The 112252-nt window shown below is 64.1% G+C and carries 100 protein-coding genes and 2 pseudogenes (2 of these 102 cut by a window edge); 55 read left to right on the top strand and 47 right to left on the bottom strand.

The features are described from left to right. The 3 genes and pseudogenes from ACP691_RS09340 to ACP691_RS09330 all read left to right on the top strand — a co-directional run. Nucleotides 1–278, top strand: partial view of a TIGR02285 family protein gene (locus tag ACP691_RS09340; RefSeq protein ID WP_426154314.1) — the 3' portion only. 619 nt of this gene lie to the left of the window's left edge; only the last 278 of its 897 coding nucleotides appear in the window; the start codon falls outside the window, past its left edge; it ends in the stop codon at nucleotides 276–278. A gap of 97 nt (nucleotides 279–375) precedes the next feature. After that, nucleotides 376–1143: pseudogene (locus ACP691_RS09335) on the top strand (MCP four helix bundle domain-containing protein); the annotation flags it as partial. Next, nucleotides 1135–1998, top strand: a complete 864-nt coding sequence (locus tag ACP691_RS09330; protein ID WP_426199675.1) for a methyl-accepting chemotaxis protein — start codon at nucleotides 1135–1137, stop codon at nucleotides 1996–1998. The pseudogene ACP691_RS09335 and the gene ACP691_RS09330, both read left to right, overlap by 9 nt. Nucleotides 1999–2131: 133 nt before the next feature. On the opposite strand, the gene ACP691_RS09325 is transcribed toward ACP691_RS09330, so the two are convergent. Beyond that, nucleotides 2132–3031 (bottom strand): LysR family transcriptional regulator, encoded by a 900-nt coding sequence (locus tag ACP691_RS09325; protein ID WP_426154316.1) that lies wholly within the window; start codon nucleotides 3029–3031, stop codon nucleotides 2132–2134. 119 nt (nucleotides 3032–3150) lie between these two features. Here ACP691_RS09325 and ACP691_RS09320 point away from each other — a divergent pair, with 119 nt between their 5' ends. From ACP691_RS09320 to ACP691_RS09300, 5 genes are all read left to right on the top strand, one after another. Beyond that, nucleotides 3151–4497 carry an MFS transporter gene (locus ACP691_RS09320; RefSeq protein ID WP_426199611.1) on the top strand — a complete coding sequence of 449 codons (1347 nt, stop codon included), beginning with the start codon at nucleotides 3151–3153 and terminating at the stop codon, nucleotides 4495–4497. A 35-nt stretch (nucleotides 4498–4532) separates the two neighbouring features. Continuing rightward, a complete protein-coding gene (locus ACP691_RS09315) occupies nucleotides 4533–5807 on the top strand; it encodes a glucarate dehydratase family protein (protein ID WP_426154320.1) in 1275 nt (424 codons plus the stop codon). Nucleotides 5808–5933: 126 nt separating this feature from the next. Further along, the gene (locus ACP691_RS09310) at nucleotides 5934–6860 is read left to right on the top strand and encodes a Gfo/Idh/MocA family protein (protein ID WP_426154322.1); all 927 of its coding nucleotides are present in this window, start codon (nucleotides 5934–5936) and stop codon (nucleotides 6858–6860) included. 75 nt (nucleotides 6861–6935) lie between these two features. Further along, entirely contained in the window at nucleotides 6936–7139 is a 204-nt protein-coding gene (locus ACP691_RS09305) for a hypothetical protein (protein ID WP_426154324.1), read from the top strand. Nucleotides 7140–7357: 218 nt separating this feature from the next. Next, nucleotides 7358–7774, top strand: coding sequence for a response regulator (locus ACP691_RS09300; protein ID WP_426199609.1), 417 nt, complete (start codon nucleotides 7358–7360; stop codon nucleotides 7772–7774). On the opposite strand, the gene ACP691_RS09295 is transcribed toward ACP691_RS09300, so the two are convergent. Then, on the bottom strand, nucleotides 7771–8451 hold the full coding sequence (locus ACP691_RS09295) for a response regulator (RefSeq protein ID WP_426199607.1): 681 nt from the start codon (nucleotides 8449–8451) through the stop codon (nucleotides 7771–7773). The genes ACP691_RS09300 and ACP691_RS09295 overlap by 4 nt on opposite strands. A 3-nt stretch (nucleotides 8452–8454) precedes the next feature. Beyond that, nucleotides 8455–9843 carry a sensor histidine kinase efflux regulator BaeS gene (gene baeS / locus ACP691_RS09290; RefSeq protein ID WP_426199605.1) on the bottom strand — a complete coding sequence of 463 codons (1389 nt, stop codon included), beginning with the start codon at nucleotides 9841–9843 and terminating at the stop codon, nucleotides 8455–8457. Nucleotides 9844–9997: 154 nt separating this feature from the next. Between baeS and ACP691_RS09285 the strand changes: the two genes are divergently transcribed. Genes ACP691_RS09285 through ACP691_RS09270 form a run of 4 tightly spaced genes read left to right on the top strand, consistent with a single transcriptional unit; the run spans nucleotide 9998 to nucleotide 18943 of the window. Further along, on the top strand, nucleotides 9998–11218 hold the full coding sequence (locus ACP691_RS09285; protein WP_426199604.1) for an MdtA/MuxA family multidrug efflux RND transporter periplasmic adaptor subunit: 1221 nt from the start codon (nucleotides 9998–10000) through the stop codon (nucleotides 11216–11218). Continuing rightward, nucleotides 11215–14412 carry an efflux RND transporter permease subunit gene (locus ACP691_RS09280; protein WP_426199602.1) on the top strand — a complete coding sequence of 1066 codons (3198 nt, stop codon included), beginning with the start codon at nucleotides 11215–11217 and terminating at the stop codon, nucleotides 14410–14412. Before ACP691_RS09285 ends, ACP691_RS09280 begins: the two co-directional genes overlap by 4 nt. Next, nucleotides 14409–17522 (top strand): efflux RND transporter permease subunit, encoded by a 3114-nt coding sequence (locus ACP691_RS09275; protein WP_426199601.1) that lies wholly within the window; start codon nucleotides 14409–14411, stop codon nucleotides 17520–17522. The genes ACP691_RS09280 and ACP691_RS09275 overlap by 4 nt, the downstream gene beginning before the upstream one ends. Further along, nucleotides 17519–18943: an efflux transporter outer membrane subunit gene (locus tag ACP691_RS09270; protein WP_426199599.1), complete on the top strand. Its 1425-nt coding sequence runs from the start codon at nucleotides 17519–17521 to the stop codon at nucleotides 18941–18943. The genes ACP691_RS09275 and ACP691_RS09270 overlap by 4 nt, the downstream gene beginning before the upstream one ends. Nucleotides 18944–18969: 26 nt before the next feature. Here the strand turns inward: ACP691_RS09270 and ACP691_RS09265 are convergent, their stop codons facing one another. Both ACP691_RS09265 and ftrA read right to left on the bottom strand, forming a co-directional pair. Beyond that, the gene (locus tag ACP691_RS09265; RefSeq protein ID WP_040263483.1) at nucleotides 18970–19260 is read right to left on the bottom strand and encodes a hypothetical protein; all 291 of its coding nucleotides are present in this window, start codon (nucleotides 19258–19260) and stop codon (nucleotides 18970–18972) included. Nucleotides 19261–19366: 106 nt separating this feature from the next. Further along, nucleotides 19367–20356: a transcriptional regulator FtrA gene (gene ftrA, locus ACP691_RS09260; protein ID WP_426199597.1), complete on the bottom strand. Its 990-nt coding sequence runs from the start codon at nucleotides 20354–20356 to the stop codon at nucleotides 19367–19369. A gap of 94 nt (nucleotides 20357–20450) precedes the next feature. Between ftrA and ACP691_RS09255 the strand changes: the two genes are divergently transcribed. Beyond that, on the top strand, nucleotides 20451–20876 hold the full coding sequence (locus tag ACP691_RS09255) for a rhodanese-like domain-containing protein (RefSeq protein ID WP_426199595.1): 426 nt from the start codon (nucleotides 20451–20453) through the stop codon (nucleotides 20874–20876). A gap of 139 nt (nucleotides 20877–21015) precedes the next feature. Here the strand turns inward: ACP691_RS09255 and ACP691_RS09250 are convergent, their stop codons facing one another. The 6 genes from ACP691_RS09250 to galB all read right to left on the bottom strand — a co-directional run bounded on the left by ACP691_RS09250 (nucleotide 21016) and on the right by galB (nucleotide 26869). Then, nucleotides 21016–21966 (bottom strand): GlxA family transcriptional regulator, encoded by a 951-nt coding sequence (locus ACP691_RS09250; protein ID WP_426199593.1) that lies wholly within the window; start codon nucleotides 21964–21966, stop codon nucleotides 21016–21018. A gap of 99 nt (nucleotides 21967–22065) precedes the next feature. Then, nucleotides 22066–22974 carry a DUF1932 domain-containing protein gene (locus tag ACP691_RS09245; protein ID WP_426199591.1) on the bottom strand — a complete coding sequence of 303 codons (909 nt, stop codon included), beginning with the start codon at nucleotides 22972–22974 and terminating at the stop codon, nucleotides 22066–22068. Next, on the bottom strand, nucleotides 22971–24272 hold the full coding sequence (locus ACP691_RS09240; RefSeq protein WP_426199589.1) for a cation:dicarboxylate symporter family transporter: 1302 nt from the start codon (nucleotides 24270–24272) through the stop codon (nucleotides 22971–22973). Before ACP691_RS09240 ends, ACP691_RS09245 begins: the two co-directional genes overlap by 4 nt. 68 nt (nucleotides 24273–24340) lie before the next feature. Beyond that, nucleotides 24341–25414, bottom strand: a complete 1074-nt coding sequence (locus tag ACP691_RS09235; RefSeq protein WP_426199588.1) for a 4-oxalomesaconate tautomerase — start codon at nucleotides 25412–25414, stop codon at nucleotides 24341–24343. Nucleotide 25415: 1 nt separating this feature from the next. Then, complete coding sequence (locus tag ACP691_RS09230; protein WP_426199586.1) at nucleotides 25416–26132, bottom strand: 4-carboxy-4-hydroxy-2-oxoadipate aldolase/oxaloacetate decarboxylase; 717 nt, start codon at nucleotides 26130–26132, stop codon at nucleotides 25416–25418. Next, nucleotides 26129–26869 carry a 4-oxalmesaconate hydratase gene (gene galB / locus ACP691_RS09225; protein WP_426199584.1) on the bottom strand — a complete coding sequence of 247 codons (741 nt, stop codon included), beginning with the start codon at nucleotides 26867–26869 and terminating at the stop codon, nucleotides 26129–26131. The genes ACP691_RS09230 and galB overlap by 4 nt, the downstream gene beginning before the upstream one ends. Nucleotides 26870–26999: 130 nt before the next feature. Between galB and ACP691_RS09220 the strand changes: the two genes are divergently transcribed. After that, nucleotides 27000–28184: a LysR substrate-binding domain-containing protein gene (locus ACP691_RS09220; RefSeq protein ID WP_426199583.1), complete on the top strand. Its 1185-nt coding sequence runs from the start codon at nucleotides 27000–27002 to the stop codon at nucleotides 28182–28184. Nucleotides 28185–28358: 174 nt separating this feature from the next. On the opposite strand, the gene ACP691_RS09215 is transcribed toward ACP691_RS09220, so the two are convergent. Both ACP691_RS09215 and ACP691_RS09210 read right to left on the bottom strand, forming a co-directional pair. Beyond that, nucleotides 28359–29630, bottom strand: a complete 1272-nt coding sequence (locus ACP691_RS09215; RefSeq protein ID WP_426199581.1) for a gallate dioxygenase — start codon at nucleotides 29628–29630, stop codon at nucleotides 28359–28361. 14 nt (nucleotides 29631–29644) lie between these two features. Then, nucleotides 29645–30997 carry an MFS transporter gene (locus tag ACP691_RS09210; protein WP_426199579.1) on the bottom strand — a complete coding sequence of 451 codons (1353 nt, stop codon included), beginning with the start codon at nucleotides 30995–30997 and terminating at the stop codon, nucleotides 29645–29647. 278 nt (nucleotides 30998–31275) lie between these two features. Here ACP691_RS09210 and ACP691_RS09205 point away from each other — a divergent pair, with 278 nt between their 5' ends. Further along, nucleotides 31276–31467, top strand: a complete 192-nt coding sequence (locus tag ACP691_RS09205) for a hypothetical protein (RefSeq protein WP_426199577.1) — start codon at nucleotides 31276–31278, stop codon at nucleotides 31465–31467. A gap of 264 nt (nucleotides 31468–31731) precedes the next feature. Here the strand turns inward: ACP691_RS09205 and mgrA are convergent, their stop codons facing one another. Genes mgrA through ACP691_RS09190 form a run of 3 tightly spaced genes read right to left on the bottom strand, consistent with a single transcriptional unit; the run spans nucleotide 31732 to nucleotide 36284 of the window. Then, nucleotides 31732–32769 carry an L-glyceraldehyde 3-phosphate reductase gene (gene mgrA / locus ACP691_RS09200; RefSeq protein WP_426199576.1) on the bottom strand — a complete coding sequence of 346 codons (1038 nt, stop codon included), beginning with the start codon at nucleotides 32767–32769 and terminating at the stop codon, nucleotides 31732–31734. 21 nt (nucleotides 32770–32790) lie between these two features. After that, a complete protein-coding gene (locus tag ACP691_RS09195) occupies nucleotides 32791–34122 on the bottom strand; it encodes an LLM class flavin-dependent oxidoreductase (protein WP_426199673.1) in 1332 nt (443 codons plus the stop codon). Then, on the bottom strand, nucleotides 34122–36284 hold the full coding sequence (locus tag ACP691_RS09190) for a TonB-dependent receptor (RefSeq protein ID WP_426199671.1): 2163 nt from the start codon (nucleotides 36282–36284) through the stop codon (nucleotides 34122–34124). Before ACP691_RS09190 ends, ACP691_RS09195 begins: the two co-directional genes overlap by 1 nt. Nucleotides 36285–36740: 456 nt before the next feature. Between ACP691_RS09190 and ACP691_RS09185 the strand changes: the two genes are divergently transcribed. Genes ACP691_RS09185 through ACP691_RS09175 form a run of 3 tightly spaced genes read left to right on the top strand, consistent with a single transcriptional unit; the run spans nucleotide 36741 to nucleotide 38724 of the window. Next, nucleotides 36741–37574 (top strand): energy transducer TonB, encoded by an 834-nt coding sequence (locus tag ACP691_RS09185; RefSeq protein ID WP_426199575.1) that lies wholly within the window; start codon nucleotides 36741–36743, stop codon nucleotides 37572–37574. 27 nt (nucleotides 37575–37601) lie between these two features. After that, nucleotides 37602–38321, top strand: a complete 720-nt coding sequence (locus tag ACP691_RS09180) for a MotA/TolQ/ExbB proton channel family protein (RefSeq protein ID WP_426199669.1) — start codon at nucleotides 37602–37604, stop codon at nucleotides 38319–38321. Nucleotide 38322: 1 nt separating this feature from the next. After that, nucleotides 38323–38724: an ExbD/TolR family protein gene (locus tag ACP691_RS09175; protein WP_426199574.1), complete on the top strand. Its 402-nt coding sequence runs from the start codon at nucleotides 38323–38325 to the stop codon at nucleotides 38722–38724. A 9-nt stretch (nucleotides 38725–38733) separates the two neighbouring features. Here the strand turns inward: ACP691_RS09175 and ACP691_RS09170 are convergent, their stop codons facing one another. After that, entirely contained in the window at nucleotides 38734–39786 is a 1053-nt protein-coding gene (locus ACP691_RS09170; RefSeq protein WP_426199572.1) for an NAD(P)-dependent alcohol dehydrogenase, read from the bottom strand. Nucleotides 39787–39959: 173 nt separating this feature from the next. Between ACP691_RS09170 and ACP691_RS09165 the strand changes: the two genes are divergently transcribed. Both ACP691_RS09165 and katG read left to right on the top strand, forming a co-directional pair. Further along, a complete protein-coding gene (locus ACP691_RS09165; RefSeq protein WP_426199570.1) occupies nucleotides 39960–40868 on the top strand; it encodes an AraC family transcriptional regulator N-terminal domain-containing protein in 909 nt (302 codons plus the stop codon). A gap of 208 nt (nucleotides 40869–41076) precedes the next feature. Further along, complete coding sequence (katG, locus tag ACP691_RS09160; protein WP_426199569.1) at nucleotides 41077–43311, top strand: catalase/peroxidase HPI; 2235 nt, start codon at nucleotides 41077–41079, stop codon at nucleotides 43309–43311. Between the two features lie 67 nt (nucleotides 43312–43378). Here katG and ACP691_RS09155 read toward each other — a convergent pair whose 3' ends face one another. Both ACP691_RS09155 and ACP691_RS09150 read right to left on the bottom strand, forming a co-directional pair. Beyond that, a complete protein-coding gene (locus ACP691_RS09155; protein WP_426199567.1) occupies nucleotides 43379–44080 on the bottom strand; it encodes a type 1 glutamine amidotransferase domain-containing protein in 702 nt (233 codons plus the stop codon). A 75-nt stretch (nucleotides 44081–44155) separates the two neighbouring features. Further along, a complete protein-coding gene (locus ACP691_RS09150; protein WP_426199566.1) occupies nucleotides 44156–44776 on the bottom strand; it encodes a cyclodeaminase/cyclohydrolase family protein in 621 nt (206 codons plus the stop codon). A 180-nt stretch (nucleotides 44777–44956) separates the two neighbouring features. Here ACP691_RS09150 and ACP691_RS09145 point away from each other — a divergent pair, with 180 nt between their 5' ends. Then, nucleotides 44957–46438 carry an alginate export family protein gene (locus ACP691_RS09145; RefSeq protein WP_426199565.1) on the top strand — a complete coding sequence of 494 codons (1482 nt, stop codon included), beginning with the start codon at nucleotides 44957–44959 and terminating at the stop codon, nucleotides 46436–46438. Between the two features lie 33 nt (nucleotides 46439–46471). Here the strand turns inward: ACP691_RS09145 and ACP691_RS09140 are convergent, their stop codons facing one another. The 5 genes from ACP691_RS09140 to ACP691_RS09120 all read right to left on the bottom strand — a co-directional run bounded on the left by ACP691_RS09140 (nucleotide 46472) and on the right by ACP691_RS09120 (nucleotide 51507). Next, nucleotides 46472–47422, bottom strand: a complete 951-nt coding sequence (locus tag ACP691_RS09140) for an alpha/beta hydrolase (protein WP_426199563.1) — start codon at nucleotides 47420–47422, stop codon at nucleotides 46472–46474. Nucleotides 47423–47474: 52 nt separating this feature from the next. After that, nucleotides 47475–48497 carry a transketolase family protein gene (locus ACP691_RS09135; RefSeq protein ID WP_426199562.1) on the bottom strand — a complete coding sequence of 341 codons (1023 nt, stop codon included), beginning with the start codon at nucleotides 48495–48497 and terminating at the stop codon, nucleotides 47475–47477. Then, a complete protein-coding gene (locus tag ACP691_RS09130; RefSeq protein ID WP_426199560.1) occupies nucleotides 48494–49342 on the bottom strand; it encodes a transketolase in 849 nt (282 codons plus the stop codon). The genes ACP691_RS09135 and ACP691_RS09130 overlap by 4 nt, the downstream gene beginning before the upstream one ends. Nucleotides 49343–49359: 17 nt before the next feature. Then, entirely contained in the window at nucleotides 49360–50661 is a 1302-nt protein-coding gene (locus ACP691_RS09125; protein WP_426199558.1) for an MFS transporter, read from the bottom strand. A gap of 84 nt (nucleotides 50662–50745) precedes the next feature. After that, entirely contained in the window at nucleotides 50746–51507 is a 762-nt protein-coding gene (locus tag ACP691_RS09120; RefSeq protein ID WP_426199556.1) for an SDR family NAD(P)-dependent oxidoreductase, read from the bottom strand. 173 nt (nucleotides 51508–51680) lie between these two features. On the opposite strand from ACP691_RS09120, the gene ACP691_RS09115 reads away from it, so the two are divergent. Then, nucleotides 51681–52598 carry a LysR substrate-binding domain-containing protein gene (locus tag ACP691_RS09115; protein ID WP_426199555.1) on the top strand — a complete coding sequence of 306 codons (918 nt, stop codon included), beginning with the start codon at nucleotides 51681–51683 and terminating at the stop codon, nucleotides 52596–52598. A 183-nt stretch (nucleotides 52599–52781) separates the two neighbouring features. Here the strand turns inward: ACP691_RS09115 and ACP691_RS09110 are convergent, their stop codons facing one another. The 5 genes from ACP691_RS09110 to ACP691_RS09090 form a co-directional block, all read right to left on the bottom strand. Further along, the gene (locus ACP691_RS09110; RefSeq protein WP_426199553.1) at nucleotides 52782–53921 is read right to left on the bottom strand and encodes an iron-containing alcohol dehydrogenase; all 1140 of its coding nucleotides are present in this window, start codon (nucleotides 53919–53921) and stop codon (nucleotides 52782–52784) included. Nucleotides 53922–54003: 82 nt separating this feature from the next. Beyond that, nucleotides 54004–54276, bottom strand: coding sequence for a DUF6555 family protein (locus tag ACP691_RS09105; RefSeq protein ID WP_040263444.1), 273 nt, complete (start codon nucleotides 54274–54276; stop codon nucleotides 54004–54006). Between the two features lie 107 nt (nucleotides 54277–54383). Continuing rightward, nucleotides 54384–55184, bottom strand: a complete 801-nt coding sequence (locus ACP691_RS09100) for a sulfite exporter TauE/SafE family protein (protein WP_426199551.1) — start codon at nucleotides 55182–55184, stop codon at nucleotides 54384–54386. After that, a complete protein-coding gene (locus ACP691_RS09095; protein ID WP_426199550.1) occupies nucleotides 55181–56428 on the bottom strand; it encodes an NAD(P)/FAD-dependent oxidoreductase in 1248 nt (415 codons plus the stop codon). The genes ACP691_RS09100 and ACP691_RS09095 overlap by 4 nt, the downstream gene beginning before the upstream one ends. After that, a complete protein-coding gene (locus ACP691_RS09090; RefSeq protein WP_426199548.1) occupies nucleotides 56425–57327 on the bottom strand; it encodes an MBL fold metallo-hydrolase in 903 nt (300 codons plus the stop codon). Before ACP691_RS09090 ends, ACP691_RS09095 begins: the two co-directional genes overlap by 4 nt. Before the next feature lie 195 nt (nucleotides 57328–57522). Here ACP691_RS09090 and ACP691_RS09085 point away from each other — a divergent pair, with 195 nt between their 5' ends. Further along, nucleotides 57523–58797: a sigma-54 interaction domain-containing protein gene (locus ACP691_RS09085; protein WP_426199547.1), complete on the top strand. Its 1275-nt coding sequence runs from the start codon at nucleotides 57523–57525 to the stop codon at nucleotides 58795–58797. Nucleotides 58798–58810: 13 nt separating this feature from the next. Here ACP691_RS09085 and ACP691_RS09080 read toward each other — a convergent pair whose 3' ends face one another. Both ACP691_RS09080 and ACP691_RS09075 read right to left on the bottom strand, forming a co-directional pair. Further along, the gene (locus tag ACP691_RS09080) at nucleotides 58811–59242 is read right to left on the bottom strand and encodes a hypothetical protein (protein ID WP_426199545.1); all 432 of its coding nucleotides are present in this window, start codon (nucleotides 59240–59242) and stop codon (nucleotides 58811–58813) included. 547 nt (nucleotides 59243–59789) lie between these two features. Next, nucleotides 59790–60947 carry an alpha/beta hydrolase family protein gene (locus ACP691_RS09075; protein WP_426199543.1) on the bottom strand — a complete coding sequence of 386 codons (1158 nt, stop codon included), beginning with the start codon at nucleotides 60945–60947 and terminating at the stop codon, nucleotides 59790–59792. 228 nt (nucleotides 60948–61175) lie between these two features. Between ACP691_RS09075 and ACP691_RS09070 the strand changes: the two genes are divergently transcribed. The 14 genes from ACP691_RS09070 to ACP691_RS09005 all read left to right on the top strand — a co-directional run bounded on the left by ACP691_RS09070 (nucleotide 61176) and on the right by ACP691_RS09005 (nucleotide 77348). Continuing rightward, a complete protein-coding gene (locus ACP691_RS09070) occupies nucleotides 61176–62117 on the top strand; it encodes a VOC family protein (protein ID WP_426199541.1) in 942 nt (313 codons plus the stop codon). A 3-nt stretch (nucleotides 62118–62120) separates the two neighbouring features. After that, on the top strand, nucleotides 62121–62456 hold the full coding sequence (locus ACP691_RS09065; protein WP_426199539.1) for a Rieske (2Fe-2S) protein: 336 nt from the start codon (nucleotides 62121–62123) through the stop codon (nucleotides 62454–62456). Nucleotides 62457–62634: 178 nt separating this feature from the next. After that, nucleotides 62635–63759: an FAD-dependent oxidoreductase gene (locus ACP691_RS09060; RefSeq protein ID WP_426199537.1), complete on the top strand. Its 1125-nt coding sequence runs from the start codon at nucleotides 62635–62637 to the stop codon at nucleotides 63757–63759. A gap of 44 nt (nucleotides 63760–63803) precedes the next feature. Further along, nucleotides 63804–65489: a DUF1302 domain-containing protein gene (locus ACP691_RS09055; RefSeq protein WP_426199536.1), complete on the top strand. Its 1686-nt coding sequence runs from the start codon at nucleotides 63804–63806 to the stop codon at nucleotides 65487–65489. A gap of 17 nt (nucleotides 65490–65506) precedes the next feature. Next, the gene (locus tag ACP691_RS09050) at nucleotides 65507–66865 is read left to right on the top strand and encodes a DUF1329 domain-containing protein (RefSeq protein WP_426199534.1); all 1359 of its coding nucleotides are present in this window, start codon (nucleotides 65507–65509) and stop codon (nucleotides 66863–66865) included. 1 nt (nucleotide 66866) lies between these two features. After that, complete coding sequence (locus ACP691_RS09045) at nucleotides 66867–67928, top strand: WD40/YVTN/BNR-like repeat-containing protein (protein ID WP_426199532.1); 1062 nt, start codon at nucleotides 66867–66869, stop codon at nucleotides 67926–67928. A 3-nt stretch (nucleotides 67929–67931) separates the two neighbouring features. Further along, the gene (locus ACP691_RS09040; RefSeq protein WP_426199530.1) at nucleotides 67932–70427 is read left to right on the top strand and encodes an efflux RND transporter permease subunit; all 2496 of its coding nucleotides are present in this window, start codon (nucleotides 67932–67934) and stop codon (nucleotides 70425–70427) included. Continuing rightward, nucleotides 70417–71649: an MFS transporter gene (locus tag ACP691_RS09035; protein ID WP_426199528.1), complete on the top strand. Its 1233-nt coding sequence runs from the start codon at nucleotides 70417–70419 to the stop codon at nucleotides 71647–71649. The genes ACP691_RS09040 and ACP691_RS09035 overlap by 11 nt, the downstream gene beginning before the upstream one ends. After that, nucleotides 71646–72623 carry a fumarylacetoacetate hydrolase family protein gene (locus ACP691_RS09030; protein WP_426199526.1) on the top strand — a complete coding sequence of 326 codons (978 nt, stop codon included), beginning with the start codon at nucleotides 71646–71648 and terminating at the stop codon, nucleotides 72621–72623. The genes ACP691_RS09035 and ACP691_RS09030 overlap by 4 nt, the downstream gene beginning before the upstream one ends. Nucleotides 72624–72632: 9 nt before the next feature. Continuing rightward, nucleotides 72633–73625, top strand: coding sequence for an NAD-dependent epimerase/dehydratase family protein (locus ACP691_RS09025; protein WP_426199525.1), 993 nt, complete (start codon nucleotides 72633–72635; stop codon nucleotides 73623–73625). Further along, entirely contained in the window at nucleotides 73615–74394 is a 780-nt protein-coding gene (locus ACP691_RS09020; protein WP_426199523.1) for a cyclase family protein, read from the top strand. The genes ACP691_RS09025 and ACP691_RS09020 overlap by 11 nt, the downstream gene beginning before the upstream one ends. Before the next feature lie 101 nt (nucleotides 74395–74495). Continuing rightward, complete coding sequence (locus ACP691_RS09015; RefSeq protein ID WP_426199521.1) at nucleotides 74496–75911, top strand: iron-containing redox enzyme family protein; 1416 nt, start codon at nucleotides 74496–74498, stop codon at nucleotides 75909–75911. After that, complete coding sequence (locus ACP691_RS09010) at nucleotides 75908–76876, top strand: methyltransferase (protein WP_426199520.1); 969 nt, start codon at nucleotides 75908–75910, stop codon at nucleotides 76874–76876. Before ACP691_RS09015 ends, ACP691_RS09010 begins: the two co-directional genes overlap by 4 nt. Before the next feature lie 25 nt (nucleotides 76877–76901). Beyond that, a complete protein-coding gene (locus ACP691_RS09005; RefSeq protein WP_426199518.1) occupies nucleotides 76902–77348 on the top strand; it encodes a globin domain-containing protein in 447 nt (148 codons plus the stop codon). 151 nt (nucleotides 77349–77499) lie between these two features. On the opposite strand, the gene ACP691_RS09000 is transcribed toward ACP691_RS09005, so the two are convergent. Next, entirely contained in the window at nucleotides 77500–78159 is a 660-nt protein-coding gene (locus tag ACP691_RS09000; protein WP_426199667.1) for an HAD family hydrolase, read from the bottom strand. Nucleotides 78160–78312: 153 nt separating this feature from the next. On the opposite strand from ACP691_RS09000, the gene ACP691_RS08995 reads away from it, so the two are divergent. From ACP691_RS08995 to ACP691_RS08980, 4 genes are all read left to right on the top strand, one after another. Next, nucleotides 78313–79965, top strand: coding sequence for a VRR-NUC domain-containing protein (locus tag ACP691_RS08995; RefSeq protein WP_426199516.1), 1653 nt, complete (start codon nucleotides 78313–78315; stop codon nucleotides 79963–79965). Further along, complete coding sequence (locus tag ACP691_RS08990; protein ID WP_426199515.1) at nucleotides 79962–82232, top strand: ATP-dependent DNA helicase; 2271 nt, start codon at nucleotides 79962–79964, stop codon at nucleotides 82230–82232. Before ACP691_RS08995 ends, ACP691_RS08990 begins: the two co-directional genes overlap by 4 nt. Before the next feature lie 81 nt (nucleotides 82233–82313). Next, nucleotides 82314–83957: a phosphoglucomutase (alpha-D-glucose-1,6-bisphosphate-dependent) gene (pgm, locus tag ACP691_RS08985; protein WP_426199513.1), complete on the top strand. Its 1644-nt coding sequence runs from the start codon at nucleotides 82314–82316 to the stop codon at nucleotides 83955–83957. 301 nt (nucleotides 83958–84258) lie between these two features. Next, nucleotides 84259–86412 carry a UvrD-helicase domain-containing protein gene (locus ACP691_RS08980; protein ID WP_426199512.1) on the top strand — a complete coding sequence of 718 codons (2154 nt, stop codon included), beginning with the start codon at nucleotides 84259–84261 and terminating at the stop codon, nucleotides 86410–86412. On the opposite strand, the gene ACP691_RS08975 is transcribed toward ACP691_RS08980, so the two are convergent. Further along, a complete protein-coding gene (locus tag ACP691_RS08975; RefSeq protein WP_040263406.1) occupies nucleotides 86378–86638 on the bottom strand; it encodes a DUF1652 domain-containing protein in 261 nt (86 codons plus the stop codon). The two genes, ACP691_RS08980 and ACP691_RS08975, sit on opposite strands and share 35 nt — an antisense overlap. 300 nt (nucleotides 86639–86938) lie before the next feature. Between ACP691_RS08975 and ACP691_RS08970 the strand changes: the two are divergent. Both ACP691_RS08970 and ACP691_RS08965 read left to right on the top strand, forming a co-directional pair. Next, nucleotides 86939–87709, top strand: a pseudogene (locus ACP691_RS08970) (MCP four helix bundle domain-containing protein); the annotation flags it as partial. Continuing rightward, nucleotides 87701–88564, top strand: a complete 864-nt coding sequence (locus ACP691_RS08965) for a methyl-accepting chemotaxis protein (protein ID WP_426199666.1) — start codon at nucleotides 87701–87703, stop codon at nucleotides 88562–88564. The pseudogene ACP691_RS08970 and the gene ACP691_RS08965, both read left to right, overlap by 9 nt. A 9-nt stretch (nucleotides 88565–88573) precedes the next feature. Here ACP691_RS08965 and ACP691_RS08960 read toward each other — a convergent pair whose 3' ends face one another. Together ACP691_RS08960 and ACP691_RS08955 are read right to left on the bottom strand one after the other, a co-directional pair. Then, the gene (locus ACP691_RS08960; protein WP_426199510.1) at nucleotides 88574–88738 is read right to left on the bottom strand and encodes a hypothetical protein; all 165 of its coding nucleotides are present in this window, start codon (nucleotides 88736–88738) and stop codon (nucleotides 88574–88576) included. A gap of 8 nt (nucleotides 88739–88746) precedes the next feature. After that, on the bottom strand, nucleotides 88747–89049 hold the full coding sequence (locus ACP691_RS08955) for a DUF1883 domain-containing protein (protein WP_040263403.1): 303 nt from the start codon (nucleotides 89047–89049) through the stop codon (nucleotides 88747–88749). Nucleotides 89050–89168: 119 nt separating this feature from the next. Between ACP691_RS08955 and ACP691_RS08950 the strand changes: the two genes are divergently transcribed. From ACP691_RS08950 to gorA, 3 genes are all read left to right on the top strand, one after another. Beyond that, nucleotides 89169–89522, top strand: coding sequence for a hypothetical protein (locus ACP691_RS08950; protein WP_040263401.1), 354 nt, complete (start codon nucleotides 89169–89171; stop codon nucleotides 89520–89522). A 143-nt stretch (nucleotides 89523–89665) separates the two neighbouring features. Further along, complete coding sequence (gene galU, locus ACP691_RS08945) at nucleotides 89666–90502, top strand: UTP--glucose-1-phosphate uridylyltransferase GalU (protein WP_040263399.1); 837 nt, start codon at nucleotides 89666–89668, stop codon at nucleotides 90500–90502. An 82-nt stretch (nucleotides 90503–90584) separates the two neighbouring features. Further along, a complete protein-coding gene (gene gorA, locus ACP691_RS08940) occupies nucleotides 90585–91940 on the top strand; it encodes a glutathione-disulfide reductase (RefSeq protein ID WP_426199507.1) in 1356 nt (451 codons plus the stop codon). Between the two features lie 8 nt (nucleotides 91941–91948). Here gorA and ACP691_RS08935 read toward each other — a convergent pair whose 3' ends face one another. Both ACP691_RS08935 and ACP691_RS08930 read right to left on the bottom strand, forming a co-directional pair. Next, complete coding sequence (locus ACP691_RS08935; RefSeq protein WP_426199505.1) at nucleotides 91949–92599, bottom strand: response regulator; 651 nt, start codon at nucleotides 92597–92599, stop codon at nucleotides 91949–91951. Between the two features lie 27 nt (nucleotides 92600–92626). Continuing rightward, complete coding sequence (locus tag ACP691_RS08930) at nucleotides 92627–92872, bottom strand: response regulator transcription factor (RefSeq protein ID WP_426199504.1); 246 nt, start codon at nucleotides 92870–92872, stop codon at nucleotides 92627–92629. A gap of 431 nt (nucleotides 92873–93303) precedes the next feature. On the opposite strand from ACP691_RS08930, the gene ahpC reads away from it, so the two are divergent. From ahpC to ACP691_RS08905, 5 genes are all read left to right on the top strand, one after another. Beyond that, nucleotides 93304–93867 carry an alkyl hydroperoxide reductase subunit C gene (ahpC, locus tag ACP691_RS08925; protein ID WP_040263395.1) on the top strand — a complete coding sequence of 188 codons (564 nt, stop codon included), beginning with the start codon at nucleotides 93304–93306 and terminating at the stop codon, nucleotides 93865–93867. A 127-nt stretch (nucleotides 93868–93994) separates the two neighbouring features. Further along, entirely contained in the window at nucleotides 93995–95557 is a 1563-nt protein-coding gene (gene ahpF / locus ACP691_RS08920) for an alkyl hydroperoxide reductase subunit F (protein ID WP_426199503.1), read from the top strand. 119 nt (nucleotides 95558–95676) lie between these two features. Further along, the gene (locus ACP691_RS08915; RefSeq protein WP_426199502.1) at nucleotides 95677–96003 is read left to right on the top strand and encodes a DUF1652 domain-containing protein; all 327 of its coding nucleotides are present in this window, start codon (nucleotides 95677–95679) and stop codon (nucleotides 96001–96003) included. 259 nt (nucleotides 96004–96262) lie between these two features. Next, nucleotides 96263–96595 (top strand): hypothetical protein, encoded by a 333-nt coding sequence (locus tag ACP691_RS08910; protein WP_426199500.1) that lies wholly within the window; start codon nucleotides 96263–96265, stop codon nucleotides 96593–96595. Nucleotides 96596–96777: 182 nt separating this feature from the next. Continuing rightward, nucleotides 96778–97014 (top strand): hypothetical protein, encoded by a 237-nt coding sequence (locus tag ACP691_RS08905; protein ID WP_040263387.1) that lies wholly within the window; start codon nucleotides 96778–96780, stop codon nucleotides 97012–97014. An 8-nt stretch (nucleotides 97015–97022) separates the two neighbouring features. On the opposite strand, the gene ACP691_RS08900 is transcribed toward ACP691_RS08905, so the two are convergent. From ACP691_RS08900 to ACP691_RS08890, 3 genes are all read right to left on the bottom strand, one after another. Continuing rightward, the gene (locus tag ACP691_RS08900) at nucleotides 97023–97808 is read right to left on the bottom strand and encodes a sulfite exporter TauE/SafE family protein (RefSeq protein ID WP_426199498.1); all 786 of its coding nucleotides are present in this window, start codon (nucleotides 97806–97808) and stop codon (nucleotides 97023–97025) included. Nucleotides 97809–98160: 352 nt separating this feature from the next. Next, nucleotides 98161–99111, bottom strand: coding sequence for a LysR family transcriptional regulator (locus ACP691_RS08895; RefSeq protein ID WP_426199496.1), 951 nt, complete (start codon nucleotides 99109–99111; stop codon nucleotides 98161–98163). 98 nt (nucleotides 99112–99209) lie between these two features. Continuing rightward, nucleotides 99210–100697: an MFS transporter gene (locus ACP691_RS08890; RefSeq protein ID WP_426199494.1), complete on the bottom strand. Its 1488-nt coding sequence runs from the start codon at nucleotides 100695–100697 to the stop codon at nucleotides 99210–99212. Nucleotides 100698–100839: 142 nt separating this feature from the next. On the opposite strand from ACP691_RS08890, the gene ACP691_RS08885 reads away from it, so the two are divergent. Next, on the top strand, nucleotides 100840–102054 hold the full coding sequence (locus ACP691_RS08885; protein WP_426199493.1) for a maltoporin: 1215 nt from the start codon (nucleotides 100840–100842) through the stop codon (nucleotides 102052–102054). 77 nt (nucleotides 102055–102131) lie between these two features. Here ACP691_RS08885 and ACP691_RS08880 read toward each other — a convergent pair whose 3' ends face one another. Beyond that, nucleotides 102132–103538 carry an MFS transporter gene (locus ACP691_RS08880; RefSeq protein WP_426199492.1) on the bottom strand — a complete coding sequence of 469 codons (1407 nt, stop codon included), beginning with the start codon at nucleotides 103536–103538 and terminating at the stop codon, nucleotides 102132–102134. A gap of 301 nt (nucleotides 103539–103839) precedes the next feature. Between ACP691_RS08880 and ACP691_RS08875 the strand changes: the two genes are divergently transcribed. Continuing rightward, nucleotides 103840–104154, top strand: coding sequence for a hypothetical protein (locus ACP691_RS08875; RefSeq protein ID WP_426199491.1), 315 nt, complete (start codon nucleotides 103840–103842; stop codon nucleotides 104152–104154). An 86-nt stretch (nucleotides 104155–104240) separates the two neighbouring features. Here the strand turns inward: ACP691_RS08875 and ACP691_RS08870 are convergent, their stop codons facing one another. From ACP691_RS08870 to ACP691_RS08855, 4 genes are read right to left on the bottom strand one after another with little or no spacing between them, the layout of a single operon-like run. Continuing rightward, nucleotides 104241–104876, bottom strand: a complete 636-nt coding sequence (locus tag ACP691_RS08870; protein WP_426199489.1) for a PqiC family protein — start codon at nucleotides 104874–104876, stop codon at nucleotides 104241–104243. Then, nucleotides 104873–106546, bottom strand: a complete 1674-nt coding sequence (locus tag ACP691_RS08865) for an intermembrane transport protein PqiB (protein ID WP_426199487.1) — start codon at nucleotides 106544–106546, stop codon at nucleotides 104873–104875. The genes ACP691_RS08870 and ACP691_RS08865 overlap by 4 nt, the downstream gene beginning before the upstream one ends. Then, nucleotides 106539–107153: a paraquat-inducible protein A gene (locus tag ACP691_RS08860; RefSeq protein WP_426199486.1), complete on the bottom strand. Its 615-nt coding sequence runs from the start codon at nucleotides 107151–107153 to the stop codon at nucleotides 106539–106541. Before ACP691_RS08860 ends, ACP691_RS08865 begins: the two co-directional genes overlap by 8 nt. Then, nucleotides 107150–107773, bottom strand: coding sequence for a paraquat-inducible protein A (locus ACP691_RS08855; RefSeq protein ID WP_426199485.1), 624 nt, complete (start codon nucleotides 107771–107773; stop codon nucleotides 107150–107152). Before ACP691_RS08855 ends, ACP691_RS08860 begins: the two co-directional genes overlap by 4 nt. 166 nt (nucleotides 107774–107939) lie before the next feature. Between ACP691_RS08855 and ACP691_RS08850 the strand changes: the two genes are divergently transcribed. Beyond that, nucleotides 107940–108875, top strand: coding sequence for an AEC family transporter (locus tag ACP691_RS08850; RefSeq protein ID WP_426199484.1), 936 nt, complete (start codon nucleotides 107940–107942; stop codon nucleotides 108873–108875). 11 nt (nucleotides 108876–108886) lie between these two features. On the opposite strand, the gene rarD is transcribed toward ACP691_RS08850, so the two are convergent. Both rarD and ACP691_RS08840 read right to left on the bottom strand, forming a co-directional pair. After that, nucleotides 108887–109768, bottom strand: coding sequence for an EamA family transporter RarD (rarD, locus tag ACP691_RS08845; protein WP_426199482.1), 882 nt, complete (start codon nucleotides 109766–109768; stop codon nucleotides 108887–108889). Between the two features lie 45 nt (nucleotides 109769–109813). Further along, on the bottom strand, nucleotides 109814–111385 hold the full coding sequence (locus ACP691_RS08840; protein WP_426199480.1) for an EAL domain-containing protein: 1572 nt from the start codon (nucleotides 111383–111385) through the stop codon (nucleotides 109814–109816). A gap of 393 nt (nucleotides 111386–111778) precedes the next feature. Between ACP691_RS08840 and hppD the strand changes: the two genes are divergently transcribed. Beyond that, a protein-coding gene (gene hppD / locus ACP691_RS08835) for a 4-hydroxyphenylpyruvate dioxygenase (protein WP_426199479.1) crosses the window boundary here: on the top strand, nucleotides 111779–112252 show its 5' end (the start). 603 nt of this gene lie beyond the right edge of the window; only the first 474 of its 1077 coding nucleotides appear in the window; it begins with the start codon at nucleotides 111779–111781; its stop codon lies beyond the right edge, outside the window.

Below are 112252 nucleotides of genomic sequence, written 5' to 3'. Positions count from 1 at the left end.
ACCCTGGGGAAATCACCTACTTGTCCAAGCAGGAGAGCGGCGTGCCGCGGCCGCTGCGCGCCTATCCCCTGCAAGGGGCCCCGGCAGCCATCTTTGGTTATTTTGCCTGCTCGCGCAGCCGCCTCGGGCAAGCCGTGATCGCCAGCATCGACCGCACCATTCCGCATATCCGCGCCGAGGTGGCCGCCCTCTATGCACGCGACCTGGCCCCCCCGGCCAGGGCCGCCTATGCCAGGCTGGTGTATGCCCAGTGGGGCATTCGCCTGCCCAAGGAATGACGGCGGCGGTTGAAGGTTGCGTTCAAGTTCATGCCCGTCGCGCCGATACAGCAATATCGGACCCGGCCTGCGCCTGTCGCCTATCAGGACCCTCACCATGCTAAGAAAAATAAAGATCGCCCACCGGACCCTGCTGTTCTTCGCCCTTGTAGCCATGCTCTTGGCGGGAGTCGGCATTTTCAGCCTGTTCCAGATGGCGACGATCCGGGCTTCCGGCGCCACGGTCGAGAACCATTGGATGAAAAGCCAGGCCACGGCGGACAACATCGCCCTAAGCTTTGCGCGCATCCGGGTCGAATCCCTGCGCCAGCTCGCTTTCAAGGATCCGGAAACCTACCGCAAGAGCGATGAACTGGTAAATGCCTCGATCCAGGACATCAAGCGTGGCCTGCAACAGTATGAAGCGCTGATTGCCAGCCCGCAGGAGCGTGAGGTGTTCAACGCGGCACGCGATACCTTTGGCCAGTATGCAAGCAAACTGGATGAGCGTCAGCGGAGTATCGCCAGCAGCGCGCCTGACAGCGTCATGGGCCCGATCAACCAGGCCCTGGCGGGCCTTGGCCCGGTACTCAACCAGAAACTGGCCGACCTTCGCGATTACAACCAGGTAGGCGCCCAGCAGGCCGCCGCCTATTCCGACGCCGCCTACGGTCGCGCCCGAGGTGTGATCATCGGCGCCATTCTGGTGGCGCTGGCCACGACCCTGGTACTGGCACTGGTGCTCACCCGCAGTATCATCGGGCCGCTGCGCCAGGCCATGGGCTTCGCCGACCGCATTGCCCAGGGCGATCTTACCGGTGCGGTCCAGCGTGACGGCCAGGACGAGGCCACCCAGCTGTTCGCCTCGCTGGGCAGCATGCAGGCCAACCTGCGCCAGACGATCGGGCAGATTGGCGAATCCTCTCAGCAACTCTCGGCTGCCGCGGAACAGATGAGCGCGGTGATGGAAGAGAGCACCCGCGGTATGCAGCGCCAGAATGCGGAGATCGAGCAGGCGGCCACGGCCGTCAATCAGATGACCGCGGCCGTCGAGGAAGTGGCTTCCAACGCAGTCTCCACCTCTGAAGCCTCCCAAGCGTCCAGCCGTTCCGCGGATCTGGGCCGTGGCCAGTTGACCGATGCCATCGCTTCGATCCAGTCTTTGACCGATGACGTCATGAGCGCCTCTGACCGCGCGGCGGCCCTGGCCGTACAGACCCGAAGCATCAGCACCGTGCTGGACGTGATCCGCGCCGTGGCTGAACAGACCAACCTGCTGGCCCTGAACGCTGCCATCGAGGCGGCCAGGGCAGGCGATGCGGGCCGTGGCTTCGCGGTGGTGGCCGATGAAGTCCGCGCGCTGGCCCACCGCACCGGGGAATCCACCCGTGAAATCGAAACCATGATCGGAAGCATCCAGCAGGGCACAGGCCTGACCGTAGATGCCTTGCAGCACAGCGCAGACCGCGCCCGGACCACCATGGAGAAGGCCAATGCCGCCGGCCAGGCCCTGGCGACCATCACCGAGGCCGTGGCCAGCATCAACGACCGAAACATGCTGATCGCCAGCGCCTCCGAGGAACAGGCTCAGGTGGCCCGCGAAGTGGATCGCAGCCTGGTGAGCATCCGCGATCTATCGATCCAGACCGCCACCGGGGCACAACAAACCAGCGTCGCCACCCATGAGCTGGCCCGTCTGGCCACTGACCTCAATGGGCTGGTCAAGCGGTTCAGTCTGTAGACACCGGGCCCGCGCGAGCTCAGCCCCGCGGCTGCGCCCGCTACACGGCGTCCGTTACACGGCGTCCGTCTCCTACACTGGACTGCACACCCTTGTAGGAGTGGGGCGAAGCTCCCGAACGGGGCTGTCCCCGCTACATGGCGTCCGTCTCCACCGCCCCGCGTATCGCTTCGAGCAGCATCTGGCAGGCCGGATTATCGTTGTCCGCGCGCCAGACCAGATGCAGCTCGCTCTGCACCCCCTCACCCAGTTGCATGGCCTTGAACACCACCTCCTTGAACACCACGGTAGTGGCGCAACGGGGCACCAGGGCCAAGCCCATGCCCGCGTTCACCAAGGCCAGAATGGTCAGGGATGAGCCCAGCCACTGCACATAGTTGGGCGTGACCCCGGCGGATCGGAACATCCCGGTCAGGAGTTCGTTGAAAGGGGCATAGGCGGCATGGGAGTACATCAGGAAGGCCTTCCCGTGGAGGTCCTGCACCTCCACTCGAGCACGCGCGGCCAACGGGTGCCCGGCCGGCAGCGCCAGCACGAAAGGCTCGCGCACCAGACGCTCGCTGGCAAAGCCAGGCTCATGGAAGGGTGCCCGGGCAATCCCCAGGTCGATACGGCGGGCCCGTAGCGCCTCGTGCTGCTGCGCGGTGTTCATTTCCGTGAGAGCAATGTTCACATTAGGCTGCTGCTCACGGGCTTCGGTGATCACCTTGGGAAGAAATTCATAGACCGCGCTGCCCACGAAACCGATGGTGACCGAGCCAATGTCTCCGGCGGCGAATCGTCGCGCGGACACCGCCGCCATTTCCGCGCGCTCCAGCAAGCTCTGGGCTTCCACGAAGAAGGCCCGCCCCGCGGCGGTCAGCGCCACGCTGCGCGTGTTGCGGGTAAGAAGGGCCACCCCTAGTTGATGCTCCAGCAGCTGGATCTGCCGGCTCAAAGGTGGCTGGGTCATGTTCAGGCGCTCCGCCGCGCGGCGGAAATTCAATTCAGAGGCTACCGCGGCAAAGCAGCGAAGCTGGGCAAGTTCGAACACTGATTCATTCCAGGTATCAATGGCTAGCAAAACTAGATTAGACCGCAACAATACAGGCGTCCATCATCTTCCCACAGCCCCAGCAAGCTGCCTTGCGACCAAAAGAACAATAGCGGGAGATGCCAGTGAACCAGTCCCTCAATGCCGTTTCGCCAGAGGCGCTCGCCCGGGCGGCGAGCAAGGTAAAGCGTCATGTATTGCCGCTTTTCGTGGTGATGTTCATCGTCAACTATATCGATCGAGTGAACATCGGTTTTGTACGCAGCCACATGGAAGCCGACCTGGGCATAGGCGCGGCTGCCTATGGACTGGGGGCCGGGCTGTTCTTCATCGGTTATGCCCTGTTCGAAGTTCCGTCGAACCTGCTGCTGCAACGCTACGGTGCCCGCGCCTGGCTGGCTCGGATCATGCTCACCTGGGGCGTGGCGGCCATGGCCATGGCGTTCGTGAAAGGCGAAACCAGTTTCTATGTATTGCGATTCATCCTCGGCGCGGCCGAGGCCGGCTTCTTCCCAGGCATCATCTACTACTTCACGCAGTGGCTACCAGGTTCCGAGCGAGGCAAGGCCATGGCCGTGTTTCTCAGCGGTTCAGCCATTGCGTCGGTGATTTCCGGGCCGGTGTCAGGCGGGCTGCTGAGCCTGGGCCTACCCTGGCTGCATAGCTGGCAATGGATGTTCCTCATCGAAGGTTTCGCCTCGGTAGTCCTGTGCGCCTTCGTCTGGCTGTACCTGCAATCCCACCCCCACGAGGCCAAATGGCTCAGCGCGCAAGAGAAAGAAGCGTTGATCAGCACCATCGCCGCCGAGCAGGCGGCCCGCGAGGCGGAACGGGGCGGGCGCCCGTCCGTGTGGCGCCTGCTGGCGGACCGGCAGATCCTGCTCTTCTGCTTCATCTATTTTTCCGTGGCCTTGACCATTTATGGCGCTACGTTCTGGCTGCCCAGCATGATCAAGAAGATGGGCAGCCTGGGAGATTTCCAGGTGGGCCTGCTCAATGCCATTCCCTGGCTGATTTCCATCGTCGCCATGTATGGCTTCGCCGCGCTGGCGAGCAAATGGCGGCATCAGCAGGCCTGGTGCGCGCTGACGCTGCTGATCGCCGCTCTCGGCATGTTCATGTCAACCACCGGCGGGCCTGTGTTCGCCTTCGTGGCCATCTGTTTCGCCGCCATCGGTTTCAAGGCAGCCTCGGCGCTTTTCTGGCCTCTGCCCCAAGGCTATCTGGATGCCCGCATCGCCGCGGCGGTCATTGCCCTGATCAACTCCATCGGCAACCTGGGTGGCTTCGTGGCACCCACCGCCTTCGGCTTCCTTGAACAGACCACAGGCTCCATCCAGGGTGGCCTGTACGGGCTAGCGCTCACCTCGGTACTGGCGGCCGTGGTGGTGATGTTCGCCCGAGGCAGACCCGGCCCCGGCCAACAGCCCGTGGGCCGGAACAAGCCCGAAGCCGCCACCGCCTGAAGCCAATGCTTGATATCTCGAAGGGAGTACCCACCTTGAAGATCATCCGTGTCACCGTCACCCCTATCGCCTTTCGCGATCCACCACTGCTCAATGCCAGCGGCATCCATGAACCCTGGGCGTTGCGCTCGATCATCGAGGTTGAAAGCGACAATGGCTACGTAGGCCTGGGCGAAAGCTACGGCGACGCGCCGGCCCTGGCTATCCAGCAGGCGGTGCGCGAACAGTTGATCGGCCTGGACCCCTTCGACCTTGCCGCCCTGCGCCGGATCGTGCAAGGCACGGTGGCGGCCCACAAGCCAGCGAGCCTGGCAGGCGCCGAGCTGGCACCCGGTTCACATGCCAGCAAGGCCGTGAGCAATGCCTATTCCGCGTTCGAAGTGGCCTTCCTGGATCTGCAGGCACGCTCGTTGAACCGCCCGCTGGTGGACCTTCTCGGTGGCGCGGTTCGTGACCAGGTGCCGTTCAGCGCCTACCTGTTCTTCAAATACGCCCAGCATGTGGACAGCCCCTATCCGGCGGACAGCTGGGGCGAGGCCCTGAGCGAAGCCCAGATCGTGGCACAGGCCGGACGCATGATCGAAGCCTATGGCTTCCAGAGCATCAAGCTCAAGGCCGGCGCCCTGGCCCCTGAGCATGAAGTGGCCTGCATCAAGGCCCTCAAGCGTGCGTTCCCCGGTCATCCCTTGCGCATCGACCCCAACGGCAATTGGTCCTTGGACACCGCGTTGCGCATGGCAGAGCTGCTCGGCGATGACCTGCAGTACTACGAAGACCCCACGCCAGGCCTGGACGGCATGGCTGAGCTGCACCGCCGAACCGGGCTGCCCCTGGCCACCAACATGGTGGTCACCGATTTCGATGAGCTGCGCCGCAGCATTGCCCTCGACAGCGTGCAGATCGTATTGGCCGACCACCATTACTGGGGCGGCCTGCGCGATACGCAGCACCTGGCCAAACTGTGCGCTACCTTCGGCCTGGGGGTCTCCATGCATTCGAACTCCCATCTTGGCATCAGCCTAATGGCCATGGCTCACGTGGCCGCCGCGACCCCCAATCTGGACTACGCCTGCGACACTCACTACCCCTGGCAGGAACCCGACGAGGAAGTGATCAAGGGCGGTAAGCTGCCTATTCGCAATGGCTGCGTGAGCATCACCAAGGCGCCAGGGCTGGGAGTGGAGCTTGATCATGATCAACTGGGCAAACTTCATGACCAGTTCCTGAGCTGCGGAATACGACAGAGGGACGACGTGCGTCAGATGCAGCGCTACAAGCCGGACTGGAAGGCGGTCAAGCCTCGCTATTGAAGCGATCCTGAAGAAAGCCAGCGACGGCTGGCAAAGGGCTTTTCCGCCCGGGAGCTATCCGTCGGCTGCACGGGCTCCTACAATCGGCGGGCTTGGCTCTCTACAACAATACAACAGGAGTGTTCGATGCAGCCCATTCGTCTTGGCCTGGTGGGGTACGGCAAGATCGCCCAGGACCAGCACCTGCCTGCCATTCGCGCCAACCCGATGTTTTCCCTGGAGGGGGTTGCGACCCAGGGCGCGCCTTGCCCGGGTGTGCCCAACTTCGGCACCCTTACCGAGCTGCTGGCGTCGCAGCCGAGTCTCGATGCCATCGCCTTCTGCACGCCACCGCAAGGGCGCTATGGTCTTGTCCATGAGGCTCTGAAGGCCGGCAAGCACGTGTTGGTGGAGAAACCGCCTTGCGCTAGCCTGGGCGAGGCCATGGCCTTGGTGGCCCAGGCCCGCGACGCCAGGCTCGCCGGCCTGTTCGCCTGGCATTCCCGGTTCGCTCCGGGGGTGGAGGCTGCTCGCGCCTGGCTCGTGGGGCGGCCGCTCAAGGCGGTGCGGGTGCAGTGGAAAGAAAGCGTTCGCAAGTGGCACCCGGGGCAAACATGGATCTGGCGCGCGGGAGGCCTGGGGGTGTTCGACCCTGGCATCAATGCCTTGTCCATCGTGACCGAGCTGCTGCCCACGTCCTTGTTCATTCAACAGGCCGAGCTGCGGGTACCCGCCAATTGCCAGGCCCCCATTGCCGCGACCATGGCCTTGCGTGACACCCAGGGGTTGCCGGTGAGCGTGGACCTGGACTTCGATCATGGCCATGACGAGCTCTGGCGCATTGAGCTGGAGGCCGAAGATGGCACCCTGCGCCTTGACCAGGGCGGTGCCGTTGTCACCCTCGACGGCATGCCAGTGGCGGTGTCGGAGGAGGGCGAGTACCCCGCGCTGTACCGGCATTTCCACGAACTGGTCCAGGCACGCGGCCAGGACATGGACGTGCAGCCCCTGCGGGTGGTGGCTGATGCCTTCTTCGCTGGGGAAAGAACGACCGTCGAGCCGTTTTACGAGTAGGCGGGCATTGCGGACAGAACTCTCCGAGGCCTCAGGTTTTCAAATCCTTCGAAACCTTCAGCCCCGGAGACTTCCATGAAATCCGATAACACCAGCGGCCGGCAGTGGCCTCGTCGTGACCGGCCCGAAGACGCCCGTGGCCTGCCCGGCCGCCCGGAAAACGCCGGAAGCGGCATCACCGGCTCCAGCGGCGGCAAGCCAGGCGAGGCCGCGCGCCCACAACCCACTACTCGGCAGGATCGTCAGAGTCGAGACGACGAAAACCTTGGGGCCGACTGAAGGCTTCATGAAGGCAGCGTTATCATCAGCATAGCGCTGCCGATTGCCAGGTTGTGACCAAAGCGTTTCGTTGGCCTGCTCATCCTATCCATATCGCCAACGGCCCTGGGCCGTTGGCGGGTCTTGTCATCGCCCCGCTCGACAAATGGCGCGCGGCCCCGTAGCGTTAGGGCGCCAGCGTCCACGATTCATCTCCACAACTTGCACGAGTGCTGCACATGACATTACCAGGCGCCCCCTGGGGCGATGACCGTCTACATGACCTGCGGGTATTGGTGGTTGAAGACGACGCGCTGGTCAGCATGTTCGTCGAAGCCCTGCTGGACGCCGTGGGAGTGGGCGAGGGGGTGCGCCTGGCCCATACGCTGGAGCAAGGGCAGTGGCTGGCTGAAAGCGGTAACTTCGACCTGGCGTTGCTGGATGTCTACCTGGACCACCAGCCGGTGTTCGGCGTTGCCCGCACCTTGCAGGCGCGAGGCGTTCCCTTTGCCTTCGTCTCTGGAAACCCGGGCGCCGAGGTCCAGGCTCAGTTTCCGGGTGTGCCGGTCATCCACAAGCCATTCCAGGCGGCGGAACTCGAGGGGGTGTTGCGGCAGTTGCTGGCGGCTTCCTTCGCGCAACAGCACCGTGTCTAGAAAGCCGCGGCCCATTTGTAACCCACGCCGTATAAAGACTGGATAGGGTCATCCCCCGGGCAAGCCTGGGCCAGCTTGCGCCGCAGGTTGCGCACGTGGCTGTCCACGGTCCGGTCGGTCACGATGCGCCGGTCCGGATACAGGTGGTCGAGCAATTGGTCCCGGGAGAACACTCGCCCCGGCGCGCTGGAAAGGGTATCCAGCAGGCGCAGTTCTACCCGGGTCAATTCCAGCGTCACGCCGTCGAAGCTGGCCTGGTGTGCCTCGCGGTCGATCACTAGGCGAGCGCCGCCGGGGGTGGGGCTGGCAATCGACGGCGCGCGGCGTAGGACGGCCTTCACCCTGGCGACCACCTCACGGGGGCTGAAGGGCTTGCACACGTAGTCGTCGGCGCCAAGGTCCAGCCCCTGCAGGCGGTCGCTTTCCTCCACCCGAGCGGTAAGCATGATGATGGGCACCGGGCTGAACGAACGGATGTCCCGGCACACCTCCAGGCCGTCGCGCCCGGGCAGCATCAAATCCAGCAGGACGAGACGCGGCCGATGGGTACGCACCGCCGCCGCGGCATCCAGGCCGTTGACCACGCAGAGGGTAGGGAAGCCCGCGGCTTCAAGGTAGTCGCGCAGAAGCGCGGCCAACTTGGGCTCGTCCTCGACGATCAGGATGGGCGCTTCCATCGCCTATACCGCTTTCGGCAGGCGCAGCGTCAGCCATAACCCGCCCAGGGGCGATGGGGCAGCGCTCAGCTCGCCACCATGGGCCTGGGCGATGCTGTTGCAAATGGCCAGGCCCAGGCCGGCGCCGCCGCTGGCTCGACTGCGAGAGCCTTCGCCTCGATAGAATCGCTCGAACAGCCTGGCCAGTTGCGCCGGTGTCACGCCGGGCGCGGAATCCTGAAAGTCCAGGCGCCAGTGGGCCTCTTGCTGAGCGAGGCCGATGCGCAACTCACCGCCGCGGTCTGTGTAGCGCAGGCTGTTCTCCAGCAGGTTATTCAGCAACTGCTGTAGCCGTGCAGGGTCGGCCTCCACTCGCAGCGGCCCGGGAATCGACGTCAGTGTCAGCGCGATGCCCCGTTCGGCATAGCGCTCCTGGAAGCTGCCAACGCACAGCGACACCAGCTGGGCCAGATCGCAGGGCTGCCTGCGGTAGGCGAGGGCGCCCACATCCGCGAGGGATAATTCATACAAATCATCCACCAGCTTGCTTAGCATGGCGACCTCTCCTTGCAGGGATTTGACCGATGCGGCGTCCAGGCGGCGCACGCCGTCCTCGATGGCCTCCAGCTCACCCCTGAGGATCGACAGAGGCGTACGCAGCTCATGGGACACGTCAGCCATGAACTCCCGACGCACTTGCTCGTTACGCTCCAAGGTATGAGCCAGGTGATTGAAGTCGGCGGCCAGTCGGCCCACTTCGTCCTGGGTCCTTACGGAAACTCGGCTCTGATACTCGCCGGCCGCCAGGCGATGGGTGGCCGCCGCCACCCGCTTGACCGGGGCCAGCAGGGTGCGGGATATCCAGGCTGCGATGAGCATGGCGAGCAGCAACGACACCAGGCCCATGGCAATACTGGTGCGCAGCTGGTATTGCTGGAAGCGCTCGCCGCCAGCCTCGGTCACGCTCTGGAAAGGGCTCACGGCTATCCAGCCGACAGTGCTGCCAGCCACGTCTATGGGCGCGAGCAAGGCGTCGTCACCGATAGCGGGATAGCCGGCTACCCGCTGATGCCGGGCGTCGAGTAGCGCCGTGCGGAACACGGTGCCTGTAAGGTCGGAGGCTGGCGGGATGCGCATTTCATGCTCTTCGGCGGTCGCCAGGGGGTCCGGCCGCAGCAGATCGAACCAGCGCTGGGGGTGGTGGCGGATAAAGTCCCAGTTGCCGCCTTCAGCGAGATAGGCCTGAGCCATGCGTGGCACCAAGGCGTCGACCCGCTGCATTGCCAGCTCGTTGAGATAGCCGACGAAGCCACGGGCAAAACTCCAATTGCTGGCCGCGCCCATGCTGACGATCACCAGCAGGACGCTGGCGAGCACGGCAAGGAAAAGCTTGCTGGAAATGCTGATTTTCATGAGTGCTACGCATCGTGAAGGCCCTGCTATTTAGGACGCCCCAGCCGGCTGATTCAAGTGCGGCGGGCAAACTCCATTTTCCCTGCACATTTGTCGGCCACCATTGCGCCGTGCCTTGCCATGTCCGGCGGGCTTTTTTCAAGAGCAGGAACAGATGGCTGAACGATCCAGGCGAACCCTCCGCATTCTTTTTGTCATAGCGGCCGCCGTGGCCATAGTGTTCCTAGGCATGGGTGTCTGGCGCTCGCTGCATGGCAACCAGAGCTCACCGGTGGGCGGCCCGCCCGCGGCTCCAGGCGGGCCGGGTGGCCCAGGCATGGCCGGCGGCAGCTCCGCCGCGGTGACGGTGGCGGTGGGGCAGGCCCAGCGTGAGGACGTCCCCGTCTATCAGACGGCCCTTGGCACAGTCGTGGCCAACGCCTCGGTAACTGTTACCAGTCGGGTGGACGGCCAGCTGCAAGCGGTGTATTTCACCGAAGGACAGCCTGTGAAAAAAGGCCAGTTATTGGCCCAGATCGACCCCCGAAGTTACCAGGCGACCCTGGCCCAGTACCAAGGAGACCTGGCGCAGAACCGGGCCCTGCTCAAAAGTGCCCAGTTGACCCTGGCCCGCTACCAACGGCTGTTCGACAAGGATTCCCTGGCCCGCCAGGACCTGGACACCCAGGCCGCCACCGTGGGCCAATACCAGGGCGCTGTGCAGGCCGACGAAGCGCAGATCGCCGCTGCCCGGTTGGACCTGGAGTACGCCCGTATCGTCTCGCCCATCGACGGCTACGTCGGCCTGCGCCTGGTGGACCCTGGCAACATGGTGCACGCCAGCGACACCACTGGCATCGTGACCGTGACCCAAACCGACCCCATTGCCGTGACCTTCAGCCTGCCCCAGGCGCAGTTGGCCGAACTGTTGCCCAAGCTGCGGGCTGGCCAGGCCTTGCCGGTACAGGCCCTGGATGCGCAGCAGGATCAAGCGTTGGCCACGGGCGAGCTTAAGTTCATCAGCAACGAGATCGACACCGCCACCGGCAGCATCAAGCTCAAGGCCCGGTTCTCCAATGCCGACCAGAAGCTGTATCCCAACCAGTTCGTCAACGTGAAGGTCCGCACTCAGGTCTTGAGTCAGGCGGTGACCGTACCTTCGGCCGCCGTACAACTGGGCGCCAGTGGCAACTTCGTTTACGTACTCGATACCAGCGACAAGGTTGTACGCCGTGCGATCACCAGCGGTCCGGTGACAGGAGATCGCACCGTGATCCTCGAGGGGGTGACCGCGAACGAGCGGGTGGTCACCCGTGGCATCGATCATCTGCGCGACGGTATCCAGGTCACGGTCGAACATGCCACCGAGGTCGCCGGCAGCGAGGCGCGTCCATGAACCCGTCACGCCTGTTCATTCAAAGGCCCGTGGCCACGGTACTGTTGATGCTGGCCGTGCTCTGTGCCGGCGCCTTCGCCTATCGCTTGTTGTCTACCTCTGCGCTGCCGGAAGTGGACTACCCGACCATTCAGGTCACCGCGCTCTATCCCGGTGCCAGCGCGACCGTACTGGCCACATCGGTGACCGCTCCTCTGGAGCGTCAGCTAGGCCAGATGGCGGGCCTGGAGCAGATGTATTCCACCAGTTCGGCGGGCGCCTCGGTGATAAACCTCAAGTTCGCCTTGAGCCTGTCGCTCGATGAAGCCGAGCAGGAAGTGCAAGCCGCCATCAATGCCGCCGACAGCCTCTTGCCATCGGACTTGCCCAACCCGCCCACCTACAAGAAGGTCAACCCGGCCGATACGGCGGTGATCACCCTGGCCGCCACCTCCGACAGCCTGCCGCTGACCCAGGTGCAGGACCTGATCAATACCCGGATAGCCCTGAAGCTGTCCCAGATCAAGGGCGTTGGCCTGGTCAGCCTGGCTGGCGGGCATCAGCCCGCGGTACGCATCAACGCCGACCCGGCTGCACTGGCGGCGCACGGCCTGACCCTGGAAGACCTCTACGACACCATCAATGACGCCAACGTCAACGGCTCCAAAGGCGGCTTCGACGGGCCGGACCATTCCATCACCATCGACGCCAACGATCAGCTGCGCGATGCCCGGCAGTATGGCGACCTGGTATTGAAGTACGAGAATGGCGCGGCCCTTTTCCTGCGTGACGTGGCCACCACCGAAGACGGCAGTGAGAACGCTTACCTGGCCGCCAGCGCCAACGGCCAGCCCGCCATCGTGATCAACGTGCAACGACAGCCCGGGGCCAATGTGATCCAGGTGGTCGATGCCATTCAGGCGCAACTTCCGAGCCTGCAGCAAGCCCTGCCGGACAGTGTGAAGCTGCAGGTGCTGGCTGACCGCACCCAGACGATCCGGGCGTCCATTCACGACGTGCAGTTCGAACTGGTACTGTCCATCGCCCTGGTGGTGATGGTGACCTTCGTTTTCCTGGGCAATATCACCGCAACCCTGATCCCCAGCGCCGCCGTGCCGCTGTCTCTGGTCGGCACCTTTGGGGTGATGTACCTGGCCGGTTTCAGTCTGAACAACCTCAGCCTGATGGCGCTGACCATCGCGACCGGATTCGTGATCGACGACGCCATCGTGGTGGTGGAGAACATTTCCCGTCACCTGGAAGAGGGCGACAGCCCGATGCAGGCGGCGTTGAAGGGGTCTGGGGAGATCGGCTTCACCATCATCTCGCTGACCTTGTCCCTGGTGGCGGTACTGATCCCACTGCTGTTCATGGGGGACCTGGTAGGCCGGCTATTCCGTGAGTTCGCCATCACCCTGGCCGTGGCGATCCTGGTGTCCATGGTGATTTCCCTTACCCTGACGCCGATGCTTTGCGCTTACCTGCTCAAGCATCTCAAGCCTGAGCAGCAGGGCCGCTTCGCCCGTTGGAGCGAACATCAGTTCACCCGTCTTACTCAAGCCTACGACCGCGGCCTGGGCTGGGTGCTGGCGCATCGAGGGCTGACCTTGCTGGTGGCCATCGGCACCTTCGCTTTGACCGCGGCGCTCTACCTGGCCGTGCCCAAAGGCTTCTTTCCGAATCAGGACACTGGGCTGATCCAAGGCTTCACCCGGGCCTCCCAGGATGTGTCCTTCAGCGAGATGGCCCGCCGACAGGCCGCGATGGTCGAGGTCGTCAGCCGAGACCCGGCCGTGGCCTCGGTATCTTCCAGCCTGGGCGTGGATGGCACCAACGCGACCCTGAACAATGGGCGCCTGCAGATCCAGCTCAAGCCATTCAGCGAGCGAGACGAGCGTGCCAACGAAGTGATCGCCCGGCTGGCCCAGGCCAGCCGGGCGGTGGCCGGCATCCGCCTGGACATGGTGGCGGCCCAGGACCTGAGCGTGGACGACCAGCTCACGCCTAGCCAATACCAGTTCACCCTGGACGACGCCGACAGCGCTCGCCTGGCCGTCTTGCTGCCCAAGTTGATGGCCGCGCTGCAACAACGCCCGGAATTGAAGGATGTCATCGATAACCTTCAGGACCAGGGCCTGGTCGCCTACGTCGACCTTGACCGCCAGGCCGCGGCGCGCTTCGGCATCACCGCCGCGGATGTGAACACGGCCCTGTACAACGCCTTTGGCCAGCGGCTCATCTCCACCATCTTCACCCAGGCCAACCAGTACCGCGTGGTACTGCAAGTGCCCGGCAAGTTCCAGCAATCCATGGCGGCCTTCGATCAGATCTACCTGGCGGCCGGCACTGCCAGCACAACCACGACCGCTACGTCCGGCTCGACCACTACCAGCACTACCGACAGCGTCGGCTCCGGCACGAGCAGCTCGACTGCCAGTTCCAGCGGCACGGCCAGTTCCAGCCTGGTGCGGCTGAGCAGCATTGCCAGGATCAGCCAGCGCACCGGCGCCCTGTCGTTGAATCGCCTGGGCCAGTTTCCAGCGGTGACGGTGTCATTCAACCTTGCTGACGGTCATTCCTTGGAAGATGCTCAGAAAGCCGTGGCCGAAGCGCTCAAGCAGGTGGACGCGCCTGCGTCCGTGACCCTGCGCTATCAAGGCGCGGCGGCGTCTTTCCAGCAGGCATCGGCCAATACGCTCTGGCTGATCCTGGCCGCGCTCTTGACCATGTACATCGTTCTGGGCGTGCTTTATGAGAGCTACATCCATCCGCTTACCATCCTTTCGACACTGCCATCGGCGGCGATCGGCGCGCTGCTGGCGTTGCTGCTCAGCGGCAGCGATTTCTCCCTCATCGCGCTGATCGGCGTGATCCTGCTCATCGGCATCGTCAAGAAGAACGCCATCATGATGGTCGACTTCGCCTTGCAAGGCAGGGCGGAGGGGCTAACCCCCCGTGACGCCATCCATCGTGCCTGCCTGTTGCGCTTGCGGCCGATCCTGATGACCACCATGGCAGCGTTGCTCGGCGCAGTGCCCCTGATGTTCGCCACCGGGGCGGGCGCGGAACTGCGGCGGCCCCTGGGCTTGGTCATCGTTGGCGGGCTACTGCTCAGCCAACTGCTTACCCTGTTCACAACTCCGGTGATCTACCTGGCCTTCGACGGCCTGGCTGAAAGACTGCAACGGTGCCTGCGCGTCCGGAGCACGGCATGAACCTGAGCCGCGTGTTCATCGCCAGGCCCGTGGCCACGGTGCTCTTGACCCTGGCCCTGCTGCTGCTCGGCGGGTTGGGCTATGGCCTGCTACCCGTGGCGCCGCTGCCCCAGGTGGACTTCCCCACCGTAATGGTGGAAGCCAGCTTGTCCGGAGCCAGCCCGGAAACCATGGCGGCGACCGTGGCCACGCCGTTGGAGCGTACCCTGGGGCAAATCGCCGGGGTTACCGAAATGACCTCCAGCAGTAGCCAGGGCTCGACCAACATCATTCTGCAGTTCGATCTGGACCGTGACATCAACGGTGCCGCCCGCGACGTGCAGGCGGCTATCAACGCCGCTCGCAGCCTGCTTCCCAGCGCGATGAAATCGCTGCCGACCTACCGCAAGGCAAACCCCTCCGATGGGCCGGTGATCATGCTGGCGTTGACCTCGGCGACCCGGGATGCCGGCCAGTTGTACGACCTGGCGTCCAGCCTGTTGCAGCAGAAGATCGCCCAGGTGCAGGGGGTAGGGCAGGTGTCGGTGCGCGGTGGTTCGCTGCCGGCGGTGCGGGTGGACGTGCAGCCGCAGCCGCTCAGCCATGCGGGCATCAGCCTGGCGCAGGTCAGCGATACCTTGAGCAATGCCACCCGCAACAAGCCCCTGGGCGCGCTGCAAATGGGCGAGCAAAGCTGGGCCATCGAGGGCAACCAGCAGTTGGAGAGCGCAGCGGACTACCAAGGCCTGGTGGTGGGCTACCACAATGGCGCCGCTGTTTACCTGCGCGACGTCGCCAAGGTCTACGACGCCGTGGAAGACGTGTATGTGGCCGGGTACTACAACGGACAGCCCTCGGTGACCCTCGGCGTTACCCGCTCGGCCGGGGCCAACATGCTCGACACCATAGACGCAGTAAGCGCGCTCATGCCTGCGCTACAAGCCATGCTGCCCGGCGATGTGCAACTGGTGAAGGTCATCGACCGCTCGCCCACCATTCGCGCATCGCTGCGCGACACGGAAGTTACCTTGCTGATCGCCGTGCTGCTGGTGGTAGCCGTGGTGTTCGTGTTCCTGCGCAACCTGCGCGCGACCCTCATTCCCGCGGTGGCCTTGCCCGTGTCCCTGGTCGGTACCTGCGCGACCATGTACGTGCTGGGGTACAGCCTGGACAACCTGTCGCTGATGGCGCTGATCATCGCCACGGGCTTTGTGGTGGACGATGCCATAGTCGTGCTGGAAAACATCGCCACCTACCAGGAGCGCGGCATGCGCCCCCTGCGGGCGGCCTTGCAGGGGACTCGGGAAGTGGGTTTCACCGTGCTGTCCATGACGGTCTCCCTGGTAGCGGTGTTCATTCCTCTGCTTTCGATGGGCGGCATCGTCGGGCGACTTTTCCGCGAATTCGCCGTAACCCTGAGCATCGCCCTAGGCCTGTCGATGCTGGTGTCCCTGAGCATCACGCCGGTGCTCTGCGTGGCGTTTCTGCGCCCGGCACCCTCGGGCAAGCAAGCGCCACGCCTGTATCGGGCGATCGAAGCCGTGCTGGATGACCTGCAGGCGCTTTACCTGAGCGCGCTTGGCTGGGTCATGCGGCATCGCTTGCTGACCCTGTTCAGTCTCTTGCTGACACTGGTCTTGAATCTCTACCTCTATACGGTAGTGCCCAAGGGGTTTTTCCCGGCCCAGGATACAGGCGTTCTGATGGGCGCCATCCGGGCCGACCAGAACATTTCCTACCAGGCACTGAAGCCCTACATCCTGGAAATTTCCCAGGCCATGGCCAAGGATCCGGACGTGGCCGCGGTCATGGCGTCGACCGGCAGCGGGGGCTTCGGCTCGCGCAATACGGCGCAGTTGTTCATTCGCCTGAAGGATTTCAGCGAGCGACAGGCGACGGCGCAGCAGATCGCCAACCGGTTGAGCAACGCCTACAGCATGCATGCGGGCATCCAGATGTTCGCCATGCCCATCGAAGACCTGCACATCGGGGGGCGCAGCGCCAACGCCACCTATCAGTTCAGCCTCCAGGCCGATGACCTGGCCCTGCTACGGACCTGGACGCCCAAGGTCGAGCAGGCGCTGCGTCGCCTGCCCCAGCTGACCTCGGTGGATTCGGACGCGCAGACCGGCGGCCAGGAGGTGATGCTGGAAATCGACCGCGCTGCCGCGTCCCGGCTCGGCGTCAGCGTGGATGATCTGGACAGCTTCCTGGGCAACGCCTTCAGCCAGGCCAACGTGGCCACGGTTTATCGCACGCTGAACCAGTATTACGTGATCATGGACCTGGCTGCCCGCTACAGCCAGGACCCCAGCGTGCTCAGCGAGCTGTACCTGATCAACGACCAGGGCGCACAAGTACCGTTGAGCGCCATCGCCCGGTTCGCCAGCGCCGAGGCGCCCTTGTCCGTCGCACACGCCGGGCAGTCGGCGACCAGCACAGTAGCCTTCAACCTGGCCGACGGGGTCACCCTCGAAACCGCCCAGGCCGCGGTCAAGGCAGCATTGCAACAGATCGGCCTGCCGTCCCAGGTGCACGGCAGCTACTCTGGCACGGCTGCCGCCAGCGCCTCGCTGGCCAGCAGCATGCCGTGGCTGATTCTCGCCGCGTTGCTCGCAGTCTATATCGTGCTAGGGGTGCTCTACGAAAGTTACATCCACCCCCTGACCATTCTGTCCACCTTGCCATCGGCCGGGTTGGGGGCACTGCTATTGCTGCAGATCACCGGTACCCAGCTCACGGTCATTGCCTTGATCGGCATCCTCCTGCTGATCGGCATCGTCAAGAAGAACGCCATCATGCTGATCGACTTTGCGCTTGTCGCTGAGCGCCAGCTGCGCATGGGCCCCGAACAAGCCATTGTGGAGGCCTGCCGACAACGGCTGCGACCGATCCTGATGACCTCCCTGGCAGCGTTCTTCGGTGCCTTGCCCATGGCCCTGGCTAGCGGCGGCGATGCCGACCTGCGGCGTCCCCTGGGCCTGGCCATCTGCGGCGGCCTGGCGCTGAGCCAGTTGCTGACGTTGTTCACCACGCCTGTGCTGTACCTCTATTTCGACCGCTTGAGCCGCGTCACTCGCCGCCAGTGGAATCTGCGAATCCGCCGCCTCGGCCCTGAGAGTCTTTCATGAAGTTGCCTGCCCTCTGCCGTTTCGCCCCTTCACTGTTGCTGCTCGCCATGCTGGGCGGGTGCATGGTGGGGCCAGATTACCAGCGCCCCAGCGCCGCCGCCCCGGTGGCCTTCAAGGAGGCCGCCGGCTGGACCGCCGCCGCGCCCAAGGATGATCAGCCCAAGGGGCGCTGGTGGACGGCCTATCACGATGCCCAGCTGGACGGCCTGATGGACCAGGTGGCGCTGAACAATCAGAACGTGGCGCAGTACCAGGCCCAGTATCAGCAAGCCCTGGCATTGGCCCGGGCTTCGAAGGCCGAGCTGTTCCCCAGCCTGGACGCGACCCTGGCCAGCACCCGCAGCGAAAGCGCCAGCACCTCCTCCGGCACGGCCGGCCAATCCGGGGCAGGCAATACCCATCAGGCGACGCTCAGCGCCAGTTGGGAGCTGGACCTCTGGGGTAAGCTACGGCGAACGCTGGAAGAGAACCGCGCCAGCGCCCAGGCCAGCGCCGCGGACCTGGCTGCCGCGACCTTGAGCGCGCAGTCCGAGTTGGCCCAGGATTACTTCAAGCTGCGTTTGCTCGACCGGCAACTGGAACTGTATCGGGCTACGGTGTCGACCTACGAGCGATACCTGAAGGTGGTGCAGAATAAATACGAAGAGCAGATCAGCTCCCGAGCGGACTTGGCCCAGGCCCAGACCCAACTTGAAAGCGCCCGGGCCACGCTGCTCGACTACCAGTGGCAGCGCGCCCAGTATGAACACGCCATCGCCTTGCTGATCGGCAAGGCCCCGGCAGAATTCAGCCTGGCGGCACGCCCGGCGGGCGGCCAGGACGCCTGGGCCTGGCATATACCGGCCATCCCGGTGGCGCTCCCCAGCCAGTTATTGGAGCGTCGCCCGGACATAGCCGCGGCCGAACGTGAAGTGGCCGCCGCCAATGCCGCCGTGGGCGTCGCTACGGCGGCCTACTACCCGGACCTCACCTTGAGCGCCAGCGCAGGCTACCAGGCCAGCAGCCTGAGCACGCTATTCAATGCCCCGACCCGCTTCTGGTCCATCGGACCCTCGTTGACCGGCAACCTGCTGGATTTCGGTGCCACCCGTGCCAGCGTGGACCAGGCCCGGGCCAGCTACGAGGCCCAGGTCGCCGCCTACCGACAGACCGTGTTGACAGGCCTTGGCGAAGTCGAGGATTACCTGGTGCAACTGCGAACCCAGGAGCCGGAACTGGCCGCTCGTACCCGCGCTGTCGCCGCTGCCGCCGAGTCCGCCCGGGTCACGGTCGACCAATACGAAGCCGGGAAAATCGACTACCTGGATGTGGCCACGACCCAGGCTACCTTGCTCAGCCAACAGGAGAGCCTGCTGAGCCTGGTCAGTACGCAACTGGTCACCAGCGTGGAACTGATCGTGGCGTTGGGTGGAAGCTGGTAGGCGACGCGCCTGAGGGCGCGCTGGCCTTACTGGCCTTCGCCTTTCTTCTTGGTGCGGTCGGTTTCGTATTGGTTCTCGTACTTCTTCTCCGACTTGCCCGGCTTCTGGTCTTCGGCCCGTTGTTTCACCGGGCCCATGTCAAGGAGGCCGCCACCTTTGCCCTTGTTGCTTTCAGGGGTCTCATTGGCCCCGTCACGGATCTCGGTGTGCACACCTGTGTCATGCTTGTGCGCGCTGTCATCGGCTGCCAGGGCATGAGCGGTGAACAGCGAGGTGGCCAGGTAGAGGCCGGCCATGGCCTGTTTTTGGAACTTCATCGTCTACTCCTAAGGGAACCTGAAAGCGTCACGGCTTAGCGCCGCTACTGTTCTAACCGACAGCCGATGCCAGGCGGTCGTTCCCTGGAAAAGTCCTCGGACCCCCTTAGGCCGGCGCCGCGCTGGACGTCACCGAGACTTGCCCGAAGCGTGCGCGATAGGCCGACGGCGCCAGCCCGCTGTGCTTGCGAAAGGCCAGCCGGAAGGCTTCCATCGAGCCGTAGCCGCAGCGCTCGGCCAGGCGTTCGAGGGGCAGGTTGCCGGTTTCCAGCAGCTCACGCGCCAGGGCCAGGCGTGCCTGCTGCAACCAGGCCTTGGGGGCCATCCCCGTGGCTTCGTTGAACCGGCGCAGGAAGGTGCGCTCGCTCATCAGGGCGCGTTCGGCCAGGCTGCTTACGGTGATGGGCTGGTGCAGGTGCCGTCTGGCCCAGTCCAGCACCGGAGTCAGATCATTGCGAGCGTCCTGAGCCACTGGCGCCGGAATGAATTGCAACTGCCCGCCACCGCGCTGCGGCGCCATCACCAGCCGACGCGCCACGCTGTTGGCCACCGCCGTGCCGAAATCCCGACTGACCAGATGCAGGCAGGCGTCGATCCCGGCGGCGCTGCCCGCGGAAGTGATGATCTGGCCGGCGTCCACGTAGAGTACGTCAGGGTCCACTTCGATCCCCGGGTAGCGTGCCGCCAGCTCCGCCGTGTAGCGCCAGTGGGTGGTGGCCCGCTTGCCATCCAGCAAGCCCGCCGCCGCCAGCACGAACACACCCGAGCAAATCGACAGCAGGCGCGCGCCGCGCTGCTGTGCCCGGCGCAGGGCCTCCAGCAGCGCGGCGGGAGGCGCTTGCTCGCGGCTGCGCCAGCCGGGAATCACGACCGTGTGGGCCTCGTCCAGCCCATCCAGCCCAGCGTCGGCGAGCACCTGGATGCCGCCCATCGCTCGCAATGGGCCGGCATCCGCCGCAAGAATCCGATGTTGGTACCAGGGGAATTCGAACTCCGGCCGCGCCAGGCCGAAGATCTCCACGGCTATGCCGAATTCAAAGGTACAAAGGCCGTCGTAGGCGAGGATGGCGACTATGCCGGATGTGAGAGGGAGCATTTTGGCGCAAACCTGCCGGTGCCTGTCAGAACCGCCACTTTAGCCACAAGCGCCAGGGAAATACAGTGGGGCCAATTCATACAGGAGCATGACCATGACCAGCCTCGTCAGCCATACCCCAGCTGCCTTGCCCAGCGTCGCCTTGATGCACTTCAGCAATCGCCTGGCCTTCGAGACCGACTGCTCGGACGTGTATCACAGCCAGCTCGGCGGCCAGGTCGACTACGTCCTGGTGGATGTACGCAGTGCCGAAGCCTTCGCCGCGGGGCACATTCCCGGCGCCATCAATCTCCCGCAGCGCAGCCTTACCCGGGAGGGCCTGTCCGGCTATGGGGCCGACACGCTCTTCGTGGTCTACTGCGCCGGCCCCCACTGCAATGGCGTGCACCGCGCCGCCGTGCGCCTGGCGGCGCTGGGCTTCAAGGTCAAGGAAATGCTCGGCGGCATCACCGGCTGGCTGGATGAGGGGTTCGCCTTGAGCGCCGAGGACTGCGTGACCTTGAGTTGCGGTTGCGCCTAGAGAGCTAGAGGATGCGGCATGGTGCCGGCAAAGGTCTTCGCGAGCTCCGCCTTCGGCTCCGCCCGTCTCCTACAGGACGTTGCTGTCTGTGTGGGTTACAGGGCGTTGAGCTATGCCTTACAACGAACATCCGCGGCCGTCACCCGAACTGCCGCCGATACTGATCCGGCGTCAGCCCGAGGCGATCGTTGAATGCCAGGCGCATGTGGCGGGTGCTTCCAAAGCCGCTGCGAAAGGCCACTGTCTTGAGGGGAAGGTCACCGGTTTCCAACAGTTGGCGGGCGCGGTCGACTCGGGCGCGCTGAATGAACTCCATGGGCGTGGTGCCGGTTTCCCGGTTGAACTGCCTGGCGAAATGGCGCGCGCTCATGGCCGCGAGGCTGGCCAGGCGTTCGACATTGAAGGGCTCTTCCAGATGCTCCAGCACATAGCGCTGCACCTGGGCGATGGGCGAGTCGTCCATCGCCAGCTCAGCGACCAGCGGGCTGAATTGCGCCTGGCCGCCTTGGCGTTGCATGACTACCAGTAGCACCTTGGCCACATCCAGCGCCACGCCACGCCCGTGGTCTTCGCTGACCACGGACAAGGCCATGTCGATCCCGGCGGTAATGCCCCCGGAGGTCAACAGGTTGCCATCCTTCACGAAGATCCGGTCGGTTTCCAGCGTCACCCGGGGGTAACGCTGCTTCAACCGACTGATGTAGTGCCAGTGAGTGGTGATGCGACGATCGTCGAGAAGCCCGGCCTCGCCCAACATGAAGGCACCGGTGCAGATGGACCCATGGCGACGCGAAGCACCGGCGGCGTCCCGCAACCAGGTGAGGTCGGTCTGGTGTTGCCCGTTATAGGCCCCCGGCCCGCCGGGTACCAGCAGCAGGTCCCAGGCCAGCGGTGCGTCTTCCAGCCGGAGGTCGGCATGCAAGGTGATACCGTTCGAGGCTCGTATACGGCTCGCCGGGGCGGCAAGGGTGGTAATGCGGTAACCCTGCTCCTGACCCAGGTAGCGATTGGCAATGGAGAACACTTCCGCGGGCCCGGCCATGTCCAGCATGAGCATGTCTGGGTAGAGCAGGATGGCGATGTCTCTCATGGTCGAGTCCCCGGATGCGCCGCGCAGCGCAGGCGGGGGCACTATAGCAAGCCTGGGCGGTGACTCGGCAAGACTTCGGACTAAGCTGGACCCCACGGCCTAGACATTGCGGGCGGCCGCCAGGGTGTCTGCCAGGTGAGTCCAGTCGAAGGGCTCGAGCTGGTCATAACTGAGCCCCAGGGCGGCCATGGCATCCACCAGGCCTCGTTGTGACTGGACCGTGGCCTGGCTCATGTGGGGTGTGATGCCAACATCGGCTGTTGTCTTGGCCACTTCCTCCATTTCCTCGGCCCGGCGTCTACCGTGCTCGGCGATGCGGCTTATCAGGTAGTGAGGTTGCGCGCCGTCCCAACCCATCTCTGGAAAGCTCTGGTGCAACGAACGCAACACTTCCGTCTCGGCGCCATAGCGGCGAGCGGTAGCCATGGATTCCGCCGTTAGTGCCTCCAGGCCCTTGATCATGATGCTGCGGCACATCTTGATCGCCGATGCCACGCCTATCGCATCGCTGACTACTCGTGCGTTCATGCCCAAGGCCAGGAGCCGTGGCGCCAGCTCGGCGGCCTGGCCGCCTCCTAGCAGGATCGGCGTTTTCAATCGCTTGGGAGGCACCGGCGCCATGACCGCCGCGTCTATATAGTGTGCGCCGCCGGCCTCGATCAGCCCACACGCACTACGCTTGGTATTAGGGGCCACGGAATTGATGTCGATGAACACCTGGCCGGCACGCAACAGCGGCGCGACTTCAGCGGCCACCTCGAGGGCTGAACCGGCAGTGACGGCGCTAATGACCCAGTCGGCGCCTTGCGCGGCTTCGGCGGCGGTCAGGGCCAGACGCACCTGAGCTTGCTCGGCCTTGGCCAGCAAGAGGTCGCGGTTGGCCGGCATGTTCACCAAGCGGTCGTAGGCGGCGACGGTACAACCTTGAGCCGCCAGGTCGGCGCCAAGGATGCCTCCGGCTTCGCCGAAGCCGATCAGGGCGATCCGCGGCAGGGTAGCAGTGCTCATTTCAATTCCTCCTTCAGGGGCAGCGGCGTTTCGGCTGGGCCAGGCAGGGGCGCGCCGGCATCCCGGGCACAGGCTTCGAAACGCTCGCGGTCGAACAGGCCTTCCCAGCGGCTGATCACGATCACCGCCACGCTGTTGCCGATCACATTCACGGTAGAGGTAGCGATGGCCAATACTCGATCAATCCCGAACAGCAGTCCGATGGCGCCGTCCGGTAACAGCTTCACCGACTGCAAGGTGGCCGCCAGCTTGATCACCGCGCCCCCGGCCGCGCCAGCGCCGCCCTTGCTGGTGAGCAGCATCACGCCAAGCAGGCTCAGCTGCTGGCCCAGGGACAGACTGGTATCAGTGGCCTGGGCCAGGAAGCCCAGCCCGCAGGCCATGTAGATGCAAGCGCCGTCGATGTTGAAGCTGTAGCCGGCCGGCAGCACGAACCCCACTACCGCTTCGTCGCAACCGGCTTTTTCCAGCTTGGTGACCAGACGCGGAAAGGCGGCTTCGCTCGACGCCGTGCCCATCGCGATGATGGCTTCTTCCTTGATGACCCTGAGGATCTTGAACAGCGATAAGCCTGCCAGGGCGGCCACGCTGCCCAGTACCAGGAAGATGAAGATCAGCACGCTGGCGTAGTAGGTGAGGATGTAGCGCAGCAGGTAGAGCAGGGTGGAATGGCCGTAGCTGCCGATGGCGGCCGACATGGCGCCGAAGGCACCCAGGGGCGACAGCCGCATGATGTAACCCAGCAGCTTGAACACCACCGTCTGGCCTTCGTCGAGCAGCTTCAGGCCTATCCAGTCCGGTTTGGCGCAGGCGGCCAGGGCGATACCTACCAGTACCGATACGAAAAGCGCGGGGAGAATCTGGTCGCCAACGAAGGCCGATACCAGCGTCTTGGGGATGATCGCGAGCAGGAAGTCGATCGTGTTGAACTGGCTGTCCGCCAGCTTGGGTACGGCGTGGGACAGGTTGCCGTCCAGATTGGCATGCAGGCCGGCACCTGGCTGTACCAGGCTGACCACCACGAAACCGACGATCATGGCGAGGGTGCTGACGACTTCGAAATAGATCAGCGTCTTCACGCCGATCCGCCCGAGCCGGCGGAAGTCGCCGATGTGGGCGATGCCCCGCACGACGGTGAAGAAGATGATCGGCCCTAGCAGCATTTTGAGGAGGGCGATGAAGGCCGTGCCCAGGGGTTGCATCTTCACCGCGACCGAAGGCGCAAGCAGCCCCAGGGCGATAGCCAGGACCATGGCGATCAGAACTTGTATATAGAGTTTGCCTAGCAATTTTTTCATTGAAAGACCTTCGCGTGTTGTTCTTGTTGTCTGCAGCAGCGGGTCAAACAAGTGGGGGGATTACCGGCCTAGGGCCACACCCCCCGGGGTATCTGCACCTTCCCGTCATACAGCAGCCGGGCCGTGCGCAGCAGGCCACAGCCGGCGATCTGGCCGTTGTCCAGGTGCAGCTCGACAGAGAATTCACCGCCAGGATGCTCGACGGACAACAGCGGTCGGTCGCCCGTGGGAACGAAGGCGACCGCCTTGGCCACCCCGCCTTCGAGCAGACAGGCCGAGGCCACGCTCACGGCTGCGAACACACCGATTGAGGCATGGCAGCGGTGGGGGATGAAACTGCGGGTATGAATGGCCCCGCCGTCACGCGGCTCGGCCACCAGGCACATCTTCGGCACGCTGCGCTGGCTGACATCGCCCAGGTTCATCAACGGGCCAGCCTGCAGCCGGATGGATTCGATCCGCGCCTTGAGCGCTTCGTTGGCGTCCAGCTCGGCCGGGCTCTCATAGCCGGTAACGCCCAAGTCGCTGGCCCGCAGCACGATCACGGGCATGCCATTGTCGATGCAGGTCACCTCTACGCCGTCGAACAGGTCAACGGCATTGCCGGTGGGCAGCAGGCTGCCGCAACTGGACCCGGCAACGTCGGTGAACTCCACCAGCAGCGGGGCGGCGGTGCCGGGCACGCCGTCGATCCGCGCGGCGCCTGCATAGCAAACGGCGCCGTCCTGGGTCGGCACCTGGGCAATCGCGATCTGGCCGGTATTGACCATATGGATACGCACCAGGGTCAACTCGCCCGTGGCCGGCACCAGGCCCCGCTCGATGGCGAAGGGGCCAACCCCGGCGAGGATGTTGCCGCAGTTCTGCCCGTAGTCCACCCGCGGCTCGGCCACCACCACCTGGCCGAAGAGGTAGTCCACGTCGGCGTCCGGGCGGGTCGAGGGCTGGATAATGGCCACCTTGCTGGTAAGGGAGTCCGCGCCACCGATGCCATCGATCTGGCGTGGGTCCGGAGAACCCATCACCGCCAGCAGCACCTTGTCTCGCACCTGTGGGTCTTGTGGCAGGTCACTGGCCAGGAAGTAGGCGCCCTTGGAGGTGCCTCCACGCATCATCAGACAGGGAATGGCGCGTTGGCTCATCTCATTGCTCCAGGTCTTCGAGGCGGTCCACGTAGCGCAGGCCCTTCTCGGCCAGGCGCGGGCGCATGTTGTAGATGTCCAGCCCCAGCTCGCCAGAGGCCAGCCGCAGGCGCTTCTGTTCTTCCACGTCAGCGCGCTTGCGCGTGGCGGCCAGTACTGGTTCGACCTCGCCGCGACGGACAACCACCACGCCGTCGTCGTCAGCCACGATGGCATCGCCCGGATGGATCAGCTGGTCGCCGCAGACCAGCGGAATGTTCACCGAGCCCAGGGTTTCCTTCACCGTGCCCTGGGCGCTGATTGCCCGCGACCATACCGGGAAGCCCATCTCGCGCAAGGTGCGGGAGTCGCGCACGCCTGCGTCGATGACCAGCGCGGCCACGCCGCAGGCCTTGAGCGAAGTGGCCAGCAGGTCGCCGAAATAGCCGTCGGCGCATGGGGAGGAGGGCGCCACGACCAGGATGTCGCCGGGCTGGCACAGCTCGACCGCCACATGGAACATCCAGTTGTCCCCTGGCGCCACCAGCACGGTCACCGCGCTGCCGGCGATGCCGAAGTCCTGCTGGATAGGGCGAATGTCTCGACGCAGCAGGCCCTTGCGGCCTTGGGCTTCGTGAACCGTGGCCACTCCCAGGGTGGCCAGCTGCTCGATGGAGGCGGCGTCGGCCCGTTCGATGGTCCGTACCACCACGCCGGTCTTGCCGATCAGCGCGCTCATCCCAGGTTCTCCGTTACCCGTGGGAAGACGCTCTGGTAGCCTTCGCCATAGATGATGTTCTTGGTGGACGTGATGCCCACGTTGCGCTTGGCCTGCACGCCGCGCTGGAGGGCGACGCGGGTGTAGTACTCCCAGAGGTGCTCTTGGCCCGCCATGCACTGGATGGCGGCATACTTCTGCTCCCAGACCGAGGTGATATCCAGCAGTACATCCGGGCACCAGCCGCACTGCTCGGGCTGATGGGGCTCGAAGCTGTAGACCGGCGGCGCGCCCACGATCTTCTGGCCTGGGTCGAAGCCTTCGGCCTGGGCAATGATGCGGGCTTCCTCGGCCAGGGCCAGGGCGCGGGGGTGGTCGTAGTTGTACGGGTCCAGCCGCGAATGGCTGAGCACGAATTCAGGCAGGATGCGACGGTAGACACGGGCCAGGCGCAGCAGGGCCTCGTTGTCTATCTTGAGCGGGTAGTCGCCCAGGTCGAAGAATTCGACAGTGGCCCCCAGGATCTTCGCCGCCGCTTCGGCTTCCCGTTGGCGGGACTCCTTGACCTTGGCTTCGGTCATTTCCGCGCCTTTGCGCCATAGTTTGGCGGATTCGCCACGCTCGCCGTAGGACAGGCACACGATATGAACGTCATAGCCTTGCTGGGCGTGCAGGGCGATGGCGCCACCGGCGCGCCAGACGAAATCGGCGGAATGGGCGCTGACCACCAGCGCTGTTTTCTTGTTGGATTCAGACATGGACGGCTCCTCTTGCGATAACCAAGGTTTGCATGCAGCGCCGCGCTGGCATAATGCGATGGCTTGCGACTGGTATGCGTTTTAATTATCGAATTTTAGGGGGGCGGCCTCGGCTGGCCCGGGTGATCCGATGGACGTGCCAAACCTTATGCAAATCCGCGCCTTCGTGCGGGTTGCCGAGCTGGGGAGTATTTCCCGCGCTTGCGAAACCCTCTATCGAGCGCAGTCCGTGGTCACCCGGGCAGTCGCGGACCTGGAGCAGCGGCTGGGCGCGGTGCTGTTCGAGCGGCGCGCCAATGGCATGCTGCTGACCGAATACGGCAAGCGGGTGTTGCCTCGGGCCCGGGCGGCCCTGGCCGAGCTGGCGCGCGTGCCGGTGTTGCTGGGTGACACCTCGGGGGCCGAGCCTCTGTACCTGCTCAACGGGCGACGCCTGGAAGTGTTCGTGCGGCTATGCGCGAGCCGGCATATGCAAACCGTGGCCAGCCACTTCGGCCTGACCCAGCCAGCGGTCAGTTCCGCGCTCAAAGTACTGGAAAACGGCAGCGGCCAGGTATTGTTCGAACGCACGCCCCGGGGCCTGCTGCCCACCCGGATCGCCACCGACATCCTCGTGCCGATTCGCCGCGCCCTGAATGAGCTGCGCCACATCGATGCGGACCTGGCCGCCCTGCGCGGCAGCCTGGAAGGGGTAGTGACCATCGGCGCACTGCCGCTGTGTCGAACCCGCATTCTGCCCCAGGCCATCGCCGCGCTGCTGCAAGCCCATCCTCAGGTGCGCATCGCCACCCACGAGAGCCCATTCGAGTGGTTGGCCAGTGAACTCAGGGCCGGTGACCTGGATTTCATCCTCGGCGCCTTGCGGCCGAGCGAGTACGCCTCGGACCTGCATGGCGAGGCCTTGCTCAATGAGGAAATGGTGGTGCTGGCGCAACGGGGCCACCCCTTGCTCGACCAGGGTGTAAGCCCTGCCGACCTGGCCAATGCCCGCTGGATCCTGCCACGGGCGGCTACTCCGGCGCGTCAGCTGCTCGAAGGCTTCTTCGAAGCCATGGGGCTCGAGCCTCCGGTACCCGTGGTGGAAACCGGTGACCTGGCGCTGATCCGCGGCCTGTTGCTGAGTTCGGACATGCTCACGGCCGTATCGGCACATCAGCTTGAATACGAGATCGCCAACGGCAGCCTGCAACGCCTGCCACTGCAGCTGCGCCACACCAGCCGCGCCATTGGCCTGATCCATCGGGCCAACGCCTTGCACTCGCCCGCGGCCCAGGCGCTGATGGAGGAGATTCGCCGGGTGGTGGAGAAGACCTGAGGCCCGGGCGGGGTAAAGAAAAAGCGAGCCACGCCGACCCTCGAGGGTGTCGTGGACCCTGGCGAAGGCGGGTGTGGCTAGCGAAGTCATTGGGCTGTCATCGGTTGACCGGCGGTGGGGATACCGCTGTCGGCCGATTCGGGAGCTTCGCCCCTTTCCTGCATCAGTGACCAATCAACCTTTGGCCGCCGGCTCCTTGCCCGCCACCGAATACAGCACCTTCTGATTGCGGGTGGCCTGGAAGTCTTCCAGGCTCTGGCCGCGCATATTGGCGTAGATATGCAGGTTGGTGACGCCTACCACGGCACCCAGTTTCTCCAGCAGGAAGAAGATCACGCCGTAGTGGATCATCCCGCGCCAGTCGCGACGGCGAACCAGTTCGCGTTCTTCTTCGCTGAGCTGATGCTCGGCGAACAGGGCCTCGGGTTCATCGCGGAAGCGCTCGCGGAACTCTGGCTTGATCAACTGGTGCAGGAAGCGGTTCAGGCGATAGCCCTTGGCACTGCGGGCCAGATCGAAGGGGTAGGTGCCCTTCAGCGCTTCGATCCCCTTGAGTTGTTCGCCGGCCTTGGCCCGATAGCGCTCGGCCAGGTCGACCGGCAACGGCCGGGCCTGGTTCTCCAGTATCAGGGTGGCGATACCGGTCATCGAGGGCAGGTAGTAGCCGTGGTGGAGCAGGTCCACATTGGCGGACAGGGCCCCACGCATGATCAGCCAGGTGACCACTTCGGCGCCTTCCAGGCCGCCAAGGGTGGCGAATTCGGCGATGCTCATCTGGGTCAGAGGCTCGGGGTCGTGCACCAGCGAACTGAGGAACTGCGCGTCCCAGTCGGTGTTGTTGAAGCCACAGCGTTCACCGTGCACCTGATGCGAAACACCCCCTGTGGCCACGATGGCGACATCGATGTCTTCCGGGAAGCTTTCGATGGCCCGGCGCAGCGCCTTGCCCAGCTTATAGCAGCGGCTGGCGCTCGGAATGGGGAACTGCAGTACGCCCATCTGCAGCGGCACCACCTTTACCGGCCAGCCATCGGTGTGCGGCAGCAGGGCCGACATCGGGGAAAACAGGCCGTGGTCGATGGGCTTGTCCCGGAAGAACGACATGTCGAACTCCTCGGCCATCAGGCTTTCCCCGATATGCCGGGACAGGGCCGCATGACCTTCGATGGCCGGCAGGTCGCGCGGGCCACCGCCTTCGTCCGCGACTTCGTAGCGCTCGTCCACACCCAATGCGAAGGCCGAGTAGTGGTCGAAGAAAAAGGATGTCACGTGGTCGTTGTAGATATAGAAGAGGACGTCAGGCTTGCGCTCTTCCAGCCACCGGCAGATGGGGCCGAAGTTTTCGAAGATCGGCGCCCAGGCAGGGTCGTTCTGCTTGTTGTGGTCCACCGCGAAGCCAATGGTGGGTGTGTGCGAAACCGCGAGGCCGCCGATGATTCGTGCCATGACTATTCCTTACATCAATGAGTTGCAACAGGCTGCGCGGTGCTGGCCTCGGCGCGCCGGGCGGCCTTGGCGTTAGCCAGGATCGCCAGCGCGGCGAACAGGGCCGGTACCGCGAGCAGAACGAAAAGCGTGACCAGGCTCAAGCCGAGGGCCAGTACCACGCCGCCGATGATCGAGCCGAAGATGGCGCCGAAGCGGCCGATGCCCAGCATCCAGCTCACGCCGGTAGCCCGTGCTTCGGTAGGGTAGTAGCCCGGCGCGAACGCATTCAGGCCGGTCTGCGCGCCGCTCATGAAGAAGCCCGCGGCGGCGACGCCTACCATCATCAGCGTAGATTCGAGTCCGGCAAAGCCAAGCGAAGCGATGCACAGCGCACCCATGGTATAGGCGCCGGCGATGACGCGGTTCGGCTGGCGACGGTCCATGATGAAGCCCACCACCAGGGCGCCAACGGTGCCCCCGATCTGGAACAGGCCGGTGGTGCGAGCCGCTTGCTCTACCGAGATGCCGGACTCTTTCATCAGGGTCGGCAGCCAGCCCATGGTCAGGTAGATCACCATCAGGCCCATGAAGTAGGTGGCCCACAGCGCCAGGGTACCCATGCGGAAGCGCTCGCTGAACAGGGTGGAAACCGGCGCGCGCCGGATTACCTGCGGCTCTGGCGAGGTGAACTGCTCCGTGCCGGTGAAGCGGCCGCCCATGCGGTTGAGCAGCTTGGCGATGGCCTGGGCTGGGGCATTCTTGACGACCAGGAAGCGGGCCGACTCCGGTAGGAACAGCCAGAGGAAGGGCACCAGCAGCAGCGGCAGGATGCCACCGACCATCAGCACCGAATGCCAGCCATGGCTGCTCAGCAGCCAGGCGGCCACGAACCCGCCGGCACCCGAGCCCAGGTTGAAGCCGGTGAACATCAGAGTGATCAGCAATGAACGATAACGCTCCGGCAGGTATTCGGAGAGCAGGGTGGTGGTGTTGGGCATGGCCGCGCCCAGGCCGATACCGGTCAGGAAGCGCAGGATGGCCAGCTCATAGGGATTACGGGCGAAGGCACAGGCCACGCTCAACACCGCAAAGCAGGTGACGGCGCATAGCAGGACTTTCTTGCGGCCGAAGCGGTCGGCATAGGGGCCGGCGAGCATGGCCCCCGCGGCCAGGCCGAACATGGCCGCGCTCATTACCGGGCCGAAAGCGGCCTTGCTCAGGCCCCAATCCTGCATCAGGGCTGGCGCGATGAAGCCCATGACGGCGACATCGACCCCGTCAAAGAGCACGATGAAAAAGCACAGCACGAGCACGAGCCATTGTTGCGGTGAAACCGCACGCTCATCGATCCACTGTTTCACGTCAACGCGTGTGTTGCTTTGCATGGAGGCCACCCTGAATTGTCATTGTTTTGCTGCCGGTCGAAGCGCCGGCATCCTCGCCTGGGGAAAAGGCGGATAAGGCAAGGTAATGGCCCGACACGGGGCTTGTCGTCTGCGAAGCGTTACTGCGGGTATCGCTTTTTTTTATCAGGGCTCGATAGAGATTGCCGTCGCGACTGGCGGGCGCAGCGGCGATGCCTTCCGATAACCGGTCTACAGCTTGTCGCCGCTGCGCCGATAGGAGGTTTGACAGCCAATCGAAGCGGATGGAGGAAGCGGCCATGGCGACCGCGGCAAGCGAAAAACGTAGTGGACCCGAGCTGACCCTGGGTGAGCGCACCCTGGCCCTGGTGGGTTTCGGTATTCCTTTCAACGAGGTGCTCGGGCAGCCCCGGGAGTTTCTGGTGGCGGACTTGCCCTACCGGCTGACCGCAACCATGAAGGGTGGCCGCATCGCGGTTCGCGTGCGTTGAATGGTTCGGGCTGGGCCGGCCGCGTGCCGCTTCGCTAGCTCCCACCATCAGCCTGTTCTGACGCCGCTCAGCCGTCTTCAGGCATAGCGCGCGACCGGGGTGGGAGTCAGCGACAGCTGACGAACTGAGGTATTCAGCGAGCGCTGACCTCGCTCACCATCACTAATGTAGCAGTTGAGCAGAGTGATCGGGCCGCGGTGTTGATGCCCTGGGCTGCGTAGCCCAAGGCAAGTCATGCAAGCGAAGTGGTGAATCACACCACGGTCATTCCGCGCTCGAAGGCTTCTCCCAGAGGTTGATCTTGCCTTCGACGGCGAAGCGGTCGATCTCGATCAGTTCCTGTTCGGTAAAGTCCAGACGCTGCAGCGCGGCCACGTTTTCCACGATCTGCTCCGGCCGACTGGCGCCGATCAGCGCGCTGGTCACTCGCGGGTCACGCAGGGTCCAGGCCAGGGCCAACTGCGCCAGGCTTTGCCCGCGGGCCTTGGCGATCTCGTTGAGCGCGCGGACATGGGCCAGGTTTGCCTCGGACAGGTGATCGGCGCGCAGCGACTGGCCGCCCGGCCGGTTGACCCGGGCATCGTCTGGAATACCGTTGAGGTATTTGTCCGTCAGCAGGCCCTGGGCCAGGGGCGTGAAGGCGATGACTCCGGCACCCAATTGCTCGGTGGTTTCCAAGAGGTCTTTTTCCACCCAGCGATTGAGCAGGTTGTAGGCCGGCTGGTGAATCAACAAGGGCACTTTCCACTCGGCCAGCAGGGCAGCCATTTCCCGGGTCTTGCTCCCGGAATAGGAACTGATGCCTACATAGAGGGCTTTGCCTTGCCGCACGGCGGTAGCCAGGGCGCTTGCGGTCTCTTCCAAGGGCGTATCCGGGTCGAAGCGGTGCGAGTAGAAAATGTCCACGTAGTCCAGGCCCATGCGCTTGAGGCTTTGGTCCAGGCTCGCCAGGACGTATTTTCGCGACCCGCCGCCCTGGCCGTAGGGGCCAGGCCACATGTCCCAGCCAGCCTTGGTGGAAATGATCAGTTCGTCGCGATAGGCGTGGAAATCCTCGCGCAGCAGGCGCCCGAAATTGATCTCGGCGCTGCCGTAGGGTGGGCCGTAGTTGTTGGCCAGGTCAAAATGGTTGATGCCCAGGTCGAACGCGGTCCGCAGCATGGCGCGCTGGCGCTCGATAGGGGTGCTGTCGCCGAAGTTATGCCATAGTCCCAGGGAAAGGGCGGGCAATACCAGGCCGCTATGGCCCACGCGGCGATAGGGGATACGTTCGTAGCGGTCAGCGCTGGCGCTATAGGTCATGGGAATCCTCTGAGGGCGAGCTCAACTGTAGTGGCGGTTGGCTGGGCGCCGCAGCCCTAGATGCTCGCGCAGGGTGCGGCCGCTGTAGGCGGTGCGGAACAACCCGCGGCGTTGCAGCTCAGGCACCAGCAGCCGGACTACGTTTTCCAGGCCTGCCGGCAAGTGCGGCACCAGAATATTGAAACCATCGGCGGCCCGCTGTTCAAACCAATCCTGCAACTGGTCGGCAATCTGGATCGGGGTGCCGACCAGGCTGAAATGCCCACGTCCGCCGGCGATGCGCTTGCCCAGCTGCGCCAGGCTCAGGCCTTCGTCCCCGGCCAGGCGGCTCAGCAGCGCCTGCCGGCTGCGTTGCCCGGACTCGGTCACGGGCAGCTCCGGTAGCGGACCGTCGGGCGGGTAACCGCTGAGGTCGAAGTTGCCCAGCATACGGCCCAACAATGCAATGCCCACCGCGGGCTCGACCAATGCCTGCAAGCTGGCGTCGATCGCCTGGGCCTGCGCTTCGCTTTCGGCCACCACCAGGTACACCCCAGGCATGACTTTCAACGAGGCCTCGTCCCGACCCTGTGCAGCCAGGCGGCCCTTGAGGTCGGCATAGAACCGCCGCGCCGACGCCAGGTCGGGCTGGGCGGTGAACACCACCTCGGCCGTGCGCGCGGCCAGGGCCAGGCCTGCCTCGGAAGCACCGGCCTGTACCACCACTGGCCAGCCCTGGGGTGGCCGGGCGACGTTCAGCGGGCCGCGCACCCTGAAGAAATCTCCGGCGTGGTCCAGTGAGCGCGTCCGGCCCGTGCGGTAGTACTCACCGCTGATTTTGTCGCGCACAAAGGCGTCATCGGCCCAGCTGTCCCAGAGGCCGGTCACGACCTGATGGAACTCTTCAGCTCGCTGGTAACGCTCGGCATGCCCCCAATGCGCTTCACGGCCGAAGTTGAAGGCTTCAGCCGCAGCGTCCGAGGTCACCAGGTTCCACCCGGCGCGGCCGGCGGACAGATGGTCCAGGGAGGCGAACTTGCGAGCCAGGTGATAGGGCTCGTTGTAGCTGGTAGTGGCGGTGGCGACCAGGCCAATGCGTTCGGTAGCCCCGCTCAGGGCTGCCAGCAGCGTCAGGGGCTCGAAGTGGTCCGAGCGCGCCATCCGGCTGGCCGTCTCGCCGGTGGCGGCGGCCACGCTGTCAGCCACGAACAGCAGGTCGAAGCAAGCGCCCTCGGCCAGCCGGGCCAAGTCGCGGTAATGGTTGATGTCCAAACCGGCATTGGCCGGAACCTCGGGGTGGCGCCACGCCGCGACATGGTGACCGGTGGCCATCAGGAACGCGCCCAGGCTCATTTGCCGTGATGAGGTCATGATCAGAAATCCTTGCGCACCTGGACACCGAAGTAGCGACGGTCGTCCCGGGGAACGGCCCGGTAGATGTAGCCGGTGCCACTGGCCAGCAGGGGAGAATACGACTTGTCGGCCAGGTTCTTGGCCAGCAGGGCGACGCGCCAGCCGCTATCGTAGTCCGCCAGCGCGGCGCTGGCGTTCCAGATGCCATAGGCGCCTTGCTTGGTGTTGGGGTTCTGGCTGATGTCGTATTGCACTTCGCTTTGCCAGCTGTAGTCGGTGCCCAGTTCCAGATCCAGGCCGTTGTCCAGGGGAATGCTGTAGTCGGCCCGGGCGTAGCCTTTCCAGTCCGGGCTGAAGGGCAGGGGCTTGCCATTCACGTTGCAGGAGGCCGCCGCGCCCGCCGGGCAGCCGAATTCATCGATGCGTGCGTGGGTATAGGCCAGGGCGGCGGACAACTTCAGTTGCCGCGTGGCTTGCAAGGCCAGGTCCAGCTCCGCGCCCTGGCTGGTGACGCTGCCGGCGTTGATCAGCCGCGTCACCACCTGCCCGGCCACGGTGTCATAGAAATTGGCCTGGTAGTTGTCATAGTCGCTGTGGAACAGCGCCGCATTGGCGGTCAGCCGGTCGTTCCAGGCGGTGGCCTTGATGCCCAGTTCCCAGGTATTGGACGTTTCCGGCTTCAGCGGATCGGTGTCCCTGGGCTGCATGTTGAAGAACACGTTGTAGGCCGGGCCCTTGTACCCTCGCGAATAGGTCAGGTAGGTCATTACCTGGTCGGTGAGGTCGTATTGCAGGCCGAGACGACCGGACCAGCCGTCCTCGTCCACCGAGCCGTCGCTACTGGTGCCTGGCTGGATGCCGCTCACGGTAGTGGCGGAAGTGGATACCCGGCGATGGTCGTAGGAGAGGTAGTCATGGGTGAAGCGCAGGCCGACGATGCCGCGTAGCCTTGAACTGAAGTGCAGGGTCGTCTCGCCGAAGGCCGCCACGCTGTCGCTGGTGGTGCCATAGTCGGCCACGCCACGCTCTGTGATGCTGGTGGTGACCAGGCTACGACGGTAGGTTTCGTCATCCTTGGCATGCATGTAGTACAGCCCTGTGACGTACTCGGCGAACTGGCCCTTGGGCGAGGCCAGGCGTAGCTCCTGGCTGTACTGGTCGTAGCTCAGGTTGCCCTTGTCTTCGGTGCCCGGGAAGGCGCTGCTGATGGTCGAGAGACGGTCGCCGTCCTGCCATTGAGTGTTGTCCCAGCCACGCCAGGCGGTGATGGACGTAAGGGTATAGGCTCCGAGCGACCAATCGGCCTGGACTGACAGACCCTTGTTGGTGTCTTCGACGTGGCTGCGGTAATCGCTGACGATGTTCTGGTTGTGACTGCTGGCGCTGACGGGGGACAGGGCAGTACCGAAGGCTGGGGTCAGCACCTGGCTGATGACGCCGTTGGCCGTGTCGTCATGGGCTGTCGTGTAGTCGGCGACGAGCGTGACGGTCAGCGTGTCCGAAGGGGTGTACTGCAGCTTGCCGCGGGCGCCGCGGTGGTTGTAGCCGTTGACTTCCTGGCCGTTGACCTTGTTGTCGACATTGCCATCGTAGCTGCTGACCAAGGTAGTCAGCGAGCCCTTGAGCCGGCCTGGAATCAGCGTGCCGCCAATGCCAAAGCGGGTGCGGCTTTCATTGCCGGTGTACCAGCCCTGGTCGATGTAGCCGTGGAAGCCATCCTCCGGGTTCCTGGTAACAATATTGAGTACGCCGGCCGAAGCGTTCTTGCCGAACAAGGTCCCCTGGGGGCCACGCAGCACTTCCACGCGGTCGATGTCCAGCAGGTCCAGGGTCGCCTGGCCAGGCCGCCCATAGACCACCCCATCGATCACCGTGGCGACGGTGGGCTCGACACCAGGCGAAGTGGAAATGGTGCCTACGCCGCGAATGAACAGGGCGGTGTCCTTGTTCGAGGCGTTGGTGCGGAAGTTCAAGGTAGGCACTTGCTGGGCCAGGGCCGCGACGCCGTTGCGATTGTCGCGCTCGAGTTGTTCTCCGTCGACTACCGTGACCGCCACCGGCACCGACTGCAGGGTTTCCTCTCGCCGGGTTGCGGTCACGGTGACGGCTTGCAGCCTCGGCGTCTGCGACTCCGCTTCGCTGCCTGCTTCGCTTGTGGCCTGGACCTCCTGTAAGGCCGACAACGACAGTACGGCGCATATGACCTGTGCCAGATGAGACGGCCTGAGAGCTTCCCTGTTTGAATGATGCATGCTGTGTTCGCTCGCGTGAATGCCGATAGCCTGCGGTTCGTGGACCGCTCCAGAGTGCGCTTCGGGGCATTCGCTCGAGCGAGTAGCGGGGCCGATGGGTTAGCGCGGACGACCCTATCCTGAGAGCGGATTGTTATATCGTCCAATAATAAAGAAGTATCTGCTTATAACTAATATGAGTAGGTATAAGGCGTCTCGAGATAAGGACCTAGCGGAAACCCTTGACCCTCACACGACGGCCCTCCCATGACGCATAGCTCTATTGGTTATAAACAAAGCATATATAGGAACTTCAAAGCATAAATTCATGCGTGCATGATCGCCTCCTGACGTCGATCCGGATGACCTCGGCGGATGTCCCCCGCCATCGAACAAGGAGCTTCATTCATGGCCGCTGCTCAATCTGCCCCACGGGCGGTTGCATCGCTGCCCGTGCCTTCGCCTCGCTCAAGCCTGGCGTCGGTCAGGCAACCCACGACACTGGCGCATTCAGCCTTGCAGGTAGTGCCACGCACGCCACTGAGTCGTCGGGAAGCCTGGCTATTGGGCGCGCTGGCAGCAGCGCTGCACGGAAGTGTTCTGTACTGGGCCGTGCAGTCGCCTCCACCCGTCCTTCCGGTAGTGCCGCCTCAGGTGCCGCCAATGACCCTGGAGTTCAGCCAGCCCGCGCCGCCAGTGGCAGCATCGCCCATGGCTTCGCCGCCCGTGGCCGCACCCGCCCCGATGGAAGCGCCAACCCCTGTGGAGGATGAGTTGGCCGCCAAGCCAGTGTCCAAACCAGCGCCAAAACCCAAACCCGTGGTCAAGGCCCCGCCGAAGGCGCAGCCCGAGCACGCCAAGCCTGCGCCGGCACCTATTTCTTCCCCGGCTCAACCAGCGCCTGTGGCACCTGCTCCAGTCGCGGCGCCGGCACCGGCCGCGCCCCCGGCGCCCACGGCTGTCACGCCGCCTTCGGCCAGCGCCGGCTACCTCAAGAATCCGGCGCCTGCGTATCCCGCCCTGGCGCAGCGCCGTGGCTGGGAAGGCACTGTACTGCTGCGGGTACATGTAACGGCCAGCGGTAGCCCGTCAGACATTCAGATCCAGCAAAGCGCGGGTCGCCAGCAGCTCGACGAGGCGGCGGTGGCCGCGGTCAGGCGCTGGAGCTTCGCGCCCGCCAGGCAGGGTAGCCAGGCGGTGGATGGCTGGGTCACGGTACCCATCGATTTCAAGATTCGCTAACCCACATTCACCCGGTTCGAGGATTTCATCATGGCACTTGCAGCACCCACCGCATCCGTCGAAAGCGGCGTCATCTGGCTGCTGATCGGCTTTTCTATCCTGACCTGGGGCCTGGCGTTGCTCAAGGCCGCGCAGTTCGCGCGCCTGAAGGTCCAGGACAAACGATTCTTCAAAGGATTCTGGGCTGCTCCGAACCTTGAGGCAGGCGCCGAGCTGAGTCATAGCCAGCCAGGCGCCGCGGCCCGAGTCGCCCAGGCCGGCTACGCCGCCCTGCATACCGGTGACGGGCAAGGCCCCAGCGACCTGGCTCACGCGATCAATCACCAGGACCGCCTCGAGCGTTCCCTGCGACAGCAGATCGTGCGAGAGCGACGCTCTCTGGAAACGGGGTTGGCCGTGGTCGCCAGTATCGGCAGCACATCTCCGTTCATCGGCCTGTTCGGGACGGTCTGGGGCATCATGGAAGCGCTCAAGGGCATCAGCGCTGCCGGCTCGGCAAGCCTGGAAACCGTGGCTGGTCCCATAGGCGCGGCGCTGGTGGCCACCGGGGTAGGCATCGCCGTCGCTGTTCCGGCGGTGCTGGTCTACAACTATTTCCTGCGCAGCCTGAAGGCCAAGGCCGCCGACCTTGACGACTTCGCCCATGACTTTTACAGCCTGGCGCAGAAGACAGCGTTCAAGGTACTGGCGCACCCCAGCGCCCGCAAGGCAAACCCGGCTGCGCAGGCCGTGAAGGAGGCGATCTGAAATGGCGTTTTCTACCCAGGACAGCGATGAGATATTGAGCGAAATCAACGTCACGCCCTTGGTGGACGTAATGCTGGTGTTGCTCGTGGTCTTCATCGTCACCGCGCCGCTGCTGACCAATGCGATTCCTATCGACCTGCCCAAGACCGAAGCGGTGGCGCCGGCGCAGCAGAAGGCGCCCCTGGTGGTGAGCATCGATGAGAAGGGCCAGTGGTTCGTGGACAAGGACGCCATCAGCGTTGACTTGCTAGAACACAATCTGCGCGCCGCGCATGAACGCAACCCGGACGTCAAGGTGCAATTGCAGGCAGACGCGGCCGCCAATTATGGCGCGGTAGCCAAAGCCATGGCCTCGATCGAGCGCGCCGGCATCACCAGGCTGTCGGTGATCACGGCGCGCTGAAGACACCACCTAGGCCTTCAAGGTTGCCATGTCGATCACGAAGCGGTACTTCACATCGCCCGCGATCATGCGGGTGTAGGCTTCGTTGATATTGCGGATGTCCAGCATCTCGATATCGCACGCGATGCCATGCTCGGCGCAGAAATCCAGAACCTCCTGGGTTTCGGCGATGCCACCGATCAACGAGCCGGCCAGTACCCGCCGTTTGAGCACCAGGTTGGCGGCGTGAAGGGCGGGGTCCACGGGTTCGATCAGGCCCACCAGGATGTGCGTGCCGTCGAAGCGCAGCGTTTCAAGGTAGGGGTTGAGGTCGTGCTGTACCGGAATGGTGTCGAGCAGGAAGTGGAAACGCCCAGCGGCGGCGGCCATCTGCTCGGGATCGGTGGACACGATCACATGGTCGGCGCCCTGGCGGCGAGCCTCCTCGGCCTTGCTGGCCGAGCGGGTGAACAGGGTCACTTCGGCACCCATGGCCTTGGCGAACTTGATGCCCATGTGGCCGAGTCCGCCCATGCCGAGGATGCCGACGCGGTCGCCTGGCTTGACCCCGTAGTGCTTCAAGGGGGAATAGGTGGTGATGCCGGCGCAGAGGATAGGCGCGGCGGCGGCCGGGTCCAGCGAGGCCGGTATATGGACCACGAACTCCTGGCGAACCACGATGCTGCTCGAGTAGCCACCCATGGTGTTGCTGCCGTCCACCCTGTCCGGGGTGGCATAGGTCATGGTCGGGCCTTCCAGGCAGTACTGTTCAAGGTCGGCGGCGCAAGCCTCGCAATGCTGGCAGGAGTCCACCATGCAACCCACACCCACCAGGTCGCCTACCTTGTGCCGGGTGACCCTGGGGCCGACCTCGGTGACCCGGCCGACAATCTCGTGGCCAGGCATCAAGGGGTAGACGGCGATGCCCCATTCGTTGCGTGCCTGATGAATGTCCGAATGGCAGACCCCGCAGTAGAGGATGTCGATGACCACGTCGTCGGGGCGTGGAGCGCGACGGTTGAAGGTCATGGGCGCCAGGGGCGCGGTAGGCGTTTGAGCGGCGTAGCCGATGGCGGTGTACATGAGAGGCCTCCTGGTCAGGCTGGAACAGACGATCATTGTCCAGGCCGAGTCCATTGCCGACGATGGACAATCCTCCGGTTGTGATGCCCATTCCTCCGAATCTTGCGCCGTCCCGCTTCTTGCGCGCGCCCTTTCTGCGAAGATAACCGCGTTCATTCCTCCGTAGCCCTTACATGTCCGTCACCACCTTTTCCGAAGCCAACCGCGCGTTGGCACAGCTCATCGAGCCGTTGGCCACTTGCCCCGGCTTCCTGGATACGGCCGTCCCTGGCGTGCAGGTGCTCAGCTGGGACCACTATGTGGCCAGCAGCCCGCAGATCTATGAACCCAGCCTGATCGTGCTCGCCCAGGGCAGCAAGCTGGCTCGTCTCGGTCCGCGGACCCTCGAATACGGCGCCGGTCATTACCTGGTACAGGCGCTCTCGGTGCCCTTCATGTGCGAAACCTTCGCCACGCCCCGCATGCCCCTCTATGGCGTGGCGGTATCCATCGAGCCGGGCATGCTTGCCGAACTCATCCAGACCATGGGCGTGCCGGCCGACGTCTCGGTGCAAGCGCAAACGCCTGAATCCATGACCTCCGCCCGGCTCGACGCTGCCATGCGCGAGGCGCTGGAGCAATTGGTACGCTGCCTTCACAACCCCGTCGATGCCCGGGTGCTGGGCAAGGGCAGGGTACGTGAAGTGCTCTACGCGGCATTGCGCGGCCCGCAGGCCGGTGCCTTGCGCGCGCTGATCGAGCAGCATGGCCATTTCGCCCGCATCGGCGCCGCCTTGCAGTACCTGCGTGACCACTATGACCAACCCTTGACCGTCGAACAGCTCGCCGAGCAAGCCACCATGAGCGTTTCGACCTTCCATGAGCACTTCAAGCGCAGCACGCTGTTGTCGCCTTTGCAGTACCTCAAGCGCTTGCGTCTGCTCAAGGCCCAACAGATGCTGGCAGGCGAGGGAATGAGCGTGGCCCAGGCGGGGCTTCATGTGGGCTATCAGAGCGCGTCTCAGTTCAGCCGGGAATACAAGCGCTACTTCGACCGCAGCCCCGGCCAGGAGCGAGCACCGCTGGCCGCGCTGGCGGGATGACGCTATCGCAGACATAGGAAAAGCCAATCGCGCTCCTGGAACGGCCCTGGAAGCCCCGTGTCAGACGCCTGGCGCACTGGCACGGCTGGCGAGCGACCCTGTCTGCGCAAGCCTGGGCGGGTTTGTCGCCTTGCTGGGCCAGTGCTAGGGTTTTTCCAACGTGCCGCCGTGACGGCGCGACAATGATCAGCCATATGAGGAGCAGTACATGAGCACCGAGTCAGAAAAAACCGGTGGTGGGTGCCCGTTCGGCCATGGCGCGCCTCGGCGCAAGCCGGGCAACCGGGACTGGTGGCCGGAAGCGCTGAGCCTCAACGCGCTGAACCAGCACTCCCCGCGCTCCAACCCCTATGGCGGGGATTTCGACTACGCGGCGGAATTCAAGACCCTGGACCTGGACGCTGTCATCGCCGACCTGCATGCGCTGATGACCGACTCCCAGGACTGGTGGCCGGCCGACTTCGGCCACTACGGTGGCTTGTTCATCCGCATGGCCTGGCACAGCGCTGGTACCTACCGCATCACCGACGGTCGTGGCGGCGCGGGTGGCGGGCAGCAGCGTTTCGCGCCCTTGAACAGCTGGCCGGACAACGCCTCCCTGGACAAGGCGCGCCGGCTGCTCTGGCCGATCAAGCAGAAATACGGGCGCAAGCTTTCCTGGGCCGATCTGTTCATCCTCACCGGCAACGTGGCGCTGGAGTCCATGGGCTTCAAGACGTTCGGTTTCGCGGGGGGGCGGGCTGATACCTGGGAGCCGGAAGAACTCTATTGGGGCCCGGAAGGTACCTGGCTGGGCGACGAACGCTACAGCGGCGAGCGCCAGCTGCATCCAGGCCTGGGTGCGGTGCAGATGGGGCTGATCTACGTGAACCCCGAAGGCCCCAACGGCAAGCCGGACCCCAAGGCCTCGGCCATCGACATCCGCGAAACCTTCGGCCGCATGGCCATGAACGACTATGAAACCGTGGCGCTGATCGCCGGCGGGCACACCTTCGGCAAGACCCACGGTGCCGGCGACCCCTCCTTCATGGGCCCTGAGCCGGAAGGGGCGGTGATCGAGGATCAGGGGCTGGGCTGGCGCAGCAAGTTCGAAACCGGTGTTGGCGCGCACGCCATCACGTCCGGCCTGGAGGTGATCTGGAGCCAGACGCCTACGCAGTGGTCCAATTACTTCTTCGAGAACCTGTTCAACTTCGAATGGGAACTGACCAAGAGTCCGGCTGGGGCGCACCAGTGGGTAGCCAGGGATGTAGGCGAGATCATTCCGGATCCGTTCGACCCCGACAAGAAGCGGCGCCCGACCATGCTCACCTCGGACCTGGCCCTGCGCTTCGACCCCGTCTACGAGAAAATTTCCCGGCACTTCAAGGATAACCCGGACGAATTCGCCGACGCCTTCGCCCGCGCCTGGTTCAAGCTCACGCACCGGGACATGGGGCCACTGGCGCGCTACCTCGGGCCGTTGGTGCCCAAGGAGGTGCTGATCTGGCAAGACCCTATCCCTGAGCGCGATCACCCTGTGATCGACGAGGCGGACATCGCTTCGCTCAAGCAGAGGATCCTCGGGCTGGGCTTCAGCGTCTCGGAGCTGGTGTCCGTGGCCTGGGCCTCGGCAGCCACTTACCGTGGGTCGGACAAGCGCGGCGGGGCCAACGGCGCGCGGATCCGCTTGGCGCCTCAGAAAGACTGGCCAGTGAACAATCCGCCACTGCTGGCGCGGGTACTGGAGAAGCTCACCGCGCTGCAGGCCGAGTTCAACAGCGCGGCCAGCGGGGGCAAGCGTGTGTCCCTGGCGGACCTTATCGTGCTGGCCGGTTGCGCGGCGATCGAGCAGGCGGCGCAGGCCGGTGGAGTCACCGTGGCTGTGCCCTTCACCCCGGGCCGGATGGACGCCGCCGAGGAGTGGACCGATGCGCACTCCTTCGAGGCATTGCGCCCCGTGGCCGACGGCTTCCGCAACTATTACCACGAGTCTCATTTCATGGCGCCGGAGGAAGCCCTGGTCGACAAGGCTCACCTGATGGGCTTGAGCGCGCCCGAGATGACGGTGCTGGTGGGCGGCATGCGGGTGCTGGGCACCAATGCCGACGGCGGCAAGGAAGGGGTCTTCACGCAACGGGTCGGCACCCTGTCCAACGACTTCTTCGTCAACCTGCTGGACATCAACAATGAGTGGACGGCCACCGAGCAGAAGAATCGCTTCCAGGGCCTGCACCGCAAGACGCGCCAACCCACCTGGACCGCCACTCGCGTGGACCTGATCTTCGGCGCCCAGTCGGAGCTGCGCGCCCAGGCTGAGGTGTATGGCTGCTCCGACGGCAACGAGAAGTTCGTGAACGACTTCGTCGCTGCCTGGAACAAGGTGATGAACGCCGACCGCATGGACATCGGCAAGCCCGAAGACCTGTTCAGCCAGAAGCTGTCCACCACCCCCGCTGTGTAAAAGGCCGCGGCAGCCGTTCAATCGTCATGCACCCATGGCTGTTGGCTAGCTGCCGCCAGCTTCCGAATCACTCGGAAGGCTTGGCCTCCTGGCTCAGGCGCCGCAGCAAGGCGTCAGCGGTGGCTTCGGACGAGGCCGGGTTCTGCCCGGTGATCAGGTGGCCGTCTTCCACCACGTAGCTACCCCAGTCCGCGCCCTTGGAATAGTCCCCACCATTGTTCTTGAGCATATCCTCCACCAGGAAGGGGACCACCTCGGTCAAGCCTACTGCCGCTTCCTCGCTGTTGCTGAAGCCGGTGACGCGCTTGCCCTGGACCACCGACTGGCCTTCCGGGTTCTTTACCCCCTTGAACACGCCGGGCGCGTGGCAGACAGCGGCCACCGGCTTGTTGGATGCGTAGAAGGAGGCGATCAAGGTTTGCGAGTCCTTGTCTTCGGCCAGGTCCCAGAGCGGGCCGTGGCCGCCCGGGTAGAACACGCCATCGAAATCATAGGGGTCGATTTCGCCAAGAGGCAGGGTATTGGCCAGGGCCTGTTGGGCTGCGCTGTCCTGGCCGAAGCGGCGGGTGGCCTCTGTCTGCGCGTCGGGCTCATCGCTTTTAGGGTCCAGAGGCGGCTGGCCGCCCTTGGGCGAGGCCAGGGTCACAGTGGCGCCCGCGTCCACGAAGCGGTAATAGGGCGCGGCGAACTCTTCGAGCCAGAACCCCGTCTTCTTGCCGGTGTCGCCCAGTTGGTCATGGGACGTGAGCACCATCAGGATTTTCTTCATCAACAAACCTCCAGGTAAATGAAGCGGCATGACCGCGTTTCGCTCCTGATTCTGAGGCTGTCCGGCGCCAGACGTTCAGCCGGAGGCGGCCTGTGGCCCTTGCATCAGGTCGGCCAGGGCCTGCTCGGCCTGCCGGCCAAGATTCCGGGCAGCGGCTTCGAAGGCTGCCGCGGCGGCGGGGTCGGCGAGCAGGGGAAGGTCCTCGGTCACGTTCAGCAGCAGGGCGCGCAGGTTCGCGTGCAGCATCAGGCCCCCGGCCAGGAGGTCGCAGCGCAAGCCCTTGGCCGCCAGCGGTAGCGCTGTCCTGGCCAGCTCCAGGGCACGCAGGGTGTCGGCGGCGGCGTGGCAGGCGCCTTCGGTCATGCGCCGGACATCGGCCTGGCGCAGCGCATCCTCCGGCGTGGTGTGGGGCAGGTCGTCGATGAAGCGGCCGAAGGCGCGCATATCTCGATCGGCGTGGGCGTCGAGCGTGGGCTGCAGGCTACGGGCCTGTTCCAGCAGTCGAGCCAGCGCCTCACTGGGCTGCCGCTCCAGGCTCTTGGCGAGGGCCATGGTGATCAGGGCCAGTGCCAGGCTGGCCCCCACCGCGGCCGTGGCGCCACAACTTGGGACTGCTTCCTGGCCGGCCAGGGCGTCGCGAAACCGGGCCAGCGGCCAGGCCCAGACTGTGGAGGGAATAGAGGCAGGCTTGCTCATGAGGGAAGACTCAGTCGAGGGGTGTCTATCAGAGCCACGAACATGGCGAAGATTGCAGGTATCCCATCGGACAATAAACCTTGCAAAAATGTTACACAGGCTATGCCGCTCGCTGGCGGAAGGCTATCATCGCCGCCGCGCTCGCGCGCCGCATAATCACAAGCCTGATAAGGAACGCAAATGAAGCAGTGGGTCACGGCCGGGGTCGGCCTTGGATGTTCTTTGGTCTGTGCGCTTCCCGCCTTGGCGGCGCAGCCAGACGGCACCCGGTTCGGCCTGGAGATCAAAGCCACCGCCCAGAGCGAGGGCGACCGTGACCTGGGCACCGCCGCCCATGGCGATGTCAATGGCTTTGGCCTGGACCTTCGTCCTTGGGCTGCCTTCCAGCGTGGTGCCTGGAGCGGCTATGTCCAGGCCCAGGCGGTGACGGCCACGGATATCGTGGAAACCGATACCCTGCAGCAGAACACCAGCGAATCCACCTCCAGCCGCGGCAACGACCGTCAGGCGGACAAGAGCTATCTCGCCTTGCGCGAGTTCTGGGTCGGCTACCGTGGGCTTACCGCGTATCCGGGAGAGTTGCTGAAATTCGGTCGTCAGCGCCTGCGCAACGATGACGGCCAGTGGCGTGATACTAATATCGAGGCCCTTGCCTGGACCTTCGACACCACCCTGCTCAAGGCCAACCTGGGCACTGCTCAGCGTTTCAGCGACTACCGCACCGACCTGAGCGAACTGGCCCCGACCGACAAGGACCGCCTGCACCTGTTCGGTGACGCCGCCTGGCAGTGGCGACCGGGACAGTGGATCGGCGTGCGTGCCCATCACAGCCGCGACAACGGCAACCTGGATTACGCGGCGGTGGGCCGTGCCAGCGACCCGCTGGACAAGACCGAGAACGGCGACCTGACCTGGTTCGGCCTCGAGGCCAGCAGCGATGCCTACCGTACCCGCGGCAACACCAATACCCTGAACTATTGGGCCAGCGTCACGGGCCTGAAGGGCACCCGCGAGAAGGTCAATAGCCTGGACAGCACCGGCAACCTGCCGAGCGAGCGCAGCAGCAGCGATCACCTCAGTGGCTGGGCCACTGACCTTGGCCTGCGCCTGCGCCTGGACCCTTCCTGGCAGGTCGGCGCGGCCTACGCCCGCGCCAGTGGTGACTACGAGCAGAACGGCCTGCAGAGCAACCGCTCGACCTTTACCGGCACCACGTCCCGGGTACATCGTTTTGGCGAAGCCTTCCGGGGTGACTTCAGCAATATCCAGAGCGCCACGCTGTTCGGCTCCTGGAACCTGCGTGAAGACTACGACGCCAGCCTGGTGTATCACCGCTTCTGGCGCGTCGACGGGGACAAGGCGATCACCAGTCGCGGGGTAACGGCCTACGATAACGACTACGATGACGCCACCGGCGCGCTCTTGTCTTCCAGCAGCCTGCCACTGCGCGACGGCGAGAAGGACCTGGGGCAGGAAATGGACCTGGTGGTGACCCGTTACTTCAAGCAGGGGCTGTTGCCAGCAGGCCTGAGCCAATCATTGGATGAGCCCTCGGCGCTGGTCCGCCTGCGCGGCGGCGTCTTCAAGCCCGGCGATGCCTACGGCAGCCGGGTGGACAGCTACATGCACCGGGCCTTCGTGGATGTGATCTGGCGGTATTGATCCGGAGCAGCCCGCCTGGCGGCGGCTGCCCCGTCATGGGCGAACGATGGGCACTGTCAGCATGCGCTGCAGTGCCCGGCTCACATCGTTGTGGCACTGGTCGCTCAAGGTCCCGGGGTATTGATCGAACATGTGCGGCACTCCGGGATACACATGCAGTTCGACGGGTATGCCGGCCCGGGATAGCTTCACGCCGTAGGCCAAATCTTCTTCCAGAAACAGGTCCAAGGCACCGACGCAGATGAAGGTGGCGGGTAACCCGTCCAGGCGCTGAGCCAATGCGGGTGAGTACCAGCCTCTGTGAAGGTCAGCCAGGGGGTGCTCGCCCCGGTAGCAGGCCCAACAGAACTGATTGGCTGGTGCGTCCCAGCTGAACGTGCCGGTGCTGGAGTTGACGGCGGTGTCGGGCTGGCCGGTGCGGTGGTCAAGCATGGGGTACACCAGTACGCAGCCGCAAAGAGCATGAATGCCTCGGTCGCGGACCAGGAGCGCCAGGCCCGCGGCCAGGCCCCCGCCGGCGCTGTGGCCCATGAGGGCTACCCTGGTCGGGTCCACGCCAAGCTCAGCGCTGTGGTCGAATAGCCAAGCCAGGCCGGCATGGCAGTCTTCCAAAGGGATGGGAAAAGGGTGTTCCGGGGCCAGGCGATAATCTACAGCCACGATCAGCACGCCCAGGTCCGTGGCCAGATCAGCCAGGTAATCGTCCTGCATTTCCGGACAGCCCAGCACGAAACCGCCTCCATGAAGGTAAAGCACGGCGGCCAGCCCTTGCTCGCCAGGCTCGCACATCGGCCAATACAGGCACAGCCGCAGCGATTCAGAGCCCGTAGTGATCCAGCGCTGCTCGGCCCGGGACTGGGCCGCCGGTTTGAACTCGGCGTGGACCCGAGCACGGATGGCCGGCAGGTTGGCCATGCTCCAGTGGCTGTGCGTTTCATTCTGGAAAAAGCGGTAGTCCGGGTGCAGCAGATCAGCGGGGTTCATGCCTGGGTCATTCCTGTGGGGCGGGCGCTGCCGCGCCCGCAAGCCTTGGAGGCTACAGCCATGCCTTGATCTGCGCGCTCACCGCGATGGTGGAAATCCCGTAGCGGTCGTGCAAGGTGGGGAGGGCGCCAGCGTCCAGGAAGGCATCGGGCAAGGCGATCTGGCGGAAGGTGGGCGTTACGCCGTTACGCAACAGCAATCCCGCTACGGCTTCACCGAGACCGCCGACAATGGAGTGGTTCTCGGCGGTAACCACGAGCCGCCCGGGCTTGCGGGCCTCGGCCAGGATGGCCTGCTCGTCCAGCGGCTTGATCGTAGGCACATGTAGCACGGCCACGTCTACGCCATCGGCCTGCAAGGCCTTGGCGCTTTCCAGGGCGCGCATGGTCATCAGGCCGGTCGAGATGACCAACACGTCCCTGCCGGTACGCAGCGTCTTGGCCTTGCCCAGTTCGAATCGGTAGCCGTACTCGTCCAGCACCAGCGGTACGTTGCCTCGCAGCAGACGCATATAAACCGGGCCTTGATGCGCGGCAATGGCCGGCACGGCCTGTTCAATTTCCAAGGCATCGCAGGGGTCGACGATCATGAGGTTGGGCATGGCCCGGAAGATCGCCAGGTCATCGGTGGCCTGATGGCTTGGTCCGTAGCCCGTGGTCAGGCCGGGCAGGCCGCAGACGATCTTGACGTTGAGGTTTTCCTCGGCGATCGCCATGCAGATGAAGTCATAGGCCCGTCGGGAGGCGAATACCGCATAGGTGGTGGCGAAGGGCAAGAACCCCTCGCGGGCCATGCCCGCCGCCGCGCTCATCAGCAGCTGCTCGGCCATGCCCATCTGGTAGAAGCGATCCGGGTGCGCCTTGGCGAAGATATGCAGGTCGGTGTACTTGGAGAGGTCGGCGCTTAGGCCAACGATTTCAGGGTGCTCCTGGGCCAGGGCCGCCAGGGCGTGGCCGAAGGGCGCTGGCCGGGTAGCCTGCCCCTCGGCGGCGATGGAAGCGATCATGGCCGAGGTAGTGAGCTTTTTCTTCGGGGCGGCAGCCTGGGAGGTGCTGCGTTCGTTCACGGTGTTCATGCGTGTTTACCTTCTTCCAGGTGGTTCAGGGCCAGGTCCCACTCGTGCTCATCAACCCGGATGAAATGGGTTTTTTCCCGCGATTCAAGGAAGGGCACGCCCTTTCCCATGCGGGTGTCGCAGATAATGACCCGGGGCTGGGCGCCAGGGTGTTGGCGGGCGGCGTCGAACGCGGCCACCAGGGCGTTCAGGTCGTTGCCATCCACTCGCTGGGTGAACCAGCCGAAGGCCTGCCAGCGGTCCACGATGGGCTCGAAGGCCAGTACCTCGCTGGAATAGCCGTCGGCTTGCTGGTTGTTCACGTCGATGATGGCGATGAGGTTGTCCAGCTTCCAATGAGAGGCCGACATGGCCGCTTCCCAGGTGGAGCCTTCGTTGAGTTCGCCGTCGGACAGCAGGTTGTAGACGAATGAGTCCGAGCCCTTGCGCTTGAGCCCCAGGCAAGCCCCGACGGCAATGCCCAGGCCATGGCCCAGGGAGCCGCCAGTGATTTCCATGCCAGGGGTGTAGGCTGCCATGCCTGACATGGGCAAGCGACTATCATCGGAGCCGTAGGTTTCCAGCTCGTCCAGGGGGATCACCTGGGCCTCGATCAGAGCTGCGTACAGGGCTATGGCGTAATGCCCGATGGACAGGTAAAAGCGGTCACGGCCTTCCCATTCCGGGTCTTCCGGGCGGTAATCCATCGCATGGAAGTAGGCCACCGCCAGCAGGTCGGCGGCGCCCAGGGCCTGGCCGACATAGCCCTGGCCCTGGACCTGGCCCATGCGCAGGGCGTGACGGCGGATGTTATGGGCGCGCTCGACCAAGCTCAGGCCTGGTGTTTGTACAAGGGTAGCGGTCATGGTGGTAACTCCAATACTCAGCGGTTGACCGAAGCGGCGGGAATGCGCAGGACCAGCGTGGCACCCACGCAAAGCACGCCTGTGATCAGGTACATGCCAATGGCGCTGGAGCCCGTCGCGGTGGTCACCCAGCCAATCAGATAGGGCGAGCAGAAGCCGGCCAGGTTGGCGAAGCTGTTGATGCCCGCGATGCCCGCCGCGGCGGAAACGCCGCCCAGCAAGGTGGTAGGCAGCATCCAGAACAGTGATGAAGCGGACAACACACCGGCGGCCGCCAGGCACAGGCTAAGCACGGACAGCACCAGGTTGTTCCCTAGCCAGGCGGCCAGCGCCAGGCCGACCGCGCCGGCGATCATCGGTAGCACCAGATGCCAGCGGCGCTCCTGATGCTTGTCGCCGCTGCGCCCCATCAACAACATGGCAACGATGGCGCAAACGTACGGCAGGGTCGTGATCACACCTATGCGCGAAGGGTCGGCCACCCCGGCGTTGCGGATCAGCGTCGGCAGCCAGAAGGTCACCGCGTACTGGCCCATCACCACGCAGAAGTAGATGGCTGCCAGCAACCAGAGCCGCTTGTCGCGGATAAAGGCCCCCACTGAGGCATGCGTGACCTTGCGGCTGTTGTCTTCGGCCAGTTCGCTGCTGACCAGGGCTTTTTCATCCTCGGTCAGCCAACTGGCCTGGTGCACGCCGTCCTTGAGATAGGCCAGTACCGCCAGCCCGACGACCACGGTTGGAATGGCCTCGATCACGAACATCCATTGCCACCCGGCCCAGCCATGGAAGCCTTGGAAATTGGCCATGATCAAGCCGGACAGCGGCCCGCCGATCATCCCGGACAGTGGAATGGCGATGAACCAGAGCACTGTCATGCGGGCACGGCGATAGGAAGGGAACCAGTAGGTCAGGTACAGCAACAGCCCGGGGGCCAGGCCGGCTTCAGCGACGCCCAGGAGAAAGCGCAGGGCATAGAACTGCCAGGCGGTTTCGACGAAGGCGAACATGGCCGAGATGATGCCCCAGGAAATCATGATGCGGGCAATCCAGCGCCGCGCGCCAACCCGATGCAAGATCAGGTTGCTGGGGACCTCGCAGAGGAAGTAGCCCAGGAAGAACACCCCGGCGCCAAGTCCGTAGACGGTCTCGCTCAGGGCCAGATCGTTCATCATCTGCAGCTTGGCGAAGCCGACGTTGACCCGGTCAAGGTAGGCGCAGAGGTAGCACAGCATGAGGAACGGCATCAGCCGCCAGGCGGTCTTGCGGTAAGCGTTGGAACGCACGGCCGACGCTGCCGTGAGGGGCATGGTTGTCAACATGATGGTCGGGTCTCTTGTTGTTATTGACCTGGGCGACCGGCCCAGGACGCTTTGCGCCATGCCGGGCGAAGCCGGCCTAGCGGATCAGTGGATCAGCATTCCTCCGTTCACGTCCAGGGTCACGCCAGTGAGGTAGGCGGACAGGTCGCTGGCCAGGAAGAGGGCGGCGTTGGCCACGTCCTGGGCGGCCCCCAGGCGGCCCAGCGGAATGCCTTCGATAATGGCGTGGCGGCGGTCATCCTGCATCAGGCCGCCGGTGATGTCGGTCTGGATCAGGCCGGGCGCGATGGAGTTGACCCGCACGTTGTCCGCGCCGAACTCCCGCGCCATCGCCTTGCCCAGGCCCAGTACCCCGGCCTTGGCCGCGCTGTAGTGAGGGCCGCCGAAGATACCGCCGCCGCGCTGGGCCGACACCGATGACATGCAGACGATGCTGCCGGCCTTCTGCGCCCGCATGCTGGGGAGTACCGCCTGGGACATCAGCAGGGTGCCACGCAGGCTGACGTCCAGCACCTTGTCGTAGTCGGACGGGCGGATGTCCAGCGTCTTGATGGGTTGTGTGATACCGGCGTTATTGACCAGTACGTCCACCCGGCCGAAGTGCTCCAGGACCCGAGCGACGGCCTGGTGTACACCGGCTTCGTCCGCGACGTTGGCGGCCAGGCCCAGGTGGCCTTCACCGAGGGTAGCGGCGGCATCACGAGCGGCGGCTTCGTCGAGGTCGATGATGACCACTTTGGCGCCGTGCTGGGCAAAGGTCAGGGCGGTAGCGCGACCGATGCCACGCTCGGATGCGGCGCCAGTGATGATTGCGACTTTGTCTTGCAGTAAACCTTCGACAGGCATGGGGGCATCCTCTGATTATTGTTGTGGGTCGAGCCATGAAACGTTGACTCAGGGTGAGCTCCATCCGCCTGATGAGCCATGCCGCAACCTTCATTGAGTGCTGAAAAAAATTCATGCCTTGGCGCTGAGCGAGTGATTCAATAGCCGCACCCCTAGCACCCAGGAAGCTCTTTATGCCGACCCAGGACCAGCCCACCCCAGAGCTACCCCCACTCAAGGCCATCCAGGCATTCGAGCAGGCCGCCCGTTTCGGCAACCTGGCCCGGGCCGCGGAGGTGCTGGGGCTGACGCCCTCGGCGGTCAGCCATCAATTGGCCAAGCTCGAAGCCCTGGTCGGCCGCCCCTTGTTCGTGCGCGCCGCGCGGGGCGTGTCGCTGACGCCGGTAGGGGAGCAGTATTTACGTGATGTGAGCGGTGTCTTGCACAGCCTGACCGTAGCCACCGAGCGGGCCGCCAGCGACCTGAGCCTGGACTGCCTGCGGCTGCACTCGGCGCCCAGCTTCGGCCTGCTGTGGCTGATGCCTCGGCTGGAGGCGTTTCGCCTGGCCCATCCGGACATCCAGATCAGCCTCTCGTGTTCTTATGAATCCCTCCATTTCAGCCGAGACCAGATCGACGTCGACATCCGCCACGGCGCGCCCAACTGGCCCAGCTATGAAGTACGCACGCTGCGCCATGAAACCTTCGCGGTGCTCGCATCGCCCAGGCTGCTCGCCCGACGCCCGGTGGCTACCGCCCTGGACCTGCTAGGCAGTGACCTGATCCTATCGGAAGCCACGCTGTTGCGATGGCCTGAATGGTTTGCCCAGCACGGACTGGCGCGGCCCGAAAAGCCCTATGCACTGAGTTTCGACCGCTCCTACATGACCCTGGAAGCCGCCAGCCACGGACTAGGCTTCGCCTTGGAAAGCATGTTGCTGGCGCAGAAATACGTTGCCTGCGGAGCCTTGGTGGAGGTAATGCCTGAAGCTTTTACCGCCCCGGTGGCGGCTCACCACCTGGTGTTTCCAAGGGCCCATTCGAGCTTTCCAAGGGTGCGTCGTTTCCTTCAGTGGATGGAAACCGAGATGGGCCATGGCTTTGCGTTCTGAGGCAGACGCTCTCGGCGCTGAAGGAGGCAGTGAAACTGCCGAATGACAAACATCCGAGCAGCTCCACGATTGGGGCTCAGTTCACACTGTGGGAGGCAGCGAAGCTGCCGAATGGCCAACACTTCTCAGCGGCTATTCCCCAGCTGGCGCTGGGTCCTACCAAGTACTCTTTCGGTTGAGAACTCACAGAACCTGCCGATACAGCGCCAGCGCATCGTCGAACGCCAACGGCCGAGGATTGTTCACCAGCAGGCGGGTCTGCTTCATGGCGTCTTCTGCCAGTTGCGGCAGGTCCCTCTCGCCGATGCCCACCTCGCCCAGGCGAGTAGGCAGGCCCAGGCGGCCGGGCAGCTCGCTGAGCCAGCGGATCAAGCCGTCGGCGCCAGCTACGCCCCCAGGCAAGAGCGTGGCCAGCTCTGCGTAGCGGTCCGCGCAATGGCTGGCGTTGAAGCTCAGCACGGCCGGGAGTACCAGTGAATTGGAGAGCCCATGGGGCACGTGGAAGCGAGCGCCCACCGGATAGGCCAGGGCATGTATGGCCGCCACCGGTGAATTGGCGAAGGCCATGCCCGCCAGGGTGGCGCCGAACAGCATCGCTTCCCGCGCCTGCAGGTCGCTGCCGTTGGCGCAAGCGGTTTCAATATGGTGGCTGAGCAGGCGCAGGGCTTCCCGGGCCAGGCAGTCGGACATGGGGTTTTTCAAGCGAGCGCCGGTATAGGCCTCGATGGCGTGGACCATGGCATCGATACCTGTAGCCGCCGTGCCCTTGGTGGGCAGCCCCAGGGTAAGGGTGGCGTCGAGCACGGCGCTGTCGGGCAGCAACCAGGGAGATACCACGCCCTTTTTCTCTCCCTCGCCAGTGGTGACGATGGCCACCGGGGTCACTTCCGAGCCGGTGCCCGCGGTGGTGGGCAGCAATATCAGCGGCAAGCGAGGGCCGCTGGCCTGATTCACCCCATACAGCTGGCTCAGCGGCTGGGAACCGCCGGCCAGCAAGGCGGTGAGCTTGGCGACATCCATGGGGCTGCCGCCACCGATGCCGATCACGCCCTGCACGCTGGCTTGGCGAGCCAGGCTGGCGGCGGCTTCCACCGTGGCGGCGCTGGGGTCGGCCTCTACCTCCAGAAAAAGCTCCACCATCACGCCGCAGGCCTCCAGGCTTGCCAAGGCAGGTGCCAGCAGGCCCAGGCCATGGACGCCCCGGTCCGAAACCAGCAGCACCCGTGTCAGGCCCTCACGCCGGGCCCGCTCACCCAGGCGCTGCGCCCCGCCCTGCGCAACCTCAAGGGTTTTTACGTTCTGGAACACAAAGGGCTGGGTCATGGCTGCGGTCCTTGTTGTTATGAAAAAGCCCCGGCCAAAGAGACCGAGGCTTTTCATTCAAGCACAGCTGTAGCGGCAGGGCTCAGCCGGTGGCGCGATCGACCACAGGCGCCTGTTCTGGTGGCTGCATGCCGGCAGCACGCCAGCGGACCTCGGTGATACCGAACTTTTCCGCCATGGGCTTGGACGTGCGCTTGATCTTGTCGTGACGATGACGTGGGATATGCCCCACGCCAGCATCGCAACTCGCCCAATGCCACGCTTCGGCGTTGTCCATACGGTCGAGGCGAATCACGAAACTCTTGGGCGCGCCATGGAGGCGATAGTCGATGACGAATAGCGTTGGCGTAGGCATGTGCAATCAGTCCCCTTGATCATTACCGACTTAACGGAGCCTTCAAGGGCGCGCAAAATTCCATCGAATTTACTAACGGTACAGTTTGCTCCGATATACGGCAAAAATCAGGCGAAAAAGTGGCATCGTGCCAGTAATGCCAGGGCTGCCAGCATCCCGATCACGGCAAACAGTTTCTGCAGCAGGGGCCCGCCCAGACGCGGCGCCAACCAGCGTCCGAGCACCAGCCCAGCTACCGCTCCCGAAGCGAAGGGCAGGGCAATGTCGACCGGTACGTGACCACTGGCCACACTGCCCGTGCCCGTGGCCAAGGCGACCAGCGCGATCACCGCCAGGGAGGTGGCTACGATGCTGTCCATCTCTAGGTCAGTGAAACGACGCAGGGCCGGAACGATGACAAAGCCGCCGCCGACCCCGAGCAGGCCGGACAATAGCCCCGCCAGCCCACCGGTGATCGCCAGTGCGCGGGCGCAGGGTAGGGTCCAGTGCAAGCGGCCGGAATTCGGGTCCAGATGGCAAGGGCAGGGCGCCCGGACGCGCGCTTCGTTGCCGGCGCCGCGCCACAGCCGCAGGCTCACCCAGGCCTGGACCACGCAGAAACAGAGCGCCAAGGGCAAGGCGGGCAGGCGGTGGCCCAGCCACAAGCCGACAGGTGCAATGGCCACCCCACAGGCGGCGATCAGCCCTGCCGCACGGTAGCGGACCATGCCCTGCCGCAGACCTATGAGGGCGCCCAGGCCAGCAGCCAGGCCCACGGCCAGCAATGCGATAGGGGCTGCTGACGCGATGCCCAGGCCCAATCCGAATACCAGCAAGGGCAGGGCAAGCACGCCGCCCCCGGCGCCGGTCAGGCCCAGGACAAGCCCCGCCAGGCCGCCGAGGGCCCCCGCCAAGGGTACAGGACTCACGCTGGATCCGCCGTGGTAGGCCGGGCCAGCCATTCATGGCCCTTGAGCATGCCATGCCAGTACAGCCAGGGTAGCCCTTTGGCCTTGAGCCACCAGGCCAGCCGGCTGGGCTCCGTGCCCTTGATCAACCATTGAGGGAACGAGGGCGCCAGGGTGCCGCCGTAGCCGAACTCGGCCAGCACGATACGCCCACGCTCAACGGTGAGCGGGCAGGCGCCATAGCCATCGTAGCTGGCCGGCCCCTGGGCCTCGCCCAACGCTGCCGCCACGTTGTGCGCTACTACAGGCGCCTGCTTGCGTGCCGCTGCGACCGTCTTGGCGTTGCTGGTGCCAATCGCATCACCCAGGCCGTGGATATTGGCGTAGCGGCGGTGGCGCAGGCTGTGCGGGTCAACGTCGAGCCAGCCCGCCGTGTCGGCCAGTGGACTTTGTCGTAGGACGTCCGGGGCGCATTGCGGCGGTACCACGTGGAGCATGTCGAAGCGGCGCTCTTGCTGAAGGGTTCGGCCCTCTTCGTCGGTGACCTCGAAAAGGGCCTGCCGGCTCGGGCCGTCCACCGCCACCAGCCGATGGCGCAGGCACAGGTCCACCCCGTAGCGGTCAATGTAGCGGCGCAGCGCCGGAACATAGGCGGGGACACCGAACAAACTCGGGTTGGCAGTGAGAAATTCCGCTTTCACCGCGCCGAGGCGATTTTTACGCCGCCAGTGGTCGCAGGCCAGATAAAGGGCTTTCTGGGGCGCCCCCGCGCACTTGATCGGCATGCCGGGCTGAGTGAACAGCGCGCGGCCCTGCTTGAGGGCCCGGGTCAGTTCCCAGGTATAGGGCGCAAGGTCGTAGCGGTAGTTGGAGGTCACACCGTTTTGGCCCAGGGTGGAGGGCAGGCCGTCGATGGCGGCCCAGTCCAGCTTCAGGCCGGGGCAAAGGATCAATTGCCGGTAACTCACTTGGCCATGGCCGGCTATTTGAAGCCGGTTGTGCTCGGGCTCGAAGCCGGTGACCGCGGCGGGCAGCCATTTGGCGCCCCGGGGGATCAGGGTCGCGGTTTTTCGCCGGGTACTGGCCTGATCGAAGACGCCCGCGCCTACCAGGGTCCAGCCGGGCTGATAGAAGTGCTCTTTGGCCGGGTCTACCAGCAGCAGGTCCAGGTCGGGGATGCGCTTGAGCAGGCTGGCGGCGGTTGCCAGGCCGGCGGCGCCAGCGCCGACGATGACCACGTCGTGGCTGAGGTTGGGTTCGCTCATGGGGCGTCCTTGAGAAGGTTCAGGGGAATGCTCAGATAACGCACGCCATTGGCTTGCGGCGCGGGCAAGCGGCCGGCTCGTACGTTGACCTGTACGGCCGGGAGCATCAGCGCTGGCATGCCGAGCGTTGCATCGCGTTGCTGGCGCAGGGCCACGAAGCTGGCTTCGTTGGGGCAGGCTTGCAGGTGCAGATTGTGGGCACGCTGTTCGGCGACGCTACTGCGCCACACCAGGGCGCGCCCGTTAGGCCGGTAGTCGTGGCAAAGCAACAGCTGGGTGTGCCCGGGCAGGCTCAGCAAGCGCTGGATCGAGTGGTACAGGCAGGCCGCGCTCGCACCAGGGAAATCGCAGCGCGCGGTGCCATAGTCCGGACTGAACAAGGTGTCTCCTACGAACGCCAGGGGCGCATCCGAGCCGTCCAGCACGTAGCTGACACAGGCCGGGGTATGCCCCGGCGTGTGCAGTACTCTTAGGTTGAGCCGGCCCACCTGAAAGCGATCCTCGTCCGCGAACAGCCGATCGAAGGGGCGACCCTCCAGGCCATGACCATCGGCAGAGGGAAACCAGCGTTCGAAGGTCGCTTGTACCTGGCCTATCCGGTCACCAATGCCGATGCTTCCGCCAAGCGCCTGCTGGAGGTAGCTGGCAGCGGTCAAGTGATCGGCATGGACATGGGTTTCCAGGATCCAGGCCAGTCGGCCGCCCAGCTCCTGCACCCGCGCGACCAGGCGATCAGCGCTGGTAGTGTCGGTATGGCCAGTCGCCGGATGGTAGTCCAGCACCGGGTCCACCACGGCGCAGGCCTGAGTGGTCCGGTCCAGCAAGAGATAACTGAGGGTAGAGGTAGCCGGGTCGAAGAACGCTTCCAGCCGGTAGCTCTCTGTTTCAATGAAATCCATAAAGGCCCTGTCGGCGAAGCCGGTGATACAGCGGGGTGTCAAGAAGCGTGCCACCCTCGGTAGTGGGCGATAGCCCCGAGCCGCCAGGGTAAAGGAGCAGGGCTGTGACAAGGACTGCCAGCAGCTTGGCAGAACGCTGGCAGTCAGTGGCAGTTGTTGGCAGTATGAGCGCTCGCTCATCCAGACACCGCCGCAATGACCTTCGACCCCTTAGCACTGAGTGCCTACCTGGAGCACGACCCTTTGCCCGCCATTGTGCTGGACCTGGACTACCGCATAGTGGCCGCCAACCCGGCCTATCGACGCCAGTTCGGTGTGCAGGGCAGCGCGCCCTTGGGCCAGCGCTGCCATCAGGTTTCCCATGGCTACAGCGTGCCCTGTGACCGGGCCGGGGAGCATTGCCCCATGCGCAAGGCTCGGGAAAGCGGCCTGCCGGAACGGGTGCTTCATGTTCATCACACGCCACGTGGCCCGGAGCATGTAGATGTGGAGCTGCGCCCGCTGCTGTCGCCGCAAGGCGTTGTGATCGGCTATGTGGAGCGGCTGCGTTCCTTGGCGGTGGCCGCCGCGCAACCAAGCGAGCATGGCCTGGTGGGCAGGGCGCCTGCGTTCCAGCGGGCCCTGGCGGACCTGGAGCGCGCCGCGCCCTCACAGATCCCCGTGCTGTTGCTGGGAGAATCCGGCACCGGCAAGGAGCTGTTCGCCCGCGCCCTGCATGCCTCCAGCCCCAGGGCCAACGGGCCGCTGGTGGTAGTGGACTGTACCGGACTGAGCGAAACCCTCTTCGAAAGCGAACTGTTCGGCCATGAGAAAGGGGCCTTCACCGGCGCCGCGACGCGCAAGACCGGGCTGGCCGAAGCGGCTCATGGCGGTACCTTGTTCCTGGACGAAATCGGCGAAGTGCCGCTGGCCACCCAAGCCAAGCTGTTGCGCCTGATCGAGTCAGGCAGCTTTCGCCCGGTGGGCAGCCTGCGCACCCTGCATGCGGATTTCCGCCTGGTGGCCGCCACCCACAAGCCGCTGGAACAGATGGTCGCCGCCGGCAGCTTCCGCCAGGACCTTTACTATCGCATCAACGCCTTCACCCTTCGCTTGCCCGCCTTGCGCGAGCGAGTCGAGGACTTGCCCCTGCTGATCGACAGCCTGTTGCGCCGCAGCGGCGACGGCGCCGCCTGGCGAGTGGACCCCGACGCCATGGCCTGGCTGCGCGGCCATGCCTACCCGGGCAATATTCGTGAGCTGCGCAACCTGCTCGAACGGGCCCGGCTGCTGGCCAGTGATGGGGTAATCCGCCGCCGCGACCTGCCGGAAGGTACGGGCCCCGTCCCTTCGCCACAGGGCGAACGCGATGCGCTGGCCAGGGCCGTCGCCAGTTTCAGCGGCTCGCGCAAGGCCCTGGCCGCGCATCTGGGCATGAGCGAGCGGACCCTGTATCGACGTCTCAAGGCCCTGGGGCTGGAGCTGTCCTGACGGCTGGCAGGCTTCAGGCCTCGACCGGCTTTTGTAGCAACCAGGCACCCTCGTGCTCGCGCACCAGGCCACTGGCGGTCAACAAGGGAAGCAGGCGCGGGTGCAACTCGGATTCGACGAAACCTTGCACCGCCGCCAGGTCCAGCGCGCCGCTCAGCGGCAGCTCTTGCTTGGTGTAGGACAGCCAGGCTTTCTTCAGCACCAGCAATACATCGCTGGCACTGGTATTGGCGAAGCGCCGGTGGCCTTGGCCGTCCGGGAAAACGAAGGTGTGCCGGTGGCTGTAGCCTGTTTCGTCTCCACCGGCCTGGCCGCACCGGACGCAAGAGCAGGCCCCCTCACCGAAGGCCTCGCGCAGGTAGGCGTTGAAATCGACCACAGGCTTGAGGGACAGGCGCTTGTCCACTTCGAAGAGGTCGGCGGTGAGTTTCTCGAGGGTGGACAAAAAGGCCTCCGGAGGGTGTAGGTATGGGCCGGGCACCTTAGCAGAGCTGTTCGAAGGCTGTAAGGGCCGGGGGGATGTAGCTGGTCGGTGTGTGGCCTCGGAAGGCCGGTGCGTCAGCTGCCGCTGACTTCACCGATTGAACTGAACCGCTGATGTCGATATGGGCAAGTGTCAGTTCAAGCGTCCGGGCCCGTTTGCTCAGCGCTGAGTTCAAACTGTCGATGCTAGAGCGAATGTGGCGCGAGAGCTTGTCTTTGCGCCAGGTCGTGGCGATTTTCAAACCCTGCACTTACTGAGCGCAGCCATCGAGCGAATACATCGGCTAATACAATCATGATCGGATCAAGATAAGCCTGGGCGGCTTCGATCCCTGTAGCGTACAGGGCTCAGGCTGCGACAGGCTAACTACTGAAATGTCCAACAAATAGGGTTCAGTTCATCAGGTGGGAGCTAGCGGCAGCTAGCGAACCTTGCTCAATGGCAGATACGCTGCAAAGGCGAACCTTTAGTAGCGCTAACGCGCAACGAGCCATACCCACAACGCCCCTCAACCCACCCGCCCACCCAACACCTCAGCCACCCAATCAGCGATGTAGTGCCCGGCATTGATGCTGTTGTCGAAGCTGGAATGCTGCACGCCGCCCTCTCGCTCGGTGAAGATCTTCAGCTCTCGCCGTGGGCTGTTCACCAGTTGTTCGTAGGTGCGATGCGCCCATTTGAGCGGGATTTGTGAATCCTTGGAGCCGTGGGTAACGAGGAAGGCCACCTGGATACGGTCCAGGATGCCGTCCAGGTGTACCTGCTCGGCGATGGTCATGAATTCGTCCATGTCTTTGGCGCCCCATACCCAACGCACGTGGGCCCAGTAATGAGGCACGGGGAAATCACCTTCCTTTTCCAGGCGACGCTTCTGCACGTCCCGCCAGTCATGGTTGGCACCCCACACCACGCCGCAGGCGAAGCGCGGTTCGAAGGCCACTGCCCGTGGGCAGTAGTAGCCGCCCAGGGAAACCCCTTCCATCCCGATGCGCTTGGGGTCCACATCCTGGCGGGTTTCCAGCCAGTCCACCACGCGGCTGGCCCAATGTTCGCTGTCGTAGCGTGCCGTCAGGTTATGCAGCCGCAGCGCCTCGCCAGTGCCGGGCTGGTCGATGATCAATGAGGACACGCCGCGCTTGGCCAGCCAGGCCGGCAGGCCCACCCGGTATTTCATCTCCTTGGTGGAGTCCAGGCCGTTGACCTGAACCAGTAGCGGCGCCGGCCCGCTGACGCCTTCGGCGCGCACCAGCAGGCCGGACAGGTGGGCGCCCTCGTAGGGGATCTCCACCCGTTCGCAGTTTTCCCGCGACAGGTCCACGCCCCGGGCGAAGGTGGCCAGGAAGCGCCGGTACAGCTCAGCGCGGCCCGGCGCGCCATGGGCCTGAAGCCGCTCGCAGGTCAGGTAATAGGTGGCGGCGCGGTTGTATTTCTCCCCCGCGGACAGCATGCGCCCCGCGGCTTCGTCTTCCTCGGCCAAGCCGCACAGCTTGTCGGCCATGTTCGCCCAGGTCTCGCGGAAGGCTTCGGTGCCGGCCTTGTCAGGCTGCTTGGCGGCCTCCTGCAAGGGGGCGCACATCTCTTCGATCTCGCCCATGCGGGCGCCCATCTCGATGGCCAGGTCCACCGACAGGTTCCAGACGTAGTTGGTGGGGAAGTACTTGAACATGCTTGTTGTCCTTGTGGGTTCAAACCTGGGCGCACCCTAATCAGCCAGCGGAGCGCAGGGCCAATCGAATGTGGGGATGGGAGGTATCGCGCTATCCACTAGGTGAGCTATCTCGCTCGCTGATAGCTCCTATCCCGACACACGATTGGTCACCCGCGCCATGACGCTTCAGGCTCTGGTCCCACTCGGCCCAGGCCGATATCCAATGACAAGAACGGAGTGGCACCCATGAATATCATCGGCCTTGAAGCGCTGGTGTTCGGCGTCGACGACCTGCAGGCCTGTACCGACTGCCTGAAGGACTACGGCCTGGAACCGGTGGCGCTGGACGCCAATGGCGGTCGGTTCGAAGCCCTGGACGGCACCGCGATCATTCTGCGGCGCGCCGACGACCCCAGCCTGCCGCCGGCGATGGGTCCGGCGCCGTCGCTGCGCGAAACCCTCTACTCGGTGCAAAGCGTCGAGGACCTGGCCGCCATCGAAGATGAACTGGCCCGGGATCGCGCGGTGACCCGTGACGCCGAGGGCGGCCTGCACAGCGTGGACGACCTGGGCTTCCACATCGGTTTCCAGCTCACCCGCAGGCGCCCGTTCGACGCCCCGGCGGACCTGACCAATGCCCCGGGCAGCGCACCGCAACGGCCGCTCAACCAGGTGGGCATCAGCCCGGACATGGCGGCGCGCCCGCGTACCCTGTCGCATGTGGTGTATTTCGTGCCGGATTCGGCCAAGGGCGCGGCCTTCTACACCGAGCGCCTGGGTTTCCGGATCACCGATACCTTCGAAGGGGTGGGACCCTTCATGCGCCCGGCCGGCTCGGATGACCACCACTGCCTGTTCATGATCCAGACGCCACCGCACATGAAAGGCTGCGAGCACTTCACCTTCCACATGGGCAGCGGCACCGAGGTACTGCTGGCCGGCCAGCGCTTCGCCGCCCAGGGCTGGACCAGCTTCTGGGGCCCGGGACGCCATCTGTTCGGCTCCAACTGGTTCTGGTACTTCAACAGCCCGCTGGGCTGCCATATCGAATACGACGCCGACATGGACAAGCATGACGACGCCTGGGCGGCACGGCTGGCGCCCATGTCGGCCGACAACTCCCAACTGTTCCTGTTCGCTCATCGGGAAAAGTGGGCACCGAGCGGGCCGCCACCGAAGCGGGGTTGAGCCGTGGCGGGCCTGACACGCCTGTGTGCGCTCGCCGAGCTGAGCGAAGGCGTATCCCGGGGGTTCGACCCCTGGGGCGCCGGCCACGATCAGGTGTTTGCCTTGCTGCATCAGGGGCAGGTGAGGGTGTATCGCAACAGCTGCCCTCACCTGGACGTGCCGCTGGAATATCGCAAGGACCGTTATCTCTCCGCCGACGGTGCCTGGATCATCTGCTACGCCCATGGGGCACGCTTCGATCCGGCCGATGGGCGTTGCGTGTACGGGCCTTGCCTGGACGAGCACCTGAGGGCCTTGCCACACAGAGTGGAGGACGCCGCGGTCTGGCTGGAAGGTTGAAAGCGCGCCAGCGAGGTCAAGCGTGGGTGTGAGGTATCGGCCACGGCGATACATCCCATCCCAACACGCGATTAGTCAAATCGGTGCCCGATACGCCGTAATGCCGATCAGCCCAGCTGACCTGAGCCCTGCGAGCGCTGGCGCCCAAGACAAACAATAAGAACAAGCGAGTCCAAGCATGAAACCAGTGAACAAGGTGCTGATCGTGGGCGGTGGGATCGGCGGCCTCTGTGCCGCGATATCCTTGCGACGCCAAGGCCTGGATGTAGACCTGATCGAGCTCAAGCCGCAGTGGACTGTCTATGGCGTGGGCATCATCCAGCAGAGCAATGTGGTTCGGGAGATGGCCCGGCTGGGGGTACTCGATGCCTACCTGGGCGCTGCCTATGCCTTTGAGGACGTGGCCATCTACGGGCCTCAGGGCCAGACCCTGGCGCGCATCCCCGGGCAGCGCCTGGCCGGCCCGGAATACCCGGCCAACGTCGGCATTTCCCGCCTGGCCCTGCACCATGTACTCAGCGACACGGCTGCCGCCCTTGGGGCGCGCATTCGCCTGGGCCTGGCGTTGGAAAGCCTGGAGCAAGACCCTGAGGGCGTCGATGTACGCTTCACTGATGGCAGCCAGGGCCGCTATGACCTGGTGGTAGGCGCCGACGGCCTCTACTCGCAGATCCGCGGCCTGTTGTTCGGTGACCGCTACAAACCACGCTTCACGGGCCAGGCGGTGTGGCGCCACAACTTCCCCCGCGCGCCCCATATCGATCACCTGGCGAACTTCCAGAGCGCCGCGGGCAACGCCGGGCTGGTGCCCCTGGCCGGCGACCTGATGTACCTGTTCCTGACCTCTCACGAGCCGGACAACCCCTGGATGGAGCCCGGCACGCTCGCCGAACAGATGCGCGCTCGTCTGGCCGGCTTTGGTGGCCTGATCGGCGAGCTGCGCGAGCAGATCCACGACAATGCCCAGGTGGTGTACAAGCCCATGGAAGTGGTGTTCGTGGACGAGCCCTGGTACCAGGGCAGGGTGCTGCTGATCGGTGATGCCGCCCATGCCACCACCCCGCACCTGGGCCAGGGCGCCGGGATGGCCATCGAAGACGCGGTGGTGCTGGGCGAAGAACTGAGCCGCGGCGGCAGCCTGGCGGACCAGCTGCAAAGGTTCATGGCGCGACGCTTCGAGCGCTGCAAGTTCATCAGCGAGCAGTCGATCCTGGCGGGGGACAAGGAGATCGCCCAGGACCATGGCTTCGACCGCATCGGCCTGGTGAAAGGGATGCTGGAACGTACCGCCGAACCCATCTGAGTTCGTTTTCCAAGCCCTACAAGAACAATTAGAGAGGGAACACCATGATCGTTCGTACCTCACGGCTTTCGCCGCATGGGGCCGGGGCGCGCCGCGCCCGTACCCCGGCCCTGACCCTTGCCGCCGCACTGGTGAGTGTCGCCGGCCCGACAATGGCTTTCGAGTTCGATAGTGGCAACCCGGACTTGCGCATTCGCTGGGACAACACCCTCAAGTACAGCGCCGCCTGGCGCACCGAAGGGCAGAGCAACCGCCTGACCGAAGGCAGCGCGGCGCTGAACCTGGACGACGGTGATCGCAACTTCGACAAGGGCCTGATCTCCAGCCGGGTCGACCTGCTCTCGGAGATGGACATCACCTACCAGAACGTCGGCGCCCGCGTCAGCGGCGCCGCCTGGTACGACGATGTCTATAACCGCAATACCGACAACAACGCCGCCGACCGCAACAACAGCCTGGACGGTGATGATTTTCCCGAGGCTACCCGCACCCTGCACGGGCGCAAGGCCGAACTGCTCGACGCCTTTGTCTTCGCCAAGGGCGACCTGGGCGACATGCCGGCGTCCGCTCGCCTGGGCCAGTACGCGATGCAATGGGGCGAAAGCCTCTTCTACGGGATGAACGGCATTGCCGGCGGCATGGCGCCGGTGGATGTGGTCAAGGGCCTGTCGGTGCCCAATACCCAATTCAAGGAGTTGATTCGGCCGGTCAAGCAAGTGTCCGGTCAATTGCAGCTGACCCCGGACATCAGCCTCGGCGCCTATTACCAGTTCGAATGGGAAGCCAACCGCTTGCCCGCCTCGGGCAGCTATTTCTCGACAGACGACTTCTTCGCCGACGGCAACCAGCGGCTGTTCGTGGGTGATGCGCTTTTCCCCGGCGGCCAGCCTCTGGCGTTCTACCGGGGTAGCACCAAACAAGCCAGGGATTCAGGGCAGGGCGGCCTGCAGCTGCGCTGGCGTACCGAGAACTTCGATTACGGTATCTACGCCATACGCTTCCATGACAAGAGCCCGCAGCTAGTGGTGCGTCCGGATTTCGCTCACCTCGACCCTGTCAGTGGTTACGCCGGCCAGTATCAATGGGTCTACCCGGAAGGCATCGAAGCCGTGGGCGCCAGCTTCTCCACCACCCTGGACCAGTTCAACGTGGCCGGCGAGCTTTCCACCCGCTGGCATCAGCCGCTGGCTTCCACCCTGCAGCACGCTCTGGTCGGTGGCGAAGACGCGTCCAACGACGCCGACGAAGCCGTCTATGCCACTGGCCGCACCCTGCACGCCAACCTGTCCTGGCTGGCCAGCCTGGGCCCTTCGTTCGTGTCCCAAGAAGCCAGCTTCGTCGGGGAGCTGGCCTGGAACCGAGTGTTGAGCGTGACCCGCAACGCCGATGCGGTGGATCCGAACGCCGACCGCGACGCCTGGAGCCTGCGCACCGTCTACGAGCCCATGTACCGGCAGGCGTTTCCCGGCTGGGACATCAGCGTGCCCGTGGGCGCCAGCTACACCCATGGCGCCTCCATGGCCCTGGGCACCGGCTTCGGCGCCAACCGCGGCGGCGACCTCAACATCGGCATCAAGGGCAACTACCTCAACACCTGGAACCTGGGGCTGACCTACACCCACTACTACGGCCGCAGCGACACCTTCCTGGATGCCAGCAGCAACTACACCTTCGAGCAAAGCCTGATCGACCGCGATTTCCTTGCCTTCAGTGTCAGCCGCACCTTCTAAAAACAAGAGGACCGTCCATGAACCTCCGTCATCGCCTCAGTGCCCTGTCTTTCGCCTTGATGGGCGCCCTCAGCCTGGCTGGCCCTGCCCAGGCCGCCGTCAGCGCGGCCGAAGCCGATACCCTGAAGACCACCCTTACGCCCTTGGGCGGCGAGCGCGCCGGCAACGCCGACGGCAGCATCCCGGCCTGGAACGGTGGCCTGGCGCAGGCCGGCGGCGGGGAGGGCAAGCGCAGCGACCCCTTCGGCAGCGAAAAGCCTCTGTTCACCATCAGCGCCCAGAACATGGCCCAGTACGCGGACAAGCTGTCCGAGGGCACCAAGGCCATGCTCAAGAAGTATCCGGACAGCTACCGGCTCAATGTCTACCCCACGCACCGTACCGCGGCCGCGCCCCAGGCGGTGTATGACGCTACCTATGCCAACGCTACCCGGGCCAGGCTGGTTGAAGGCTCGGCCGGCGCCATGCCGGAGAACGCCCAGGGCGGCATCCCCTTCCCGATCCCCAAGGCCGGAGTGGAGGTGATGTGGAACCACCTGTTGCGCTGGCGCGGCGCCTCCTGGCACGCCAATTTCACCCAATACCTGACCACTGCCGATGGCAAGCATGTGCTGACCAACGATTCCCGGGCTGACATGCAGATGCCCTGGTACCTGCCCGACGGCGGCAAGCAGGACGGCACCTTCTGGACGATCCGCATGATCAACGATGGCCCGCCCCTGCGCGCGGGCGAGGCCATCACCGGGCGCGAGAACCTCAACGCCGACAATGCCGGGGTCTGGACCTACCTGCCAGGCCAGCGTCGGGTGCGCCGCCTGCCCAACGCCTGCTGTGACACACCCACGCCTGCCACCGCCGGGGTAATGAGTTTCGATGAACTCTATGTGTTCAATGGGCGCCTTGACCGCTTCGACTGGAAGCTGGTGGGCAAGAAGGAGCTGTACATCCCCTACAACGCCAACAAGGTATTCACGGTGGCCAACCCCACCGACCTGCTGGCCGACCACCATCTGGACCCGGCCGACCTGCGCTGGGAGCTGCACCGGGTGTGGGTGGTGGAAGCCACCCTCAAGTCCGGCAAGCGCCATGTGATGCCGCGCAGCACCTACTACCTGGACGAGGACACCTGGGCCGCCGTGCTCGGCGAGCGCTACGACGCCCAGAACCAGCTCGCCAAGGCCTTGTGGACCACACCCGTCGTGCTGCCAGACCTGCCCGGCGTGGTAACCCTGACCAACGGCTTCTACGATTTGCTCTCCGGCGCCTGGTTTACCGGAGACATCTTCGCCGGGAAGAGCGAGCAGTACCGGGTCGTCAATGCCTACAAGGACAGCGTCTTCACCCCGGACGCCCTGGCCGGCGAAGGCGTGCGCTGAGATGGCCCGCATGGGTTTGATCGGTAGGCTGATCATGGTCGTGGGCCTGGCCAGCTTGCCGTGGGCAGCCACTGCGCGAGCCAGCGAAACGCAGGCTCCGGCCCAGGCGGCGCCGGGGCTGCATGGGGTGCTGTTGGACATCACCCGCGCCGGTGACCGGCTGGTGGCCGTGGGCGAGCGCGGCATCGTGCTGCTTTCGGATGACAACGGCGTTGCCTGGCGGCAGGTGACCGTACCGGTAGGCAATACCCTGACCGCGGTGCGCTTCATCGATGCCCGGCGCGGCTGGGCAGTCGGGCATGCCGGCGTGGTCTTGCACAGCGAGGATGGTGGCGAGCACTGGGCCCTGCAGCTCAGCGGCGGCGAGGCGGCGCAGCGGGAACTGGACGCCGCCCGCGCCGCGGGAGACGAGGCGCGAGTCGAATCCGCCAAGCGACTGGTGGCCGATGGCGCCGATAAACCCTGGCTGGCAGTAGATTTCAGGGATGCCCGCCATGGCCTGGTGGTAGGGGCCTACGGCCTGGCCATGGCGACCGCGGATGGCGGCGCCAGCTGGCAGTCCTGGATGGGGCGCCTGCCAAATCCTCAGGGCTTGCACCTCTACGCGGTGGCGCGCCAGGGCACGGAGCTCTATCTGGCTGGGGAACAAGGGCTGCTCCTGCGTTCCAGCGACGAGGGCGGCCACTTCGAGGCGTTGCAAGCGCCTTATGACGGCAGTTTCTTCGCGCTCCAGCCATTGTCGGACGGGCGCCTGCTCCTGGCCGGCCTGCGTGGCAGCCTGTTGGCCTACGACCCGCACGCAGCCCGGTTCCAGAGCCTGGAAAACCCGCTGCCCATTTCCATCAACGCTGCCCTGACGGCGGCGGGCAGCACCCTGGTCATCAACCAGGCCGGCAACCTGTTGCGGGTCAATGGCAACGGAGCGGCCACACCTGTGCCTGTCGCGCCTGGAGCGCCGCTGACCGCGGCCACCCTGGCGGGTGACGGCGCCCTGGTCGCGGTCGGCTTCGCCGGACCTCGCCGCCTGGCGCTACCGGCCAACCCCACACCTTCCGCGGAGTAAGCGATGCTCAGCCATACCCACGCCGGCAACGACACCCAAGGCGGCCGCCTGGAAGACTTCGACCCAGCCTCTGGTGCCTGGCTGGAACGTGCCCTGTTCAACCACCGGCGCCTGGTGCTGGTGCTTTGCCTGCTGGTCACCGCCGCGCTGGGCTGGCAAGCGACCCGCCTCACCCTTAACGCCAGCTTCGAGAAAATGATTCCGGCCGAGCACCCCTTCATCGCTCAATACCTGGCCCACCGCCAGGAACTGACCGGGCTAGGGAACGCAGTGCGCATCAGCGTGGCCAACCGGGACGGGGATATCTATGACCCGGCCTACCTGGCCGTGCTGCAAAGGCTCAGCGATGAGCTTTACCTGTTGCCTGGCGTGGATCGCGCCTATATGCGCTCACTGTGGACGCCTGCGGTGCGCTGGGTTGGCGTGACCGAAGAAGGCCTGGAAGGCGGCCCGGTGATTCCTGACGGCTACGACGGTGGCGCCACCAGCCTGGCGGCACTGCGGCAGAACGTGCAGCGCTCCAACGAGATCGGCCAACTGGTCGCCTTCGATCAGCGCTCCAGCCTGGTGTACCTGCCCTTGCTGGCCAACACCGCCGATGGCAAGCCGTTGGACTACCATACCTTCGCCACCCAGCTGGAGGCCTTGCGCGCCAAATACCAAAGCGAGCATATCGAGGTCCGCATCACCGGCTTCGCCAAGGTGGTCGGAGACCTGATCGATGGGCTGGCACAGATCCTGGCGTTCTTTGCCGCCGCCATCGTCATTACCGCCGGGGTGCTGTGGGCCTACACCCGCTGCCTGCGCAGTACCCTGCTGGTGCTCTGCTGCTCCCTGGTAGCGGTGGTCTGGCAGCTGGGATTGCTGCCGCTGCTGGGCTTCGAGCTTGACCCCTATTCGGTGCTGGTGCCCTTCCTGGTGTTCGCCATCGGCATCAGCCATGGCGCGCAGAAGATGAACGGCATCATGCAGGACGTGGGCCGGGGCATGCACCGGCTGGTCGCGGCGCGCTATACCTTTCGCCGGCTCTTCCTGGCAGGGCTTACCGCGCTCCTGTGCGACGCGGTGGGCTTCGCCGTGCTGATGCTGATCAAGATCCAGGTAATCCAGGACCTGGCCTTGATCGCCAGCCTGGGCGTAGCGGTGCTGATCTTCACCAACCTCATCCTTCTGCCCATTCTGCTTTCATACCTTGGCGTAAGCGCCAGGGCCGCCCAGCGCAGCCTGCGCGGGGAATGTAGAGGGGAGGAGGGCGATACGGCACCGCCCGCCGGGCTCTGGGCCGTTCTGGATCGCTTTACCCGCCCTGGCCCGGCCAAGGCGGTGGTAGGCATCTCGGCCCTCATGGCGGTAGGTGGCTATTGGGCAAGCTTGCACCTGAAGGTAGGCGACTTGGACGCCGGCGCGCCAGAGTTGCGCGCGGACTCTCGCTACAACCAGGACAGCCGCTACCTGAGCGCTCACTATGGTGCCAGCAGCGACCTGTTCGCGGTGATGGTGAGCACGCCCCCTGGGGGCTGCGCCAACTACGACACCCTGCGCCGGGTAGACCGCCTGGATTGGCAGTTGCGGAGCCTGGAGGGCGTGGATTCCACCAATTCGCTGGCCTTGCTCAATCGGCGGGTGCTGGTGGGCCTCTCCGAAGGCAATCCCAAGTGGTACGAGCTGGTGAACAACCAGGCCACCTTGAACATGGTGACCGCGGGCGCGCCGCGGGGCCTGTACAACGAGGATTGCAGCCTGCTCACCCTGTACGCCTACCTCACTGACCACAAGGCCGACACCCTGGCCCGGGTCGTCTCCAGCGTGCAGCGGTTCGCCCGGGAAAACGATAGCGAGCAGGCCCATTTCCTGCTGGCTGCGGGCAATGCCGGCATCGAGGCGGCCACCAACATCGTGGTGCAACAGGCCAGCCGGGAGATGCTCTGGTGGGTCTATGGCGCCGTGGTGCTACTGTGCCTGGTGACCTTCCGCTCGTGGCGAGCCGTGGTGTGCGCCGTGTTGCCCCTGGCCCTGACCTCGGTACTGTGCGAGGCGCTGATGGTGAGCCTTGGCATTGGCATCAAGGTAGCGACCCTGCCGGTAATTGCGCTGGGCGTGGGCATAGGCGTGGACTACGCCCTCTATGTGATGACCATAGTGCTCGCCGAGATGCGCCAGGGCGCCAGCCTTTCCCAGGCCTACCAGCGCGCCCTGCGCTTTACCGGCCGGGTGGTGATGCTCACCGGCGTCACCCTGGCGGTAGCCGTGGGCACCTGGATCTTCTCGCCCATCAAGTTCCAGGCAGACATGGGCGTGCTGTTGGCCTTCATGTTCCTTTGGAACATGGTCGGTGCCCTGGTGCTGCTACCGGCCCTGGCCTGCTTCCTGTTGCCGGGCGCGCGTACCAGCGCCGCGTCCCAGGCCGCGACCGTTTCTTCCCCTTCGAACGCCCGAGCGCGGCGTGCTCCGGGCCATGCCCTGCCACCTCAGACTTTGGAGGCCCGCCATGAAGGCTGAACCCACGGCCCGTTGGCCCCAAGCCACTCTCCTGCTGCTGGGCAGCTGCCTGCCGGTGCTGGGCGCCGTACTGCTGGCGCCGGTGCTGCCACGGATGCAGGCGCATTTCGCCGAAGTCCCGGGGGCCGCCGTGCTGGTGCCGCTGAGCCTGACCTTGCCGGCCCTCGTGGTGGCCTTGCTGGCACCCTTCGCCGGGATCATGGCCGACCGGGTGGGGCGCAAGCCCTTGCTCTGCCTGGCCCTGGCGCTCTATAGCCTGTGCGGGCTGCTGCCACTGTGGCTGCCCTCGCTGGCCGCGATCGTTGCCAGCCGCGCCGGTATCGGCCTGGCCGAAGCGGCCATCATGACCGCCTGCACCACCCTCATGGGCGATTATTACAGCGGCCCCCGGCGGCAGCGCCTGTTCGCCCTGCAAATGGTCGTCACGTCGCTTTCCGCGGCGCTTTTCATGGGCGTGGGCGGTGTGCTGGGCGCTCAGGACTGGCGCGCGCCGTTCTGGCTCTATGCCTGCGGCCTGCTGTTCCTGCCCTTGGTATGGCGGCTGCTCTGGGAGCCCAAGCCATCGACCCTGGCCAGGCCGGAAGAGCCCGCGGGCAATGCCTGGTCCGGATTGCAGGGCTTCTATGGGCTGGCGGTCATTGCCGGGGTGAGCCTGTTCATCGTGCCCATCCAGGGTGGTTTCCGCCTGGGCTTGCTCGGGATCGAAGACCCCGCGGCGATAGGTGCCACCATGGCGGCGAACCAGCTGGGAGTGGTCGCCGGCGCCCTTGGCTACCGCTGGCTCGGCCAGCGTACCCGACGGGCGCTGGTTCTGGCTTTCCTCTGTGCTGGCAGTGGTGGTGCCTGGCTGGCCCTTGCCACAAGCCAGCCGGCGACGGCCGCGGCCGTCACCCTCAATGGCCTGGGCGTGGGCATGCTGTTGCCCACCTTGATCGGCGCCATCATGGCCAGGGTACCCTTTGCCCAGCGCGGTCGCGCCAGCGGCCTGTTCACCGCGGCCATATTCGCCGGCGAGTTCGCCAGCCCTTTATGTGTACTGGCGCTCAATGGGGGCGTTCTGGACCAACTGCCTCGTGCATTGCTGATCATCGCTGGGGCCCAGTTGCTGATCGGTGCCACCTGCCTGGGCCTCGGCCGGTTGCTCGGGCCTGGCACGGCCCGGCCTGGCGAGGCCCGCTGCGTAACCAACCAGCCCGCCACCTCGACACAGGAGCTGCTATGAAACTTGCTACCTTGAAGAACGGCCACCCGGACGGAAGGCTGGTAATCGTCGATACCTCGCTCAACCAGGCCGTGGACGCAACCCCCGTGGCCGCCACGCTGCAACAGGCCATTGAAAGCTGGGACGCTTGCGAGGGCGCGCTGCGCCAGTTGGCCACGCGCCTGGCCCGTGGCGACTGCCCGGGTGCCTTCACCTTTGACCCCCAGCAGGCCATGGCGCCACTGCCCAGGGCCTACCAATGGTGCGATGGGTCGGCCTTCATGAGCCACGGCGAGCTGATGCAGAAGGCCTTCAACCTGCCGCCCATCGAAGGGGCGGATCGGATACCGCTGATGTATCAGGGCGCCGGAGATGACTTCCTCGGGCCCCACGACGACGTTCGCTTGCCCAGCCAGGCCCATGGCATCGACTTCGAAGGGGAGTTCGCCGTGCTCGTCGACGAAGTGCCCCTGGGCTGCGCGGCAGAGCAGGCGCTGGGCCACGTCAAGCTGATCCTGCAACTGAACGATGTGAGCCTGCGTGCCCTGGCACCGCGAGAAATGACCACCGGTTTCGGCTTTCTCCAGGCCAAGCCGTCGTCGGCCTTCGCGCCCTTCGCCGTGACCCCTGACGAACTGGGCGATGCCTGGCGGGACGGACGCGTCCAGTTGCCCTTGCAGGTGCATTGGAACGAGCAATGGTTCGGCGAACCCCATGGCGGCCAGATGACCTTTGGCTTCGATCAATTGATCGCCCATGCCGCGTTCACCCGCCGGCTTGGGCCCGGCACAATCATCGGCTCCGGTACGGTGAGCAACCGCAACCGGGACGCGGGGTCTGCCTGCATTGCCGAGCGCAGGGCCATCGAGATGATCACGAGCGGGGCCCCGAGTACAGGGTTCATGAAGTTCGGCGATCGCGTCCGCATGGAAGCTCGTGGGCTGCAGGGTGAAACCCTGTTTGGCGCCATCGAGCAGCGCATCGCGCAGGCCTGAGGAACAACCATGCGTGTTCTGATTACCGGAGCCAACGGCTTCATCGGCCAGGCCCTGAGCCAGCGCCTGTTGCGCCAGGGCCACCTGCGCGGGGAGCGCCTGACGCTGTTGCGCCTGCTGGACACCGAGTTTTCCGAGACCTTCAGCGATGAGCGAGTGCGTCAGCATGCCGGTAGCGTAGCGGACCCTGTACTGTTGCGCAGAATACTGGCCGACGGTATCGACGTGGTCTTTCACCTGGTCAGCATCGCCGGCGGGGCGGCCGAAACCGATTATGGACTCGGCTATCAGGTGAACCTGCTGGCCAGCCTTGAGCTGCTGGAGCAATTGCGCTGTGCCGCAGGCTGTCCGGTGCTGGTGTTCGCCAGCAGCGTGGCGGTGTATGGCGCCAGCCTGCCGTCGCGCATGGACGAACAGACGGTGCCACAACCGGCGCTCAGCTATGGCGCGCACAAGCGAATGGTGGAAATCGCTGTCCAGGACCTGGCCCGGCGCGGCGAAGTGGACGGCCGTGCGTTGCGCCTGCCGGGCATAGTAGCGCGTCCATCGGGGCAGCAGGGCCTTAGATCCGCTTTCATGAGCGACCTTTTGCACAGCTACGCGGCGAATCGGCCTTTCACCTGTCCGGTGTCGCCCGAAGCGTCGGCCTGGTGGATGTCCTTGCATTGCTGTGTCGACAACCTGCTTCGAGCCGCCGAGATCGGCGCCTTGCCAGCTCAGGCCAGTCGAGTGTGGCAACTGCCCGTGCTGCGCCTGACCGTGGCCGAAGTGGTCGCGGCCTTGGCCGCGCGCTTCGGCAATGAGCCACGGGCGCGGCTGAGTTTCCGACCCGAGCCTGAACTGGAGCGGCTGTTCGGTGCCTTTCCGCCCCTGCGCACGCCCCAGGCGCGCGCCCTCGGGCTGCACCACGACGGGAATGCCGCTGCCCTGGTTCGCAACGCCCTGTTGTCCATTCCTGCGCGCCCGCGCGTCCTACCCGGGAACCTTGCCTATGAAGCCTGAACGGCGTTTCGTCGACCTTTCGGTCACCCTGGAAAACAACCCCTATACCGATCCGCCGCCCTTGCTGCCGCGTATCGAGTACAGCGATCACCAGCAAGGCTGGCCGGAGATGGCCGCCATGTTCCCAGGGCTGACCCTGGAACAGATGCCAGGGGCCGAGGCCTGGGCGGCCGAGCGGCTGGTGATGACGACCCACAGCGGTACCCATATGGACGCCCCCTGGCATTACGCTTCGACCACCGACGGTGGCGCCCGGGCCTGGGGCATCGACGAACTGCCTCTGGAATGGTGCCTGCGCCCCGGCGTAAAACTGGACTTTCGCGCTCTGGCGGACGGACATGTGGTGACCGCGGCCGAAGTGGCGGCCGAGCTCGATCGTATCGAATACCGTTTGCGGCCGTTGGACATCGTACTGGTCAATACCCGGGCCGGGGACCTGTTCGGTCAGCCGGGCTACCTCGATGCCGGCGTCGGCATTGGACGGGAGGCCACTCTCTACTTGCTTGAACAAGGCGTGCGGGTGGTCGGCACCGATGCCTGGAGCTGGGACGCCCCCTTCAGCTACACCCGCCAGCGCTTCGCTGAAACAGGGGATGCATCCCTGATCTGGGAAGGACACAAGGCGGGGCGGGACGTCGGCTATGGCCAGATGGAAAAACTCGCCAACCTGGCGCAGTTGCCGCCCCATGGCTTCACCGTCAGTTGTTTCCCCTACAAGATCAAGGGCGCCAGCGCCGGTTTCGTTCGCGCCGTGGCCATCTTCGATTGACGGCCGCAGCCATTCATCCGTGATTGTCGGGCGGGCAGGGAATTTCCGGACAGTGCCGAGGCTCGAACCTCCACGACAAAGCGGATTCGAGTTGTTCTTTTATGACTGCCTTGCAAAACCTTGCCTGCTCGAAGTCTCAACCCATGCCAGTCACCACGCCGGCCCGGGACCTCTATAACGCCCTGATGCGCCAGCCCAGCGCGCAAAGCCTCGAGGCCGCACGGCAGTACCTGGACGAACGGCTCGAGGAGGCCGCTCAATTGGGCGGCGGGCTGCCTGACAATCTTGACGATCTGGACGCCTGGGTGGGTGAAAACGCCGCCAGGGTCGCCGAGCAGTATGCCAACTACCTCAAGGCCCGCCACGAAGGTGCCCCACGCCGGTTCTTCAGCAACCGCTCCCATGCGCTGTTCTTCCTTCGCGCCGTGGCGCCTACCAAGCTGGTCGACGGTGCCTGGTTGTACGGCACCTTGCGTCAGTGGGCCGACGGTCGCTATCACGGCTTGATCCGCACCTACCTCGAGGAACTGGGCGATGGCGAGCCGGCCCAGAACCATGTGGTGTTGTACCGCAAGTTGATCGCCGACCTGGAGTGTGAGCCCCAAGGCGACCTGGACGACAGCTACTACGTGCAGGGCGCCATCCAGCTGGCCTTGGGCGCGCTCGGTCATGAACTTCTGCCCGAGGTGATAGGTTTCAACCTGGGCTACGAGCAGCTGCCGCTGCACTTGCTGATCACCTCGTTCGAGCTGAATGAACTGGGCATCGACCCTTACTATTTCACCTTGCACGTGACCATCGACAACGCCAGTACCGGCCATGCCCAGAAAGCGGCACAGAGCCTGCGCGAGCTGATTCCGCTGAACGACCGCGAAGCCTTCATTCGAAGGGTGAGGGCCGGCTACCAGCTCAACGAGCTGGGGGCCGGCACCACCGCAGCCATCGCCGCCTTCGATCTCGAAGACGAGCTGGTGGCCATGCTTGAACGCAAGCAAGTCTTCGCCCAGCACATGCATTCCGACTACTGCAAGATCGAAGGTCGCACGGTCAACCAATGGCTCGCCGAGCCGGGTGGCATCCGTCCGTTCCTGGCGGCGCTGGAGCGCAAGGACTGGATCAAGCGTCAGGCAGACCCCTCGCAAAGCCGCTTCTGGCAGCTCATCGATGGCCCGGGCGCGGCCATGTTCGGCGTGTTCAGCGCCTACGAAAAGCAACTGCTGGCCGATTGGATCGCCGACGGCCATGTGCCGGAAGCAGGGCAGCGCCGGGGCAGCGATAACCCCTTCCGCCTGAAATTCCGCCAGCATCCGCTGGCGACCTCCCTGGCCCAGGCCGGCGGGCCCAGCGTCGAGGAACGGGCCGAGGTCCAGGCGGCCCTGGCCCAGGCGGGGCCCAAGTCGCGGCTGGAACGCTTGTTGCCCTTCATGGCTCCGCAATGTCATGCGACCCCGAGCGGCCTTTATGCCACTCGCTTGTTCGCCCGCGAGCTCGCCGGCGAAGCGGGGATCAGCCGATGAATATGTTGAAAGCCCTTGAGGAGGTGGAACAGGTCGACGGTGATGCCGCGCTCTTGACCCTGGGCGGCTATCTGGCCGAGGCGGGCTATGACTTCATCACGCCGACTCCCCTGACCCACCAGCGCAATCTGGACCGACGTGGCGGGCCCGCCGAGGACCTGCGCGACATCTTCGGCTGGAACCGCCCCTTCACGGCCGAGCGGTTGCCGGACACCCTGTTCGCTACCTTGGGTGCCGGGCAGCTCATCACTGAGCAGGCGCCTGGACAGTGGCGTAGCCTGGTGCGCTGTTCCAGCCTCGGGGAGCTGCGCCTGCTGCACTCCGGCTATCCGACCGAGGCGGCCGACGCGGTGTTTTTCGGCCCGGACACCTACCGTTTCGCCCGTTGCATCCGCGCCCATCTGGAGGCTCGTCAAGCCCCGCCGGCCCGTGCCGTAGACATCGGCTGCGGCAGCGGCGCCGGCGCCCTGGTGATCGCCACGGCCTGCCCGCAGGCAAATGTGTGGGGTACCGACATCAACCCCAGCGCGCTGCGCCTGACCAGGATCAACGCGCGACTGGCAGGAGCGGCTAACCTGACGCCCGTCGCCAGTGATGTACTGCGTGATCTACGGGGGGAGTTCGACCTGATCGTGGCCAACCCTCCTTACATGAAAGACCCCAAAGGGCGCGCCTACCGGGACGGCGGGGCAGGGATGGGCAGCCAGCTCTCGTTGCGCATCCTCGGCGAAGCGGTGCAGCGCCTGGCCCCGGGCGGCACCTTGCTCTTGTATACGGGCGTGGCGATCCAGGCAGGTGAAGATCCTTTCCTCGGCCAGGCCCGCCAGCTGCTGGAGGCCTTTCCCGGACAATGGCGCTACGAAGAGTTGGATCCGGACGTCTTCGGCGAAGACCTCGAGCAGGAGGGCTATGCCCAGGCTGAACGCATCGCCGTGGTGCTGCTGGAAGTTCGCCGCCAGCCCTAGCCTCGATTCTGAACAGGAGATGATCGTGAACACGCCTCTTTCCGCCCAGACCATCGAAACCATCAAGGCCACCGCGCCCGCCCTGCAGTCCCACGGGCTGGCCATCACCACCGGCATGTATGAACGGCTGTTCGTGGACCCGGAGATCAAGCGCCTGTTCGACCAGGCGGCGCAGATCTCCGGTGAGCAGCCCAAGCGCCTGGCGGCGGCGATCCTGGCCTTCGCGCAGAATGTGGACCGCCTGGAACGCATCGAGGGCGCGGTGGAAAAGATCTGCGAACGTCATGTGACCACCCAGGTAAGGCCAGAGCATTACGACGCCGTCGCCGCCGCGCTGCTGCCGGCCATCAAGGACGTGCTCGGGGAGGCCGCCACCGAACCGGTGCTCAAGGCCTGGGGCGAGGCCTACTGGTACCTGGCCGGCATCATGATCGAGCGGGAGAAACGGTTGTATGGACAGGCGGCGGGGTGAGCGGGACCAAACTTCTCAATGCGTTGCAATGAACATTCGTTGTAGTGCCCGATCCGAAGATTTTTCGCTAGCTCCCACCGGGATCACCTCACTGCCCGGCAGGAGGAGGGCAAAGCCCCCGAATGCGATGTAACGCCTTTACCGTCTTGCTTTAGCCCGGCCAGTTCTGAATCACTTCCCATAACCTCGGGTCATTGAAATCTTCTACCACCAGGTCCGCCCCGGCGGCCACTAGGGTCGCTTCGCTCTGGCTGGTGGCCAGGCCCACGGTATAGAGGTTGGCCGCCTTGGCGGCGGTGAGCCCGGGGATGGAATCCTCGAAGGCCATGGCGGCTTCGGCATTGGCTTGCAGGCGTTGTAGCCCGGTCAGGTAGGGCAGTGGGTCCGGCTTGGCCCGTGCCAGTTCTTCGGCGACGACGATGCTGGCGAAGGCCTGCTGCAGACCCAGGGCGCCGAGCATATGGTCGGCATTGGCCCGGGGCGCGTTGGTGACTACGACCCGGCCGATACCCTTGTCCTGGGCATAGGCCAGCAGCGTCGTCAGCCCGGCAATGGGCTCAAGCTTGTTGGACAGGGCGCGGAAGCGGGCTTCCTTGCGATCGGCGAAGGCACGGTGAAACGCCAGGTCCCGGTCGGGGAAAAGCAGCGCGCACATCTGGGGGTTGGCGCGGCCACTGCATAGCGCTTCGAAGTCTTCTTCACCGAAAGGGCGCTGGTCCTCTTCCCAGAGCAATTGCTGAATGGCCACCAAATGCAGTTTGTCGGTATCGGTCAGGGTTCCATCGAGGTCGAACAGCAAGGCACTGAGCATGAGCGCATCCGCGGGCGAAAAGAAGCCGAGCGTATCAGGCCAGCCTGGCATTGCTCAAACCGGCCTTCATTGACATCACCGGTCGGCGGCTCGCGGTTGAAGGCTTGGACGGCTGTATGTATAACCAGCGCCATCTTACCTGGACAGCCTGCCGTGAACGCTCTGGACAATCCCTTCTACTACCTGGAGAACTTCGAGCAGGCGTTGTCCTGGTTGCGGTCGCGCTACGAAGACGTGCTCGATGAACAAGAGCACGCTTTCCTGGCCGGGTTCGTCGGCCTGCCAAGGTCGTCGAGGGCCTTGCTGGTCCGCCTGATCATGCGCAAGGGCCAGCATTTTCGCTGCAGCAAGCTGTGCTATGCAGAGATCGGTGACCTGGCAGAGGCGGCGGCCCCATTGCTCGACCAGGGCTGGCTATCGGCCGAGGTACCCCTTGCCTTGCATGAACTGTTCGACCTCTTTGGGAAACCTGAGCTGCGCGAATGCTTCAGCGCTCACCGCCTGGCGCCGACAGGCCGCAAGGGTGACTGGTTCGAAACCCTGGCGCCCATGCATGAACAGCGCGCTACCCTGCGCCAATGGTGGCCCGCCTGCGCCGACGACGTCTGGCTGCTGACGGTACGGCCTCTGTGCGAGCGGCTGCGCATGCTGTTCTTCGGCAATCTGCGCCAAGACTGGTCTCAGTTCGTGCTGGTGGAGCTGGGGTTGCAGCGCTTCGAGCCAGTGGACTTTCCCTTGGCGTCCAGGGCCATCCGCCATCGCGCTGACTTGAGCGTGGCCATGGGGCTGGCCGCCTGCGCACAGGTGCTGGAGGAGGGTACGGCGGATGAGCAACTGCTGGTCACCTTGCACGGGCTGGCCTCTGACAATCCCTGGTTGGCCAGCCGCCAGCAGAAGCTGCTGTTCCGCGTCGGTCAAGGCTACGAGCGTGAAGGGCGCTGCGCTGAAGCGGAGTCGCTCTATGCCCGGTGCCAATGGCCAGGGGCGCGTCTGCGCCGGTTACGCATGCTTGAGCGTACCGAACGCTTCAGCGAGGCCCTGGCATTGGCGGAAGTAGCCAGCCAGGCACCGGAAAGCCCGGCGGAAGCACAGGGCCTGGCGCGTCTGCTGCCGCGCGTGCGTCGGGCGCTGGGAGCCCCAGTCAAGCTGCGTCGGCGAGCCGCCCCGGTGGAACGCCTGGACCTGGAACTGCCTTACCATGACAGTGTCGAGCGGGCGGTGCGCGACGCCCTGGCCGAGGCGGACGCGCCTGTGGTGTACGTGGAAAACACCCTGTTCACCGCCCTGTTCGGGCTGCTCTGTTGGCCCGCCTTGTTCGCGCCCTTGCCTGGAGCCTTTTTCCACCCGTTCCAGGCCAGCCCGCTGGACCTCTACCAACCGGATTTCGCCCAGCGACGGGCCGGGCTGCTGGATGCCTGCCTGGGCGAACTGGACACGGGCGCGTACCGCGACACCATCGTGCGTCGCTTCGCCGAGAAATTCGGGGTGGCCAACCCGTTCGTACACTGGGGCGCGATAGCGCTTCCCCTGCTCGAACTGGCGCTGGCCTGCATCGCGCCGCGGCACCTGAGGCTCTGCTTCGAACGTTTGCTGGAAGACCCGAAAGCCAACCGTGCCGGCATGCCGGACCTGATCCAGTTTTATCCGGCGCGTGGCGACTACCGGATGATCGAGGTCAAGGGCCCTGGAGACCGCTTACAGGACAACCAGCTGCGTTGGATCGCCTTCTGCCAGGAGCATGGCCTGTCCGTGCTGGTCTGCCATGTGCGCTGGGAAGCGGCCGCCGAGACCGCGGAGCCGGCATGACCTTGAGCGTGCCCGTGCGTGCCCTGTGTGAGTTCACCGCGCGCGAGGGAGACCTTGACTTGCGCTTCACGCCATCGCCCAGCGCGCTGGAAGGCATCGCCGGTCATGTGAAGGTGACCGAAAGACGTCCTGGCCATTACCAGCGAGAGCTGAGTCTCGCCGGAGAATGTCGTGGCCTGCAGGTGCACGGCCGAGCCGATGGCTACGACCCTCTCGATGGCTGTCTGGAGGAGATCAAGACCCACCGCGGCGACTTGACGCGGCAACCGGCCAACCAGCGCGCATTGCATTGGGCTCAGGCCAAGGTCTACGGCGCTCTGTTGTGCGCCAGTCAGGGGCTGGGGGCGCTCAAGCTTGCGCTGGTTTACTGGCATGTCGACCTGGAACAGGAAACCCGTTTCGAACGCTCCTGCACGGCGGCTGAGTTGCAGCGATTCCTTGAGCGGCAGTGCGAGGCCTACCTGGCCTGGGCGGCACGCGAGCGAGCCCACGGCCTGGAGCGCGACGCCTACCTGACGGCACTGGCATTTCCGTACCCCAGCATGCGCCCTGGCCAGCGGCACCTGGCTGAAACCGTATACAAGGCTGCCAGTATCGGCCGCTGTGTACTGGCTCAGGCGCCCACCGGCATCGGCAAAACCCTGGGCACGCTCTTTCCCTTGCTCAAAGCGTTGCCGCGCCAAGGCCTGCAGCGGGTGTTCTTTCTCACCGCCAAGACCCCGGGCCGGCAACTGGCCCTGGATGCGCTGCGCTGTCTTCACGCCGACAATGAACGGGCGAGGCCGTTGCGGGTGCTGGAGCTCAGTGCCCGGGAGAAAGTGTGCGAGCACCCCGGCAAGGCCTGTCACGGCGACGCCTGTCCCTTGGCCAAGGGTTTCTATGATCGCCTCCCGGGCGCTCGGCGGGCCGCGGTCGAGTGCGCTACTCTGGACCGCGCCACCTTGCGCGAGCTAGGCCAGGCCCATGGGGTGTGTCCCTATTACTTGGGCCAGGAGATGGCCCGCTGGGTTGACGTGGTCATTGGCGACTACAACTATTACTTCGACCTGAACGCCTCGCTGTTCGCCCTGGCCCAGGCCCAGGAGTGGCGCTACGGAGTCCTGGTCGACGAGGCGCACAATCTGGTAGATCGCGCCCGCGCCATGTACAGCGCCAGCCTGGACCCACGGGTGCTGGCGGCCCTGCGCGAGGCGCCCCTGGAAGGGACGGCCTCGGCATTGCGCGGGTTGACCCGTCAATGGAATGCCCTTGCCAAGGCGCAGGGTGAAGGCTATCACTGCCTGACGGAGCTTCCCGGCCCCTGGTTGAGCGCGCTCCAGCGCTGCCTTGGCTTGATAGGCGAGCGCCTCAATCAGGATCCCGCCGGGGTGCCCGCGGCCTGGCTGGACTTTTACTTCCAAGGGCTGCAGTTCACCCGGGTCGCCGAGCTGTTTGGCCAGGCCTATCTCTGCGACCTGGAAGTCTCGACGTTCAGGCGCCGCCTCGGCGCCCGGGTAAACCTGCGCAACGTGGTTCCAGCCGGGCAGCTGGCGCCGCGCCTTGCGGCCGCGCGCACCTGCGTGCTGTTCTCCGCGACCTTGAGTCCGGCCCATTATTTCGCCGACCTGCTGGGTTTGCCCCAGGGCTGGGCGTGGGTCGACGTCGCTTCGCCCTTCAAGACCGAGCAGGTCAGCTTGCGCCTGGCTGCCCAGGTGTCGACCCGCTACGCCGACCGGCAAGGCTCTCTCGACAGCGTGGCCCGTATCATCGCCACACAGTACGAGGCGCGGCCGGGCAACTATTTGGCGTTCTTCAGCAGCTTCGAGTACCTGAACCAGGTCGCGCGCTGTCTCGAGGAGCGATACGGGGCCGTGCCGGTACGCTGTCAGCAGCGGGGCATGGACGAGCAGGCGCGGCAGGCCTTCATCGACGGTTTCCGCGCCAATGGCCGCGGGGTGGGCTTCGCTGTCCTGGGTGGGGCCTTTGGCGAAGGCATCGACCTTCCGGGCGCGCGACTCATTGGCGCCTTCATCGCTACCCTGGGGCTGGCCCAGGTGAACCCGGTCAATGAGCAATTCAGGCAGCGCATGCAGGCCCGCTTCGGCCAAGGCTATGACTACGTCTATCTGTATCCTGGCTTGCACAAGGTAGTGCAGGCGGCCGGGCGGGTGATACGCAGCGAAGATGACCAAGGCACCGTGGTGCTGATCGACGACAGGTTCGGTGATGCCCGGGTGCGTCGGCTGCTGCCGGGCTGGTGGCCGGCGCCCGTGCCGATCGAGGCGTAACCCCTGGCGCGGATCATTCCCGTCGCGTGACGGTCGAATCGTCAGTAAACTGCCACCGATTGATACCATCCGAGGTTTTGCATGACGCACAGTCCGCTAGCGGGCAAGCCGGCACCGGCCGAATTGCTGATCGATATCCCCAGCCTGGTGACCGCCTATTTTTCGCGCAAGCCCGACGCCTCGGTGACGGGGCATCGCGTGGCATTCGGCACGTCCGGCCACCGCGGCAGTTCGTTCGACAACAGCTTCAACGAAGACCACGTCCTGGCCATCAGCCAGGCAATCTGTCTTTATCGCACGGCCAAGGGCATAGACGGGCCGCTGTTCCTGGGTATCGATACCCACGGGCTGTCGACCCCGGCAGGCGTTACCGCCCTGGAAGTGTTCGCCGCCAATGGGGTTGAGGTGATGCTCGCCCAGAACGACGAGTTCACACCCACCCCGGCGCTGTCCCACGCGATCATCTGCTACAACCGCGGGCGCACCCAGGGTCTGGCGGACGGCGTGGTCATCACCCCCTCCCATAACCCGCCCCAGAGTGGGGGATTCAAGTACAACCCGCCCAATGGCGGCCCGGCCGACAGCGACGTGACCAAGTGGATCGAGGCCAAGGCCAACGAACTGCTCGAAGGCGGTCTGTCCGGGGTGCGGCGCATCAGCTACGAGCGTGCGCTGCGGGCCGGAACTACCCACCGTCACGATTACCTTGGCGCCTATGTGGCCGACCTGGAAAACGTGATCGATTTCGAGGTGATACGTGGCGCCGGCCTGAAGCTCGGCGTGGATCCGCTGGGCGGGGCCGGCGTGCATTATTGGCCAGCCATCGCCGAGCGCTACAAGCTAGACCTGACCGTAGTGAATCGCTTTACCGACCCGACCTTCCGCTTCATGAGCGTCGATTGGGATGGGCAGATTCGCATGGACCCTTCCTCGCGGGACGCGATGCAGGGTTTGATCGGCCTCAAAGAGCAATACGACGTTGCCTTTGCCTGTGACCCCGATCACGACCGCCACGGCATCGTGACCCGCAGCGGCGGCCTGTTGAACCCGAACAACTACCTGGCAGTGTCCATCGACTATCTGTTCCGCAATCGTCCTCAGTGGCGCGCCGATGCCGCCGTGGGCAAGACGGTGGTGAGCAGCGGGCTGATCGACCGCGTCGCCGCCAGGCTGGGACGCAAGCTCTATGAAGTGCCGGTGGGCTTCAAATATTTCGCCGCCGGGCTGTTCGACGGCACCTTGGGCTTTGGCGGCGAAGAAAGCGCCGGTGCGTCCTTCCTGCGCCGCGACGGCCATGTCTGGAGCACGGACAAGGACGGCCTGATCCCTGGCCTGTTGGCTGCCGAAATGACCGCGCGGCTGGGCAAGGACCCTTACCAGCTGTACCAAGCCCTGGCCAGTGACTTGGGCCAACCCTTCGCCACGCGGGTGGATGCGAAGGCCGACGCCAGGCAGAAAGCCGCCCTTGGCAAGTTGTCGGCCGAGCAGATCACTTCCACCACGCTGGCAGGGGAACCCATCGAGCGCATCCTGGCGAAGGCGCCGGGCAACGACCAGGCGATCGGGGGCCTGAAGGTCATGACCGCCAATGGCTGGTTCGCCGCGCGCCCGTCCGGAACGGAAGACATCTACAAGATCTACGCCGAGAGCTTCAACGGTGAGGCACATCTTCAACAGCTGGTGAGCGAAGCACAGCAATTGGTGGACTCCGCTATCGGCGGGTGATCTGCCGGGGCCAGCCTTTGAGCTTGGGGTCACGCCCAAGCTCTCATGACTTCTAGAAAGGCTTCGCAAGTCATTGAATTTGAAAAATATTATTTCATTATTCTCGAAACTACCTGAACTGGCGCGCTATGTCGTCGAAACTTATCGCACAGCCCACCGAAACAATGTTCCCAATTCATCGTTGCCGCCAGAGTCACCGCCGCCGCCCAAGCGGCACTCGCGAGCACGAACCGGTGTACCCACGATTGCTCCCCGAATAGCGCCCACAGGGGGGGCGGCCGAGGCCGGGCCGGAATCTTATTTGTTCGCCGATCTGCCGCCTGGGGTTACCCCAACACTGCGCAAGCGAATGAAAGTCGATGCAGCGCAGCGCCTGCCGGCGCATGCCCAGCCATCGGCCAGCCAGTGGAAGTTGATACTGAGCAATGACATCAGCACCTGCGTAGTCGCTGGCGCCGGTTCTGGCAAATCCACGTCATTGGTGTTGCGCATTCTCTTTCTCGTGCAGTACCTGGGCGTGCCCTTGAGCGAGATCAGCGTCGTGACCTTTACCCGCGCTTCCCGGGAAGATTTCATCTGGCGTCTGGTAAAGCTGTTCGAAGCATGGGAACGCCCTTTGTCTTCAAACGAAGCTCGCGCCTGCGTAACCACGTTCCACGCCGCTGTCCTGGCCTGGACACGGAGCCTGCCTGGGCTGGAACAGGCACAAGCCTTTGAAACCCTTGGCACAGGAAAGGAGACCGAGGCCTTTTCCCTCCGGGTCAGCGCGCAGCAGCGAACCGAGCTCAATGCCTGCTACCACGATCTTATGAGCACGGATGCAATATTTGCGTCTGCCATTGAGCGCCTGCGGCTGCAAGCGGCTCAACTAGGGAGGCTGCCCAGCGATCATCCTAGGGTGCAGCGAAGGCTGCTGGCGATACAGCCTGCAGCCGAGCGTGATCAGGAATTGACCGACCTGATCGAAGCTCAGTGGAAGCAGGCAGGACATTGGCCCTTACCAGGCATCGTCGCGGAGCGCCGATTCCATGACATTCTTGGCCAGCGGTTCCAATGCCATGGCTATCTCGAGGGCACCGATACCTGGGTTATCCTGGGAGCGGAAGAACCCTTTGCGGAGCGGTCACGTCCAGGCGCCGCCCTGTCCATGCGGGCGGAATGGGCGGTAAAACGAACCCTGTTTCAAGCATTCTTCGATAAACCATTGATTTGGCTGGATGGTTACGCAGATTTCAGCGGCGCGAGCAGCGCCGAATCGCAGGGGCCTGGAATCGAATTCGCCTTGGCGGGGGAGTCTCAGCGCCAGCCGCTGCTCGATGCCTTCGTAGCCATGGCAGGCTTTGTCGAAAACCTGGGCCTGGAGGTAGCAAAGGTGCCATCGGGCATAGAGCTGGAAGCCGACAGGCCATTCTTCGACGCGCTGGGGCGATTCTGGCCTGCGTTCGAACATCGTCTACGTCAGCAGCAGCCACCGGTACTGACCTATAACCGTATGTTCGGCCTGTTCAGCTCAGCCAGTGAACACCTGCATCGATTGCCAGCATCACGCCTCGCCAGCCTGCGTAATTTGATGGTGGATGAGTTCCAGGACATCTCGCCACGGATCGCCAACTGGCTGCGGGCAGCCTTGGCTGAGCGCTTGCGGCGGTCGCCACAGGCCGGAGCGAGCCTGGTGTGCGTAGGCGATGATTGGCAATCGATCTACGGCTGGCGAGGCAGTTCGCCCAGCTTCTTTCTGAAGTTCGAGCAAGTATTCCCTGCTCCACGAAGCCGTAGGCTAAAGCTAAAGGAAAACTTCAGAAGTCATCAGCAGATCATTGATGCGGCTGAATTTCTTGTCAAATTTATTGCGACCATTCCAGGCAAGGGGGCGGTAGCGGCCGGCCTGTCCGGCGAGCTTGAAACATTGCCTCGGGTTCAGGTCCATGAGCGCAACGCCGAAGCGGTCCTGGCATTGTTCGAGCGCCTCTCACAGCAGAAGGCTTCGGTCCTGGTGCTGTATCGTCAGGCCAAGGATGACCCTCGCAAGGACCCTGTGCTCAAGGCCTTCTTGACGGCCCAGGAGCGGGAGGGTGGCCATGAGCGTCAGTTTCGTTGCATGACGATTCATGGCGCCAAGGGCCTTGAATCAGATGTGGTGGTGTTGTTGGGCGATTGCGACAGTCGTCAGGCGCCAGGCAGTCGGGACCGTCTATACCAGATCGCCGGCCTGGGCGCGACCGGCGACCCGGCGCCCTACGTACAGGCGCAGGCCGAGGAGGCGCTGCGTCTGGCCTATGTAGCGATCACCCGCGCTGCACGTGAAGTCCATTGGTACCTCGATGCCCCGGATTCGAGCCAGGAAGGGGGCGCGGCGGCCAGGGCGGCTCAGGCTCCCACCCAGTTCGAGCGCCAGCGGGGCGAGACCGGCGTAAACGCTCTCAGCCGCACGCGCGCAGAGACTGAGGCGGAATGAAGGCTTCGAGTTCAGCCTCGACGGCCTCGATCATGCGCTCCACGTCCGCGGCGTCCATGACGGTGGCGCAAGGAATGCCGGCGATGGCGATCAGGGTTTCCCCGCTGTGACGGTCGAACAAGCGAGCCACCATGCTGCTTGGGGCATCCATGCTGCCTTCGAAGCCCAGGGGATGAAAGTGCCAGCGCATGACCTGGCAGGCATTGGGAAAGGTCATCTTGTTCATGGTGCTTACCTCTGCAACATGCCTGTGCGAGCCGACGATACCAACCGGGGTCAATCAAACATAGCACCCTGACGGTGACGGTATTGTGTTTTTTTCGGACAGACTGGCACTTTTTTACATTTAGTTGATCGTGATCAGTCCTGGAAGGATTCAGCATGGCGCAAGCGAAGGCTGGAAGCGTCGGGGGCACTTTATATGGCGGTGACGCTCAAGATTGCTTGCTCGTGAGCCGATAGCCTGATCAGTGCCCGTCTCGGGCCACGCCGGGCGGCCGGTCGCCGCGCTCAGGGTAGATTCGTCATGGCCATCAGAACCCTCAATATCGCTCCGCGAGCCTTTCTTGGCTTCGCTTTCATCGCCGCGTTACTGATCGGCCTGGGCGGTTTCGCCGTGGACCGCATGGGCGCCATCCGATCCGCCGCCGCCGCCATGGAGCACAACGAACTGCCCAGCATCGGTTACCTTGGCGACCTCATGGAAAATGTGCTGCGCTTGCGCATCACCTCGTTCCGTGTGCTGGTCAATCGGGAGCCAGCGGCCTTGGCCGAGACCCAGACCCGCATCGCTACCCTGGTCGACAAGGTGGCGCAGGCTCGGGCGCGATATGGCGCATTGCCCAAGGGTGAGCAGGAAGGCAGGCTGTTCGATGCCTTCGAGGCTACCCTCGATACCTACCTGGCCGCGCAGAAGTCAATGTTGGAGTTGTCTGGCGCCGATCGTCTGGAAGAAATGCGGACCTTGATCAATACTCGGATCAAGGCCGGTACCGACCAGATGGGGGACCAACTGCGCGAACTGGTCGCGGTCAACAAGGCCGAAGCGGTCAATGCCAGCGCGGCGGCCGGGGACCGCTATCGTCAAGGCGTCTGGACCGTCATCGGCGTGGCACTGGCCGCTTGCGTGTTGACCGTGGTGCTGGCGCTCTGGCTTACCCGCAGCATCGTCTCTCCCTTGAATCATGCCATACGGGTAGCCGACGGTATCGCCAAGGGCGACCTGAATCAGCCTATCGTCCAGGTGGGTGAGGATGAGCCGGCGCGCCTGCTGGCAGCACTGGGCAGGATGCAGGCCAGCCTGCGCCAGACCATGGACGAGGTGACCCGGGCCGCCGACCGCCTGGCCGAGGCTGCCGCCCAGCTGACCGGCACCACGGCTGAAGCGAACCGGGGCCTGGGGCGTCAGAACAATGAAATCGAACAAGCCGCCACCGCGGTCAACCAGATGACCGCGGCCGTGGAGGAGGTAGCGCGTAACGCCGTTACGACCTCCGAGGCTTCGGAAGGGTCCCAGCGCATCGCTGACCAGGGCCGCGAGCGCGTCAGTGAAACCGTGACGGCGATCCAGGCGATGACTACCGATGTCCAAGCCAGTGCTCGCCTGGTGGAAGGGCTCGCGGCTCAAGGCCGGGACATCGGCCAGGTGCTGGACGTCATCAGGGCCATCGCCGAACAGACCAACCTGCTGGCCCTCAACGCTGCCATTGAAGCGGCCCGGGCAGGCGAGGCAGGCCGTGGCTTTGCCGTGGTAGCCGACGAAGTACGCGCCTTGGCTCATCGTACCCAGCAATCGACGCGGGAAATCGAGCAGATGGTCGGCGGTATCCAGGCTGGCACCGGCCAAGCCGTGCAGGCCATGCAGCAGAGTACTCAGCGCAGCCAGCAAACCCTGCACAAGGCGCGCGAGGCTGGCGTCGCCCTGGCGGACATCAATGCCGCCATCGCCCGGATCAATGAACGCAACCAGGTGATTGCCAGTGCCTCTGCGCAGCAAGCGCTGGCGGCGCGTGAGGTGGATCGCAACCTGGTGAACATCCGAGACCTGGCCAGCGGCACCGCGCAGGGCGCCACGCGGACCAGCCAGGCGAGCGAAGAGTTGTCTCGCCTGGCCGATGGCCTCAAGGCCATGGTCGCCAGGTTCAAGGGCTGACTGCTGGCTTCAGAGCGCTCGGCTGACCTTGATCACCGCCAGGTTGGCGGCCTGATCCTGGCCATGGATGGCCAGCAGGGCCTGCATGGCCTCGGCCTCGGTGCCATCCTCCAGGTTGGCGAAGTCCCAACGGCGTTGGCCGTCCAGGGTGTAATGGATGACGTAGCGAGTCATGGCTGCTCTTACTTGAATGATGACGGCGAGCGTCGGATGATCTTGATTGAATGCTTGAATGGCGCCTGCCTGGCTGCCTTGTTCAGCGTGCTGCCCGCCGTGTCCACGGTGATGTTCCAGTAACCGGTGCTGGGCACCGTGATTCGTGCCGGGAAGCGATCGAAGGCCCCGCCGTGGTAGGTATGACGAGCGCCATTCTTGAACGCGCGAAAGTTGGCATCGCTCATCAGGCGAATATTGCAGCGTTGGGAGCACTCGATGACCACCAGGTCGTCTTCATTCAGGTGCTCGCGCTGGTGTGCGAATTTCATGCTGGCTCCAGGGGGCTTCAAGGCGCGAACCATAGCACGACGCGCCAGGCTCACCCAAGCGGGAGGCTGGCGAACGTTCTTGCCGGGGTACGGTCCTAGCTTCTTTTCTGGAGGTAGACATGAAGGCAAGAGGGTTGTTGCTGGCCATGCTCGTACTCGGTGGTTGCGCCACGGTCGAGGACATCGAACATAGCCACGAGACCATGGACGTGATTTCCGGGAAAGACCCAAAGGACTATAGCCAGTGCCTGGCCCGTGAACTCGCCGATACGCGCAATCCAGTGACCGTGGAGCGCAAGGGCAGCGGCTATCGGGTGATCGTGCCCCGCAAGCTTTCATCCGGCGCCGCCGCAGTGGTGGACATCGAGGAGCGCTCGGGCGGTAGCGCCATCAAGGTCCATGAACGGCTTTCCAACTTGCCGTTGCGGTTCAAGGATGTACAGAAGGCAGCCACTGAATGTATATCGGGTTGATTGCGGCAGCGAAGCGGAACTAACGCCTGAGGTTTTTTTCTATTGAATCAGCAGCCGCTCCGAAGCAGCCATTGTAAGCCTCGTAGCGCGTGATTAGACTGCGCCGAACTTGTACGTAACGCCCTTAGAACCAAGGACACCTCATGATCAAGAAATGCTTGTTCCCGGCAGCCGGCTACGGTACCCGCTTCTTGCCGGCTACCAAGGCCATGCCGAAGGAAATGCTGCCGGTGGTCAACAAACCGCTGATCCAGTACGGCGTCGAGGAAGCGCTTCAGGCAGGCTTGAACGGTATTGCAATCGTTACCGGGCGTGGTAAGCGTGCGCTGGAAGACCATTTCGATATCAGCTACGAATTGGAAAACCAGATCCGTAACACCGACAAGGAAAAATACCTGGTCGGCATCCGTCGCTTGCTCGACGAGTGCAACTTCTCCTATACCCGCCAGACCGAAATGAAAGGCTTGGGCCATGCCATCCTCACCGGCCGCCCGCTGATCGGTGACGAGCCCTTCGCCGTGGTGCTGGCGGACGACCTGTGCGTCAACCCCGAAGGCGACGGTGTGCTGCAGCAGATGGTGAAGCTGTACAATCAGTTCCGCTGTTCGATCGTCGCGATCCAGGAAGTGGACCCGCAGGAAACCAGCAAGTACGGCGTTATTGCCGGAGAAATGATCCGCGATGATATCTATCGTGTGAACAACATGGTGGAAAAGCCCAAGCCGGAAGACGCGCCTTCCAACCTGGCGATCATCGGCCGCTACATCCTCACGCCGGACATCTTCAAGCTGATCGAGGAAACCGAGCCAGGCAAGGGCGGCGAGATCCAGATCACCGACGCCTTGCTCAAGCAGGCCAAGGATGGCTGTGTCCTGGCCTATAAGTTCAAGGGCCAGCGTTTCGATTGCGGTAGCGCCGAAGGCTACATCGAAGCCACCAACTACTGCTTCGAGAATTTCTACAAGAAAGGCCAGCTGTAAGTCTTGCCTTAGGGCTACCCGCAGCGCCTTGAACGCCGCCGTCCTGTGAGGACGGCGGCGTTTTCGCATCAGGAGTTTTTTTATGTCATACGACTATGATCTTTTTGTAATAGGCGCGGGCTCGGGCGGGGTAAGGGCCGCTCGATTTTCCGCCGGTTTCGGCGCTCGTGTTGCCGTCGCCGAAAGTCGATATCTAGGCGGCACTTGCGTCAACGTCGGCTGCGTACCCAAGAAACTGTTGGTCTATGGATCGCACTTCGCCGAAGACTTTCACGCCGCCTCGGCTTATGGCTGGGAAGTCGCCAAGCCCGGTTTCGACTGGGCCACGCTGGTCTCCAACAAGAACAAGGAAATCGAGCGGCTCAACGGCATCTATCGCCACCTGCTCGGCAATAGCGGGGTTACGATTCTCGACGGGCACGCGCGCATACTTGACCCGCATACCGTAGAGGTAGGAGGCCAACGCTACCGTACAGAGCGTATCCTGATCGCCACCGGGGGCTGGCCAGCGATTCCAGACCTGCCCGGGAAGGAACATGCCATCAGTTCCAACGAGGCGTTCTTCCTGGAGCGCTTGCCCGAGCGTGTCATCGTAGTGGGTGGTGGCTATATAGCGGTGGAGTTCGCAGGCATTTTCCACGGGTTGGGTGCCCAGACCACACAGTTGTATCGAGGTGACCTCTTCCTGCGCGGCTTCGACCAGGGCGTGCGCACCCACCTGGCGGAGGAACTTACCAGGAAAGGGCTGGACCTGCGCTTCAATGCAGATATCGCCCGCATCGAAAAACATGGCGGCACGCTCCAGGCTCACCTCAAGAACGGACAGGTGTTGGAGGCCGACTGCATTCTCTATGCCACCGGCCGGCGACCGATGCTCGATAACCTGGGCCTGGAAAACACGGGAGTCACCCTGACCGAGCACGGTTATATCCAAGTCGATGAGTACTACCAGACGCAAGAGCCTTCCATCCTTGCGCTTGGCGATGTTACCGGTACGGTACAGCTGACCCCGGTGGCCCTGGCCGAAGGCATGGCCGTAGCGCGTCGGCTTTACCGGCCTGAACAGTATCGCCCGGTGGACTACAGCAATATCCCGACAGCAGTCTTCAGTCAGCCCACCATCGGCACCGTGGGCCTCACCGAGGCCCAGGCACGTGAAGGAGGGTATGCGGTGCGCATTTTCGAAAGCCGTTTCCGGCCCATGAAGTACACGCTGACGGATATTGCGGAACGTACCTATATGAAGCTGGTAGTCGATGCGCAGACCGACCGCGTGCTCGGGTGCCACATGGTCGGGCCTGACGCCGGCGAGATCGTCCAGGGGCTCGCCGTGGCGCTCAAGGCAGGGGCCACGAAGGCCATTTTCGACGAAACCCTGGGCGTACACCCCACGGCCGCCGAGGAATTCGTCACGATGCGCACCGCGGTGGGTGAGTGAGCGCGGGCTCAAACCTGGGAGAATGGGTAGAAGTAAGGCGGTTCGGCGTCTGGGTTCAGGCCTAGTTTGTCCAACGCCGCGCGCCGTTGTCGGCTGATGGTTTTTTCGCTGCGCGATAACCGGGCCGCGATGGTTCTGCCATTGTAGCCGGCGTCACTGAGCGACAGCACTTCCCGCTCCCTTGCGGTGAGAGGATGTGCATTGGCGCCGCCCCAATGGTGCCTGCTGAGATAACGGCGATCGAGCAGTGCTTCGAAACGGGGGCTCACGGCCAGTCTACCCCGCGCGGCCTCGCGCAGGATGCGAACCAGATCGGCCAGGGTGCTGCGCTTGTCGAACAGGCCCTTGGCGCCCGCCGCCAGGGCAGCGCCAAGTACTGTTGGTTGTAACGAGGCCGTCATGACAACCACGGCCAGCCGCGGGAAGCGTTGGGCCACCTGCCGGATCAGCAGATGGCCTTCGAGGCCGCCCGGGTCAGGCATGTACCAGTCCATCAGCAGCAAATCACAATCCCGACCCCTGAGGCAGGCAAGCACACCGGTGCCATCAGTGGCGGTAGCCGCGACCCTGAAGCGCTCACGTGGGAGCCGCTCCAGCCAGCTGCGTAAGCCGTGCAGCGCCACAGGATGATCGTCGGCGATTACAAGGTTCAGCCCCATATGGTACTTCCCTCTGGATACTGTGCCTTAATTGAGGTTGATCAGGTTGTGCTCCAGGGCGAGCAACACGGCGACGTGTCGTGACTTGACTCCAAACTTTCGGCGAATATTGCAGAAATGGAAGTTGATGGCCGATTCGCTGCAACCAAGGATGCGTGATATTTCCCATGAAGACTTTCCGCGTGCGCTCCATTCCAGGGCGGCGGTTTCCCTTTTGGTCAAGCGTACAGGCTCGGGTTGCTGGAAGTAGGTGGCCAGGGTAGTGCTCAGCATGAAGTAGCTCCCGTGAGTGATCGACAGGTCCCTAGGACATAGGGCGTAGTGGCTTGGCCTTGGCGGCCCTGCCTTGCGATGGCGATCACCTTAAAACTCGGATCACGGGAGCAATGTAAGAAAATTCGCCGGTAAACCACTGATTTTTCGACAGCTTTTCAGGCTTTTCAACCCGTCTGAAGGCAATGCGATTCGGGTGAATCCCCATGCAGCCATGCCAGGCCGATGCCCTGGCCAGTGCTGTAACCTGCTTTACGCACGCTCAGGCTTAAGATACAAAGCCGTGCTGCCACATGCTTTCGCGGCTTGCATCTCGCGAGCGGTGCTCATAGGCAAAACCAATGAGCAACATGCGGATTGCCAATGAGCGTCCCAGAGCATTCGTGGCTAAGATTCACCCAGTCGCAACTACATACCAAGGAGATTCACCGATGCCTATCATCAACAGCCAGATCAAGCCCTTCAAAGCCCAGGCCTTCCATAACGGCAAGTTCGTGGAAGTCACCGAGGCCGACCTGAAAGGCAAGTGGTCTGTGGTGTTCTTCTACCCCGCAGACTTCACCTTCGTCTGCCCGACCGAACTGGGCGACCTGGCTGACAACTATGCCGAGTTCCAGAAGCTGGGCGTGGAAATCTACAGCGTGTCGACCGACACTCACTTCACTCACAAAGCCTGGCACGACACCTCGGACACCATCAGCAAGATCCAGTACCCGATGATCGCTGACCCGACTCACGTGATTTCCCGCAACTTCGACGTGCTGATCGAAGAAGCCGGTATCGCTGACCGTGGCACCTTCGTGATCAACCCGGAAGGCCAGATCAAGATCGTCGAAATCACCGACGGCGGCATCGGCCGTGACGCGCTGGAGCTGCTGCGCAAGGTCAAGGCTGCCCAGTACGTGGCCGCGCACCCGGGCGAAGTCTGCCCAGCCAAGTGGAAAGAAGGCGAGGCTACCCTGGCCCCGTCCCTGGACCTGATCGGCAAGATCTAACTGTGACTCGGTACTGGGCGGTGAGCCGCCTTCACTGAGCGTCAACTCCGCCCACGAAAGCGCCCGGGCGTCGTCGCCTGGGCGTTTTTGTTTCAGAACCGAATGCAAGCAAGAGGACATCGCCCGTATGTTGGACGCAAATCTCAAATCCCAGCTCAAGTCTTACCTGGAGCGGGTCAGTCAACCGATCGAGTTGGTCGCTTCCCTCGATGACGGTGCGAAATCCCGCGAACTGTTGGAACTGCTGCAAGACATCAAAAGCCTGTCTTCGCTGATCACCCTGCGCGATGATGGCAATGACGCGCGCAAGCCGTCTTTCACGATCAATCGCCCGAATGGGAACATCAGCCTGCGCTTCGCTGGTCTTCCCATGGGGCACGAATTCACTTCGCTGGTATTGGCCCTGCTGCAGGTAGGCGGGCATCCGTCCAAGGCCGGCGCCGATACGCTGGAGCAGATCGCCGCCCTGGAAGGCGAATTCCGCTTCGAAACCTACTTCTCGCTGTCGTGCCAGAACTGCCCGGACGTGGTCCAGGCACTCAACCTGATGGCCGTGCTCAACCCGTCCATCAAGCACGTGGCCATCGACGGTGCGCTGTTCCAGGCCGAAGTCGAAGAGCGTCAGGTGATGGCGGTACCTAGCGTGTACCTCAATGGCGAACCCTTCGGCCAGGGCCGCATGGGCCTGGAGGAAATCCTGGCCAAGCTCGACAGCAACGCTGGCGCCCGTCAGGCCGAGAAACTGAACGCCAAGGCCCCATTCGACGTACTGGTCATTGGTGGCGGCCCCGCCGGCGCTGCGGCGGCAGTGTATGCCGCGCGCAAGGGTATCCGTACAGGCGTGGCCGCCGAGCGCTTCGGTGGTCAGGTGCTCGATACCCTGGCCATCGAGAACTTCATCTCGGTGAAGGAGACCGAAGGCCCCAAACTGGCGACGGCGCTGGAAGAACACGTCAAGCAGTACGACGTCGACATCATGAATCTGCAACGTGCCGAGCAGTTGATCCCAGGCCGTGATGGGGACCTTCATGAGGTGCGTTTCGCCGGTGGCGCCTCGCTCAAGGCTCGTTCGGTCATCATCGCCACCGGTGCGCGCTGGCGGGAAATGAACGTGCCTGGCGAACAGCAGTACCGCAACCGCGGTGTCGCCTATTGCCCCCACTGTGATGGCCCCTTGTTCAAGGGCAAGCGCGTGGCGGTGATCGGTGGCGGCAACTCGGGTGTCGAGGCCGCGATCGACCTGGCCGGTATTGTCAGCCAGGTCACCCTGATCGAGTTCGACAGCCAGCTGCGCGCCGATGCGGTATTGCAGCGCAAGCTGACCAGCCTGCCGAACGTGAAGGTGATCACCAGTGCGTTGACTACCGAAGTCAACGGCGACGGGCAGAAGGTCAACGGCTTGACCTACAAGGACCGCCAGACCGGTGACCTGCACAAGCTCGAACTGGAAGGTATCTTCGTGCAGATCGGCCTGCTGCCCAACACTGACTGGCTCAAGGGCGCCATCGAGCTGTCCGGGCGTGGCGAGATCATGGTCGATGCCCGTGGCGAGACGGACCTGCCAGGTATCTTTGCGGCTGGCGACGTGACGACGGTGCCTTACAAGCAGATCATCATCGCGATGGGTGAGGGCGCCAAGGCCTCCCTGGCCGCCTTCGATCATCTGATCCGTACATCGGCACCCGCCTGATCCGCCCTGCGTGGTACTGGAACGGCCGGTCATCCCAGGGATGACCGGCCGTTCTGCGTTCAACGCCGGCGTATTCGACACTTCTGACCTAGGGAACGGTCCAGCCTGCTAGCACTCTGATGTATCACCAGCGTGAAGCGTTCGCGACCGCGCATGTATCGGGAGGAGCGTCGGTGATTCCAAAGCATGAGGTGATCAAGATCATCCAGTCCAGCTTCTTGCCGCTGCACTGCAGTTGCATGGTGCACGACGGCGGAACGATCACGATCGAGGTCACTGACCCTGCCAATGGCCACATCGATTTGCTGGTGGTAGGGGTGCCTCTGGCTCCGCTGACCAATATCCGGGCGATCTCGAATCTGGTGGCGGAGCTGCGGCAGGAGTTGCAGGCCAATCAGGAGTGGTTCGCGCGCGACAAACGACAAGGAAGCTGGCCGCAGCGTTAGGAGTTTTCCTTGTGGATCAGGTACATCACATAGGCGAACGAACCCAGTGTGCCGGCGACGATGGCAAGCATGATCAGACCGTCCATTTGGCTATCCTCGTTAGGAGCTGAAGAGGGCTTCATGATGCGCTTGCCTGAGTTTGGATAACAGCAGCAGATAGTCGATAAAAAAGCGTATCAGAATAATGATGACCACCCCTCGCTGAAACGAAGCGGGTGGCCTAGAGTGCAACCAACCATTAGGTAAATGAGGGAACGACATGCGGCGGCTAACGACGATGATGGGCTTGATAATGCTGGCCGGTTGCGCCAGCAAGGCGGCGGACCCGCGCGCGCCTCTGGACGCTACCACGGCCAAGAGCGCGGAGGTGTATGTCCAGTGCCTGGCGCCCAAGTGGTCGGCCTTCAAGCCTGGTCTGCGCCAGGAGGAAACTCCGACGGGCTACAAGCTCACCGTGGAAGCTGCCTATACCGCTGCGCCAGCCTGGGCTCAGGTGGACCGCGCTGGCCAGGGAGCCCAGGTACGGGTCTTCCTGCCGCCTGATTGGGCTGGCACCAACGGTTGGACCGACATGGCGCGTGACTGTCTCTGAGGGCTTCATGGCCGCGTCGTGCCCTGGAGGCACGGCGCGGTCAGGGCCGATGCCGTGCCGAAACTGCCGGGCCGATTTTCCGGGCAAGCCAGAGATCGATCGCAGGCCCCTGCCGTGCCGCTAGGCTATTGATCCGCCTTACTGTACGCTCGCGTGGCATTCACGCTAGTCAGGAGGGCGGGGTGAAGTTCAGTAACGACGAGCGTCGCGCCGGCCACCAACGCATGGCCGAGGAACTCGCCGAATGGGGCCGTCAATGGCGTTTGGAAGCGGACATGATCCGCTGTCCATACTGCCATAGTGTCCAGTTCGCCACCCAGGCTGACCGGGCCTTCCTTCACGATCCCGGTTGCGCCGCCAGTACCCTTGGCGAGCAGTATCCCTGGCGTAGCCTGGCCTGGATTCTACGCAGCCTCTGAGACACTCGTCAGTGCAGGAGCTTCAGCCCGATCAGCCCGAGCATGATTGCCAGCGCCGGGCGCAATACCCGATCCGGCACGCGCCCTGACAGGTGGCTTCCCAGGTAGATGCCCGGCAGCGAGCCGATCAGTAGATGGCCCAGTAGCGACCAGTCCATGTTTCCCATGCCTGCATGGCCCAGCCCCGCGACAAGGGTAAGCGGTACCGCATGGGCGATTTCCGTGCCCACCAGGCGGCGCGTGGCAAGGAAGGGGTAAAGCATGAACAGGGCAACGGTGCCGAGGGCTCCGGCACCGATGGAGGTCAGCGATACCATGGTGCCGAGCACGACCCCGGTAACGACCGTGCAGGCGTTCAGGCCTTTTGGGCTGAGGCGATAACGATCGCCGGCATGGCGGCTGGCGAAGGCCAGCAAGGGGCCGCGCAACAGGATCGCCAGGGCGGTAAGAAACAGAACGTACGCCAGGGCCGTGCGAATCAGGCTATTGAGTGCCTGGGTGTCGGCGTTGAGGTTATGCAGCAGCCAGAGCGTGACTGCGGCCGCCGGCACACTGCCCAGGCTCAACCAGCCGGTGATGGCCCAATCGATATTCCGATTGCGCCCATGAACCCACACACCGCTGCATTTGGTAATGGCCGCGTAGAGCAGATCGGTGCCCACCGCGGTGGCGGGATTGATGCCGAACCACAGCAGGATGGGTGTCATCAGTGAGCCACCCCCTACGCCGGTCATGCCTACGATGAAGCCAACCAGCAATCCCGCGATGGTGAACCCAAGAAAGCCCATATCCATTCTTTGTGCGACCGTTATAACCGAACCGGCAGGCAGCATAACCAGAATCCATATAGCGGACTATAACGATATCGAATTTGCTTATGCAGGTGGGTTATTAGTGCGACGGAACTGATGCGCCTCTGTGGTACTCCACTGGAAGCTGGCACGCTGAATGTGCAGCCTGGTTCCAGAAGCTGAACGCACCTGGGACCCGACGCGCAGCCAGACAAGGCTGATTACGAAAAGGAGAACCCGCATGAGCGAACAAGACAAAAAGCCTGATGACACACCGGCCCATTCACGGCCCGAAGAGCGAGACCGGCTCAAGGATTACAACAAGGATGGCATTCCACCAGGAAGCTGTTGAGCCTCAGGATATAAATGGCTCGGCGATCAAAGTCGGCCCCTGGCTGACGTCTGTTTCGCGCATGAATTCCCAGAGCCTGCCTCGCAGCCAGCGCTCGGCCGGGTCATTGTCCAAGGCGCCGCGCCACGCCATGCTGACGTCGAACCGAGGGGCGGCAAAGGGAAGTGGCTCGGCGCGTACCCCGCCCTGTGCGACCATCGCATCGGCTACATAACCGGGCACCGTGGCCACCAGCTCGGTACCAGCGAGCAAGATGGGCAGCGAACTGAACTGCGGCACGGCGAGCTTTACCCGACGAGTGCGGCCCAGGCGCTCCAGCTCGGTATCGATAAAACCACACAGGTCGCCTGCATAGGAGACCAGGGCATGAGGGCGGGCGCAGTATTCATCCAGGGTGAGCGCGGGTTCGCCGTCTTCTGCGCGTAGAAGAGTAGGGCGCTGATGACGCAGGAACTTGCGCTTCGCATTGGCGGGCAAGTCGCGCGTATAGCTCACTCCCAACGAAATTTCACTCGAGGCGAGCAGGTGAGGCATTTGCCAATAGTCCACGCGGCGAATGACCAGTGTAATGTCAGGCGCTACTTCGCGTAGCTTGCGCATGCAGGCGGGCAAGAGGCCGTACTCCACGTCGTCGGAGAGGCCGATACGGAAAGTCGCCTGGCTGGTAGCGGGTTCGAACCCCGAGCTGTGGCTCAAGGCCGATGACATGGCGTCCAGTGCCGGTGACAGCTGGGCGAGTATTTCCTCGGCCCTTGCGGTGGGTTCCATGTGTCGGCCAGTGCGAATGAACAGCGGATCGTCGAACAGCCCGCGCAGCCGATTCAGCGCGGCGCTGATGGCTGGCTGGCCCAGGAACAGCTTTTCCGCGGTTCGCGTGACGTTGCGCTCGTGCATCAGGGTTTCGAAAACGATCAGCAGGTTGATATCAGCGCGGCGCAGGTCGTTGCGGTTCATAGCGGCCCCGGCAGTCCAGGCGAAGGAGCCTGGAATCATGCCAGGAGATCAGCGCCCGCGATAGAACGGGCGTGATTCTGTGAGCAAGGCAGGCAAGCTCAGGCAGGCTGTGCCTGGGACAGTGGCCGCGCCACCTCTTCCAGCGAGCGCCGCTCCGCGGCCACGCCCATCAGCGCCTGCACCACCCCGGCGATGATCATCAAGGCGGCACCGATGAGGTAGCCAATCAAGACATTGCCACGGTCGTGGCTTTCGATCAGCGCGCCGAACAGGGTGGGGCCGACGATGCCGCCCAGTCCGGTGCCGAAGGCATAGAACACCGCGATGGCCAGGGCCCGGATCTCCAGCGGGAAGGTTTCCGCCACCGTGAGGTAGGCCGAACTGGCAGCCGCGCTGGCGAAGAAGAAAATCACCATCCAGGCGATGGTCTGCTGGGTGACGGTGAGCATTTCCTGCTGGAACAGGTAGCCAGAGATGGCCAGCAGTACACCGGAGAGTACATAGGTCGAGCTGATCATCACCTTGCGACCGACCACGTCGAACAGCCGCCCCAGTAACAGGGGGCCGCAGAAGTTGCCCAGGGCAAAGGGCAGAACGTACCAGCCAATATGTTCGGAAGGTACATCGTAGAAATCAGTGAGTACCAGGGCGTAGGTAAAGAAGATGGCGTTATAGAAGAAGGCTTGCGCGGTCAGCAGGGTCAGGCCGACCACGGCGCGGCGGCGATGCACCACGAAGAGCGTGCTGAATACCTCCTTGAGCGGCGTATGGTCGCGCGCGTGCAGGCGCAAGGGTTTGCCTTCCGGCGGTGGCAATCGATGCCCTTGGTCATGGAAGTGCTTTTCGATGTTGGCGACGATACGTTCAGCTTCCTCCGGCTCATTGTGAATCATCAACCAGCGAGGACTTTCCGGGACCCAGAGCCGCATGAACATGATGACCAGGCCCAGTACCGCGCCGATGCCGAAGCACAATCTCCAGCCAAGGTCGCCGCCCACGATGTCCGGGTCCAGCAATACGATCGAGCCGGCCGCGCCAAGGGCGGCCCCTACCCAGAAGGTGCCGTTGATGGTCAGGTCGACCCAGCCGCGATAGCGCGCGGGAGTGAACTCCTGGATCGTGGAATTGATGGCGGTATATTCGCCGCCGATTCCTGCGCCGGTAAGAAAGCGGAACAGCAGGAAGCTCCATAGGTTCCAGGAGAACGCAGTCAGCGCGGTGGCGCCTACATACAGAAAGAGCGTGATGAAAAACAGCTTGCGACGGCCCAGGCGATCGGTAAGCCAGCCGAAGAAAAGCGCGCCCAGCACGGCTCCGGCAATGTAGACGCCACCAGCCAGGCCGATGTCGGCGTTGGTCATCTGCAGCGCCGGGCTGCCTTTCAAGGCGCCGGATACCGAACCGGCCAGGGTGACCTCCAGGCCATCGAGCAGCCAGGTGATCCCCAGGGCGAAGACCAGCAGCGTGTGGAACCGCCCCCAGGGCAATCGGTCCAGCCGCGCCGGCAGGTCCGTCTCGTAGATGCGTTCACCATCGCCCGTTCCTTGGTTGGCATGGCCCTTAACCGGCACTTCCCGACTGGTCATCGCTTGCTCCTTATGGGTCCGGCGGCTCGCCCGCCTAAGCGTTGAGAGTGGATCCGCAAGGCCCGAGTTCAAACGATACGGAAGGCACTTTTACCGCTGCGCTGGGTCAGTTCAGCATCGGTGGAAAACAAGGAGACCTTTGATGCCTTCAAGGATGAGCGTAGCAGTGCCTGTAGCTTCATTGATCGCCCTGGCGGGTGGCCAGGACGCATGGGGGCTGGAGTTTTCCGGTTATGGGCGCATAGGCGTCGGTGGCTCCAGCGAAGGGGGCAAGCAATCGTGCTTCCAACTGCCGGGCGCACCCATGAAGTACCGGCTCGGGAACGAGTGTGAAACCTATTGGGAGCTCGAGCTCAACCAGGAGCTTTACCGTGGGGCCGATGGCACCGTCATCAAGGTGGACGGCATGGCCAGCCTCGCCGAACAGTACAATCACGCCCCGGTTTTCACCGATGAAAACGGCACTGTCCGATTGCCCCAGGCCTGGGCCAGCATCCAGTCGCCCAAGCTCAACGATGCCACCGTCTGGGCAGGTCGCCGCTACTACAAGCGTCACGATATCCACATCGGCGACTTTTACTACTGGAACCCCAGCGGCACCGGCGTGGGTATCGATAACTACAAGCTCGGGCACTATTACCTGAGCTACGCCTTTACCCGCGAAGACACCATCGACCAGAAAGACAAAGCCAACCGCCATGATTTCAACTTGGGCGGCATCCAGACCAATGATCATGGTGATCTGGAGCTGGGATTGAGCGTGATTCAAAAAGCAGGTCAGGTGGAAGGGGCGCATGGAGGCTGGTCGTTATCGGCGGAGCACGACCAGGACGGATTCCTCGGTGGTGAAAACCGTTTCGTGGTGCAGTATGGTGAAGGTCCCGGCATCGGCCTGGGGCAGACCGGTGAGCTGACGGCCTCACGGGATACCAAGACCTGGCGCGTGCTGGAGTCACCCATGTGGCAGATCACGCCCAACTTTGGCGGCATGCTGCTGGCAGTCGTGCAGAAGACCAAGGCGCCGGAGAACAACGGCATGACCTGGTACTCCTTCGGCGTTCGGCCTTCCTATGCCTTCACCGACCATTTCAAGCTGGTGGTCGAATACGGACATGACCAGATCGACCCTGACAGCGGCGGAACCCGCAAGCTGGACAAGTTCACCATCGCCCCCACGCTGAGCATGGGTCGGGCGTTCATGACACGACCCGAGTTGCGCCTGTACTACACCTATGCACGTTGGAACCGGGCCGCCCAAGCCGCGGCCGATCCTGGAACGGCGCTATCGGACAGCGGCGTCTTTGGTTCTCAGCGGCACGGTTCCAACTTCGGAGTACAGTTGGAAACCTGGTGGTAGTGGTCACGCAGCTGCCGCAGGAGCGTTCAGTCTGCTCGCACGTTTCGCCCCCGCCCATGGCCGACGTCACCGCCACTTCAATGGGCAATGTCCTCCAGCGCCAGGTTACGGGTGCGCGGCCCGAACAGGGCGATGGTGAGCATCACGATCGCCATGCTGGCGACAATGAACCCCAGCACACCCGGCGTGCCCCAGTGGTCGAGGAAAAAGCCGATCAGCAGGCTGCTGAATACCGTGGACAGTCGACTGAAGGAATAGCAGAACCCGACTGCCCTGGCGCGAATATGGGTAGGGAACATTTCGCTCTGGTAGGCGTGGTAACTAAAGGTCAGCCAGGCGTTGGCAAAGGTCACCATGACGCCGCAGGCCACCAGGCCGAACGCCGAGTCCTGGTAGGCGAACAGGCTACCGAAGATCACGGTCAATAGCGCCGAGCCTACGATGCCCCATTTGTTTTCCAGCCGATTGGCCAGCCCCATGCACAGCAGTGGGCCCAAGGGGTAGGCGAGGGTGATGATGAAGGCATAACCCAAGCTGTGTGCGGTCTCCATGCCCTGGCCGTTGAGCAAGGCTGGCAACCAGTTGCCGAAGCCAAAGAAGCCGATGGCTTGGAAAATGTTGAACACGATCAGCATCAGGGCGCGACGCCCGTAGGGCGGCTGCCAGATATCGGTGAAGCGGCCTTTGGCCTCCACCCCGATCGACTGCGCCACTGGCTTGGGCAACGGCCTGCCCAGATCATGTGCGCAGCGGGCTTCCAAAGCGCTCAGGGCTTGCTCCGCTTCGTCCAGTCGCCCCTGTTGGGCCAGCCATCGCGGCGACTCGGGCAAGCGCTTGCGCAGCCACCATATGAAGAGCGCGAATACCGCGCTGGCCAGGACTACCCAGCGCCAGCCGGCAACGCCGAAAGGCGCCTGCGGTACCAGCCACCAGGACATCAAGGCCACCGCCGGCACCGAGAGAAATTGTACAAAGAAAGCGAAAGCGAAGGCCGCGCTGCGCAGGTGCTTGGGCACCAGCTCGCTCAGGTAGGTATCGATGGTGACCAGCTCGATGCCCAGGCCGATGCCTACCACGAAGCGCCATAGGATGATGCCCATGGCGGTGCTCTGTAGGCCCATCATGACCGTGGCCGCCGTATACCAGATCAACGCGAAGGTAAAGATGGCGCGGCGACCGAAGCGGTCCGCGATGGGGCTGAGCAGGCTGGCGCCAAGAAACAGGCCAAGGAAGGTCGAGGCGGCGAAGGCGGCCTGGTCCGACACGCCAAACGCGCCCTCGGCGCCTTTCTGGAAAATGCCCGCCTGGAACAGCCCCGGGCTGATATAGGCTGTCTGGAACAAATCATAGAGTTCGAAGAAACCGCCAATGGAAAGCAGTGCAATCAGTCGCCAGAGGGTAGCCACGGAAGGCAGGCGATCAATGCGCGCGGAGATGCCAGCGGCGCGTTCAGCCAGCGATGAAGCTTGATAGGAGGAAGGCATGGGAATGTGTCCGACAGTCAAGACGGCATAATGCTACCGAACGGGGTAGAGAAAAAGATTGCTGATCCTTGCTGTCTGATTAGATTCTGCGCAATCGGATTTCCTAAAGTACACTAATCGGAGCAACAAGCATCGAGCTTCAGCGTCCAGTGCCATTACCCTTGATGCCCGGGTCGATGCGGCTTTGAACTTGTATCAATTTTGATGATTTTTACCATTGCGGTAATGAAATTCCGTAATTGAGTCACGGGCGTAACATGTCTTCCAAGCAGTCAACTCCACTTGCACAGGAAGCCCTAACATGAAAAGCCCCATTGCCTTCAGTCTCGTCATTGCCCTTATGGCCAGCGGCAGCGCCTTTGCCCGCTCACACGCCGAGCACCCGTTGGACCGTGTCAGCGCACTGGAAAGTGCCCAGCAACAAGTGATCGCTCAGGACGGCAGCGATCGGCAGCTCAACACGGTTGCGCAGGACGGCGCGGAGCGCAAATTGAACGACGTAGCCCAGGATGGTGCTGATCGCACCTTGAACGACGTGGCTCAGGACGGTGCCGAGCGTCAGCTCAACAGCGTGGCTCAGGATGGATCAGACCGTCACATCGGCACTGCCGCCTGACGCCTGAGAAGTGTCAACCAGCCCGGCCGTGCGCCGGGCTCGACTTTTATACCTGTTTCAGTCCTTGCGCATTGTTTCCCTTTCCGTCAACGCGCCGCCCCGGCGATTGGGCAGCCGCTCGACGGGTTCGCGACCCACAGCTCGATGGTGCCGCTCATGGTCTGGGCCAGCCGGTCGATCAATTGCTGGTGAGCCAGCACCAACTCGCTAAGCCCGCCGCTCGTTGCCTGCCTTAGCACGCTCGAACAGGTCAGGTTACGCCGCCCATGGGTCGCCGGGTCACTCAAGCCCAGGCTCCACACCACATCGATCAGGGCGTATTGTCCGGGCACGGTCTCGAAACGGCGTACGTCCGGGCGCACGCTCAGCACAGGCAGCCCACCGGCGCGTGGTAGCCCCGCGACGTCCCGCGTGCCGAGCCGTTGTTCGAGCCGTTGGGTGAGTGCGTCGTGGAATTCGTCAGCCAGGGGCGCGCCCCAACGCTCGCTCTCCAGGATGGCGAGGCTGCCTTCGCCCTGGCGAATCACCAGCTGCGGCTGGTCTACCTGAACCGGCATGCGCACTTGCTGCATCTCGAACTGATAGCCTGGCGCGGCGGCGGGGAGATGCCCGGGCTGGTCCTGGGGCGCCAGCAGGGTATGGTATCCCGTCGGGGTAGAGGCGCAGGCGGCGAGCAGCACTGGCAAGCCCAGCGTTCGAACACGGGCAAGAATGGCGTTCATCGGGCTTCGGACTCCCTGGACGTGGATGTGGTGGAGCGATAGGCATCAGGCTGACCCTCGCGGGTGCGCCCACGGATCAGCGCCTCCGGATGACGGCCCAGGTAATCGGTCAGTGCCCGCACGGACTTGGCGGTGCGCTCGACTTCGCCCAGCGCATCGCCCAGCTGCTGACGCTGCGGAGAATCTTCGCCCAGGGTCTGCTCGGCCGCGGCCAGGGTCTTGCGGGTCTGTGCCAGGGTGTCGTTCAGCTGCGGCAACATGCTGGTGTTGACCTGCTGCAAGGTTTTGCTCATTTCACTCAGGCTGCCGTTGAGGTTGTTGGCGATCTGGTCCAGCGGCAGCTTGCTGAACTTGTCCACCATGGCTTGCAACTGCTCCTGGAGCTTGTCCAGGCTGCCGGGAACCGTGGGGACCTGCAAGGGCCGCGCCGCCATGTCGAAGGCTACCGGCGGTGCCTTGGGCACGAAGTCCAGGGATATGTACAGCTGGCCGGTGATCAGGTTCGCCGTGCGAGCCTGGGCACGCAGCCCCTGCTTGACGAAGGCGGCCATCAGCTGTGCCGAGCGTTCATCGTCTTCAGCGCCCCATTGGGAGAGGATCTTCTCATGGGCCTTGCCCAGGCGCGCCGGGTAGATCACGGCACCCACCATGGTCGGGAAGGTTTTTTTGTCCAGGTCGTAGTCCAGGTCCACGGATACAACCCGCCCGAGGTTGACGCCGTGGAACTCCACCGGAGCGTTGACCGCCAACCCACGCAACGCCTGGTCGAAGCGCATGCGAATGTAGCGCGGCTCGCCATCGGGTGGTGCCAGTGCCGATTCCTGATCGTCATAAAGCTCGAACTTGGCATGTTCCGGCGCGGCAGTGTTGTCCGGACTCCAGCGAGGCTCCACAAAGGCAATGCCCCCGGCCAGGATGGCAGAAACCGATTGAGTGTTGACCTTCAGCCCATTGGCCCCAAGGGAGACGTCAACGCCGCTGGCATTCCAGAAACGCGAGTCAGTGGTCACGTACTGGTCATTGGGGGCGTTGACGAAAATCTCTACGTCGACCCCCTTGCCATCTTCGGCCAGCTCATAGGAGATCACTTGGCCGACCTGGATGCGCCGGTAATAGACCGGCGAGCCGATATCGAGTGATCCCAGGTCTTCGGTACGCAGGGTGAAACGCCTGCCGCGCTCGCCATAAGTGATGGCGGGCGGTGTTTCCAACCCCACGAAATCTTTGCGGCTGTCCTGGGCCGACCCGGCGTCGGCACCGATGAAGGCACCGGAAAGAAGCGTGTCGACGCCGGATACACCCTGGGCGCCAATGCGTGGCCGCACCACCCAGAAAGTGGAGTCGGCCGCGGTGAAGGCCTGGGCCGAGGCATTGAGTGCCACGCTCGCCACTACATGGGAACGGTCCGGTGCCAGTTCGATATCCGTTACCCGACCAATCACCACGTTCTTGTATTTGACCTGGGTCTTGTTGGCCTCAAGCCCCTCGGCGGTCTGGAACTGGATATTGATGGTGGGCCCGGCCGACAGGCTGTCATGCACCAGCATGGACAGCCCGACCAAGGCTGCCGCGATGGGCACCAGCCATACCAGCGATACATTGAACCGCCGTTTGCGTACGGCGGGCGCCGTTACGCCAGCAGGCTCGGCGGGCTGTCCTTGCTCAGTCATCGTTTACCTCAGCATCCCAGATCAACCGGGGGTCGAAACTCATGGCGGCGAGCATCGTCAGCACCACCACCAGGCCAAAAAAGAGAATCCCCAGGCGGGGCTCAATACTGCTTAGCGCATTGAATTGGACCAGCGCGGTGACCAGGGCCACCACCAGTACATCGAGCATGGACCAATAGCCGATCAGCTCGATGAAGCGGAACAGCCTCGACCGTTCCCGCATCGCCCAGCGGCTGCGCTTCTGAACGGTTATCAAGAGAAAGCCCAGGATGAAGAATTTCAGCGACGGCACCACCACGCTGGCGAAGAAGATCAGCAGGGCGATGTCCCAGGAGCCGCCTTCCCAGAACTCGATCACCCCGCTCATGATGGTGTTCTCGCTGGCATTGCCGAACATGAGGGTATTCATCACCGGCAGCAGGTTGGCGGGTATGTAGAAGATCAGCGCGGCGATCAGGAAGGCCCAGGTACGCGCCACGCTGTTGGGCTTGCGGCGATGCAGGGAGGATTGGCAGCGCATGCAGTGCTGGCCAGCCAGGGGGCAAGCGTTGCCACAGACATGACACAGTTGCAGGCCCGCTTCAATGGCGTAGGGCAGGTCGCTCATGGCAGGCGCCCTTCGAACTGGCGCCACAGATAACGTACCTGGCGGCTGCCCAGGCTGATCAGCAGCACCGTAAGCATGGCCAGGGCCCACAGGCCGACACCCGCGTGCACATCGAGCATCCCCCCGAGCTTGATGATGGCGACCAGTATGCCCAGCAGGCATACCTCCAGCATGCTCCAGGGCCGCAGGTGCTCCAGGGTACGCATGCACAGGCGGAAACCTGGGGCGACTCGGTCCAGGCAGGCGTGTCCCAGCACCCAGCAAAGCAGGGTAACCTGCAGCAATGGCGCCAGTATGATGGTCAGGCCGGTGACCGCGGCCATGGGAGTGATGCGCCCCTGGTTGAGCGCTTCCACCGACTGCAGCAGGGTAGCCGCATTGCTCAGGCCTTCCAGGCTGATCGAGATGACCGGAAAGGCGTTGGCGAACACGAACAGAATGGCCGCGGTCAGCGCAAGGGCAAACTGCTGCTGGGTGGTCGAGCGACGTCCCCGTTCCAGGACCGCGCCACAACGCAGGCACGCGCTGCTCTCGCCAGGCCGCAGGGAAACGGGGCGGTACAGCGTGTCGCAATGCTCGCAGATAAGCCAGGCAGGGGCGATTGGAGGGGTAGAGGGCATGGGGCAGCATTCTCTTCAAACTGAGGGCCGCTGTCTATGGAAGCCGCGCGCCTGAAACTTGGAAAGCGCCAGCGGGGAAAATATCCCGCCGCGGCAAGGCAAAAAGCCTTGCCCGCTGGCCGCGGTGTGCGCATGCTCGCGCAAAACTGACGAAGGCAGGGATAGCATGGCTGCGGTATTGGGGATCACTTCGCCCATTTTCATTTTGATCGGCCTGGGTTACTTGTTGCGCCGGTTCGACCTTGTCAGTAGCGAACAGGTGCGTGGGCTAGGCGCCTTCGTGATCACCCTGGCGCTGCCTTGCCTGTTGATTCAGGCTCTGGGGCAACGCCCGATCGGGCAGGTGCTCGAGCCCGGCTACCTGACAGCCTACGCCCTGGCCTCGCTGCTCAGTTTCGCGCTTGGCTGGGCCGCCTTCAGGCGCGGCGGCGCCAGCAGGACGGATGCGGCCATCGCCGGGCTGGGCCTGTGCGTGGGCAACACTGGCGTGATCGGCTATCCCGTTGCCCTGATGGTCGCAGGGCCTGGCGCGGCCGTCGCCTTGGCGCTGACCATGCTGCTGGAGAACCTGCTGCTGGTGCCACTGGGCCTGGCCCTCGCCGAGGCGGGGCGTGGGCAGGGAGGAGGCGCCAGGCGTATTCTGGGGGAAACCCTGGCGCGTCTGAGCCGTAATCCGCTGATCATCGGTATCGTGCTGGCCCTGATGCTGTCCGTTACCCGCTGGTCGGTACCGCCACCTGTGGCGCGCGTCATCCAGCTGCTGGCCGAGGCATCGGTGCCGGTCGCGCTGGTGGCCATTGGCGGGGTGCTATACGGCACACCGGTCGGCGGGCATCTCCGGCAGATAGCCGGTGTGGGTCTCGGCAAGCTGCTGTTGCATCCGGTACTGGTGGCTGCCGCCATGTGGCTCGTCGGCGGCGTCGAAACCCAGCTGGCGCTGGCGGGAGTGTTCCTCGCCGCGGCTCCGATGATGAGCGTGTATCCCATCGTGGGCCAGCGCTTCGGTCTGGAAGAGCGGTGCGCGGCCACTCTGGTGATGACCACCCTGGGTGCTTTTGTCACCATGAGCGCCTGGTTGGGTTTGGCGCGGTCACTGCCCTAGTGGCGCGTTGTCTAACGCGCGCCTCGCTTGAGCAAATGCCTGAGCCCTGCCATGACCAATACGGCTACCGCCGCCCAGATAGCGGCGTAGGTGGGCCATTGCTCAGGGGCGATGGTTTCGCCAAGCATCAGCGAAACCGCCACCAGCAGCACCGGCTCCACATAGCTGAGCAGACCGAACAGGCTGAACGGCAACTGCCGGCTCGCCAGAACATAGCTGACCAGGGCCAGCGCGCTGATCATCCCGAGGCCGGGAATCAGCCACCAGAGCGCTGGGTGCTGGGCCAGGTCTGCGTCGCTGAGCGGGCCGGTGCGAACGAAGTAGAGCGCGGCAGGGGCCATCAGCAGCATGTCGGTCCACAGGCCGCCGAGGTGATCGGTACGCAGGCGCCGCCGCAGAATGAAATAGGCCGGGTAGCCCAGGGTGACCAGCAACGTCTCCCAGGCGAAACTGCCGTGGCGCGCCAACTCATGCCCTACACCCAGCGCGGCCAGGGCCACGGCGATCTTCTGGGGGCGGGACAGCGACTCGCCCCACAGCAGCTTGCCGGTCAGCACCATCGCCAGCGGCAGGAGGAAATACCCCATGGAGACTTCCAGGCTGCGGCCGTGCAGGGGCGCCCAGAGGAACAGCCAGAGCTGCACGCCCATCAGGGCGGACGTGGCCATCGACCCGAGCAGGCGTACCGGTCGCTGGGCGATGCGTCGCAGTACACCCGCGGCCAGCCGCCAGTCGCCAGTGATCAGCAGGAACAGAGTAACGCAGGGTAGGGTCAGCAACATTCGCCAGCCGAACACTTCTTCGCCGGTCAAGGGCTGAAGGAACGAGGTGTAGTAGTACATCAGGGCAAACAGCGACGATGCGAGAACGGATGCAGCGATGCCTCGGAACACAAAAACCTCTATTGGCTAAGATCAGGGCGCGGCGGGGCCGGCACGTTACCCTAGCGCGGCGCAGGATGCCAGTTGCTTGGCCTCCGGGCGGGCATTGCTTATATAGTCGATGAATGCATCGGCGTGCATGGGCCGGGCGAACAGGTAGCCTTGCAGGTAAGCCACGCCATGGCTGGCCAGGTAGGCTTGCTGGGCTGCGGTCTCGACGCCTTCGGCAACCACGTCCAGCCCCAGTTTCGCGCACAGGGCGATGACGCTGTCCACGATATGTCGGCTAAGCGCCTCGGTGTCGATCATCGCCACGAAGCGCTGGTCGATCTTCAGGTAGTCGACCTGGAACTGCTGTAGATAGGCCAGGCTGGAATGCCCGGTGCCAAAGTCATCCAGAGCGATCTTCACACCCAGCTCTCGCACCGCGGCCAGCCGCTCCAGGGTTTGCGCGGTAGGCACGATCAGTTCACGCTCGGTCAGTTCAAGTACCAATTGCACATGGCCCTTGGGAAACTGCTCAAGGAACTCACGGCAGTCCTCGACCAGGGTAGGCGCCTCGCAATGGGCGGCCGTGAGGTTGACCCCCACATGGAAGCCAGCCTCCAGGCAGGGAACCTGCGGTGCCAGGATCGCAGCCGTCTGGCGCAGCAGGTCACGGGTCATGGGCACGATCAGGCCGCAGCCTTCGGCGTAAGGGATGAACAGGTCTGGCCGGATGAGTCCATCTTCCGGATGCTGCCACCGCATCAACACCTCCAGGCCTGTGCAACGTCCGTCGTCGCTGGCAACGATGGGCTGGAAGAAAGGAATGAACTCGCCAGCGGCCAAGGCGCGTTCCAGCTCCTGGCGCTGCGAACCCGCGCGTTGCCGCTGCCAGTACGTGCCCAGCGCCGCTGTCAGGCCCAACAGCCCCAGCAGTGCCAGGATGGGTGCGTCCCTGAGCCACTGCCGCTCGGTGGCGGACCGCGGGTAACCACTGAGGATGGAAAACGGATAACGCGTGGACGCCGCCATGCTGGCGCCCACCTCGAAGCGGGGTGGCTCGTTGGCTGCTACCCTGCCATCCGCCTTCAGCCAGGCCGGGCCTACTTTCAGGATCAACTGGCTACCCGGCTCGGCAACGGCCAGGGCGTTGCCCAGGTGCTCGGCATCCACGGTGGCCAGAGCCGAACCCTGGGTGGTGGGATGGCGATAGACCAGCAACGCACGGCCCGGGGTCACCCGGTCGGCGGCGAACAAGCGCAAGCGACCAGCCACGAAATCGCCAGCGGCCAGGGCTTCGCTGTAAGGGCCCTGCAATGAAGTGCAATACACGGCGTCGGGGGTGGCAAGCGCGGTACTGCGCACGTAGGGGTTGCCGGTCACCTGACGTCGCAGTTCCAGCACCGCCTGCTCGCACGGCTGGCCAGGAAGGGCCGCCAGTGCCTGCGCGGCGGCGGCCGCGTTGTCCAGTACCCGCTCCAATGCAGCCACGGCCTGGGCGGCTTGAAACCTCGACTGGCTGGCAAGATTGCGTTCTGCCTGCCAACCGAGCAAGGGGAGGCCGGCAGCCAGCGGCAGGAGGGCGATTGCGGCCAGGCCTAGCCAGTGGCCAATGGATAGGTGAGGCTTGCGGCGAAGCGGCATGGCAGGCTCCAGTCAAGGCAGTGGGCTGGCGCTGGTCGCGTCGTAGCCCTGGGCTGGCGGCATGATAGACGTATGTTGACGAAAGTGCTTGGGCGCTGTGCGCCCTTGCATTCCCAGCCCCGCGCATCGACAGCGGAACCGATGGGCAAGCGTCACTATTTGGCGGAGCGCTGCATTTGAGGAGAAAATTACGAGGACAAAGCGGATTACGGTAAGTAGAATCCAATTACGCATAAAACAATAAGGCCAGGCGGAGGCCCTCGGATGCACTCATTCGGTTTCCAGTTGCTGCTGGGCGACCACCTGTCGCGAAGTACCCGCGGGCTGCCTGGCGCGCCACCTTTCGATGCTCGTTGAGTACCGGTTCATTCCATTTACTACGAGCGTTCGATCATGCCTGATATCTTTGAAAACCCCATGGGCCTGCAAGGCTTCGAGTTCATCGAGTTCGCTTCACCCACTCCGGACGTGCTGGAGCCCGTTTTCGCCATGATGGGCTTTACACATGTGGCCAACCATCGTTCCAAGCAGGTCCGCCTGTATCGCCAGGGCGAGATCAACCTCATCCTCAACAGCGAACCACAGAGCGTGGCTTCCTACTTCGCCGCCGAGCATGGGCCTTCGGCTTGCGGCATGGCGTTCCGGGTAGCCAATGCCCAGCAGGCCTATGCCAGGGCGCTGGAGCTTGGAGCCCAGCCGATCGAGATCCCCACCGGGCCGATGGAGTTGCGGCTGCCTGCGATCAAGGGCATTGGCGGCGCGCCCCTGTACCTGATCGACCGCTTCGGGGAAGGCAGCTCCATCTACGATATCGACTTCGTGTTCCTGGAAGGGGTAGACCGGCATCCGCGCGGAGCGGGCCTGAAA

The sequence above is a fragment of the Pseudomonas sp. DC3200b2 genome, assembly GCF_049895785.1.
Taxonomy (GTDB): Bacteria; Pseudomonadota; Gammaproteobacteria; order Pseudomonadales; family Pseudomonadaceae; genus Aquipseudomonas; species Aquipseudomonas massiliensis.
This window is presented reverse-complemented; position numbering and strand designations above follow the sequence as displayed.

What these genes read in the sequence shown, in the direction of transcription:
- ahpC (WP_040263395.1), top strand. Translation starts at nt 93,304, where the DNA reads ATGCCTATCATCAACAGCCAGATCAAGCCCTTCAAAGCCCAGGCCTTC.
- ACP691_RS09020 (WP_426199523.1), top strand. Translation starts at nt 73,615, where the DNA reads ATGAAGCCTGAACGGCGTTTCGTCGACCTTTCGGTCACCCTGGAAAAC.
- ACP691_RS08875 (WP_426199491.1), top strand. Translation starts at nt 103,840, where the DNA reads ATGAAAAGCCCCATTGCCTTCAGTCTCGTCATTGCCCTTATGGCCAGC.
- ACP691_RS09280 (WP_426199602.1), top strand. Translation starts at nt 11,215, where the DNA reads ATGAACCCGTCACGCCTGTTCATTCAAAGGCCCGTGGCCACGGTACTG.
- ACP691_RS09300 (WP_426199609.1), top strand. Translation starts at nt 7,358, where the DNA reads ATGACATTACCAGGCGCCCCCTGGGGCGATGACCGTCTACATGACCTG.
- ACP691_RS09150 (WP_426199566.1), bottom strand. Translation starts at nt 44,776, where the DNA reads ATGAGCAAGCCTGCCTCTATTCCCTCCACAGTCTGGGCCTGGCCGCTG.
- galB (WP_426199584.1), bottom strand. Translation starts at nt 26,869, where the DNA reads ATGTCTGAATCCAACAAGAAAACAGCGCTGGTGGTCAGCGCCCATTCC.
- pgm (WP_426199513.1), top strand. Translation starts at nt 82,314, where the DNA reads ATGACGCACAGTCCGCTAGCGGGCAAGCCGGCACCGGCCGAATTGCTG.
- ACP691_RS09270 (WP_426199599.1), top strand. Translation starts at nt 17,519, where the DNA reads ATGAAGTTGCCTGCCCTCTGCCGTTTCGCCCCTTCACTGTTGCTGCTC.
- ACP691_RS09285 (WP_426199604.1), top strand. Translation starts at nt 9,998, where the DNA reads ATGGCTGAACGATCCAGGCGAACCCTCCGCATTCTTTTTGTCATAGCG.
- ACP691_RS08870 (WP_426199489.1), bottom strand. Translation starts at nt 104,876, where the DNA reads ATGAACGCCATTCTTGCCCGTGTTCGAACGCTGGGCTTGCCAGTGCTG.
- ACP691_RS08850 (WP_426199484.1), top strand. Translation starts at nt 107,940, where the DNA reads ATGGCTGCGGTATTGGGGATCACTTCGCCCATTTTCATTTTGATCGGC.
- ACP691_RS08950 (WP_040263401.1), top strand. Translation starts at nt 89,169, where the DNA reads ATGAAGGCAAGAGGGTTGTTGCTGGCCATGCTCGTACTCGGTGGTTGC.
- mgrA (WP_426199576.1), bottom strand. Translation starts at nt 32,769, where the DNA reads ATGACCTATAGCGCCAGCGCTGACCGCTACGAACGTATCCCCTATCGC.
- ACP691_RS09090 (WP_426199548.1), bottom strand. Translation starts at nt 57,327, where the DNA reads ATGGATTTCATTGAAACAGAGAGCTACCGGCTGGAAGCGTTCTTCGAC.
- ACP691_RS09060 (WP_426199537.1), top strand. Translation starts at nt 62,635, where the DNA reads ATGAAACCAGTGAACAAGGTGCTGATCGTGGGCGGTGGGATCGGCGGC.
- ftrA (WP_426199597.1), bottom strand. Translation starts at nt 20,356, where the DNA reads ATGCTCCCTCTCACATCCGGCATAGTCGCCATCCTCGCCTACGACGGC.
- ACP691_RS09305 (WP_426154324.1), top strand. Translation starts at nt 6,936, where the DNA reads ATGAAATCCGATAACACCAGCGGCCGGCAGTGGCCTCGTCGTGACCGG.
- galU (WP_040263399.1), top strand. Translation starts at nt 89,666, where the DNA reads ATGATCAAGAAATGCTTGTTCCCGGCAGCCGGCTACGGTACCCGCTTC.
- ACP691_RS08930 (WP_426199504.1), bottom strand. Translation starts at nt 92,872, where the DNA reads ATGCTGAGCACTACCCTGGCCACCTACTTCCAGCAACCCGAGCCTGTA.
- katG (WP_426199569.1), top strand. Translation starts at nt 41,077, where the DNA reads ATGAGCACCGAGTCAGAAAAAACCGGTGGTGGGTGCCCGTTCGGCCAT.
- ACP691_RS09135 (WP_426199562.1), bottom strand. Translation starts at nt 48,497, where the DNA reads ATGAACACCGTGAACGAACGCAGCACCTCCCAGGCTGCCGCCCCGAAG.
- ACP691_RS09320 (WP_426199611.1), top strand. Translation starts at nt 3,151, where the DNA reads ATGCCAGTGAACCAGTCCCTCAATGCCGTTTCGCCAGAGGCGCTCGCC.
- ACP691_RS09085 (WP_426199547.1), top strand. Translation starts at nt 57,523, where the DNA reads ATGACCTTCGACCCCTTAGCACTGAGTGCCTACCTGGAGCACGACCCT.
- ACP691_RS09145 (WP_426199565.1), top strand. Translation starts at nt 44,957, where the DNA reads ATGAAGCAGTGGGTCACGGCCGGGGTCGGCCTTGGATGTTCTTTGGTC.
- ACP691_RS09330 (WP_426199675.1), top strand. Translation starts at nt 1,135, where the DNA reads ATGCAGGCCAACCTGCGCCAGACGATCGGGCAGATTGGCGAATCCTCT.
- ACP691_RS09185 (WP_426199575.1), top strand. Translation starts at nt 36,741, where the DNA reads ATGGCCGCTGCTCAATCTGCCCCACGGGCGGTTGCATCGCTGCCCGTG.
- ACP691_RS09040 (WP_426199530.1), top strand. Translation starts at nt 67,932, where the DNA reads ATGCTCAGCCATACCCACGCCGGCAACGACACCCAAGGCGGCCGCCTG.
- ACP691_RS09095 (WP_426199550.1), bottom strand. Translation starts at nt 56,428, where the DNA reads ATGAGCGAACCCAACCTCAGCCACGACGTGGTCATCGTCGGCGCTGGC.
- ACP691_RS09025 (WP_426199525.1), top strand. Translation starts at nt 72,633, where the DNA reads ATGCGTGTTCTGATTACCGGAGCCAACGGCTTCATCGGCCAGGCCCTG.
- ACP691_RS09130 (WP_426199560.1), bottom strand. Translation starts at nt 49,342, where the DNA reads ATGACCGCTACCCTTGTACAAACACCAGGCCTGAGCTTGGTCGAGCGC.
- ACP691_RS09220 (WP_426199583.1), top strand. Translation starts at nt 27,000, where the DNA reads ATGGACGTGCCAAACCTTATGCAAATCCGCGCCTTCGTGCGGGTTGCC.
- ACP691_RS08895 (WP_426199496.1), bottom strand. Translation starts at nt 99,111, where the DNA reads ATGAACCGCAACGACCTGCGCCGCGCTGATATCAACCTGCTGATCGTT.
- ACP691_RS09050 (WP_426199534.1), top strand. Translation starts at nt 65,507, where the DNA reads ATGAACCTCCGTCATCGCCTCAGTGCCCTGTCTTTCGCCTTGATGGGC.
- ACP691_RS09125 (WP_426199558.1), bottom strand. Translation starts at nt 50,661, where the DNA reads ATGTTGACAACCATGCCCCTCACGGCAGCGTCGGCCGTGCGTTCCAAC.
- ACP691_RS08855 (WP_426199485.1), bottom strand. Translation starts at nt 107,773, where the DNA reads ATGCCCTCTACCCCTCCAATCGCCCCTGCCTGGCTTATCTGCGAGCAT.
- ACP691_RS09255 (WP_426199595.1), top strand. Translation starts at nt 20,451, where the DNA reads ATGACCAGCCTCGTCAGCCATACCCCAGCTGCCTTGCCCAGCGTCGCC.
- ACP691_RS09250 (WP_426199593.1), bottom strand. Translation starts at nt 21,966, where the DNA reads ATGAGAGACATCGCCATCCTGCTCTACCCAGACATGCTCATGCTGGAC.
- ACP691_RS08865 (WP_426199487.1), bottom strand. Translation starts at nt 106,546, where the DNA reads ATGACTGAGCAAGGACAGCCCGCCGAGCCTGCTGGCGTAACGGCGCCC.
- ACP691_RS08975 (WP_040263406.1), bottom strand. Translation starts at nt 86,638, where the DNA reads ATGAACAAGATGACCTTTCCCAATGCCTGCCAGGTCATGCGCTGGCAC.
- ACP691_RS09230 (WP_426199586.1), bottom strand. Translation starts at nt 26,132, where the DNA reads ATGAGCGCGCTGATCGGCAAGACCGGCGTGGTGGTACGGACCATCGAA.
- ACP691_RS09105 (WP_040263444.1), bottom strand. Translation starts at nt 54,276, where the DNA reads ATGCCTACGCCAACGCTATTCGTCATCGACTATCGCCTCCATGGCGCG.
- baeS (WP_426199605.1), bottom strand. Translation starts at nt 9,843, where the DNA reads ATGAAAATCAGCATTTCCAGCAAGCTTTTCCTTGCCGTGCTCGCCAGC.
- ACP691_RS09275 (WP_426199601.1), top strand. Translation starts at nt 14,409, where the DNA reads ATGAACCTGAGCCGCGTGTTCATCGCCAGGCCCGTGGCCACGGTGCTC.
- ACP691_RS08915 (WP_426199502.1), top strand. Translation starts at nt 95,677, where the DNA reads ATGTATCACCAGCGTGAAGCGTTCGCGACCGCGCATGTATCGGGAGGA.
- ACP691_RS09115 (WP_426199555.1), top strand. Translation starts at nt 51,681, where the DNA reads ATGCCGACCCAGGACCAGCCCACCCCAGAGCTACCCCCACTCAAGGCC.
- ACP691_RS09165 (WP_426199570.1), top strand. Translation starts at nt 39,960, where the DNA reads ATGTCCGTCACCACCTTTTCCGAAGCCAACCGCGCGTTGGCACAGCTC.
- ACP691_RS08840 (WP_426199480.1), bottom strand. Translation starts at nt 111,385, where the DNA reads ATGCCGCTTCGCCGCAAGCCTCACCTATCCATTGGCCACTGGCTAGGC.
- gorA (WP_426199507.1), top strand. Translation starts at nt 90,585, where the DNA reads ATGTCATACGACTATGATCTTTTTGTAATAGGCGCGGGCTCGGGCGGG.
- ACP691_RS09210 (WP_426199579.1), bottom strand. Translation starts at nt 30,997, where the DNA reads ATGCAAAGCAACACACGCGTTGACGTGAAACAGTGGATCGATGAGCGT.
- ACP691_RS09240 (WP_426199589.1), bottom strand. Translation starts at nt 24,272, where the DNA reads ATGAAAAAATTGCTAGGCAAACTCTATATACAAGTTCTGATCGCCATG.
- ACP691_RS09035 (WP_426199528.1), top strand. Translation starts at nt 70,417, where the DNA reads ATGAAGGCTGAACCCACGGCCCGTTGGCCCCAAGCCACTCTCCTGCTG.
- ACP691_RS09075 (WP_426199543.1), bottom strand. Translation starts at nt 60,947, where the DNA reads ATGTTCAAGTACTTCCCCACCAACTACGTCTGGAACCTGTCGGTGGAC.
- ACP691_RS08955 (WP_040263403.1), bottom strand. Translation starts at nt 89,049, where the DNA reads ATGAAATTCGCACACCAGCGCGAGCACCTGAATGAAGACGACCTGGTG.
- ACP691_RS09015 (WP_426199521.1), top strand. Translation starts at nt 74,496, where the DNA reads ATGACTGCCTTGCAAAACCTTGCCTGCTCGAAGTCTCAACCCATGCCA.
- ACP691_RS09235 (WP_426199588.1), bottom strand. Translation starts at nt 25,414, where the DNA reads ATGAGCCAACGCGCCATTCCCTGTCTGATGATGCGTGGAGGCACCTCC.
- ACP691_RS09045 (WP_426199532.1), top strand. Translation starts at nt 66,867, where the DNA reads ATGGCCCGCATGGGTTTGATCGGTAGGCTGATCATGGTCGTGGGCCTG.
- ACP691_RS09245 (WP_426199591.1), bottom strand. Translation starts at nt 22,974, where the DNA reads ATGAGCACTGCTACCCTGCCGCGGATCGCCCTGATCGGCTTCGGCGAA.
- ACP691_RS09170 (WP_426199572.1), bottom strand. Translation starts at nt 39,786, where the DNA reads ATGTACACCGCCATCGGCTACGCCGCTCAAACGCCTACCGCGCCCCTG.
- ACP691_RS09310 (WP_426154322.1), top strand. Translation starts at nt 5,934, where the DNA reads ATGCAGCCCATTCGTCTTGGCCTGGTGGGGTACGGCAAGATCGCCCAG.
- ACP691_RS08960 (WP_426199510.1), bottom strand. Translation starts at nt 88,738, where the DNA reads ATGACTCGCTACGTCATCCATTACACCCTGGACGGCCAACGCCGTTGG.
- ACP691_RS08935 (WP_426199505.1), bottom strand. Translation starts at nt 92,599, where the DNA reads ATGGGGCTGAACCTTGTAATCGCCGACGATCATCCTGTGGCGCTGCAC.
- ACP691_RS08990 (WP_426199515.1), top strand. Translation starts at nt 79,962, where the DNA reads ATGACCTTGAGCGTGCCCGTGCGTGCCCTGTGTGAGTTCACCGCGCGC.
- ACP691_RS09295 (WP_426199607.1), bottom strand. Translation starts at nt 8,451, where the DNA reads ATGGAAGCGCCCATCCTGATCGTCGAGGACGAGCCCAAGTTGGCCGCG.
- ACP691_RS08885 (WP_426199493.1), top strand. Translation starts at nt 100,840, where the DNA reads ATGCCTTCAAGGATGAGCGTAGCAGTGCCTGTAGCTTCATTGATCGCC.
- ACP691_RS09120 (WP_426199556.1), bottom strand. Translation starts at nt 51,507, where the DNA reads ATGCCTGTCGAAGGTTTACTGCAAGACAAAGTCGCAATCATCACTGGC.
- ACP691_RS09215 (WP_426199581.1), bottom strand. Translation starts at nt 29,630, where the DNA reads ATGGCACGAATCATCGGCGGCCTCGCGGTTTCGCACACACCCACCATT.
- ACP691_RS09265 (WP_040263483.1), bottom strand. Translation starts at nt 19,260, where the DNA reads ATGAAGTTCCAAAAACAGGCCATGGCCGGCCTCTACCTGGCCACCTCG.
- ACP691_RS08860 (WP_426199486.1), bottom strand. Translation starts at nt 107,153, where the DNA reads ATGAGCGACCTGCCCTACGCCATTGAAGCGGGCCTGCAACTGTGTCAT.
- ACP691_RS09140 (WP_426199563.1), bottom strand. Translation starts at nt 47,422, where the DNA reads ATGAACCCCGCTGATCTGCTGCACCCGGACTACCGCTTTTTCCAGAAT.
- ACP691_RS09110 (WP_426199553.1), bottom strand. Translation starts at nt 53,921, where the DNA reads ATGACCCAGCCCTTTGTGTTCCAGAACGTAAAAACCCTTGAGGTTGCG.
- ahpF (WP_426199503.1), top strand. Translation starts at nt 93,995, where the DNA reads ATGTTGGACGCAAATCTCAAATCCCAGCTCAAGTCTTACCTGGAGCGG.
- ACP691_RS09175 (WP_426199574.1), top strand. Translation starts at nt 38,323, where the DNA reads ATGGCGTTTTCTACCCAGGACAGCGATGAGATATTGAGCGAAATCAAC.
- ACP691_RS09155 (WP_426199567.1), bottom strand. Translation starts at nt 44,080, where the DNA reads ATGAAGAAAATCCTGATGGTGCTCACGTCCCATGACCAACTGGGCGAC.
- ACP691_RS09205 (WP_426199577.1), top strand. Translation starts at nt 31,276, where the DNA reads ATGGCGACCGCGGCAAGCGAAAAACGTAGTGGACCCGAGCTGACCCTG.
- ACP691_RS08880 (WP_426199492.1), bottom strand. Translation starts at nt 103,538, where the DNA reads ATGCCTTCCTCCTATCAAGCTTCATCGCTGGCTGAACGCGCCGCTGGC.
- ACP691_RS09030 (WP_426199526.1), top strand. Translation starts at nt 71,646, where the DNA reads ATGAAACTTGCTACCTTGAAGAACGGCCACCCGGACGGAAGGCTGGTA.
- ACP691_RS08900 (WP_426199498.1), bottom strand. Translation starts at nt 97,808, where the DNA reads ATGGATATGGGCTTTCTTGGGTTCACCATCGCGGGATTGCTGGTTGGC.
- ACP691_RS09070 (WP_426199541.1), top strand. Translation starts at nt 61,176, where the DNA reads ATGAATATCATCGGCCTTGAAGCGCTGGTGTTCGGCGTCGACGACCTG.
- ACP691_RS08965 (WP_426199666.1), top strand. Translation starts at nt 87,701, where the DNA reads ATGCAGGCCAGCCTGCGCCAGACCATGGACGAGGTGACCCGGGCCGCC.
- ACP691_RS09000 (WP_426199667.1), bottom strand. Translation starts at nt 78,159, where the DNA reads ATGCTCAGTGCCTTGCTGTTCGACCTCGATGGAACCCTGACCGATACC.
- ACP691_RS08910 (WP_426199500.1), top strand. Translation starts at nt 96,263, where the DNA reads ATGCGGCGGCTAACGACGATGATGGGCTTGATAATGCTGGCCGGTTGC.
- ACP691_RS08890 (WP_426199494.1), bottom strand. Translation starts at nt 100,697, where the DNA reads ATGACCAGTCGGGAAGTGCCGGTTAAGGGCCATGCCAACCAAGGAACG.
- ACP691_RS09010 (WP_426199520.1), top strand. Translation starts at nt 75,908, where the DNA reads ATGAATATGTTGAAAGCCCTTGAGGAGGTGGAACAGGTCGACGGTGAT.
- ACP691_RS09055 (WP_426199536.1), top strand. Translation starts at nt 63,804, where the DNA reads ATGATCGTTCGTACCTCACGGCTTTCGCCGCATGGGGCCGGGGCGCGC.